This window comes from Curtobacterium sp. MCBD17_021 (genome assembly GCF_003234525.1).
Lineage (GTDB): Bacteria > Actinomycetota > Actinomycetes > Actinomycetales > Microbacteriaceae > Curtobacterium.
This window is the reverse complement of the sequence record NZ_QKTS01000014.1, coordinates 1-90,451: the sequence shown is the minus strand read 5'-3', so window position 1 is coordinate 90,451 and position 90,451 is coordinate 1. Positions and strand designations below refer to the sequence as shown.

General features: G+C 70.6%; 96 protein-coding genes, 1 rRNA gene and 1 pseudogene. 44 read left to right on the top strand and 54 right to left on the bottom strand.

All coding sequences use genetic code 11. From position 1 onward, the window contains the following. The coding region (locus tag DEI83_RS12965) for a HupE/UreJ family protein (protein ID WP_375334670.1) at nt 1-1,253 on the top strand (1,253 nt) is incomplete at its 5' end. Nucleotides 1,254-1,368: 115 nt separating this feature from the next. Further along, nucleotides 1,369-3,501: an Ig-like domain repeat protein gene (locus DEI83_RS12960; RefSeq protein ID WP_111082361.1), complete on the top strand. Its 2,133-nt coding sequence runs from the start codon at nt 1,369-1,371 to the stop codon at nt 3,499-3,501. Nucleotides 3,502-3,615: 114 nt separating this feature from the next. On the opposite strand, the gene DEI83_RS12955 is transcribed toward DEI83_RS12960, so the two are convergent. The 3 genes from DEI83_RS12955 to DEI83_RS12945 all read right to left on the bottom strand — a co-directional run bounded on the left by DEI83_RS12955 (nt 3,616) and on the right by DEI83_RS12945 (nt 6,676). Beyond that, a complete protein-coding gene (locus tag DEI83_RS12955; protein ID WP_111082360.1) occupies nt 3,616-4,476 on the bottom strand; it encodes a glycoside hydrolase family 16 protein in 861 nt (286 codons plus the stop codon). Between the two features lie 196 nt (nt 4,477-4,672). Then, the gene (locus tag DEI83_RS12950) at nt 4,673-6,214 is read right to left on the bottom strand and encodes an MFS transporter (RefSeq protein WP_111082359.1); all 1,542 of its coding nucleotides are present in this window, start codon (nt 6,212-6,214) and stop codon (nt 4,673-4,675) included. A 129-nt stretch (nt 6,215-6,343) separates the two neighbouring features. Continuing rightward, a complete protein-coding gene (locus DEI83_RS12945; protein ID WP_111082358.1) occupies nt 6,344-6,676 on the bottom strand; it encodes a helix-turn-helix domain-containing protein in 333 nt (110 codons plus the stop codon). Nucleotides 6,677-6,725: 49 nt separating this feature from the next. Between DEI83_RS12945 and map the strand changes: the two genes are divergently transcribed. The 4 genes from map (at nt 6,726) to DEI83_RS12925 (ending at nt 9,878) form a co-directional block, all read left to right on the top strand. Further along, nucleotides 6,726-7,502 (top strand): type I methionyl aminopeptidase, encoded by a 777-nt coding sequence (gene map, locus DEI83_RS12940; RefSeq protein ID WP_111082357.1) that lies wholly within the window; start codon nt 6,726-6,728, stop codon nt 7,500-7,502. A gap of 77 nt (nt 7,503-7,579) precedes the next feature. After that, entirely contained in the window at nt 7,580-8,353 is a 774-nt protein-coding gene (locus DEI83_RS12935) for a LamB/YcsF family protein (RefSeq protein ID WP_111082356.1), read from the top strand. Then, a complete protein-coding gene (locus DEI83_RS12930) occupies nt 8,350-8,982 on the top strand; it encodes an allophanate hydrolase subunit 1 (RefSeq protein ID WP_111082355.1) in 633 nt (210 codons plus the stop codon). The genes DEI83_RS12935 and DEI83_RS12930 overlap by 4 nt, the downstream gene beginning before the upstream one ends. Further along, nucleotides 8,979-9,878 (top strand): biotin-dependent carboxyltransferase family protein, encoded by a 900-nt coding sequence (locus DEI83_RS12925; protein WP_220036795.1) that lies wholly within the window; start codon nt 8,979-8,981, stop codon nt 9,876-9,878. The genes DEI83_RS12930 and DEI83_RS12925 overlap by 4 nt, the downstream gene beginning before the upstream one ends. A gap of 4 nt (nt 9,879-9,882) precedes the next feature. Here DEI83_RS12925 and DEI83_RS12920 read toward each other — a convergent pair whose 3' ends face one another. Both DEI83_RS12920 and DEI83_RS12915 read right to left on the bottom strand, forming a co-directional pair. Continuing rightward, the gene (locus DEI83_RS12920) at nt 9,883-10,113 is read right to left on the bottom strand and encodes a helix-turn-helix transcriptional regulator (protein ID WP_111082353.1); all 231 of its coding nucleotides are present in this window, start codon (nt 10,111-10,113) and stop codon (nt 9,883-9,885) included. After that, nucleotides 10,113-10,724, bottom strand: a complete 612-nt coding sequence (locus DEI83_RS12915; RefSeq protein WP_111082352.1) for a hypothetical protein — start codon at nt 10,722-10,724, stop codon at nt 10,113-10,115. The genes DEI83_RS12920 and DEI83_RS12915 overlap by 1 nt, the downstream gene beginning before the upstream one ends. A 166-nt stretch (nt 10,725-10,890) precedes the next feature. Between DEI83_RS12915 and DEI83_RS12910 the strand changes: the two genes are divergently transcribed. Beyond that, entirely contained in the window at nt 10,891-11,196 is a 306-nt protein-coding gene (locus DEI83_RS12910; RefSeq protein ID WP_111082351.1) for a putative quinol monooxygenase, read from the top strand. 25 nt (nt 11,197-11,221) lie between these two features. Here the strand turns inward: DEI83_RS12910 and DEI83_RS12905 are convergent, their stop codons facing one another. From DEI83_RS12905 to DEI83_RS12895, 3 genes are read right to left on the bottom strand one after another with little or no spacing between them, the layout of a single operon-like run. Then, on the bottom strand, nt 11,222-12,289 hold the full coding sequence (locus tag DEI83_RS12905) for a DUF2891 family protein (protein WP_111082350.1): 1,068 nt from the start codon (nt 12,287-12,289) through the stop codon (nt 11,222-11,224). Then, nucleotides 12,276-13,346 carry a DUF979 domain-containing protein gene (locus tag DEI83_RS12900; RefSeq protein WP_111082349.1) on the bottom strand — a complete coding sequence of 357 codons (1,071 nt, stop codon included), beginning with the start codon at nt 13,344-13,346 and terminating at the stop codon, nt 12,276-12,278. The genes DEI83_RS12905 and DEI83_RS12900 overlap by 14 nt, the downstream gene beginning before the upstream one ends. Continuing rightward, nucleotides 13,343-14,041: a DUF969 domain-containing protein gene (locus DEI83_RS12895; protein ID WP_111082348.1), complete on the bottom strand. Its 699-nt coding sequence runs from the start codon at nt 14,039-14,041 to the stop codon at nt 13,343-13,345. The genes DEI83_RS12900 and DEI83_RS12895 overlap by 4 nt, the downstream gene beginning before the upstream one ends. Nucleotides 14,042-14,160: 119 nt before the next feature. Between DEI83_RS12895 and DEI83_RS12890 the strand changes: the two genes are divergently transcribed. After that, on the top strand, nt 14,161-14,802 hold the full coding sequence (locus tag DEI83_RS12890) for a GntR family transcriptional regulator (RefSeq protein WP_111082347.1): 642 nt from the start codon (nt 14,161-14,163) through the stop codon (nt 14,800-14,802). Between the two features lie 23 nt (nt 14,803-14,825). Here the strand turns inward: DEI83_RS12890 and DEI83_RS12885 are convergent, their stop codons facing one another. The 6 genes from DEI83_RS12885 to DEI83_RS12860 all read right to left on the bottom strand — a co-directional run bounded on the left by DEI83_RS12885 (nt 14,826) and on the right by DEI83_RS12860 (nt 20,565). Then, nucleotides 14,826-15,185: a hypothetical protein gene (locus tag DEI83_RS12885; RefSeq protein ID WP_111082346.1), complete on the bottom strand. Its 360-nt coding sequence runs from the start codon at nt 15,183-15,185 to the stop codon at nt 14,826-14,828. A 106-nt stretch (nt 15,186-15,291) separates the two neighbouring features. Beyond that, nucleotides 15,292-15,804 carry a GNAT family N-acetyltransferase gene (locus tag DEI83_RS12880; RefSeq protein ID WP_258371198.1) on the bottom strand — a complete coding sequence of 171 codons (513 nt, stop codon included), beginning with the start codon at nt 15,802-15,804 and terminating at the stop codon, nt 15,292-15,294. A gap of 43 nt (nt 15,805-15,847) precedes the next feature. Continuing rightward, nucleotides 15,848-16,525, bottom strand: coding sequence for a response regulator transcription factor (locus tag DEI83_RS12875; RefSeq protein ID WP_258371197.1), 678 nt, complete (start codon nt 16,523-16,525; stop codon nt 15,848-15,850). Beyond that, nucleotides 16,522-17,862, bottom strand: coding sequence for a sensor histidine kinase (locus DEI83_RS12870; protein ID WP_111082344.1), 1,341 nt, complete (start codon nt 17,860-17,862; stop codon nt 16,522-16,524). Before DEI83_RS12870 ends, DEI83_RS12875 begins: the two co-directional genes overlap by 4 nt. Nucleotides 17,863-17,866: 4 nt before the next feature. Beyond that, a complete protein-coding gene (locus DEI83_RS12865) occupies nt 17,867-19,804 on the bottom strand; it encodes an ABC transporter permease (protein WP_111082343.1) in 1,938 nt (645 codons plus the stop codon). Continuing rightward, on the bottom strand, nt 19,801-20,565 hold the full coding sequence (locus tag DEI83_RS12860; protein WP_111082342.1) for an ABC transporter ATP-binding protein: 765 nt from the start codon (nt 20,563-20,565) through the stop codon (nt 19,801-19,803). Before DEI83_RS12860 ends, DEI83_RS12865 begins: the two co-directional genes overlap by 4 nt. Nucleotides 20,566-20,768: 203 nt before the next feature. Here DEI83_RS12860 and DEI83_RS12855 point away from each other — a divergent pair, with 203 nt between their 5' ends. Continuing rightward, nucleotides 20,769-21,446, top strand: a complete 678-nt coding sequence (locus DEI83_RS12855; RefSeq protein ID WP_375334669.1) for an NUDIX hydrolase — start codon at nt 20,769-20,771, stop codon at nt 21,444-21,446. Nucleotides 21,447-21,564: 118 nt separating this feature from the next. On the opposite strand, the gene DEI83_RS12850 is transcribed toward DEI83_RS12855, so the two are convergent. Genes DEI83_RS12850 through DEI83_RS12835 form a run of 4 tightly spaced genes read right to left on the bottom strand, consistent with a single transcriptional unit; the run spans nt 21,565 to nt 25,121 of the window. After that, nucleotides 21,565-22,947 (bottom strand): GH1 family beta-glucosidase, encoded by a 1,383-nt coding sequence (locus DEI83_RS12850; protein WP_181431223.1) that lies wholly within the window; start codon nt 22,945-22,947, stop codon nt 21,565-21,567. Nucleotides 22,948-22,949: 2 nt separating this feature from the next. After that, the gene (locus DEI83_RS12845) at nt 22,950-23,312 is read right to left on the bottom strand and encodes a tautomerase family protein (protein ID WP_110890893.1); all 363 of its coding nucleotides are present in this window, start codon (nt 23,310-23,312) and stop codon (nt 22,950-22,952) included. Nucleotides 23,313-23,364: 52 nt separating this feature from the next. Beyond that, nucleotides 23,365-24,321 carry an aldo/keto reductase gene (locus tag DEI83_RS12840; protein ID WP_111082340.1) on the bottom strand — a complete coding sequence of 319 codons (957 nt, stop codon included), beginning with the start codon at nt 24,319-24,321 and terminating at the stop codon, nt 23,365-23,367. Then, complete coding sequence (locus DEI83_RS12835) at nt 24,318-25,121, bottom strand: VOC family protein (RefSeq protein WP_111082339.1); 804 nt, start codon at nt 25,119-25,121, stop codon at nt 24,318-24,320. The genes DEI83_RS12840 and DEI83_RS12835 overlap by 4 nt, the downstream gene beginning before the upstream one ends. A 249-nt stretch (nt 25,122-25,370) precedes the next feature. Here DEI83_RS12835 and DEI83_RS12830 point away from each other — a divergent pair, with 249 nt between their 5' ends. From DEI83_RS12830 to DEI83_RS12810, 5 genes are all read left to right on the top strand, one after another. Further along, nucleotides 25,371-26,747: an ABC transporter substrate-binding protein gene (locus tag DEI83_RS12830; RefSeq protein ID WP_111082338.1), complete on the top strand. Its 1,377-nt coding sequence runs from the start codon at nt 25,371-25,373 to the stop codon at nt 26,745-26,747. 31 nt (nt 26,748-26,778) lie between these two features. Next, a complete protein-coding gene (locus tag DEI83_RS12825; RefSeq protein ID WP_111082337.1) occupies nt 26,779-27,762 on the top strand; it encodes a carbohydrate ABC transporter permease in 984 nt (327 codons plus the stop codon). Next, complete coding sequence (locus tag DEI83_RS12820; protein ID WP_110911029.1) at nt 27,755-28,543, top strand: carbohydrate ABC transporter permease; 789 nt, start codon at nt 27,755-27,757, stop codon at nt 28,541-28,543. The genes DEI83_RS12825 and DEI83_RS12820 overlap by 8 nt, the downstream gene beginning before the upstream one ends. 105 nt (nt 28,544-28,648) lie before the next feature. Continuing rightward, nucleotides 28,649-29,443 carry a substrate-binding domain-containing protein gene (locus tag DEI83_RS12815; protein WP_111082336.1) on the top strand — a complete coding sequence of 265 codons (795 nt, stop codon included), beginning with the start codon at nt 28,649-28,651 and terminating at the stop codon, nt 29,441-29,443. Continuing rightward, a complete protein-coding gene (locus DEI83_RS12810; protein ID WP_258367602.1) occupies nt 29,440-30,654 on the top strand; it encodes an ROK family transcriptional regulator in 1,215 nt (404 codons plus the stop codon). Before DEI83_RS12815 ends, DEI83_RS12810 begins: the two co-directional genes overlap by 4 nt. Before the next feature lie 79 nt (nt 30,655-30,733). On the opposite strand, the gene DEI83_RS12805 is transcribed toward DEI83_RS12810, so the two are convergent. Next, nucleotides 30,734-31,276, bottom strand: a complete 543-nt coding sequence (locus DEI83_RS12805) for a hypothetical protein (protein ID WP_111082335.1) — start codon at nt 31,274-31,276, stop codon at nt 30,734-30,736. Nucleotides 31,277-31,447: 171 nt separating this feature from the next. After that, on the bottom strand, nt 31,448-32,968 hold the full coding sequence (locus DEI83_RS12800) for a CitMHS family transporter (protein ID WP_111082334.1): 1,521 nt from the start codon (nt 32,966-32,968) through the stop codon (nt 31,448-31,450). A gap of 153 nt (nt 32,969-33,121) precedes the next feature. Between DEI83_RS12800 and DEI83_RS12795 the strand changes: the two genes are divergently transcribed. Together DEI83_RS12795 and DEI83_RS12790 are read left to right on the top strand one after the other, a co-directional pair. Then, nucleotides 33,122-34,840, top strand: coding sequence for a sensor histidine kinase (locus tag DEI83_RS12795; RefSeq protein WP_111082333.1), 1,719 nt, complete (start codon nt 33,122-33,124; stop codon nt 34,838-34,840). Then, nucleotides 34,837-35,493, top strand: coding sequence for a response regulator (locus tag DEI83_RS12790; RefSeq protein ID WP_111082332.1), 657 nt, complete (start codon nt 34,837-34,839; stop codon nt 35,491-35,493). Before DEI83_RS12795 ends, DEI83_RS12790 begins: the two co-directional genes overlap by 4 nt. 87 nt (nt 35,494-35,580) lie before the next feature. Here DEI83_RS12790 and DEI83_RS12785 read toward each other — a convergent pair whose 3' ends face one another. From DEI83_RS12785 to DEI83_RS12770, 4 genes are all read right to left on the bottom strand, one after another. Continuing rightward, nucleotides 35,581-36,336: a hypothetical protein gene (locus tag DEI83_RS12785; protein WP_146243343.1), complete on the bottom strand. Its 756-nt coding sequence runs from the start codon at nt 36,334-36,336 to the stop codon at nt 35,581-35,583. After that, nucleotides 36,326-36,865: an RNA polymerase sigma factor gene (locus DEI83_RS12780; protein ID WP_111082330.1), complete on the bottom strand. Its 540-nt coding sequence runs from the start codon at nt 36,863-36,865 to the stop codon at nt 36,326-36,328. The genes DEI83_RS12785 and DEI83_RS12780 overlap by 11 nt, the downstream gene beginning before the upstream one ends. Nucleotides 36,866-37,082: 217 nt before the next feature. After that, entirely contained in the window at nt 37,083-38,519 is a 1,437-nt protein-coding gene (locus DEI83_RS12775) for an MATE family efflux transporter (protein ID WP_111082329.1), read from the bottom strand. Nucleotides 38,520-38,758: 239 nt separating this feature from the next. Then, nucleotides 38,759-39,196, bottom strand: a complete 438-nt coding sequence (locus DEI83_RS12770; RefSeq protein ID WP_220036794.1) for a MarR family winged helix-turn-helix transcriptional regulator — start codon at nt 39,194-39,196, stop codon at nt 38,759-38,761. 181 nt (nt 39,197-39,377) lie between these two features. Here DEI83_RS12770 and DEI83_RS12765 point away from each other — a divergent pair, with 181 nt between their 5' ends. From DEI83_RS12765 to DEI83_RS16025, 5 genes are all read left to right on the top strand, one after another. Continuing rightward, a complete protein-coding gene (locus DEI83_RS12765) occupies nt 39,378-40,481 on the top strand; it encodes an SDR family oxidoreductase (protein ID WP_111082328.1) in 1,104 nt (367 codons plus the stop codon). Between the two features lie 89 nt (nt 40,482-40,570). After that, nucleotides 40,571-40,804, top strand: a complete 234-nt coding sequence (locus DEI83_RS12760) for a hypothetical protein (protein ID WP_220036793.1) — start codon at nt 40,571-40,573, stop codon at nt 40,802-40,804. Between the two features lie 88 nt (nt 40,805-40,892). Next, entirely contained in the window at nt 40,893-41,522 is a 630-nt protein-coding gene (locus DEI83_RS12755) for an SRPBCC family protein (protein WP_258371195.1), read from the top strand. Continuing rightward, nucleotides 41,519-42,184 (top strand): DUF4166 domain-containing protein, encoded by a 666-nt coding sequence (locus DEI83_RS12750; protein WP_111082326.1) that lies wholly within the window; start codon nt 41,519-41,521, stop codon nt 42,182-42,184. The genes DEI83_RS12755 and DEI83_RS12750 overlap by 4 nt, the downstream gene beginning before the upstream one ends. A gap of 214 nt (nt 42,185-42,398) precedes the next feature. Next, the gene (locus DEI83_RS16025) at nt 42,399-42,572 is read left to right on the top strand and encodes a hypothetical protein (RefSeq protein ID WP_181431222.1); all 174 of its coding nucleotides are present in this window, start codon (nt 42,399-42,401) and stop codon (nt 42,570-42,572) included. Nucleotides 42,573-42,604: 32 nt separating this feature from the next. Here DEI83_RS16025 and DEI83_RS12740 read toward each other — a convergent pair whose 3' ends face one another. After that, entirely contained in the window at nt 42,605-43,546 is a 942-nt protein-coding gene (locus tag DEI83_RS12740) for a LysR family transcriptional regulator (RefSeq protein ID WP_111082324.1), read from the bottom strand. Nucleotides 43,547-43,666: 120 nt separating this feature from the next. Between DEI83_RS12740 and DEI83_RS12735 the strand changes: the two genes are divergently transcribed. Next, entirely contained in the window at nt 43,667-44,653 is a 987-nt protein-coding gene (locus tag DEI83_RS12735) for a putative oxygenase MesX (RefSeq protein WP_111082323.1), read from the top strand. Nucleotides 44,654-44,672: 19 nt separating this feature from the next. Further along, nucleotides 44,673-45,722, top strand: a complete 1,050-nt coding sequence (locus DEI83_RS12730) for a methionine synthase (RefSeq protein ID WP_111082322.1) — start codon at nt 44,673-44,675, stop codon at nt 45,720-45,722. Between the two features lie 301 nt (nt 45,723-46,023). Here DEI83_RS12730 and DEI83_RS12725 read toward each other — a convergent pair whose 3' ends face one another. Continuing rightward, nucleotides 46,024-46,293, bottom strand: coding sequence for a hypothetical protein (locus DEI83_RS12725; protein WP_146243342.1), 270 nt, complete (start codon nt 46,291-46,293; stop codon nt 46,024-46,026). 152 nt (nt 46,294-46,445) lie between these two features. Then, on the bottom strand, nt 46,446-47,288 hold the full coding sequence (locus tag DEI83_RS12720; RefSeq protein ID WP_375334668.1) for a serine hydrolase domain-containing protein: 843 nt from the start codon (nt 47,286-47,288) through the stop codon (nt 46,446-46,448). Here DEI83_RS12720 and DEI83_RS16425 point away from each other — a divergent pair. The 6 genes and pseudogenes from DEI83_RS16425 (at nt 47,287) to DEI83_RS16020 (ending at nt 49,623) form a co-directional block, all read left to right on the top strand. After that, entirely contained in the window at nt 47,287-47,685 is a 399-nt protein-coding gene (locus tag DEI83_RS16425) for an SdpI family protein (RefSeq protein ID WP_111082319.1), read from the top strand. The two genes, DEI83_RS12720 and DEI83_RS16425, sit on opposite strands and share 2 nt — an antisense overlap. Nucleotides 47,686-47,721: 36 nt before the next feature. Beyond that, a complete protein-coding gene (locus DEI83_RS12710) occupies nt 47,722-48,147 on the top strand; it encodes a hypothetical protein (RefSeq protein ID WP_111082318.1) in 426 nt (141 codons plus the stop codon). Nucleotides 48,148-48,223: 76 nt separating this feature from the next. Then, nucleotides 48,224-48,685, top strand: coding sequence for an RES family NAD+ phosphorylase (locus tag DEI83_RS12705; protein ID WP_220036791.1), 462 nt, complete (start codon nt 48,224-48,226; stop codon nt 48,683-48,685). A gap of 42 nt (nt 48,686-48,727) precedes the next feature. Next, nucleotides 48,728-49,120 (top strand): annotated as a pseudogene (locus tag DEI83_RS16420) (histidine phosphatase family protein); the annotation flags it as partial. Between the two features lie 193 nt (nt 49,121-49,313). Then, nucleotides 49,314-49,460 carry a LacI family DNA-binding transcriptional regulator gene (locus DEI83_RS16415; RefSeq protein ID WP_375334672.1) on the top strand — a complete coding sequence of 49 codons (147 nt, stop codon included), beginning with the start codon at nt 49,314-49,316 and terminating at the stop codon, nt 49,458-49,460. Continuing rightward, nucleotides 49,441-49,623 (top strand): hypothetical protein, encoded by a 183-nt coding sequence (locus DEI83_RS16020; RefSeq protein WP_181431224.1) that lies wholly within the window; start codon nt 49,441-49,443, stop codon nt 49,621-49,623. The genes DEI83_RS16415 and DEI83_RS16020 overlap by 20 nt, the downstream gene beginning before the upstream one ends. 286 nt (nt 49,624-49,909) lie before the next feature. On the opposite strand, the gene DEI83_RS12695 is transcribed toward DEI83_RS16020, so the two are convergent. Both DEI83_RS12695 and DEI83_RS12690 read right to left on the bottom strand, forming a co-directional pair. Then, on the bottom strand, nt 49,910-50,212 hold the full coding sequence (locus DEI83_RS12695; RefSeq protein ID WP_111082315.1) for a hypothetical protein: 303 nt from the start codon (nt 50,210-50,212) through the stop codon (nt 49,910-49,912). A 62-nt stretch (nt 50,213-50,274) separates the two neighbouring features. Beyond that, entirely contained in the window at nt 50,275-50,457 is a 183-nt protein-coding gene (locus DEI83_RS12690; RefSeq protein WP_111082314.1) for a hypothetical protein, read from the bottom strand. Between the two features lie 73 nt (nt 50,458-50,530). Between DEI83_RS12690 and DEI83_RS12685 the strand changes: the two genes are divergently transcribed. The 4 genes from DEI83_RS12685 (at nt 50,531) to DEI83_RS12670 (ending at nt 53,817) form a co-directional block, all read left to right on the top strand. Continuing rightward, nucleotides 50,531-50,833 (top strand): hypothetical protein, encoded by a 303-nt coding sequence (locus tag DEI83_RS12685; protein ID WP_111082313.1) that lies wholly within the window; start codon nt 50,531-50,533, stop codon nt 50,831-50,833. Nucleotides 50,834-50,990: 157 nt separating this feature from the next. Further along, on the top strand, nt 50,991-52,823 hold the full coding sequence (locus DEI83_RS12680; RefSeq protein ID WP_111082312.1) for a DUF4209 domain-containing protein: 1,833 nt from the start codon (nt 50,991-50,993) through the stop codon (nt 52,821-52,823). A gap of 161 nt (nt 52,824-52,984) precedes the next feature. Further along, nucleotides 52,985-53,326 (top strand): Lsr2 family protein, encoded by a 342-nt coding sequence (locus DEI83_RS12675; RefSeq protein ID WP_111082311.1) that lies wholly within the window; start codon nt 52,985-52,987, stop codon nt 53,324-53,326. A 77-nt stretch (nt 53,327-53,403) separates the two neighbouring features. After that, nucleotides 53,404-53,817 carry a hypothetical protein gene (locus DEI83_RS12670; RefSeq protein WP_111082310.1) on the top strand — a complete coding sequence of 138 codons (414 nt, stop codon included), beginning with the start codon at nt 53,404-53,406 and terminating at the stop codon, nt 53,815-53,817. Here the strand turns inward: DEI83_RS12670 and DEI83_RS12665 are convergent. The 6 genes from DEI83_RS12665 to nrdH all read right to left on the bottom strand — a co-directional run bounded on the left by DEI83_RS12665 (nt 53,814) and on the right by nrdH (nt 59,333). Beyond that, nucleotides 53,814-54,257, bottom strand: coding sequence for a hypothetical protein (locus DEI83_RS12665; RefSeq protein ID WP_146243340.1), 444 nt, complete (start codon nt 54,255-54,257; stop codon nt 53,814-53,816). The two genes, DEI83_RS12670 and DEI83_RS12665, sit on opposite strands and share 4 nt — an antisense overlap. A 578-nt stretch (nt 54,258-54,835) precedes the next feature. Then, nucleotides 54,836-55,000 (bottom strand): helix-turn-helix domain-containing protein, encoded by a 165-nt coding sequence (locus DEI83_RS16410; RefSeq protein ID WP_375334671.1) that lies wholly within the window; start codon nt 54,998-55,000, stop codon nt 54,836-54,838. A 341-nt stretch (nt 55,001-55,341) separates the two neighbouring features. After that, nucleotides 55,342-56,343: a class 1b ribonucleoside-diphosphate reductase subunit beta gene (gene nrdF / locus DEI83_RS12650; RefSeq protein ID WP_065963154.1), complete on the bottom strand. Its 1,002-nt coding sequence runs from the start codon at nt 56,341-56,343 to the stop codon at nt 55,342-55,344. Nucleotides 56,344-56,444: 101 nt separating this feature from the next. Beyond that, nucleotides 56,445-58,550 carry a class 1b ribonucleoside-diphosphate reductase subunit alpha gene (gene nrdE / locus DEI83_RS12645; RefSeq protein ID WP_111082307.1) on the bottom strand — a complete coding sequence of 702 codons (2,106 nt, stop codon included), beginning with the start codon at nt 58,548-58,550 and terminating at the stop codon, nt 56,445-56,447. A 17-nt stretch (nt 58,551-58,567) separates the two neighbouring features. Next, nucleotides 58,568-58,984 carry a class Ib ribonucleoside-diphosphate reductase assembly flavoprotein NrdI gene (gene nrdI, locus DEI83_RS12640; RefSeq protein ID WP_111082306.1) on the bottom strand — a complete coding sequence of 139 codons (417 nt, stop codon included), beginning with the start codon at nt 58,982-58,984 and terminating at the stop codon, nt 58,568-58,570. Between the two features lie 115 nt (nt 58,985-59,099). Beyond that, a complete protein-coding gene (gene nrdH, locus DEI83_RS12635) occupies nt 59,100-59,333 on the bottom strand; it encodes a glutaredoxin-like protein NrdH (RefSeq protein WP_058769310.1) in 234 nt (77 codons plus the stop codon). A 378-nt stretch (nt 59,334-59,711) separates the two neighbouring features. Between nrdH and DEI83_RS12630 the strand changes: the two genes are divergently transcribed. After that, on the top strand, nt 59,712-60,917 hold the full coding sequence (locus DEI83_RS12630; RefSeq protein WP_111082305.1) for an MFS transporter: 1,206 nt from the start codon (nt 59,712-59,714) through the stop codon (nt 60,915-60,917). Nucleotides 60,918-60,990: 73 nt separating this feature from the next. Further along, nucleotides 60,991-61,809: an aldo/keto reductase gene (locus DEI83_RS12625; RefSeq protein ID WP_111082304.1), complete on the top strand. Its 819-nt coding sequence runs from the start codon at nt 60,991-60,993 to the stop codon at nt 61,807-61,809. A gap of 62 nt (nt 61,810-61,871) precedes the next feature. Here DEI83_RS12625 and DEI83_RS12620 read toward each other — a convergent pair whose 3' ends face one another. Next, a complete protein-coding gene (locus DEI83_RS12620) occupies nt 61,872-62,201 on the bottom strand; it encodes a hypothetical protein (protein WP_111082303.1) in 330 nt (109 codons plus the stop codon). A gap of 111 nt (nt 62,202-62,312) precedes the next feature. Between DEI83_RS12620 and DEI83_RS12615 the strand changes: the two genes are divergently transcribed. The 3 genes from DEI83_RS12615 (at nt 62,313) to DEI83_RS12605 (ending at nt 64,226) form a co-directional block, all read left to right on the top strand. Then, a complete protein-coding gene (locus tag DEI83_RS12615) occupies nt 62,313-62,852 on the top strand; it encodes a hypothetical protein (protein WP_111082302.1) in 540 nt (179 codons plus the stop codon). A 37-nt stretch (nt 62,853-62,889) separates the two neighbouring features. Then, a complete protein-coding gene (locus tag DEI83_RS12610) occupies nt 62,890-63,507 on the top strand; it encodes a hypothetical protein (RefSeq protein WP_146243339.1) in 618 nt (205 codons plus the stop codon). A gap of 197 nt (nt 63,508-63,704) precedes the next feature. After that, on the top strand, nt 63,705-64,226 hold the full coding sequence (locus DEI83_RS12605; RefSeq protein WP_111082300.1) for a ribonuclease H: 522 nt from the start codon (nt 63,705-63,707) through the stop codon (nt 64,224-64,226). A gap of 121 nt (nt 64,227-64,347) precedes the next feature. Here DEI83_RS12605 and DEI83_RS12600 read toward each other — a convergent pair whose 3' ends face one another. Next, entirely contained in the window at nt 64,348-64,599 is a 252-nt protein-coding gene (locus DEI83_RS12600; protein WP_111082299.1) for a DUF6458 family protein, read from the bottom strand. A 99-nt stretch (nt 64,600-64,698) separates the two neighbouring features. Further along, nucleotides 64,699-67,254: an RNA helicase gene (locus tag DEI83_RS12595; protein WP_111082298.1), complete on the bottom strand. Its 2,556-nt coding sequence runs from the start codon at nt 67,252-67,254 to the stop codon at nt 64,699-64,701. Between the two features lie 105 nt (nt 67,255-67,359). Between DEI83_RS12595 and DEI83_RS12590 the strand changes: the two genes are divergently transcribed. After that, nucleotides 67,360-68,373 (top strand): LLM class flavin-dependent oxidoreductase, encoded by a 1,014-nt coding sequence (locus tag DEI83_RS12590; RefSeq protein ID WP_111082297.1) that lies wholly within the window; start codon nt 67,360-67,362, stop codon nt 68,371-68,373. A gap of 392 nt (nt 68,374-68,765) precedes the next feature. On the opposite strand, the gene DEI83_RS12585 is transcribed toward DEI83_RS12590, so the two are convergent. After that, nucleotides 68,766-71,255: a beta-glucosidase gene (locus DEI83_RS12585; protein ID WP_111082296.1), complete on the bottom strand. Its 2,490-nt coding sequence runs from the start codon at nt 71,253-71,255 to the stop codon at nt 68,766-68,768. 122 nt (nt 71,256-71,377) lie between these two features. Here DEI83_RS12585 and DEI83_RS12580 point away from each other — a divergent pair, with 122 nt between their 5' ends. Beyond that, nucleotides 71,378-71,968: a TetR/AcrR family transcriptional regulator gene (locus DEI83_RS12580; RefSeq protein WP_111082295.1), complete on the top strand. Its 591-nt coding sequence runs from the start codon at nt 71,378-71,380 to the stop codon at nt 71,966-71,968. 124 nt (nt 71,969-72,092) lie between these two features. Continuing rightward, nucleotides 72,093-72,947 carry an NAD(P)-dependent oxidoreductase gene (locus tag DEI83_RS12575; RefSeq protein WP_181431219.1) on the top strand — a complete coding sequence of 285 codons (855 nt, stop codon included), beginning with the start codon at nt 72,093-72,095 and terminating at the stop codon, nt 72,945-72,947. Between the two features lie 4 nt (nt 72,948-72,951). Here DEI83_RS12575 and DEI83_RS12570 read toward each other — a convergent pair whose 3' ends face one another. Together DEI83_RS12570 and DEI83_RS12565 are read right to left on the bottom strand one after the other, a co-directional pair. Then, nucleotides 72,952-74,499, bottom strand: coding sequence for a methyltransferase (locus DEI83_RS12570; RefSeq protein WP_258371192.1), 1,548 nt, complete (start codon nt 74,497-74,499; stop codon nt 72,952-72,954). Further along, nucleotides 74,496-74,861: a helix-turn-helix transcriptional regulator gene (locus DEI83_RS12565; RefSeq protein WP_111082293.1), complete on the bottom strand. Its 366-nt coding sequence runs from the start codon at nt 74,859-74,861 to the stop codon at nt 74,496-74,498. Before DEI83_RS12565 ends, DEI83_RS12570 begins: the two co-directional genes overlap by 4 nt. A 136-nt stretch (nt 74,862-74,997) precedes the next feature. Between DEI83_RS12565 and DEI83_RS12560 the strand changes: the two genes are divergently transcribed. Further along, entirely contained in the window at nt 74,998-76,242 is a 1,245-nt protein-coding gene (locus tag DEI83_RS12560; RefSeq protein WP_111082292.1) for an MFS transporter, read from the top strand. A 36-nt stretch (nt 76,243-76,278) separates the two neighbouring features. Here the strand turns inward: DEI83_RS12560 and DEI83_RS12555 are convergent, their stop codons facing one another. Continuing rightward, complete coding sequence (locus DEI83_RS12555; RefSeq protein WP_111082291.1) at nt 76,279-76,794, bottom strand: TIGR02611 family protein; 516 nt, start codon at nt 76,792-76,794, stop codon at nt 76,279-76,281. Nucleotides 76,795-76,911: 117 nt separating this feature from the next. Further along, entirely contained in the window at nt 76,912-77,247 is a 336-nt protein-coding gene (locus DEI83_RS12550) for a TraR/DksA C4-type zinc finger protein (protein WP_111082290.1), read from the bottom strand. 49 nt (nt 77,248-77,296) lie between these two features. On the opposite strand from DEI83_RS12550, the gene DEI83_RS12545 reads away from it, so the two are divergent. Continuing rightward, entirely contained in the window at nt 77,297-78,334 is a 1,038-nt protein-coding gene (locus DEI83_RS12545) for an LLM class flavin-dependent oxidoreductase (RefSeq protein WP_111082289.1), read from the top strand. A gap of 108 nt (nt 78,335-78,442) precedes the next feature. After that, nucleotides 78,443-78,895 (top strand): DUF2510 domain-containing protein, encoded by a 453-nt coding sequence (locus tag DEI83_RS12540; protein WP_111082288.1) that lies wholly within the window; start codon nt 78,443-78,445, stop codon nt 78,893-78,895. A 21-nt stretch (nt 78,896-78,916) separates the two neighbouring features. On the opposite strand, the gene arfB is transcribed toward DEI83_RS12540, so the two are convergent. The 11 genes from arfB to rrf all read right to left on the bottom strand — a co-directional run. Continuing rightward, entirely contained in the window at nt 78,917-79,339 is a 423-nt protein-coding gene (arfB, locus tag DEI83_RS12535) for an alternative ribosome rescue aminoacyl-tRNA hydrolase ArfB (RefSeq protein WP_111082287.1), read from the bottom strand. A 43-nt stretch (nt 79,340-79,382) separates the two neighbouring features. Continuing rightward, the gene (locus DEI83_RS12530) at nt 79,383-80,384 is read right to left on the bottom strand and encodes a site-specific tyrosine recombinase XerD (RefSeq protein ID WP_111082364.1); all 1,002 of its coding nucleotides are present in this window, start codon (nt 80,382-80,384) and stop codon (nt 79,383-79,385) included. Nucleotides 80,385-80,396: 12 nt separating this feature from the next. Then, complete coding sequence (locus DEI83_RS12525; RefSeq protein ID WP_181431218.1) at nt 80,397-80,966, bottom strand: NUDIX domain-containing protein; 570 nt, start codon at nt 80,964-80,966, stop codon at nt 80,397-80,399. Between the two features lie 111 nt (nt 80,967-81,077). Continuing rightward, on the bottom strand, nt 81,078-82,790 hold the full coding sequence (locus DEI83_RS12520; RefSeq protein ID WP_111082286.1) for a CTP synthase: 1,713 nt from the start codon (nt 82,788-82,790) through the stop codon (nt 81,078-81,080). Between the two features lie 103 nt (nt 82,791-82,893). Further along, the gene (recN, locus tag DEI83_RS12515; protein WP_111082285.1) at nt 82,894-84,585 is read right to left on the bottom strand and encodes a DNA repair protein RecN; all 1,692 of its coding nucleotides are present in this window, start codon (nt 84,583-84,585) and stop codon (nt 82,894-82,896) included. A gap of 168 nt (nt 84,586-84,753) precedes the next feature. Further along, nucleotides 84,754-85,680: an NAD kinase gene (locus DEI83_RS12510; protein ID WP_111082284.1), complete on the bottom strand. Its 927-nt coding sequence runs from the start codon at nt 85,678-85,680 to the stop codon at nt 84,754-84,756. Then, a complete protein-coding gene (locus DEI83_RS12505) occupies nt 85,677-86,471 on the bottom strand; it encodes a TlyA family RNA methyltransferase (protein WP_111082362.1) in 795 nt (264 codons plus the stop codon). Before DEI83_RS12505 ends, DEI83_RS12510 begins: the two co-directional genes overlap by 4 nt. 689 nt (nt 86,472-87,160) lie before the next feature. Next, nucleotides 87,161-88,135, bottom strand: coding sequence for an HAD-IIA family hydrolase (locus DEI83_RS12495; RefSeq protein ID WP_258371191.1), 975 nt, complete (start codon nt 88,133-88,135; stop codon nt 87,161-87,163). Nucleotides 88,136-88,166: 31 nt separating this feature from the next. Then, entirely contained in the window at nt 88,167-88,991 is an 825-nt protein-coding gene (locus DEI83_RS16245; protein WP_258371199.1) for a hypothetical protein, read from the bottom strand. A gap of 5 nt (nt 88,992-88,996) precedes the next feature. Further along, on the bottom strand, nt 88,997-89,776 hold the full coding sequence (locus DEI83_RS15745) for a hypothetical protein (protein ID WP_220036790.1): 780 nt from the start codon (nt 89,774-89,776) through the stop codon (nt 88,997-88,999). A gap of 576 nt (nt 89,777-90,352) precedes the next feature. Next, nucleotides 90,353-90,451 (bottom strand): 5S ribosomal RNA (gene rrf / locus DEI83_RS12485); the annotation flags it as partial.

Here is a 90,451-nt window from a genome sequence, read left to right as displayed (position 1 = left end):
ACAGCGCTCCCACCGGGCTCCCCCTCCTCCCCCCGTTCATCGCCCGGATCGTCGCCGCCGTGGTCCTGGTCGGCACGGTGGCCGCGAGCCTCCTGGTCGGCGCGTCCGCGGCGAGCGCCCACGGGTTCAGCTCCGTCGTCTACGCGGACGTGACCGGCCAGGGGGCCGAGACCGTCCGGGCCGGACTCGGGCTCGAGTACGACCTCATGCTCGTGTCCGTCGGGACGAGCGAGGACGACGACGCGCTCTACCGTCAGGGGCAGGCGGCCTGGGACGACGGCGACTTCCCGGGCATGGTGCGCGCCGCCGAGACGCACCTCGACTCCATCGGCCGGTACGTGTTCGACCGCTTCGCGGTGACCTCCGGCGGTCGGGAGTGCATCGGCACGCTCGACGACTCGGTCCGCGTGGACGTGCAGGACGAGGTGCCGTACGCACACGTCACGGCGGAGTTCAGGTGCCCGGAGGCCGGGCACACCGCGTCCGGGCACGTCGTCCGGTCCGGGTTGTTCCCGGACAGCGAGACGTTCGTGAAGGACACGAAGACGATCGTCACCTACGACGTCGACGACCAGGAGGGCACGGCGACGCTCGACGCCGGGCAGCCGTCGTTCTCGACCGAGCAGTCCGCGGGGGCACGGTTCTGGGAGTTCTTCACGCTCGGCGCGGAGCACCTGCTCACCGGCATCGACCACATCCTGTTCCTCATCGCGCTCATCGCCGGTTCCCGTCGCCTGCGCGAGGTCGTGTACACGGCGTCGGCGTTCACGATCGCGCACTCGATCACGTTCATCCTCGCCGCGCTCGGCGTCGTGAGCCCGCCGTCGATCGTCGTCGAGCCGCTCATCGCGCTCTCGATCGCCGCGGTCGCCGGGTGGTACCTGTGGCGGCTCGTGCAGCGTCGGTCGCGCGCGGACGAGCTGGTCGTGGCGGACCACGGTCGGTTCGCCCTGGACCGGTCCGGGTGGTCCCGCCTGGCCGTCGTGTTCGCGTTCGGACTCATCCACGGACTCGGTTTCGCGGGCGCGCTCGGCATCCAGGAGGCGTTCTCGTGGCAGCTGCTCGTGTCGCTCCTCATCTTCAACGTCGGCATCGAGGCGGTGCAGCTCGCGATCATCGTCATCGTCTTCCCGCCGCTGTCCCTGCTGCGTCGCAAGGCCCACGTCGTGTCGCTCTGGGTGACGGGGGCCGTGACGGCGGGCGTGTTCGTGATGGGGATGATCTGGTTCGTCCAGCGGCTCGTCGAGGGCTGATCCACTACCGCCTCGGCGCTGTGAGCCGGATGGACACACAGCGTTTACTCACGATCTACCAGGGCGATGCAGAGTCTCTCTGCTGCACCATCCCTCTCCTTGAGAACGGAACGACATGAGTCTCCTGTCCGGCGCCCCTTCCCGGCGCAGAACCACCACCCTCCGCTTCGGCGGGGCCGTCATCGGAGCGGCCCTCATCGCCGGTGCGTGCCTCGTCGGCACCAACCCCGCGACCGCGGCCACCAACACCCCCACGAGCAACGTCTCGAACGGTGGCCCGATCCACATCCTGCTCGGCGTCGGCGCCACCGAGAGCCAGCGCATCGCCTCGTGGTACTTCCCCGCCAACGTCGCCCAGTCGCTCGAGATCCAGAAGACCGACAGCATGACCGGCGGTGTCTTCACCGACGCGAAGCAGACGATCGCCGCGTCGAAGGCCGCCAACACCGCTGCCGACACGAGCACGACCGACTCGTCGACGCGCTCCATCCCGGGCATCACCGCCGCGTCGGGCTACATCAACGCGCACGCGACGATCAAGGACCTCGAGCCGAACACCACGTACACCTACCACGTGGGTGCCGCGGACGGTTCCGCCTGGTCGACCCCGTACACGTTCACCACGAAGAGCTTCAGCGGCGACTTCGACTTCCTGTTCTTCGGTGACCCGCAGATCGGTTCGTCGGGCTTCACCGACGACGACGGCGCCGGCTGGGCCGACACCCTGAAGTACGCCACCACGAAGGAGAAGAACGCCGAGCTCCTCGTCTCCGGTGGCGACCAGGTCGAGAACGCCAACAACGAGTACCAGTGGGGTGCGTTCGCCGACAGCAGCGACGTCCTCAAGCGCTACCCGTGGGCCTCGACCATCGGCAACCACGACGTGGGCGGCAAGGCATACGAGCAGCACAACCAGCTGCCGAACTCGCTCCGCGTGCCGGACTTCTACCCGGGTGGCAACTCCACCACGAACTCGGGTGGCGACTACTGGTACATGTACAAGGGCGTCCTGTTCATCGACATCAACTCGAACGCCTACTCGGGCGGTTCCGACGCGGCGCACGTGAACTACATCCGCGACGTCATCACCCGTCACGGCGACGACGCGAAGTGGACCGCGCTGGTCTACCACCACTCGATCTACTCGCCGGCCGACCACGCGAACGACCGTGACAACCAGCAGCGCCGCTTCGACTTCACCCGCGCGTTCTCCGACATGGGTGTCGACGTCGTCCTGCAGGGCCACGACCACTCCTACTCGCGCAGCTACGCGATCAAGAACGGCAAGAAGGCCAACCCCGCCGAGCAGCCGGGCGCCGACGACGTCTTCGCCGGTCCCGGCGGTGTCATCTACCTCACCGCCAACTCCGCGTCGGGCTCGAAGTACTACGACCTGACCACGCCGGAGCCGAGCCAGGGTGGCTACGGCCCCGACCCGCTCGACCCGACCGGCCAGCGTCACTTCGCCAACTCGGTGGAGAACCAGGAGCACGTCCGCACGTACGTCAAGGTGTCGGTCACCGACGACAACCTCGCCGTCACGAACGTCCGGGCGAGCGACTGCACCACGCTCAACTCGGCCGTCCAGCACGGTCGTGTCGACAGCTGCGGTGTGACCCTCAAGCCGACCGAGTCGGCCGACCCGGCGCCGATCGGCTCGAACGTCGACGAGTTCTCGCTGCACGCCACGCTGCCGGCGACCACCACCACGCTCACGGCCTCGGCCGCGAAGCAGGCCTACGGCACGACCAAGCCGGTCACGGTCACCGCGACCATCGGCGGCGGCATCGGCGCCAAGACCGGCACGGTGACCTTCTCCGAGGGCGGCAAGCAGCTCGGCACCGCGACGGTGGCGGACAGCAAGGCGACCTTCACGCTGCCGAAGACCCTCACGGTCGGCAAGCACAGCATCACGGCGTCCTTCGTCAGCGACTCGGCCTACTCCGGCACGAACTCCTCGACGACCCGGGCGATCGCGGTCACGGTGGAGAAGGCCTCGTCGTCGACGAGCATCACCTACTCCGGCACGAAGGCGGTCGTGAAGGTCACCTCGCGCGGCATCGTGGTGAACGGCCAGGCGAAGATCTACGACGGCACGAAGCACATCAAGACCGTCAAGATCGACCGCAACTCCGCCGGCACGCGGTTCACCCTGAAGAAGGGCACGCACAAGCTGCACGCCGTCTTCAGCGGCAACAGCATCATCGCGGGCAGCACGAGCCCGACCATCTCGGTCCGGGTGCGCTGACCCGACCAGCACACGAGTGAGGGCCCCGCGGCTTCGGCTGCGGGGCCCTCACCCGTTGCGGTACCGAACACCGCCGCCTCCGGCGTCCCACCGGAGGCGGCGCGACGCCGTCGGTCAGGCGTTCTGCCAGACCCGGATCCAGTCCACGAGCATCTGCTGCGGGAACCGGGTGGTGGCGTCCGGCGAGCCCGGCCACCCACCGCCGACCGCGACGTTGAGGATCACGAAGAAGGGCTTGTCGAACACCCACGGGTCGCCGTTCGTGTCCGTCGGCGTGATCGTGCGGTAGGTCGCGCCGTCCACGGACCAGCTGATCGACCCCGGCCGCCAGTCCACCGCGTAGACGTGGAAGTCGTCCGCGAACGCGCCCTGCGGCAGCGTCGCACCCCCGCCGATGCCCTCGGCGCCGGAGTACCCCGGGCCGTGCACGGTGCCGTGGACCGTCCCGGGCTCGCGGCCGATGTTCTCCATGACGTCGATCTCGCCGCACGCCGGCCACCCGACCTGCGGCAGGTCGGCGCCGAGCATCCAGAACGCGGGCCAGATGCCCTGCCCGCGCGGGATCCTGATCCGGGCCTCGACGCGCCCGTACTGCACGGAGTACGTGCCCTGCGACGTCAGGCGGGCCGACGTGTACGAGCCGTCGGCTTCGCGCCGTGCGGTGATGACGAGGTTCCCGTTGCCGTCGAGCGCCGAGTTCCGCCGCGAGTCCGTGTACACCTCGAGCTCGCCGTTGCCCCAACCACCACCGCCGAGGTCGTACCGCCAGATGCCCGGGTTCGGCGCGCTCCCGGCCGGCCCGTCGAACTCGTCGGCCGCGAGGAGCGCCGGTGTCGTGGCCGCTCGGGCCGTCTCGGGGCGGAGCGCGGCGACGCCGGTGATCCCGGCCGCGGCGGCCGCGCCCAGGCCGAGCGTGAGCAGGCGGCGGCGGTCGATCGCGCCGCCGGCCTGGTGCGACTGGTCCTCGTTCGTCATGGGTCCTCCGGCACGGTGCTGTCGTGGGTGAGAGGAACAGTAGACGACACGTTCCGCCCGAACGCCATGCCCCCGTCCGGGTCGGCCGCGCTCAGCGGCCAGACCGGTCAGGGGGCGCTGGGCCACACGGGAGGCACGTGGCGGGCTCGCCACGGGCCTCCCGTGTGTCAGCTGGCCCGGCGCGACCAGTGCCCGCTCAGGCGTGTCCGGCCGACGCCTCGACCGTCTCCTCCGACACCTCGGACGACGCGTGCGTCGTGCGCGTGCGGACGAACACCGCGGCGAGGACCGCCACGACGACCGCGACCACCCCGGCCACGACGAAGGCGGTGTGCATGCCGCCGAGGAACGCGTCCCTGGCCGCCGCGGCCGCCGCCGATCCGAGCCCGTCGGGCACGATGCCCTGGGCGAGCCCCTGCCGGGCGGCGCTCGAGAGCCCGAGGCCGGTCGTACCGGAGAGCACCCCGGCGCTGACCACGGCGGAGAGCACCGACGTGCCGAGTGCGCCGCCGAGCTGGAGCGCCGTCGCCTGGAACCCGCCGGCCACGCCCGCCAGCTGCACGGGGGCGCCGCCGACGACGGCCTCGGCGCCCGCGGTCATCGTGAAGCCCGCGCCGAGGGCGAAGACGATGAACGGGATCGCCATCCCGATGTACGCCGAGTCCTGCGTGGTGGTGGTGAGCGCGAACAGGGCGACCCCGACCATGAGCAGGCCGACGGTGAGGGTGCGGCGGATGCCGAGCTTGGCGACGAGGGCAGCACCGATCGGCGAGGCGATGATCGAGACACCGCTCAGCGGGAGCTGCATGAGTCCCGCCTGCAGGCCGGTGACCCCGCGGAGGTTGAGCATGTACAGCGACAGGAAGAACGTCACGCCGAGCATCGCGAAGAAGTTCGCGCCGACGGCCAGTCCCCCGATCGAGAGCGACGACGAGCGGAACAGGGACATCGGCAGCAGCGGGTCGGTCACGCGCAGTTCGACGACGACGAACACCACGAGCAGCGCCGCACCACCGAGCAGCACCCCGAGGGTGATGGGGCTCCCCCAGCCCCAGGACTCCGACTGGACGACGGCGAGGACGATGCCGAACAGGCCGAGCGCGAGCAGCACCACGCCCGCGACGTCGAAGCGTCCGCGGTGCGGAGCCGTGGACTCGCGGAGGACCAGCCCGCCGAACACCAGGCCGACGACGGCGATCGGGGCGTTCACGAAGAAGACGGACTCCCACCCGAGGGCCGCGACGAGCACGCCCGCGACGATCGGGCCCGCGGCGATGGCGACCGACGACGCCCCGCCCCAGACGCCGACGGCGACGCCGAACCGCTCCTTCGGAAAGGTCGCGCGCAGGAGCGCCAGGGTCTGCGGCATGAGCAGTGCGGCGCTGAGCCCCTGCACGGCGCGGAAGACGATCACGCCGGTGGCCGTCCCGACCAGGCCGATCGCCACCGACGCCAGCGCGAACGCGACGACTCCGATCAGGTACATGCGGCGACGACCGAAGCGGTCCCCGAGCTTGCCGCCGAGGATGAGGAACACCGCGAGGGCGAGCAGGTACGCGTTCGTGATCCACTGCAGCTGCGTGAAGGTGGTGCCGAGGTCGGCGGCGATGGCGGGGTTCGCGATCGAGACGACCGTGGCGTCGAGCCCGACCATGAACAGGCCGAAGCACACGGCGACGAGGGTGGCGATCGGGTTGCCGCGCAGGGTGCGGCGGGATCCGGGCATGGACGTGCCCATGGGGAGCTCCTTCGGACGACACGGATCGTGCTCCGGCGGAGGGCCGCACGGCGAGGGGCACGAGGGGTGCGAACCGAAGGACGCGCGGGTGGCACCGACTGTGAGCGGTACACGAGCCGTCCGTCGACCTCACGCGACGGGCAGCCCCCTTGGTTCTGAATCCATAACGATACCAGATCGGTCCCCCGGGTGGTCGACCGGGCCGTCAGCACGCGGGGTGCCGCCACAGGCCTGGGCCCACACCGCGTCGAGTGACAGCCCCAACACTCCGGCGAGCGCCGCCACGGTCGCGAAGGACGGCGTGGCGATGCGTCCGGTCTCGATCTTCCGGAGCGTCTCGGGGGAGATCCCGGCCGCGAGCGCGACGTCGAGCATCGAGCGCTCCCCCCGCGCGGACCGGAGCACCGCACCGAGGCGCCGCCCGCGTTCGAGGTCGAGGGGGGTGAGCGGCAACCGGACCATGTTCTGATAGTAATACCGTTACAACTATCCCGACGGAAGAAGCGCCCGCATGATCGAGATCCTCACCCCGGCCGAGCTCCCCCGGGCGCGCGCGGCCGGCACCCTCGTCGCCGACATCCTGCACACGCTCCGTGGCCGGACGACGGTCGGCACGAACCTCCTCGACCTCGACCGGTGGGCGGCCGAGATGATCGCCGCTGCCGGGGCCACCTCCTGCTACGTCGACTACGCCCCCTCGTTCGGGCGCGGCCCGTTCGGTCACCACATCTGCACCGCCGTGAACGACGCCGTCCTGCACGGCCTGCCGCACGACCGGACCCTGGCGGACGGGGACCTGCTGACGCTCGACCTGGCCGTCGTGCACCACGGCTACGCCGCCGACTCCGCCATCAGCTTCGTCGTCGGCACGAGCCGCCCGCCCGAGAGCGTCGCCCTCATCGAGACGACCGAGCGTGCCCTCGCCGCCGGCATCGCGGCCGCCCGCCCGGGTGCCCGGCTCGGCGACCTGTCGCACGCCATCGGGTCCGTGCTCTCGGACGCCGGGTACCCGATCAACCTGGAGTTCGGCGGGCACGGCATCGGCTCGACCATGCACCAGGACCCGCACGTGGCCAACGACGGCCGACCGGGTCGCGGGTACGCCCTGCGACCGGGGCTGCTCCTCGCGCTCGAGCCGTGGGTGATGGTCGACACGGACGAGCTCGTCACGGACCCGGACGGCTGGACGCTCCGCAGCGCCACGGGTTGCCGGACCGCGCACAGCGAGCACACCATCGCGATCACCGAGGACGGGGCAGAGGTCCTCACCCTGCCGTCCCGGGTCTGACGCCGACCGGACCTCGCCCTCGTGACAGCGACGGTGGCGGCCGGTAGGTTGTTGAACAATCCAGACAGGGGGTCCGCATGCCATCGATCGACCTGAACAGCGACCTCGGTGAGGGCTTCGGCGCCTGGACCGCGGGCGACGACCGGGCGATGCTCGACGTCGTCTCGAGCGTGAACATCGCCTGCGGCGCCCACGCCGGTGACCCGACGATCATGCTCGACACCTGCCGGGCCGCGGCCGAACGAGGCGTGGCCGTCGGCGCACACGTGGCGTACCGCGACCTCGCGGGGTTCGGCCGCCGTCCGGTGCACGTCTCCCCTGACGAGCTGTACGCCGACGTCGTCCACCAGCTCGGCGCCCTGGCCGCCGCGGCCCGGGTCGCGGGTACCCGCGTCACCTACGTCAAGCCGCACGGCGCCCTCTACAACACCGCCTGCGCGGACCCGGTGCAGGCCGAGGCGGTCGTCCGCGCCGTCGCCGACGTCGACGCCTCGCTGGCCGTCCTGGCGCTGCCCGGCTCGGAGCTGCTGCTGGCGGCGGCACGGCACGGACTCCGTGCGGTCAGCGAGTCCTTCGCCGACCGTGCCTACGAACCGGACGGGTCACTCGTCTCCCGCAGCCGCCCGGGCTCGGTGCTGCACGACCCGGACGAGGTCGCCGCCCGCGTCCTGCGGATGGTCACCGAGGGGATCGCCACCGCGATCGACGGCACCGACATCCCGGTCCGCGCCGACTCGGTGTGCGTGCACGGCGACTCCCCCGACGCGGTCGCGATGGCCCGGGCCGTCCGAACGCTGCTGACGGCGCAGGGCATCGACATCACGTCGTTCTCGACGGCCGCCGCGTCATGACCCCGGACGTCCGCGCGGCCGGTGCCTCGGCGGTGCTGGCGACGTTCGGCACCCTGACGGAGGTCGTGGCGTTCCGGACGGGCCTCGCCGGCGCGGTCCTGCCCGGCGTGACCGAGGTGGTCTCCGGCGCGCGGACCCTCCTCCTCCGGTTCGACCCCGCCGTCACCGACGCCGGACGGCTCCGCGCCCTGCTGTCCGAGGTCGCACCGGTCGATCCCGCCGGCGACACCGCGGACCGCGAACCGGTCGTCATCCCGGTGACCTACGACGGCGAGGACATCCGAGCGGTGACCGGGCTCACCGGCATGACCCGCGACGAGCTCGTCGCCTGGCACACCGGGCAGGTCTGGACGAGCGCCTTCTGCGGGTTCGCTCCGGGGTTCAGCTACCTCACCGGCACCTCCCCCTCGCTCGACCTCCCGCGTCACGACACCTCGCGCACCGCGGTCCCGAGCGGAGCCGTCGCCCTCGCCGGCGAGTTCAGCGCCGTCTACCCGCGCACCTCGCCCGGCGGATGGCAGCTCATCGGCCGCACCGACGTCCCGATGTGGTCGCTCGAGCGCACGCCACCCGCCCTCGCCCCGGCCGGCACCCGGATCCGGTTCGTCGACGCGGGAGCCGCCGCGTGAGCACGCTCACGGTCGTGCAGGTCGGCTTCGGGGTCACCATCCAGGACCTCGGACGACCGGGCCTCAGCGACATGGGCCTGGGTGCCGCCGGCGCGGCGGACCGCGGCTCGGCAGCGCTCGCCAACCGGATGGTCGGGAACGCTCCGGACGCAGCCGTCCTGGAGGCCCTCCTCGGTTCCGTCGCCCTCCGTTCCGACGCGCACGTGCTCGCCGCCGTCACGGGGGCACCGTGCCCGGTGTCGATCGAACGGGCCGACGGCCGCGTCCACGGCGCGGCCGCCTACGAGGTCCTGTCGCTGTCTCCCGGCGACACCGTCCGGATCGGCCTGCCCGAGCACCGTCTGCGCGCCTACGTCGCCGTCCGCGGCGGCGTCGCGGTCGGGCCGGTGCTCGGCAGTCGTTCCTGGGACTCCCTCGCCCAGCTCGGTCCCGCTCCCCTGCGCGACGGGGACGTCCTGCCCGTGGGCGACCGAGCGGGGGCATGGCCCGTGGTCGACGCCGTCCCACCGCCGCGCACGCCCTGGGCCGACGAGCCCGCCGTGCTCGACGTGCTGCCGGGTCCTCGCGACGACTGGTTCACCCCGGACTGGCGGGGCGTGCTCACCGGTCAGGAGTACACGGTGAGCGCCGACAGTGACCGCGTCGGGGTCCGCACCACCGCCGCCGTGCCGCTCGAGCGTGCCGTCGCGCGGGAGCTCCCGAGCGAGGGCGTCGAGACCGGGGCACTGCAGGTCCCGCCGACCGGGTTCCCGGTGCTGTTCCTCGCCGACCACCCGGTCACCGGCGGCTACCCGGTCGTGGCCGTCCTGACACCGGAGTCCGTCGACCGTGCGGCACAGCTCCGGCCGGGTGATCCGCTGCGCTTCCGGGTCGTCCGCCGACGGGCCCGCCACTGACGACTCAGGCGCTCCGCACCGAGAACACGTCGCCCGGCTGGCAACCGAGCACCTGGCAGATCCGGGTCAGCGTCGAGAACCGGATCGCCCGGGCGCGGTTGTTCTTCAGCACGGACAGGTTGACGACGGTCACGCCGACACGGTCCGCGAGTTCGGTGAGCGTCATGTCGCGCTCGGCCAGCAGATCGTCGATGTGGCACACGACCGCGTGACCGTCCTCGACCTCCGGAGCCATCAGACCAACCCCGACTGGTCGCGGACCATCCGCTGCGACGCGGTGAGGGCGAACCGGAAGCAGATCACCAGGAGCAACCCGAGGTACACCGCCACGTACGGCGGCTCGACGACGGGTGCCGGCAGACGTCCGTCCCAGCCGAGCCCGGACACCACCCAGTTCCAGCCCATCCGTCGGATGAAGGTGGGGACGAAACCGGCGAGCACGGCCGCGCCGGCCAACAGGCCGAGGACGACGGTCGCCGACCGGTCGAAGAGCTTCCCGCGCGAGATCGTCCACGCCACGGCGGCGACGAGGGCGATGAGCACGGCGACGAGCACGACCTCGAGCACGTCACCGACGCGGATGAGCCCGATCGCACCGCCGGGGACGTCGTCGGTGCGGACCTGCAGGGTGAGACGGTCGGCGCGCACCGTCGCACCGCCGGGCGGCTGTGGGACCTCGGTCGTCGGAGCCGTGCGCACCGGGACCGAGACGAGCCCGGACCGCACCGAAGCGACGAGGTCGACCACGTACCGGGCGACGACGACGATGATCCCCACGGCGCAGGCGGCCACGTAGGCGAGGTAGGAGTTCGTCCCGCGCGGCGGGTCGTAGACGGGTGTGGTCATCGGTTCATCCCCTTGTCGATCTTCGATGGTATCGATCTTCGATGCAACGGTAATCGATGGGCCAGCGAACGACAACCCCCGGTACCGGAACAAGGTCGGAGCCGAGCGGGTTCACCCCGACGGGCCGCGTCACCCGACAGGGCCCGGCAGACGAAAGGTGCACACCATGACGATGACGGTCTTCCTCGAGGTCGAGCTCCGCAGCGACGTGTCGGCCGAGGCGGTCGAGCGCGCGATCCGCGAGACGCTCGCGCAGACCGCCGCCCGCGCCGGCAACGAGTCGCTCGAGGTCCTGGTCGACGACGCCGACCCGACGCGTCTGGTCGTCCTGGAACGCTGGGCGACGGCCGCCGACCACGACGCTTACGTCGCCTGGCGCGCGACGCCCGAGGGTGCCGCGGAAGCGCTCGGCGCCGTCCTCGCCGCGCCCCCGGTCACCCGCACCTTCGGTCGGACGATCCCTCTCGCCTGACCCCTCGCGCCTTGCGACGGGCAGGTCAGCGGGCTGCGTGCTCCCGGGCCTCCATCGCGTCCCACGCGAAGCTCGCGAGCCAGTGGGTGGAGTAGTACTCCTCACCGACGCTCGCGGCGAGGCCAGCGGCGAGCAACGAGTCGGCGGCGGCGTCCAGCAGCGCGGCCGTCTCGACACCGTCCGCGCCCGCTGCCCGGAGGGCGTCGGCGATGCGGCGTGCGGACCCGGCGCGGGACAGGTCGAGGCCGAACAGGTGCACCTGCTGCGGGTCGTTCTCGTCGCGCACCACCGTCGGGGTGAGGACCGCGTCGCCCTCCGTGACCTGCACGAGGAACGAGCGGGCCCACGGGGCGAACTCGTCCGCCGGCAGGACCGCGCGCATGAGATCGGCCTCGGCCAGTCCGGCGGACAGGAAGTCGTGCCCGCTCCGCTCCCAGGCGAAGGGCCAGCCGGCGTCGGCACCGAACCACTCGCGGGCAGCGCGCTCCACCGTCGCGACCAGGTCGTGTCGGCCGAGCGAGCGAGCACCCTCGAGCACGAGCAGCAGTCCGAACGCCGAGTTCGAGTGCACCCCGTGCCGGACCGGGTGGGCCGCGCCGTCGACCCAGCGGGTGACGAGGTCCTCGAGCACCTCGACGACGGGTGCGAACCCCGGCGCGAGCGCCCGGACCGCCGGCGCCTCGGAGGCGGACACCTCGGCGGCGAGGCGCATCAGCCACGCCCAGCCGTAGGGGCGCTCGTAGTGCGGGGTCGCGCGGAGGTACGCCGCTTCGGTCGCCAGGTGGGCCTCGGACAGGTGGGCCTGCAGGACGGAGGTGATCCGGGCCTCCAGGTCGGCGGGCACGCCGAAGGCGACCAGGCGGGCGGCGAGCCAGTGCATGTGCACCGAGGAGTGCCAGTCGTAGGACGTGGCGAAGGCGGGGTGCAGCTCGACGGGGAGCGCACGGTCGTCCGGACCGGACGTCGTGTGGTGCGCCGCGTACGGGTACTCGCGGGTGATGTTGTCGAGCGCGACGGCGGCGAAGCCAGCCGCCCAGGCGGAACGGCCGAGGTCGGCGGATGCGCCGGTGGGGGCGGGGTCAGAATGCGACAAGGTACATCACTCCCATGTTGACGACGAGCAGGATCCCGGAGGTCGGGAGCTGCGCCTTGATCGGCCCGTACTTGTCCCGCATCTCGAGCAGGGCAGCGGGCACGAGGTTGAAGTTCGCGGCCATCGGGGTGGCCAGGGTGCCGCAGAAGCCGGCGAGCATGCCGATGGCGAAGATCGCCGCCGGGTTGCCGTCGAAGCCCTGCACCAGCACCGGCCAGCCGATCGCCGCTGTCATGATCGGGAAGGCCGCGAAGGCGTTGCCCATGATGACGGTGAAGAGCGCCATGCCGAGGCAGTACACGATCACGGCGGCGAACAGCGAGCCGTCCGGCAGCACCGCCTCGATGATCGTGCCGACCGCCGTGCCGACACCGGCCTGCGTGAAGACGATCCCGAGCGTGGAGAGCATCTGCGGCAGGAGTGCCGCCCAGCCGATCGCCTGCAGCAGGCGCGCGCCTTCCCGGACCGGGGTGTCGAGCCGCGGCGGACGGAGCACGAACACCGCGACGACCACGGCGAGCACCGACCCGATGCCGAGTCCGGTGAGGGTCGCGCTGCCCTCGGCGAGCAGCGGCTCCCCGCCGATCGACACGAGCGGGCCGAGGGTCGCGACGAGCACCGCGACGACCGGGATCACCAGCGCGGGGATGAACAGCTTGTTGCCGAACCGCTGCGCGGACATGGCGCGCTCGTCCGGACTCGTCGTCGCGAGGACGCTCGTGCTGGAGCTCGGTCGGGTGGTGACGGCGGTGGGTTCGGCCGGACCGGTCGCGGAGCCGACCCCGGCGCCCGGGACACTCGCGACCCGCGTGCGGCTCGTCGTGCCGGTGAACCCGAGCCCGGCGAGCGCCACCATCACCAGGACCGCGACGCCGAGTGCCCAGGCCGGGATGGCGCCGGACACGACGAACGTGCCGGCGAAGAACGAGAGTCCGAGGATGCCCCAGAACGCCGCGTTCCCGACCCGCTTGGCGTGGGTTCGGTCCGTGACGATGAACACCGAGACGGCGATGAAGAACGCGCCGATGAGCCAGTACAGCCATTCGCTGGTGATCACGCCGCGACCTCCTCGGTCTGGCGGACGTCAGCCGCCATCTTGTCGAGCTTCCGGTCGAGCAGGAGCAGGCGGACACCGTGCACGACGAGCGCCGCGATGCCGGTGGGGATCGCCCACAGCGCCAGGTCGATCGGCTCGAGGGCAAGGCCGTACGTGGTGTCGACGAAGGTCGTGATGAGCAGGATCGACCCGACCGCGACGAACACGTCCTCGCCGAAGAACACCCCGACGGTGTCGGACGACGCCGAGAAGCCCTTGATCTTCTCGCGCATCCGCTCGTCGATGCGGCCGTACTTCTTCGTCGCCGCCCCCTCCGCCATCGGGTGCACGAGCGGGCGGACGGTCTGCGCCGGCCCGCCGATGCTCGTCAGACCCACGGCGGCGGTGACCTGCCGGACCGCGAGGTACCCGGCGAGGATGCGGCCGGTGGTCAGCTTGTCGAGCTTCGCGATGAGGCGCTTCGCCTGGTCCTGCAGCCCGTACCGCTCGATGAGGCCGATGACCGGCAGCACGAGTGCGAACGTCGTGACGCTGCGGCTGGACGCGAAACCGTTCCCGAACGCGGTGAGGATGCCGACGGGGTCGATCCCGCCGATGGCTGCCGTGACGATGCCCGCCACGGTGACCACGAGCAGCGCGTTGATGCGCAGCGCGAAGCCGATGATCACGACGGCGACGCCGATGAGGACGAACATGCGGGACAGTCTGGCCTGCATTGTTCAACAATCTCAAGACCCGGCCGGCATCTGTAACACGGCGGTCACACGAGCCCGCGTTCGGCCGGTCCGGACGCTCCCTCTGTCAGGATCAGGCCATGACCCGAACCGTCAGCGGCGCTGAGTCGACCGCGGCCCGACTTCGGTCCTCGATCGCGGACGGTGCCTTCATGCCGGGGGCGCGCTTGTCCGAGGAGCGGCTGAGCGACCAGCTCGGCGTCTCACGGAACACGCTGCGCGAGGCCTTCCGGCTGCTCGCCCGCGACCGGCTCGTCGAGCACGTCTTCAACCGCGGGGTGTTCGTCCAGCGCCTGTCTGCCGACGACGTGACGGACCTCTACGCGGCCCGTCGGGTCCTCGAGGAGGCGGGCATCCGCGCCTGCGCCCCGGAGTCCCCCGCCCTGGCCGCCGCGGCCGCCGCCGTCGCGGACGCCCGCGCTGCCGCCGTCGCCGGGGACTGGCGCGCGGTCGGCACCGCGGACATCCGCTTCCACTCGGAACTCGTCCGGGCCGTGCCCAGCGAGCGGCTGCACGTGCTCATGGACTCGCTGCTCGCCGAGATGCGGCTCGCGTTCCTCACCACTGACGACCCGGCCGCGTTCCACGCGGACTTCGTCGACCGGAACGAGGCGATCGTCGCAGCGCTGCGCACCGGCGACCGGGACGGCGCGGCGACGCTGCTGGGCGACTACCTCGACGACGCGGAAGCGACGCTGCGGTCCGCCGCCGCCTCGCGCTGACGAGCGGGAGGCCGTCCCGCGGCTCAGGGCTTCGCCGGCTCCGCCGGGGCTCCGGGCTCCTCGTCGCCCTCGGTCAGGTCCGACCGGGTGTCGGCGTGGATCACGGTGTCGTGCCCGAACGTGCGGGCAGCGGCGCGCAACCGGGCGACGAACTCGTCGTTCTCGAGCTCGAGCTCGTCCTCTTCGGCGTCCGAGACGACGACCTCGCTCGACGGTCCGATGAGGATCTTCGTCGTCGTCATCGTGCCGTCCTCGGCGACGCTCGGCACGGCCACGGTGTCGGCCCGGTCGCCTCCAGAGAGCGCTGCGGCGTACTCGATCACGGCGTCGGCGACGTCGTCACTGGTGAGGATCGCGGTGCTGTCGTAGTGGATGGTCTTCATCGGGAGCCCCTTTCGCCAGACCATCAAAGACCCGTTGCCCGGGAACACCCCGGTCGTGCCGCACAGGGGCGCGTGCAGCGGACAACGTCGGCCGGCCGGGGACCGGTCAGCGCAGGGACTTCACCAGCTCCAGCTCCTCGCCGTGTGGCGGCAGGGGGTAGGGCACGCGGCGGCCGGTCGGGACGAACCCGCGGCGACGGTAGAAGGCGATGGCGCGCGGGTTCTCCTCGTGCACGTGCAGCAGGAAACGGTCACCGTGGCCCCGTGCCCAGTCCTCCACTGCGTCGAGGAGGGCGTCCGTCACGCCCGACTCCCGGCCACGATGGTGCGGGTCGACGAACACACTGACCAGGAGCGGGTGCCCGCCGTCGAGGCGACCGCCCATGATGCCGGCCCAGGCACCGGTCGTCACGTCCTCGGCGACGAACCAGGGCGTGTCGTCGTCGGCACCGCTGCCGGCACGCCGACGCCACTCGTCCTCGTCGAGCTGTCGTGCGTGCGCCAGGGTCTCGAGGAACGCGAGCGGCGTGTCCGCGAGCATCCGCAGGCGCAGGTCGCGGAACGCGGCCCAGTCGTCGCGGCCGGTGCGGCGGATCACGATGTGGTCGGGCAGTGGCATCCGGTGGTCCTCCCGGTCCGGTGTCGTCAGGGTCCCGCTGGCGTCAGGCGCCGCCGCCCCGCAGCCAGGCGAGCACGGCGAGCACCCGCCGGTGCGCGTCGGGTGTCGGTTCGAGGTCGAGCTTGGTGAAGATCGAGCTGATGTGCTTCTCGACGGAGGCGACCGCGATGCGCAGCCGGTGCGCGACCGCCTGGTTGGTCTGCCCCTCGGCGATGAGCCGGAGGACGTCGCGTTCCCGTGGCGTGAGGCGCTCGACCGGGTCGGTCCGGCGGGCGATGAGCCGCTGCACGATCTGCGGATCGAGGACCAGACCGCCGCGGGCGACCCGGGCGACGTCGTCCCGGAGGTCGTCGATCGACGAGATCCGGTCCTTCAACAGGTACCCGACGTGGTGTTCGCCGGTCGCCAGGAGTTCCCGGGCGTAGTCGAGTTCGGCGTACTGACTGAGGAGCAGCACCGCCACCTCGGGGTGCTCGGTCCGGATCCGGATCGCCGCGCGGAGGCCCTCGTCCCGGAACGTGGGCGGCATCCGCACGTCGAGCACGGCGACGTCCGGTCGCACGGTGGCGAGTTCCGCGAGCAGGGCGCCGGCGTCACCGTACGACCCGCCGATCGTGAACCCGGCCTCCTCGAACAGGCGGATCGTGCCCTCCCGGAGCAGGACCGAGTCCTCGGCGAGGACGATGCGCAACGCGGGGACTGCACCTGCTCCGAGGGTCACCCGGCCAGGGTACGGCCTCCGGTCGCCGGTGCCTCGACGGGGACCGGGATGCGGACCCGCACCACGGTCGGTCCCCCGGGTGGGCTGGTGACCGTGAACACGCCCTGGAGGCCCTCCACACGGTCCCGGAGTCCGTCCAGACCATGGCCGGGGTCGAGTCGAGCACCGCCGACCCCGTCGTCGCGGACCTCCAGTTCGAGGTCGCCGCCCGGGGCGGCCACCGCCCGGATCCTCGCGCTGCTCGCGTGGGCGTGCTTCGTCACGTTCGTGAGCAGTTCCGACAGGATCGCGTAGGCACTCCGCTCGACGGCGGCGAGCCCGGCCCCGGCGGCGTCCAGCCGGACGTCCGCCGTCGTCGGCAGGACACTGTCCTCGGCCAGGGCCTCGACGGCCGCCGCGAGACCACGGTCCTGGAGGATCGGCGGTGCGAGCCCGCGGGAGAGGTTCCGGATCGTCTCGAGCACGGCCTTCGACCGGTCCAACGACTCCTCGACGAGCCGCTCGGCGGCTGCGGTGTCGTCCGGGAACCGGCGGAGGGCGATGGCCAGGTCGTACTGCAGGCGGAGCAGCTGCTGCTGGGGGCCGTCGTGGATGTCCCGCTCGAGCCGGCGCAGCGACGCGTCCTCGGCGAGGAGGGCGGCCCGACGTCCGGCCTCGGCGCGCTGCGCCCCGCGGAGCAGTCGGACGTCCTGCCGCTCCCCGAGGAGGAGTCCGGCGAGCACCAGGTGCGGCACGATCAGGACGCGTGTGACGATCGGGAACGTCGCGGCGAGGACGAGTCCGGCGAGGACGACGACCAGCGGCCGGAGCACCGTCCCGGTCCACTGCCCGGTCTCCCCGATGCCCGCGGCCACCCGCTCCAGCCAGATGTCGTCGGCCGGGGTGACGGCCCAGGTCCACGCCGGGTACGTGACGGCGCCCAGTGCGAGCGCGCCCCACGTCACCGTGGCCACCCACGTGGCGACCGACACCGGGAAGGTCGCGAGGGCGTGGGCGGTCGCGGCCCAGTTCCTGGTGTCGGCGAGCGGCGCCACCAACCGCACCCCGGGGACGCCGGTCGGGAGGTCAGGACGGACCGTCCAGTCCGGAGCGTCCGGGACCTCGCCGACCCTGCCCGCCCGGCGACGGGCGAACACCCCGAGCAGGCGTCCGATCCGCACGGTCACGGCCAGCACCGGGAGCCCCACCCACACGATCCCCAGCCCGAGTCCCAGACACAGCAGGGTCAGGACGACGACGAAGCCGACGAGGTCCACCGGGAGCGCCGTCAGGAGGTACCAGGTCCGCCCGGTCCAGCCGCGCCACTCGTCGACGTACCGTCGTCGTCTCTCCGTCACGGGCCTATCCTCGCGCTGCCAGGAGCGTCGCGGGGCCCTGACGCGTCGCGACCGCCGCCGCCACGAGCCCGGCCGCCCCCGTCAGGACGAGTCCGCCGCCGCTCGCCACGACGACGAGGAGCCACGGCACGTGCAGCACCGCTGCTCCCGTGGCCTGGGCCGTCCCGGCGAGCACGGCCGCCGCGGTCATCGCGGTCGCGACGAGCGCCAGCCCGACCGCCGAGCCGGCGACGAGGACGGTCTCGAGTGTCGCCGCGGCCAGGACCTGTCCGCGCGTCATCCCGCTCGCGCGGGCCACCGCGAAGGCCCGGCGTCGGCCGGAGGTCGCGATCGCGACGGCGTTGAGGACACCGATCACCGCGTAGAGCGCTCCGACCGCCATCACGACGAGCAGGACGCGGGTGTTCTGGTCGAGGCCGGCTGCCCCGGCGTCCGCCGCCCAGGCGTCGGTCTCCGCCACCGTCCCGATGCGGGCGAGGGCGGCGGTGACGGCCTCGCGGTCCGCGCCCTGGTCGAGGACGACGAACGTGGTCGCGGGGCTGTCGGCCAGGACGTCCGCCGGCACCAGGTCCCGGGGGACGACGATCCCGACCTGCTCGGCGCTCCCGGCCGGGACGGGGAGGCCGAACCGGACCGCCCCGAGGGCACGGTCACCGATGGCCACGGTCCCGGCTCGTCCGAGACCGAGTCCGGTCGCACCGGGGCCGGGGGCCGCGGACCGACCGCCGAGGTCCTGCATCGCGGCGCCCGCACCGGGGTGTGCTGCCGCGAACCCCTCGGGGTCGACCACGAGGGCCTCCGTCGTGACGGCGAGCGGCGTCCCCGCGAGTTCCTCGGACATCCCCGGGACGGCCGACCCGGACGGCTGGACCCGCACGGGGACGGCCCACTCGGTGGACGCGGCCGCGACCCCGGGCACCGAAGCCGGGTCCGCGGTGAACACGCCGGTCGTCTGCAGCACGAGGTCCGCGTCCGTGCCCCGCGCGATCTGGGCGGTCGCGGCGTCCGAGAAGGACAGCATCGCGATCGGCTGGCTCAGCACCAGGGCCAGCAGGACGACGAGCGGGGCGGCGGTGGAGGCCGAGCGGGTCCGGGCGTCGCGGAGTTCCGCGACGGCCAACGACCCGACCGCCGAACGCGGACGCGGGAGGACGGCGGCCACGAGCGGCACGAGCACCGGGGCGGTCATCGTGATCGCGAGTGCGCCGGTGATGCCGGCGGACATCGCCATCGCCTGCGCGCCGGCGAGCCCACCCACGGGTGCGAGGACGACCAGGGCGACCGTCGCCACGGCGAGCACGAGCCCACCGATCCACCGCGACCGCGTCATCGGTCGTGCCGCGGCGCCGGTCTCCCGCACCGCGTCGAGCGGGTCGACCCGGGCGGCTCGCCGAGCGGCGACCGCGACCCCGGCAGATGCGAGGCCGATCCCGACGGCGAGGGACGCGGGGACGATCCACACGTGCCAGACCGGGGAGAAGCCCGACGGCACGAAACCGGCGATCACGAGCATGCGCGTCTCCACCGCCATCAGTGCGATGCCGGCCGGGATGCCGAGCACGGCCCCGACGAGGCCGAGGACGACGGCCTCGCCACGGAGCATCCGCCGCACCTGCCCGACCTCGGCTCCGACGATGCGCAGCAGGGCGAGGTCCCGTCGACGCTCGGTGACCGAGAAGGCGAAGGTCGACGCGATGATGAACACCGCGAGGAAGGCGGCGAACCCGAGGGTGACGGAGACGACGGTGACCGCGACGATCCTGCTGCCGTCGGACCGGGCCTGGGTGAGCGCGTCGGCGTCGGCCGCCGGCTGCATGCCGAGCACGGACAGCAGGAGCAGCAGCGACGCCTGCACGAGCCCGACGCCGAGGGCGACGGTGACGACCGCGCCGACGTACGTCTGCCAGCGCTCCCGGAACCCGCTCAGTGCGATGCGGTTCATCGTCCCGTCTCCAGGCTGACGAGGCGGTTCGCGATCGTGGCGGCGTCGGCGCCGGTGAGTGCGTCGACGAGCTGGCCGTCGCGGAGGAACACGGTGGAGTCGGCGGCGGCCGCGGCAGCCGGGTCGTGGGTGACCATGAGGATGGTCTGCCCGGCGTCGGTCATCTCGCGCATCATCGCCAGGACCACGCGGGCGGCGGTGGAGTCGAGCGCCCCGGTCGGCTCGTCGGCGAACAGGACCTCGGGTGCGGTGATCATCGCGCGGGCGATCGCGACGCGCTGTTGCTGCCCGCCGGAGAGCTCCCGTGGCCGGTGTCCCACCCGGTCGCCCAGGCCGACGCGGCTGAGGGCGTCGCGGATCATCTGTCGGGACGGGTGGCGACCCGCGAGTTCGAGCGGCAGCGCGACGTTCTGCTCCGCGGTCAGCGACGCGATGAGGTTGAACGCCTGGAAGACGAACCCGATGCGGTTCCGGCGCAGCAGCGTGCGCTCGTGGTCCGTGGCGTCGGTGATGTCCGTCCCGCCGAGGACGACGCGGCCGGAGTCGACGTGGTCGAGGCCGGCGGCGATCTGCAGGAGGGTCGACTTCCCGGAGCCGGACGGACCCATGATCGCGGTCCAGGAGCCGGTGGGGAGTTCGAGGGTGACGTCGCGGAGCGCGGTAACGCTCGCGTCGCCGGTGCCGTGGGTGCGGGTGACGCCGAGGAGCGCCAACGCGGTCTCGTGGTGGACGAGGGTCTGGGTCGTGGTGGTCGTTGTCATGCCTCGATCACAGCCGTCCCGACGCTCGCGGAACAGCGTGCGGACCCGGCGACGACCCCCTGGCCAGCCAGGGGGTGCCGTGACCGGCCGGACCCGTCGACGCTCTCCGCACAGCGCGGGCCGGCTCGGACACCGCCCGGTGCCTAGGCTGATCTGATGACCTCGCCCTGCACGTCCTCCGTCTCCGTCGTTCCGAGGGCGCTGTGAGCGCGCGGGGACAGCTCGCGGCGGCCGTCGCACCCGGCACGGCGCCCCTCGTCACCGGGATGCCCGCGGCCCCGTCCCCACGGCGGGCGGCGGTGCTCATGCTCTTCGGCACGCTCGATCGCGTCCCGAGTGCGCGTCGCGCTCGAGCCGATGACGTCTCGCGGGACCTCGACGTGCTCCTGCTCGCCCGTGCCGCCACCCTGCGCTCACACGCCGGCGAGGTGGCGTTCCCGGGCGGCCGGGTCGACCCCGGCGACGTCGACGCCGTCGCTGCCGCCCTCCGGGAGGCCCGTGAGGAGACCGGCCTGGACGTCACGGGCGTCGACGTGCTCGGTGCTGCCGCACCGGTGCCGCTCGCCCACTCGCGGCACCTGGTCACCCCGGTGCTCGGGTGGTGGCGTACGCCGTCGCCGGTCAGGGTCGTGGACGAGGCGGAGTCGGCAGCCGTCTTCCGGGCACCGGTCGCCGATCTGCTCGACCCGGCGAACCGCGGCGTCACGGTGTTCCACCGCGACGGCAGGGAGTCGCGCGGTCCGGCCTTCACGGTCCGCACCGGGTCCGGCTCGCACGTCGTCTGGGGCTTCACCGCGACGCTGCTCGACGGCCTGTTCGACCGGGTCGGGTGGACCGAGCCGTGGGACCACGAGCGGGTGGTGGCGATCCCGGGGCTGTGAGCGTCGGGCCGTCGACAGCACGACGGACGGGAGGCGCGGTGCCAGCCGGCACCGCGCCTCCCGTCCGTCATCGCCGTCCCCGCTGGACTGCGGCGCGGACGGCTCGCGTGACCGCGGATCAGTCCGCGTCGCGGAGGAACGCCGTGAGCCAGTGCCCGCTCTGCTTCACGGTCCGCTGCTGCGTCTCGTAGTCCACGTGCACGATGCCGAACCGCCGTGAGTAGCCCCAGGCCCACTCCCAGTTGTCCATCAACGACCACGCGAAGTACCCGCGCAAGGGCAACCCGGCGTCGACGGCGGCTGCGCACGCTCCGAGGTGTGCGCGGAGGTACGCCGTCCGGTCGGGGTCGACGACCTCCCCCTCCGGCCCGACGTGGTCCGGGTCGGGGTACGCCGACCCGTTCTCCGTGATGTACAGCGGCAGTTCCGGCGCCAGGTCGTGCGCCTGCCGCAGGACGTCGACCATGCCGTCCGGGTGGACCTCCCAGTCCATCCCGGTCACCGCTGCCCCGGTCCGCACGAACCGCACCCGCTCGCTGCCGGGGTAGGCGCTCGGCTCCGTGGTGCCAGCCTCGTCGACGTCGGCCGGCGCCGCCACCGTGTGCCGGCTGTAGTAGTTGATGCCGAGGAAGTCGATCGGCGCGGCGATCCGCTGCAGGTCCTCCGCCGTGGCGTGCTCGGTGAACCACGACGTCTGCCCGAGGTCCTCGAGCACGTCGGCCGGGTAGCTCCCACGCAACACCGGGTCGAGGAAGAAGCGATTGCTCAGGCCGTCGATCCGGCGTGCGGCGTCGCGGTCCTCGGCGGAGTCCGACGCCGGACGCACCGAGTACAGGTTCAGCGTCGTGCCGACTCGGGCCTCGGGCCGCGTCGCCCGGACCGCCTCCAGCGCCAGTCCGTGCCCGAGCAGGAGGTGGTGTGCCGCCTGCGCGGACCGGGCTCCCTCGTGCCGCCCCGGTGCGTGCACCCCGCTGGCGTAGCCGAGGAACGACGAACACCAGGGCTCGTTCAGGGTGATCCAGTCGGTGACCACGTCGCCGAGCTGCTCGGTCACGAGCGCTGCGTACTCGGCGAAGCGTGCGGCGGTGTCCCGTTCAAGCCACCCTCCGCGGTCCTCGAGCGCCTGCGGGAGGTCCCAGTGGTACAGCGTCGCCCAGGGAGTGACGCCCTGCTCGAGGAGCCCCTCGGCCAGCCGCCGGTAGAAGTCGATGCCGGCGGGGTTCACCGGGCCGGTGCCGTCGGCCTGGATGCGCGGCCAGGCGATCGAGAACCGGTACGCGTCGAAGCCGAGGTCGGCGATGAGCGACACGTCCTCCGGCATCCGGCGGTAGTGGTCGTCCGCCGGGTCACCGGTGGACCCGTCGGCGATCGCGCCCGGCACCCGGGCGAAGGTGTCCCAGATGCTCGCGCCGCGGCCGTCCGCCTGCGTCGCCCCCTCGATCTGGTACGAGGCGGTCGCGGCGCCGAGGACGAAGTCGGCGGGCAGGTCGCTGCGACGCATGGTCACTGCACCGCGGACGGGGCGAGCCAGTCGCCGTCGCCGTTCTCGTGGATGGCGATGAGCACGTTGTCGCGCTTGATGCCGAGGGCGGCGAGGCGGTCGACGACGAGGGCGGCGCCGCGCTGCTTCACCTCGGGCGAGTACCCGGTGTAGGCGAGGATCTCGACGAAGACGATGTCCGTCCGGTCCGCCTCGGGGAAGGTGCGGCTGTAGAACAGGTCACCGGGTTCGTGCAGCTGGAAGACCTGGAACAGGTCGTCGGCGGGCATCCCCCAGCCGTCGGCCAGGGCGGAGTTGATCGCCTCGCTCATCTGCGGTCGGAGGTCGGCGAGGGGGGTGTGCATGTCGATGCGGACGAGTGGCATGTGGGCCTCGGTTTCGTTGGGTCGGTGGCGGCCGGGCGGCCGGTCGGGAGGCTCAGCGCGCGTCCGGCGCGTCGAGCCAGTTGTCGGGGGTGGGGACCAGGTCCTCGAGGGACGCCCAGAAGGCGTCCGGCAGGTCCAGGTCGGCGGCGTCGAGGGTCGGCCGGATGCGTTCCGGCCGGCTGATCCCGACGATCGTGCTGGCGAAGCGCGGGTCGCGGGTCGAGAAGCGCAGCGCCGCTGCGGCGAGCGTCGTCCCGGCGTCGTGGCAGAGTTCGCGCATCGCCGTGATCGCGCGCAGGGTCGCGGGCGGCGCCGGGCGGTACCCGTACGACGTCGTCCGCCCGGTCTCGTCGGTGAGGATCCCGCCGCCGAGCACGGCGGCGTTGACGACGCCGACGCCGAGTTCCGCGGCCCGGTCGAGGAGCGGTCCGGCGCTCCGGTCGACGACCGTCCAGCGGTTGTGGACGAGCAGGACCTCGAACACCCCGAGGTCGAGCCAGCGGCGCATCTCGTGCACGTTCCCACCGGCGAGACCGATGTGCTCGACCTCGCCCCGCTCCCGCGCGGCCACGAGCGCCTCGAGCGCTCCGCCGGGGCCGGACAGCGCACCGAAGTCGTGGAACTCCGGGTCGTGCAGGTGCACCAGGGGCAGCGGGGCGATGCCGAGGCGCTCGATGCTCTCGGCGATCGACCGGCGGACGCGGTCGCCGCTGTAGTCGCCGTCCCGCGCGTCTACCTTCGTGATGACCGTGACGTCGTCGGGGACACCACCGGACTCGGCGATCGCGCGACCGATGCGGGCTTCGCTCCGGCCGTCCGAGTACCCGTTGGCCGTGTCGATCGTCCGGATGCCGCTGCGGAGCACCGCGCCGACGAGCGCGACCGCGTCCGCCTCGGCGACCTCGTGGCCGAAGTTCTCGGGCATGCTGCCCAGCGGGGCCCCGCCCAGGGTGACCGGACTGACGAGCAGTCCCGTGCGGCCGAGGGGTCGGAGGAGACCGGCGTTCATGCCGAGGCGACGATGAACGGCAGACCGTCCGGGTCCGTGCGGACGTCCTGGCCGAGCAGGGTGCCGACGGCGAGGGCGACGCTGCCGCCGCCCGCTCCTGCCGCGGGGGCCGACTTGGTCCCGGTCGCTCCGAAGGCCACGGCCGCGAACCCGAGGGCGTCGAGTTGCGGCGTCCGCTCCTGCTTCTCCGCACGGTCGTAGGTGAAGACCTCGAGCGAGCTGTCACCGGCCCGGAGGAAGGTGATCTCGAAGCCCCGGTCGTCACTCGGCTGGTGGATGCCCGCCATGCGGACGTAGCCGAGCTCGGCGAAGAACTCGGTCGTCCGGTCGATGTCCGCGACGGTCTCGGCCACGTGGTCGAAACGCGGTCGGTCCGGTTCGCCGAGACCCCAGTCCCGGTCCACGGCCTGCTGGTCGTGGACGTCGTGGTACTGCAACGGTCCTTCGACGAGCTCGAGGAGCGTCCCGTCGGGGTCGAAGAAGAACGTGATGCGCACGCCGCCTTCGGCGTCGATCGGCTCGAGGTGGAACGGGACGCCGGCGTCGTGCAACGCGCTGACGCGGGCGTCGAGGTCGGCCACCTTGAAGCCCACGTGCCGGAAGCCGCGCTGCAGGTCGTCGCCGATCCACGTGGACTCCGCCGGCGCGTCGACGCGGGTGAGCACGAAGCGCGCGGCGACGAGGTCGAGTTCGGCGGCGTCGGGCGAGGACGAGATGACGGTCGCGCCGAGGTGACGCGTGTAGAACTCCGCGGACTGCGCGACGTCGCGCACGTTGAGGAGGACGGATTCGATGGCCACGGAAGGGTCCTTTCGTCGGTGAAGCGGGTGCCTTCGTGCCAGGCGGGGGCAACGCTAGTGCCGTCATGAACACTGTGCAACTAAGTCGCGCTCCGCGGCGGTGAGGAGCATGTGCCGGGCAAACTGCCGCCCTGTGCCAGTTCGTGACAAATAGGTTCGAACTCTTGCGCGGGCGGAGCGGCGTCCGTAGGCTCGCCGCCGAACGGGCACCTCGGTGCACCCCCAGCACAACGACGTGAAGGAAGAACAATGAAGCGAACGCGGATCCTGACCGCCGCGGCCCTCGCCGCGACCGCCGCTCTGCTCATCACCAGCTGCTCCGGGTCCCCCGGGAACGCCGGGGAGGACGTCAAGCCGGCGAAGAAGGGCTCGGTGACGTGGTGGGGGTGGACGCCGGACACCCCCGTGGCCGAGCGGTACATCGAGGCCTTCAACGAGCAGTACCCCGACATCGAGGTCACGTACAAGAACTTCGAGAACGTCGACTACCGGAACACGATCACGCCGGCGCTCGACTCCGGCAAGGGTCCGGACGTCTTCGACCTCTCGCCGGCCGGCGGGTCGCCTGACCTGTGGGGGCCGTACGCGCTCGACCTCAGCTCGCTCGCGAAGAGCACGCTCGGTGCCGGGTGGAAGGACGACATCGGCGGTGACTACGTCGAGCAGTTGACCAGCTCGGACGGACGGTTCGTCTCACTGCCGCTGGGCGGGATGTCAGCCGGGTTCCTCTGGTACAACCAGGACGTCCTCGACGAGGCCGGCGCGGATGTCCCCACCGACTACCGGTCGTGGGTGGACACCTGCGAGAAGGTCACCGCGATCGGCAAGACCTGCTTCACGATGGGCGCCGGCGGCAGCGACACGTTCCCGACGGACATGTACCACGCTATCGCGAACTCGGTCGCCCCGGGGTGGTTCATCAAGGCGTCCACCGGCAAGGCGAAGTGGAACGACGCGAACGGCATCGAGGTCCTCCGGATCATCGAGAAGATGCAGGACGACGGGATCATCCCGAAGGACGCTCTCGACGGCCCGCAGTACCCCCTCGCGAACAACGAGTTCATGAAGGGCGACGCGGCCATGGTCCAGATGGGCTTCTGGTACACGCAGTACGCCGGAGCCGACTCGTGCAAGGCCGCGATGGAGGCCGCCGGGGTCAGCAGTCCGAAGTGCTTCGTGCAGCTGCCGGCAGCCTTCCCGGACGTCGCCGGGAAGGGCAACGGTTCCGCGTACTTCAGCGAGGCCGACTACGGGATCGCGATCAACTCGGCGTCCGAGCACATCGGTGCCGCGAAGACGTTCGTGTCCTGGATGACCCTCCACGAGCAGGGTCAGCAGAACGTGGCCAACGCGATCGACCTCCTGCCCGCGGTCAAGGGCGTCAGCCCCGACTGGGACTCCATCCAGCTCGTGGACGAGTCCGTCCAGCGTCCGGCGATCGAGAAGCTCATCGCGGACAGCAGCGAGGCGAGCGAGTCCCGCCAGTGGCAGGCCACCGAGAAGTCACTCGACGCGATCGTCGTCGCGACGCAGCAGGTGCTCGACCCCTCGGTGGACAAGTCGATCCAGGACATCGCCGACGACCAGCAAGCGGCGTCGGTCGCCAGCGAGGTCGGCACGAAGTGAGCCGGGCCGACCGCAGCGGGACGGCGCGATCGTGATCAACACCTCCTCGTCCGTCCGGCCCGGCGTCCGCGCCGGCCGGACGCCGGGGGCGGGACGCCCCCGGCGTCGACGCCCCCTCGTCCTGCCCGGCGGACTCCGCTGGATCCTGCCCGGCTTCGTCATCTCGGTCGGTCTGATCTACTACAGCATCGTCTACTCGGGCTACCTCTCCTTCTTCGACTGGCCCGGCGGTCGGGCACTGATGACGCCGGTCGGCTTCGGCAACTACGTCCAGGCGTTGCAGGACCCCGTGCTGTGGGGAGCGCTGCGGAACACGCTCGTGTACTTCATCGTCGTGTTCGCGGTACAGGTCGTCGGCGGGACGCTCTTCGCAGCCGCGATGCACTCGTCGATACGCTTCGCCAACGTCTACAAGGTGCTCGTGGTCATCCCCGTGGTGGTCGCGCCGGCCACCCTCGCGCCGGCGCAGCTGCAGGTCTGGCAGAGCGACGGCACCGTCAACCACGTCCTCGGATGGCTCGGACTCTCCGGGCTCGAGCAGTCGTGGGTCGGTCAGTCGACCACGTCCCTGGTCGTCGTCGTCCTCGTCGGCTGCTGGGGCGCGGTGGGGTACGGCTTCATCCTGCTCTACGCGGGGATGGCGCAGGTCGACCCGGAGCTCGTCGAGGCCGGTCGGCTGGACGGTGCGGGGAACCTCCGCGTCCTCTTCTCGATCGTCATGCCGAGCCTCCGACCCGTGATCGTGTCCCTCGCCATCCTCAACTTCATCACCGCCCTGAAGTTGTTCGACAACCCCTGGCTCATCACGCAGGGCGGACCGGCGCACTCGTCGGAGTTCCTCGGCACGATGATCTACGCCGAGACCGCGAGCAGCGACCGGAACCTCGGGTTCGCCTCCGCCCTGTCGATCCTCGTCCTCGTGATCGCCGTCGCGGTGTCCGTCCTCATGCAGATGCGCGGACGCGAACGCGTCGCGCGACCCGTGCGCCGTCGCAAGGAGACCTCCGGTGTTTGAGACCCGTTCCCGACGATCCAGGATCGTCCTCCAACTCGTCCTGACGCTCGCCGTCGTGCCGTTCGTGGTGCCCCTCATCGCGATGCTGCAGACGAGCTTCGAAGGCGCCGGCTGGCGGAACTACCTCGCCGTCGTGCAGGTCCCCGGCTTCCCGAAGTTCTTCCTCAACACGATCGTCATCGCCGCCGCGTCGATGGTGATCGTCTACCTCGCCACCCTCATGGCGGCGTTCGGCTTCTCGAAGTTGCGGGTCCGTGGCAAGGAGGTCTACTTCTGGCTCATGATGGCGGCGCTCACGTTGCCCGAGGTCGTCCTGATCGCTCCGCTCTACACGACGGCGGTACGGCTCGGGCTGTTGGGCACGTACTGGTCGGTGATCCTGCCGATCGCCGCGCTGCAGATCCCGTTCACGGTGCTCATCGCCCGCGGCTACGTCGACGGGATCCCGGACGCACTGTTCGAGGCTGCGCGGATCGACGGCGCGAGCACCTGGCGCGTGTTCTGGTCCATCCTCGTCCCGCTGTCCCGACCGATGGCGGTGGCGCTGATGATGCTGGTGCTCATCTACGCCTGGAACTCGTACCTGCTGCCGAAGGTCTTCCTCATCGACGACGGGCTGGGGGTGGTCACGCAGCTGCCCGAGTTCTTCCGTCGGCAGTACAACGACGACACCCCGAAGATCCTCGCCGCGTCCGTGATCACGGCGATCCCGACGATCGTCGCCTACATCGCGCTCCAGCGGCAGTTCGAACGGGGGATGGCGGCCGGTGCACTCAAGTAGGCGCACCCGTGCGCGCCTCGAGCCGGTGCACGATCCGGCAGACTGCTGTCCTGCGGTGCCGTCCCCGGTGCCCACGCATCGGACCGGACGACGGGAGGAACCCGCATGAGCCACCAGGGAGCCTCCATCGGGCTCGTCATCCGACAGGGGCACGACCGTGACCCAGTGGCGGGAGCCGTCGTCCGCGCCATCGCCGGCCCGCTCGTCGCCGCGGGGAAGCGCTTCGTGACCCGGTCCGTGGCGGACGAGGACGCGGAGCTCCGGGTCTACCGCCTCTGGGCGCGGGCCGGAGGGGTCGCCGGTGTGATCCTGCTCGAGGTGTCGCGTGACGACCCGCGCCCGGCGCTCCTCCGGCAGATCGACATGCCCTTCGTGGCGCTCGCTCCGTCGACGCTCCCGGTCGACTTCCCGGCGGTGGTCGTCGACCGTGCAGCGTCGTCCGCGGCCCTCGCGGCGCACCTCGACGGCTACCCCGCCGAGCGCCGTGTCTCGGTGACGGGCACGGCACCCGCCGAGCCGTTCGGGGACGAACTCGGACCGGACGACACCGTCACCGAGGTCGTCCGGACGGACGACGTCGTCGGGACCTGCCTCCGGATCGGCGCAGAGTCCGACGGGAGCGGTCGTACGGTCCTCGTCGTCGACGGCGACCACGACGCGGTCGCCGTGCTCACCGGTCTCCGGGAGGCGGGCATCCGCGTCCCGGAGGACGTCGCGCTCATCTGCCGGAGCGACTCGCTCGTCTGTCAGAGTGCGAGTCTCCCGATCACCGCGATCGACCGCCGTGGTCGGGAGATCGGGGCCGTGCTCGGTGAGGCAGCCGTGCGGGCCGTCGATGACTCGGTGCTGCCAGCGGTCGCGATGCCCGCTCCGGTCGTCGTGCCCCGGGAGACGACGTGACCGGCCGGCGGCTCGGGCCGTCCTCGGCGGCCACCCGGAGCGCCGTGCTCGACATGGTGCGCTCGGGCCGGACCGTCACCCGCGCAGAACTGGCAGCACGGTCCGGCTTGACGCCGACGTCCATCACGCGCATCGTGAAGACCCTCCTGGACGAGGGACTCGTCGTGGAGGTCGGTTTCCTCGACTCGACCGGCGGCAAACGGAGCAGCCTCCTCGAGCTCAACACCACCGGACGGTTCGCCGTCGGGGTGTCCCTCGACGCCGGCCGACTGACCTACGTGGTCACGGACCTGGCCGGTGCGGTCGTCGGACGTCTGGTGTCGCCGGGCATCGAGCAGGACGCGCCCGGTGAGGACGTCGTGCGCATCGCCCGCGAACTCGGGCAACTGCTCGTGCAACTGGACATCCCCCTCGAGTCCGTCGTCGGCGTCGGGGTCGCCGGAGCCGGCCTCGACCTCGGTGCCGGAGCGGAACGGCACTCCCTCACCGCGACGGAGTGGGAGTCCTTCGCGTTGCCCGAGGCGCTCGAGCCCCGCATCGGCCTCCCCGTCGTCCGTGACAACGACGCTGCGTGCGCCGCCCTCGGCCAGTACTGGGCCGGGCGGGTGCCGTCCACGCAGGACTTCGCGACGCTCTACATGTCGAACGGCTTCGGTCTCGGCATCATGGTCGGCGGCAGCATCGCCCGCGGAGCGTCGTCGAACGTGGGCGAGATCGGCCACACGATCGTCGACATCGACGGGCCGGAGTGCTGGTGCGGCGCGCGCGGGTGCCTCGAGATGCTGGCGGCACCGCGGGCCGTCGTGGCCGCAGCAGACGCGGACCTCGCTGCGCGCCTCGGCCTGACGGGTGACGCCCAGCGCTTCCGTGTGGACTTCGACCGCATCGCGCAGGCAGCGGCCCAGGGCGACGTCGACTGCCACGCACTGATCCAGCGATCAGCGCGCTACCTCGCTGCGGCAGCGCTGTCGGTCGTGAACGTCCTCGACCTCGACCGCATCGTGCTCGCCGGCCCCGGCTTCGCGGAGGCCGGCGCGATCTACGTCCGGGAGATCCGACAGCAGGTCGAGCGGTTCGCCCGCACCCGGGGCATCCACGGGGTCCTCGTCGAACTCGCCGACCCCGGACTCGACGCCGCCGCGGGCGGCGCTGCGAGTCTGGCCCTGCAACACGCGCTCACACCGCACGCGGTCCGGTCCGGCGGCTGGTAGCCCCGTCGACCGCGTGACGGACGCGAGGCGCGGCACCCGCTGGCACCGCGCCTCCCGTCCGGTCGTCAGGCCGTGCCGGTCAGCGACGCCACTTGTCGAGCATGCCGGCCTTCGAGCGCTGCTGCTCGCCCTGCTGCGCACCCATCACGAGCAGCACTCCGGTGAGCACCGGGGTCGCCCACTGCAGGATCTTCTGCTGCCGCTGGGCCGCCTTGAGGGTGTCCGACGCGTCGGCGTTCGGCTCGGTGGTGCCCTCGGCGCCCTCCCGGGCGTGCTCCGCCATCTTCTTCCCCACCGACGCCGACCAGAACGTGGTCACGAGGGCGGCCCCGGTGAGCGCGAGCTTCACACCGGTGTTCGTCCGGGCGCCCTGCTGGACGCCGAGGCGGTCACGGTTCGCCAGGATCAGGCCGATCCCGCCGACGCCGTGGACGGCGAGTGCCGCGAGCTGCACCGGTGCCCACTTCGCCCAGCCGACGGACGACAGGGTGAGCCGCTCGACGGGGTCCTTCGCTCCGGCGGCGGCGCCGTTCAGGCCGACGGCGCCCATGAGTTGGCCGCCGAACCAGGCCGCGAGGCCGAGGTCGTGCATGCTGCGGATGACGGTGTTGTTCTGGGACATGAGGTGACTCCCTGGTCGGTCGCACGAGTGTGGAGACGAGGTCGACTGTCCGCATGGCCTCGTCCTGGTGGCCGGGACGCTACGCGGACGCGGGATCGGGACGACCCAGGTCCGCGTGATGTGTTCGGCCGACAGGACAGGACGGGACGGCGACCCTGGTCGTCGGCGTCGTCACCCGAACGGGATGACCCGCACCAGGATCCCGACGACGAGCATCGCCGCCGACACCACCGCCGCGCGCCACAGCACCTTCTTGTGGTGGTCGCCGAGGTTCACGTTCGCCAGGGACACGAGCAGCAGGATCGCGGGGACGAGCGGGCTCTGCATGTGCACCGGTTGCCCCACCACCGACGCCCGGGCCATCTCGGCGGGCGTGATGCCGAACGCCGCGGCGCTCTCCGCCAGGACGGGGAGGATGCCGAAGTAGAAGGCGTCGTTGCTCATGAAGAACGTCAGCGGCATGCTCAGCACACCCGTGATCCCCGCGAGGTACGGCCCCATCGAGTCGGGGATGACCGCGACCAGCCAGTCGGCCATGGCGGCGACCATCCCGGTGCCGTCGAGCACGCCGATGAGCACACCGGCGGCGAATACCATCGACACGACGCCGACGATGCTCGGGGCGTGCGCCACGATCTGCGCGGTCTGCTGCTTGAGCTGCGGGAAGTTCACCAGCAGTGCGATGGCCGTGCCGACCATGAACACGTACGCCAGGGGCAGCACCCCCAGCACCAGGACGACCATGACCGCGACGGTGAGCACGAGGTTGAACCAGATCCGCTTCGGCCGCAGCGTCGGGCGCTCCGGGTCGAGCATCGTCGACGCCATCGTCACGCCGGCCCCCGCCGTCCCGTCGGCGCTGGTCTCGTCCGTCCCGTCGACGCCCGCACCGTCGGCCCGTCGTCCGTCGGCCTTCCCGCCGCGCAGCCCGAGCGCGACCGTCGGGCTGGTGAACATCCCGCCGCCGGTCCCGCCGACCGCCGCGAGCATCCGTGAACCGACTCCGACACCCGCACCGGCTCCGGCCTTCGCCCGGCTCGGCGCACGGGACGCACGGGTCGCGGACGTGAACTCGATGAGCCCGAGGCGCTTCCGCTCCGCCAGCCCCATCGTCCACGCGAACCCGAAGCACAGCAGCAGGCCCACCACGAGCGACGGGACGAGCGGCACGAAGACGTCGGTCGGGTCGATCTTCAGCGCAGCGGCGGCACGGGCGGTCGGCCCACCCCACGGCACGATGTTGAGCGTCCCGTTCGTCAGGCCCGCCACACACGTCAACACGACCGGGCTCATCCCGAGCTTGAGGTAGATCGGCAGCATGGCCGCCGTCACCACGATGAACGTCGTCGATCCGTCGCCGTCGAGCGACACGGCGCCGGCGAGCAGGGCGGTCCCGAGCACGATCTTCGCGGGGTCGTTGCCGGTGACCCGCAGGATGAACCGGACGAGCGGGTCGAACAGGCCGACGTCGATCATCAGTCCGAAGTACATGATCGCGAACATGAGGAGCGCAGCGGTGGGCGCGAGCGTCCCGATCGCCTCCAGCACCATGTCGCCCAGGCCGAGGCCGGCACCGGCGAAGAGCCCGAACACAGTCGGCACGATGATCAGGGCGAGCATCGGCGACATCCGCTTGGTCATGATCATCACCATGAAGACCACGACCATCGCGTACCCGAGGATGACGAGCATCAGGACTCCTTCGTCCGTGTCTGGCAGTCCGGGCACGCTACGACCCGGGCGGGAGGCTCGGCGCGCTTCTGCGCGTTGGCGCACCATCGCGCGTTGACCGCGTTCTGCGCATTCTGCGCACGAGTGACCCCGCGCACTCCCTACGCTGGAGCCGTGACCGACGACCGTTCACGGGGCCGCAGGCTCCGCTTCGCCACCGAGGTGCTGGTGCTGCAGCTCGTCGTGGTCGTCGCCGTGGTCGTCCTCACGAGCGCGGTGTTCGTCCGGATCGAGGTCATCCGGCTCGAGCGAGCTGCGGAAGGGACCGCCCTGGCGATCGCCCAGAGCGTCGCCGCGCAGGACGACGTCCGGGCCGAGGTCACCCGGCTCAGCGTCGACGGCACCGACCTCGACCCCGCCGACCTCGCCGACGGCCCCGTGCAGCGGGCCGCGCTCGACACCCAGCGGCGGACCGGTGCACTCTTCGTGGTGGTGACCGACGACCGCGGGATCCGCCTGGCACACCCGGACGGGGACCGCATCGGGCGGATGGTGAGCACCTCCCCCGACGCCGCGCTCGCCGGACGCGAGACCGTGTCATGGGCGCGTGGCACCCTCGGTGAGTCCGCGCGGGCGAAGGTGCCCGTCCACGGAACCGCGGCCGGCGGGGCGGGCGGGGGTCGAGCCTCCCGTCCGGACGTCGTCGGTGAGGTCAGCGTCGGGTTCGCACGCGACCGCGTCTACGACACCCTGGTCGAGGACAGCGTGCCCGTCGTCGGTGCCGGGCTCGTGGCGGTGCTGCTCGCGGTGATCGCCTCCGTGCTCATCCGTCGTCGTCTCGTGCGGCTGACGCTCGGCGTGCAGCCGGAGGAACTCGTGACGCTCGTACAGAACCAGCGGGCGGTCCTCGGCGGCGTCGGCGAGGGCGTCATCGCGATCAGCCCCGCCGGCACCGTGACCGTCTGCAACGCCGAGGCCGCGCGCCTGCTCTGCCTGACGCGACCGGTCGGACGGGCCGTCACCGAGCTCGACCTGCCCGACGCCCTCGCCACGATGCTCGACCGCACCGCTCCCGCTCCGGCGAGCGCCACCGTCGTCGCCGGACCGCAGGTGCTGCTCGTCGACGTCCGGAGCGTGTTCCGCGACGGCCTCGACCTCGGCCGCGTCGCCGTGCTGCGGGACCGGACCGACGTGGAGGCCCTCAGCCGACGACTCGACGCCGTCGGTTCGATGACCCAGGCGCTCCGGGCGCAGCGGCACGAGTTCGCGAACCGGTTGCACGCCATCGCCGGGCTGCTCGACATCGGTGAGACCGCCCGGGCTCGCGCGTACCTGGCGGACGTGCAGGAGCGGGGGCCGCTGCGGTACCCGGTGCAGCACGCCGACCGGTTGACCGAGCCGTACCTGCAGGCGTTCCTCGGGGCGAAGGGCGTCGAGGCGGCCGAGCGGGGCGTGCTGCTGCGGATCGGGCCGGAGACGCTCGTGCAGGGCACGATCACCGAGCCCGGGGACGTCACCACGGTCCTCGGGAACCTGGTGGACAACGCGGTGACGGCGGCGCTCGCCGGGGAGGACGGGTCGCTCGGCGGCCGGCCACGAGACGGGGTCTCTCGGTGGGTGGAGGTCGAGGTGCTCGACGACGGGTCGACGCTGCACCTGTCCGTGATGGACTCCGGGCCGGGGCTGGCGTCACCCGCTCCCCCGGTGTTCGAGCGTCGTCCGGGCATGCCCGACGAGGACGTCGACGTCGCCCGGGTCCACGGGCTCGGCATCGGCCTGCCGCTCTCGCGGGAGATCGCCCGCCGGCGCGGCGGCGACGTGTGGCTCGCGTCCACCGGCGGCGACGGCCACGGGGCCGTGTTCTGCGCTCGACTGGAAGGGGTCGTGTCATGAGTCCGCTGTCCACCGTGCTGGTGGTCGACGACGACTTCCACGTCGCCGACCTGCACCGCCGACAGGTCGACCAGGTGCCGGGCTTCCGAGCCCTCGACCCCGTCGGGACCGTCGCCGCCGCCCGCACGGTGCTCGCGGCGGCCCCGGTCGACCTCGTGCTCGTCGACGTCTACCTGCCCGACGGCAGCGGGCTCGACCTGCTGCGGGGCATCGACACCGACGCGTTCGTCCTCAGTGCTGCGTCGGACTCCGGCACGGTACGACAGGCCATGCGCTGCGGAGCACTGGCGTACCTGATCAAGCCGTTCGACTCCGCGGTGCTCGCGGAGCGACTGCGGGCGTACGCACGCTCCCGGAACGTCCTCGACGAACGGGCGACGCTCGACCAGGAGGCCGTCGAGCGGGCGTTTCGGATCCTGCACGCCGGGGACAGCGGTGGCGCTTCCCCGTCGCGTGCGGCCACGGCGGTGCTGGTGCTCGAGCAACTGTCGGGGTCCGAGGAGCGGTCTGCGGCCGAGGTGGCTGCGGCGATCGGTGTCTCGCGGGCGACGGCGCAGCGCTACCTGGCGCAGCTCGCGGCGGACGGCACCGTGACCATGCAGCTCCGTTACGGGGCGGCAGGGCGGCCGGAGCACCGGTACGTGCGCCGCTGAACCGGTGTGACGACGGGCGGGAAGCGCCCCCCAATGGCCGCTTCCCGCCCGTCGTCGGTCTCGTGTCGGGTCGACGTCGCCGGACCGCTACCCCCAGATCTGCTGCTCGACCGCGTCGAGCAGGCCGTTCGTGGGGAAGTTCGTCTGGCTGACCTCGAACCAGGTCGTGCCCCGGAAGTACCAGGTCTCCGTGGTGTCGACGGGGTACGGCTCCGCCTGTCGGGTCTGCGTGCAGACGCGCGCAGGTCCGCGGTCGGAGCAGACGTGCCCCCGCTCGACGAGGGTGGCTTCGAAGGCGCTGATCTGCTCGGCCGTCCCCGTCCCGACGTCGATCGACAGCCCCGACACGTCGGCACGCGGGTCCATCCACAGGCACGACAAGTTCGTCGTGAGCGGGGCGGCGGTCCGCAGCCGCTCGGTGCCCGAGGGGTCCTGGAGCGGTGTACCACCGAAGAGCCGGTCCTGCTCCGACGCCGGGACGAGCCCGGTGCAGTCCGGCGGCAGCGTCGCAGCCGTCGATGTCGGTGTCGGCGTCGGTGTCGGCGTCGGGTCGGGGACGTCCTGGACCGGCGCCGCAGCGGGGGTGCTCGGCATGACCGGCACAGTGGCGCTGGGCGTCGGTGCGGGTGCCGATGCGGTGAACGGCTGCGGGATCATCCCGAGGGCGACACCGCCGCTCGTGGCGCCGAGGCCGAGCAGCGCGATCACGCCGATGACGATCCCGGCGCGGCGACCGCGACGGCGAGGTGCCGGGTGACGGTCCTCCGCGCGATCGAGGACGGTCTGCTTCATCGAGACGAGCATCCGCTGCAGGTCGTCTCCGGTGGGGGGCTCAGTGTTCATCGTGCATCACCGCCTTCTTCAGTCGTGCGCGCGAGCGGGAGACCCGCTGGGTGACCGCCCCGACGCTGAGGCCGAGGATCTGCGCGGCCTCGGCGTAGGAGTGGCCCTCGAGCAGGCACAGCTCGCAGATGCGGCGGTCCGTGGGTGCCAGTGCCGCGATCTCGTCCCGCACCCAGCGCAGGCGTTCCCGGGCCTCATCGGCATCCGGACGTGCCGCGAGTTCCTCGGGGAGTTCGTCACCGCGGTTCTTCGCCGAGCGCCGCGCCTGGTTCCGGGCGTGGTTGCGGCACACCACGAGCAACCACGGCAGCAGTGCGCTCGTGGCCAGGTCGAGCCCGGCAGCCTTCTGCCAGAGCGTCAGGAACGTGTCCTGCACGAGTTCCTCGACGTCCTGCCGACTGCCGGCCTGTGCCCACGCGTACCGGGTCAGGGTCGGCGCGAACCGGTCGAACGCGTCGGCCAGCGCCGTCCGGTCCCCGCTCGCGAGCCGACGAGTCAGTGCTGCGTCGGCTTCGGTGTCCTCATCCACTCATGTCCCCTCTCACATTGGAAGTGTCCGGGACGGCGCGATCCTGACGAGCACTCCCGACATCGGCGTGTCGGCGCCTTCGTGGCGATGCAATCGAGGTTGCTGTTCGGTCTCGTTCCCTCGGACTGCGACCGATCCGGACGCGCGGCACCGCGGTAGGTCCGCCGCTACCGCGCCGGGCCTGCCTGCCGCATCCGCGCCTCCCGGCCGCGTCCCGTCACACGGTGGCCTGCTCCAGCGCGGCCTCCGCGCGCTCCTCGCTGCCCGCCGCCAGCCCGCGGTCGATCCGGCCGCGCGACGCCAGCCAGATGTCGACCCCGGCCAGGAACACCAGGACCTCCGTGAGCGTCAGCGCCCAGATGATCCCCGCGAGCCCGAACCACAGGTCGCCGAGCATGACGATCGGGATGAACAGGATCCCCTGCGCCATCGACAGCGCGATCGCCGGGGTGGCGAGCCCGGCGGCCTGGAACAGCGACGTGAACAGCCCGGTGAACCCGTTGACGACGGTCGCGACGAGCTGCGCCACCAGGATCGTCAGGCCGATGGCCAGCACCGAGTGGTCGGACGAGAAGACCGTGAAGACCTGCTCGCGGAACACGAAGACCGTGCCCGAGAACACCAGCACGATCGCACCGACCGTCAGCGCCGAGGCCCGGAGTGCCGACTGCAGGCGCTCCCGGTCCCCCTTGCCGTACGCGTAGGCCAGCAGCGGCAGCACCCCGATCGTGACGCCCATGCCGAGGAACTCCGGCACCTGGGCGATCCGGACGGCGACCCCCATCGCCGCGAGGGGGTCGTCCCCGTACTGCGCTGCCAGGTTGTCGAGCACGAGGGTCGTGATGATGAGGAACCCGGCCTGCAGCAGCTCGCTGACACCGATGCCGAACACGGGCTTCAGGACCGCTGGGCGGAGCGTGAACCAGCGGAGCGACAGGCTGACGTTCTCGCTGTGCTTCCCGAGCCACCGCACCCAGTAGACGATGCTGACCAGGTTCGCCAGACCGACCGCGAGCGCGGCTCCGGCGACGCCCCACGGCAGCACGAGGATGAACAGCACGTCGAAGACGAGGTTCCCGACGGTCGACAGGACCAGGCCGGTCATCGCCTGGCGTGCGGCCCCCTCCGCGCGGACCATCTGCTCCAGGCAGAACGCGGCGGCGAGCACGGGCACGAACGCGAGCATGACGCTGACGTAGGCGCTCGTCGCCGGCACGGCTGCGGCGTCCGCCCCGAGCAGGCCGACGAGCGGCCGGAGGAACAGCAGACCGAGGCCGCCGAGCACGATGCCGGTGACGACCGACCCCCACACCGCGAAGGAGGCGACGTGCTTGATCTCGTCGGCCTTCACGTGGTCGTGTTCCGAGGCACCGAGCAGGCGTGACATCAGCGAGCTGCCGCCGACGCCGAACACCCCGCCGACGGCCATGACCAGGCCGAGCAGCGGCGTGCCGAGGGTGATCGCGGCCAGGAGCGCCGTGTCGTGCTGCGAGCCGATGAAGCCCGCGTTGATGACGTTGTAGAGGGCGCTGACGACCATCGCGGCGGCCAGCGGCACGCAGAGGTGCACGAGTGCTCGGGCGATCGGGGCGGCGGAGAGGTACCAGCGGTTCTTCCCCGCTGCGGTGTCCGTGGGCTGTGCGGTGCTGCTCATGACTGTCCCCTTCCGGGCAGGACGGAGCGCGCGACGGCGGGAGCCGTCACGGCATGGCGGAGCGCGCGACGGCGGGAGCCGTCACGGCATGGCGGAGCGCGCGACGGCGGGTGCCGTCACGGCATGGCGGAGCGCGCGACGGCGGGTGCCGTCACGGCATGGCGATGGGACGCGTCGGCGGCTGCCGTCGCGTGGGCAGGCTCGCGCCTCCGGCGGTCGGCCGGGAGGCTCGGGTGCGGTTACCGGGTGGGTTCCGGCAGCTGGGCGGTCACCCTGAGGAGGAGGTCGCGGAGCGTGGCGCGCTCGTCCGGACCGAGCGGGGCGAGCAGGCGGTCGTCGAGGGCGAGCATCGCGTCCTCGAACCCGGCGATCAGGTCGATGCCGGCGGGTGTGGCGTACACGAGCTTCGTCCGGGCATTGCCGGCATCAGCGCGTCGTTCGATGAGGCCCCGTTTCTCGAGCCCCTGCAGGAGGCTCGACACGCTGGCCGCACTGGTCCGGGTCATCTCGGCGATGTCGCGCTGGATGGCTCCCGGGTTCTGCTGCAGGTAGCCGAGCACGAAGCTCTGCTCGTGCGTGAGCTCCCGCTCCCGCACCCACTCGTCGGCGGCTTTGCGCTGGGCCCACCCGATCCAGCGCATGAGCTGGAGGGGCGTGTCGAAGTGCGGTGCCTGCATGATCAGAACTCTAAGTGTTTGAGTTCTAACTGTCAACGTCATGTGGCAGCTCGCGAGGAGTCGGTGCCGGAGCGAGCCTCCCGTCTTGTCGTTCCTGGGCTCCGGTCGGGGTCGGCGGGGCAGGATCGGCACCGGCGCGGCAGCGGCTGCGCCGCGATCGCGACCCGACAGGAGCAGCACCATGGACGACGGTTCCACCGCACCCGAGACGCCCGCCGACAGCAGCGACTCGGTCCTCGTCGTCGGAGCAGGTGGTGTCGTCGGCCGGAGCGTCGTCGAGCACTTCGCCCGCAACGGTGTCCGCACCCGTGGTGCCAGTCGTCGCGCCCCGCAGGGCTCCGTGTCCGACTGGGACCACCTGCCCGTCGACCTGTCGGACGCCGAGGCAGCGGTCGACGGACTCCGGCCGGCTGCCGACACGACGCGCCTCGCGTTCGCCGCCTACGTGGAGCACGCCGACCTCGCCGAGCAGATCGCCCCGAACGTCGCGCTCCTCGAGAACACGCTCGACGCCCTCGATCGGCTCGATGCACCACTCCGGCACGTCACCCTGTACCAGGGGATGAAGTACTACGGCGCGCACCTCGGCCGGTTCAAGACTCCGGCGAAGGAGGACGACCCGCGGCTCATGGTCCCGAACTTCTACTACGACCAGGAGGACCTGCTCCGCGAGCGCGCAGCGTCCCGGGGCTTCGCGCTGACCGTGCTCCGCCCCGAGGCGGTGATCGGGTACGCGCAGGGCACGCCCATGAACCTGCTCATGGCGATCGGGACGTACGTGAGCATGACGAAGGAACTCGGCCTGCCGCTGCGGTTCCCCGGCGCCCGCACCACGTACGACGGCATCTTCTACCAGATGACGGACGCCGAACTCCTCGCTCGCGCGACCGACTGGGCGGGCACGACCCCCGCTGCGGCCGGGGAGGCCTTCAACGTCACGAACGGTGACGTGGTGCGCTGGAGCCACCTGTTCGAGCGCCTGGCTGACCACTACGACCTCGACCTCGCCGAACCCCAGTCGATGGAACTCGCCCAGGTCATGCCCTCCCGGAAGGACCTGTGGCAGCGGATGGTGGAGCGGCACGGACTCGTCGCCACCCCGTACGCCGACCTCGTCGACTGGCGGTTCGCGGACATGATCCTGAACTCGACGTGGGACAACGTCTCCTCGCTGATCAAGATCCGGCGGGCAGGGTTCGGGGAGTGCCACGACTCGGCGGACCGGCTCGTGGAGCTGCTGGACGACCTCGGCCGGCGGCGGATCCTGCCCGTGCCGGCCGCATAGTGCGCCCGCTCCCGCGCCCACACTAGGGTCCAGACCTGACGCGCCGCACCCTCCCGACCTCCCGCCTCCTCCTGGTGGTCGGCCTGGCCGTGACGATCGTCGGCCTCGTCGTCACCGCCGTCACCGTGGCACAGCCGGTGTCCGTCGGGTGGTTCGCGACCGCACCCTTGTCCGGCACGACGTTCAGGCCGGTGGGCGCCCACCTGGTCTCGACCGGGGTGTTCGTCGGCGCCGGGGTGCTCGTCGTCGGCCTGCTCGTGCTCGCGACCTTGGTCGGGTACCGGTTGGGCGTTCGTCGCGCCGCGTCGGACGTGCTTCGCTGAGACGCGGAACGTCAGCGCCGCCGCTGGTCAGTCCGAGCCCGGACGGGGGCCTGCCCAGCCGGGTCGCGGTCGCGCTACGCTCCCGACCGTGGGGAACCGGGGCATCTACGTCGAGACACTGATCGACGCGCCCCTCGACCGCGTGTGGGACGCCACGCAGGACCCGGCGCAGCACGTCCGCTGGGACGTCCGGTTCTCCGCGATCGTGCCAACGCCCGCCGACGACGACGGTGTGATGCGGTTCACCTACGTCCGCCGCTCCGTCGTCCACGACGTGCACGGCACGGGCGTCAGCCTCGGCGAGCGCCGTCGCCCCGACGGCACGCGCACCTCCGCGCTCCGCTTCGCGACCGGTGACCGCCTCTCCCCCATCCGCACCGGCCGTGGCTACTGGCGGTACGTCCCCACCGCCGACGGCCGGACGCGCTTCATCACCGGGTACGACTACGACCCCGGCTGGGGCGTCCTCGACCTCCTCGTCCGGCCGCTCCTCGGCTGGGCGACCGCCTGGAGCTTCGACCGCCTCCGCATCTGGCTCGAGGGCGGCCCGGAACCGGAGGCCTGGCCGCTCCCCACCGTCCTGCAGGTCTGGCGACCAGACCGGCCACGGGCCTCCAGGACGCTCCGCGCGCCCGTCGGCGGCAGCCGACGTGACGACCACCTGCGGGACGCGCCACCCACCGTGGCGGCCCTGCCCGAACCGGGAGGCCCGTCGTGACGTCCGTCTTCGAGCAAGCGCTGGGCGCGGACTTCCGTCGCCTGCACCCGATGATGCAGCGACGCTTCGGCGTTGGCCTCGACGCCGCGGAGGCGTGCGTCGGCCGTGGCACGATGACGATCCGCCGCGGGCCCTGGTGGACGGTGCCGTTCCTGCAGATCGGTCGGCTGCGGAACATCCTCGTGCCCGACCTCGGCACCGAAGTGCCGTTCACCATCGAAAACTACCCGTACCGGGACGCCCTCGGCCGCGAGACGGTGACTTTCGTCCGGACGTACGCGACGCGACCCGGACGGCCGGCACGCTTCGACGCGACGATGGTCCTGTCGGAGGGCCGCGTCCTCGACTACCTGGGGACGCACCAGCACCTCGCGGTGGACCTGGACCTGCGCGTGGACGAGCGCGGCGGACTCGTGCTGACGTCCGACGCGCAGCGGTTCCACGAGGGGGTCTCGTTCCGCTTCCCGATGCTGTTCAGCGGTCGTGCGACCCTGCACGAGTGGTGGTCGGACGAGGACCAGGCGTTCCACGTCGATCTCGAGGTGCACAATCGCGTGTTCGGGTTCCTGTTCGGCTACCGCGGGACGTTCACGTGCGAGTGGGTGCCGGCGACGGACGCACCCGAGCGGCTGAAGCCCCGGCGGACGGAAGCGCGGACCTGAAGGCCCGGCTGCTCAGCAGCAGCCGCAGCGACCACGTGCTCGGAACCCGATGGCGGACTCAGAGAACCACCGATGTTCGTCATTTTGTGTTTTGAACACCAGAGTTCCCTACCCCACGTTTGCGGAGTGCGACCGCGCCGCGGTCGTACATCACCGAAGGGGGAACGATGCGCGTCTCAGCAATGCGGGGCGATGACTCGTGATCAAGCAATCGATGAGCGTCACGGTCGCAGCGGGCATCAGCGTCGCACTCGTGATGTTCGGAGCGGTCCTCACCACTGCTCCCGCGACGGCCGGCCGCTGGCCCAGCATTGCCATCGCCGCGGTCGCCCTCTTCGTGGCGATCGTGTACACGGGCACGGCGATCCGCAGCCGCCACCGCCGCTGACCCGTCCGCGCCGACACGGCGCCGCGCCTGCCCTACCCGAGCGGCTCGACGCCGTAGCCGGCGACGACCGCGCGCAGCTCCTTCAGGTACGTCTGCGCCTGCACCGTCAGGGGCACCGAGGAGTGCGCGATCCACCCGATCTCGATGCGCTCGTCGACGTCGAGCGGGATGGCCACGATCTCGGGGTCGAGGTCGTCGCTGATGAGTCCCGTCGAGATCGTGTACCCGCCGAGGCCGATCATGAGGTTGAAGATCGTCGCCCGGTCCGAGACGCGGATCTCCCGCTTGCTCGACATCGTCGACAAGATCTCCTCCGCCAGGTAGAAGGAGTTGTTCGCGCCCTGGTCGAACGTGAGCCGAGGGAGGTCAGCGAGGTCGTCGAGGGTCGCACGCTCCCGTGATGCGAGCGGGTTCCGCCGGGCCACGAAGATGTGCGGCTGCGCGACGAACAGCGGCGTGAACACGACTCCGGCGTCCCGCATGAGCTTCCCGAGCACCTGCCGGTTGAAGTCGTTGCGGTAGAGGATGCCCACCTCACTGCGCAGTGTGCGGACGTCCTCGATGATGTCCCAGGTGCGGGTCTCGCGGAGCGAGAACTCGTACTCCTCGGCGTCGGCTCCCTCGACCATCCGGACGAAGGCCTCCACGGCGAACGAGTAGTGCTGGGCGGACACCCCGAGCAGACGGCGCGACGGCTGACCCCCGACGTACCGCTGCTCGAGGAGGGAGACCTGCTCGACGACCTGCCGGGCGTACCCGAGGAACTCGACCCCGTCGGCGGTGAGGACGACCCCGCGCGCCGAGCGGGTGAACAACGGGCGGCCGATCCGCGTCTCGAGGTCCTTCATCGCCGCGGAGAGCGTCGGTTGCGAGATGTAGAGCAGGTCGGCGGCGGCGCTGATCGACCCCTCCGACGCAACCTCGATGAAGTAGCGGAGCTGCTGGAGGGTGATGTCATTCGGGACCCGTGCCATAGGCGCAGGCTATACCGCCGCATAGCGTCTCGGTATTACCTGATGCCCCGCGCCTCCCGTCATGATCGAGGGACCCCTTCCCCAGTGCCCCCGGGCCACACAGCGCACGGATGGCAGAACATGGCGAACGAGCCCACCTTCAGCATCACGAGGACCCGGTTCGACGAGGCCTACACGCCGTCGGACAGCTCGCGGCTGACCACCAACTTCGCCAACCTTGCCCGCGGGGAGCACCGTCAGCAGAACCTCCGCAACGCGCTCGCCCTAATCGACACGCGGTGCAACGACCTCGCCGGTTCTCCGGAGACCGACCGCTACCGCGTCGAGCTCGACATCGTCTCGGTCACCGTGCACTTCGAGGACGCGGGCGTCGCCGAGTCGTTCCCCCTGATCGAGGTGCTCGACGTCACGATCCTCGACCAGCTCACGGGCGAGCGGCACCAGGGCATCCTCGGCAACAACTTCTCGTCGTACCTCCGCGACTACGATTTCGCGGTGCTGCTGCCGTCCCTCGACACGAGCGCGGGCATCCCGGACGACTTCGGGCAGCTCCACGGAGAGCTCTTCCAGCGCTTCCTCGCGTCTTCCGCGTTCACGGATCACTTCACCGCGGAGCCCGTCGTCTGCATCAGCGTCTCCACGAGCCAGACCTACCGGCAGACGGAGTACGTCCACCCGGTCCTCGGCGCCGAGTACGCGCACGAGCACTCCTCGCTCACGGATGACTACTTCCGGAAGATGGGCATGCAGGTCCGCTACTTCATGCCTCCGGGCGCGAAGGCACCGCTCGCCTTCTACACGCGCGGCGACCTCACGGGCGACTACACGGACCTCCAGCTCACCGGCACGATCGCCACCATGGAGACGTTCCAGAAGATCTACCGTCCGGAGATCTACAACGCGGACACCGTCGCCCCGAGCACGTTCCGGCCGAGCCTCGACCAGACGGGCTGGACCTCGACCGGCATCGCCTACGACCGCGAGGAGCGCAGCCGCCTCGGCGTCACGCAGGGCCGCTACACCGAGGAGCATCTCGTGCAGCCGCACCGCGCGCTCCTCGAGAGCTGGGCCGCCGGCCGTTCCGCCCTCTCCACCCTCTCCCACTGACCGACTGGACCTCCAGCGCATGAGCGACCTCCTCCCCACCTCGATCGTCGGCAGCCTGCCGAAGCCGTCCTGGCTCGCCGAGCCCGAACGGCTCTGGTCCCCCTGGCTGCTGGAGGGTGAGGCGTTGACCGAGGGCAAGCAGGACGCCCTCCGCTCCGCCGTCCACGAGCAGGAGCGCAACCGCATCGACATCGTCAGCGACGGCGAGCAGACCCGCCAGCACTTCGTCACGACCTTCATCGAGCACCTCGACGGCATCGACCAGGAGCGCAAGGAGACCGTCCGCATCCGCGATCGCTACGACGCGGCTGTCCCGACCGTCGTCGGCGCCGTCAGCCGCCCGAAGCCGGTCTTCGTGGACGACGCGAAGTTCCTGCGCGCACAGACCGACCGCCCGATCAAGTGGGCGCTCCCCGGCCCGATGACCATGATCGACACGCTCTCCGACCAGCACTACAAGAGCCGCGAGAAGCTGGCGTGGGAGTTCGCCATGATCCTCAACCAGGAGGCGCTCGAGCTGCAGGACGCCGGCGTGGACGTCATCCAGTTCGACGAGCCCGCCTTCACCGTCTTCCACGACGAGGTGCAGGACTGGGGCGTCGCCGCGCTCGAGCGCGCCGCCGAGGGCCTGCACGCCGAGACCGCCGTGCACATCTGCTACGGCTACGGCATCGAGGCGAACAACAAGTGGAAGGAGACCCTCGGCGCCGAGTGGCGGCAGTACGAGCGATCCTTCCCGCTCCTGCAGCAGTCGTCGATCGACATCGTCTCCCTCGAGTGCATCCACTCCCACGTCCCGCTCGAACTCGTCGAGCTCATCCGCGGCAAGAAGATCATGCTCGGCGTGATCGACGTCGCCACCGAGCAGGTCGAGACGCCCGAAGAGGTCGCCGAGGTCCTCCGCCGGGCCCTCGACCACGTCGACGCCGACAAGCTCATCCCGAGCACGAACTGCGGCATGGCACCGCTGGCCCGCGGGGCGGCCCTGCAGAAGCTCGGTGCGCTGTCCACCGGCGCGGACATCGTGCGCGCCGAGCTCGCGAACGTCGCCGTGTCCGCAGCGCGGTAGCGCCTCCAGACCGGCCTGGAGGCACGGCTCGGTTCCGGCAGGCAGGTCACGTCCGTCAGTCCTGGCTGTCGAGGCTCATCCGGTCGAAGTTCCCCACGATGCACTGCGAGCTGCCGTCGATCGCGTACCCGCGGGGGTCTGCACGGAAGTCGGATGACTCCACCGGTCCGCCCCTGCCCCGAACGCCGAGGATGGGGTCCTCGCCGCCGGTCTGGTACCGGTCGGTCGTGACCCCGAGTGCCTTCCAGTGCTGCTCGTCCGCATCGACATCGGCTTTCGGATCAGCGCTCGCGGAGCGGAACTATGCGTAGACGTACTGCACGCCCCCCTGTCCCAGGCCGAGACCACATTTCCCGAGCCCGGGGCCTTCGCCGAGCTCCCAGCCGTCCCCCACCACACCGGTCGACCCCTCGACGAAGTCGACGATCGAGTGCTTCGCCTGCTCCGGGCTCTTCCCGGGTCCGGCTGCAGCCGGCGAGGACGAGCACGGTGAGCAGTACCGCCGCGCCCGTTCGGAGCCCGCCGCCGGCACCCCGCCGGGTGCGCTCCACGCGGCGGTTCCTCGGAACATCGTCAGCGTTCCCGTCGCCGAGCCCGATCGTCACGCACACCCCCGTGTCGCTCGCAGCCTGGACACCGACACTACTGAGCGGCGGCCGTGCCCGTCCGTCCGGGTGCCGTAGTGAGCCCGGGCAATTTCTGCGGGCGGGTCGCTTGACGGGATCACCGTTCTCGAAGGCGACGTACTTCCCGCTCGACGAGCACTCCCGCAATCCGATCGGCCGCGTACGGAGCCTTCGTGAGCGCGTGGACCACGGCGGTCACTCCCGCTGCCCGCGCGATCACCGCCCCCGCGGCTCGCACTTCGCCGTTGATCCAGACGGAGGTTCCTTCGCTCTGCCAGCTCACCGTCCGGGAGTGTGGCGCGTCGGCTTCCAGCGCCCAGTCGGCGTAGCGACAGAGGTCGTCGAAGGTCGACCAGACCCCGCCAGCCGACGCGAACGAGGACGCGCCCAGCTTCCACGGCCGGATTGCGCGACCGAAGCGCCTCGGCATGATGCACGCGGACGGCGCCGGAGCGAGCGTGGCGGACTCGATACCTGCCGGTCTGAGGACCAGCTCCTCCACCGCGTCGAACCAGTCGCCGTGCACCGCGTCGAGTACCGCCCCGAGGAGTGCGTACCCGAGGTTGGAGTACACGTGCTGCCCTCTCGGCGTGACCGGCACCGCGGCCGCCAGGTCCAACGGCACTCCGACGGCCGGTCGGTAGGGGTCGCGGAAGAGGCTGTCACGGATCGTCGCCGGTACGCGGGGCAGGCCGGAGGTGTGGTGGACGAGGTCAGCGACCGTCATCTCGGGGTCGGGCACGTCCGAAAGGTACGAGACGACCGGCCGTTCGAGTTCGAGCGTGATCGCAGCCGTCGTCCCGACGAGCCCCTTCGTGATGCTCCCCCACTCCAGCAACGACCCCTCTGCGTAGGGCCCTGCCGGCTCGCGGACGGTTCGCCATCCCTCGGTCGTCCGGACGCTCGCTCGCCATTGGCCGCGTGGAACATTGCCGTTCATGTACCAGGACGCTACCGTCGTGATCATGGCTGGAGCAATGGTGTCCGCGCTCGCCCTGGAGATCGGTGGGGCGGTCCTCGTCACGTGGTTGACGTGGCGAGCCGCGAACGGGACGCTAGGCCGGAACGATCTCGCCGGCGTCCGGACGCGGGTCACGATGTCCAGCGACGATGCATGGCGGACCGGGCACCGAGCGGCGCTGCGTCCGACGCTTATCTCCGGGGCGATCACCGTCCTCTGGTGCGCCGCGTGCATCATCGTGCCCGCGCTCCGCACCCCTGTTCCGGTGATCGTCGCGTCGGTCATCCTCGTCGGCGGCGCGCTCCTGTCGATCCCCGCAGCCCACCGCGCGGTACGCCGAGCGGAGCTCGAGGATCGGACCGGTCACGAGGACTGACACACTCGCATCAGGCCGAAGGCGTTGACTGCACGCATGATCACGAAGGCGAAGATCCACGAGGTCGAGAACGCGACCGTCAAGGACCGCGACGGCGCATCGGTCGGCAAGGTCGCGCAAGTGTTCCCCTCCGACGAGGACGGCAGCGCTGCGTTCGTCAGCGTCGCGACCGGGCTGTTCGGGGGCCATGCAGCGTTCGTCCCGGTCGAGGACGCCACGTTCGACGGCACGGACCTGCACGTCGGCTACACGAAGAGCGCGATCAAGGGCGCGCCCTCCCCCGGGGCCGGGAACACCTTGACTGCCACCGAGGCGAACGCCGTCCGCAAACACTTCGGACTGTCCCCAGCGGGCAAGGTGACCGGCGACATGGGCGACCCGCACGAGAACCTCGACCAGGCCGGTACCGGTCCGGCGGGCGCAGACGACACCGAGGGCGCGGGAACGACGCCGCCGGCGTGAGCGGCGCGAGGATGCTCTCGAGAGCGACGACCGAGGCATCTTCGTACCGGAGCTGCGCGGCACCTTCTTCCGCGCGGTGGACCCGCGCTTCCGCGCATCCGCCATCGGAGGATCACGGACAGCCGGCCGGTACTCGCGCGCTGACGAGCCCACGCTGTACCTCAGCTCGTCCGTCGAGGGCGGGGAAGCAGCGCTGTTGGCCCACCCGGAGATCCGTGCCACGGCGCCGGTGATCGTCGAGGTCGACGTGACGGCGTCCCGGATCGTCGACTTCCGCGACCCGGCGGCTCGGTCCGCAGCCGGGGTCGACCTCGAGGATGCGACCGCTCCGTGGCAGCAGATCGTCGCCGACGGTGGTGTCCCGGCCTCGTGGCTCTTCCGAGACCGCCTCGTAGCGCCTGGCGCCGACGGACTGATCGACCCGTCGAGGAAACGTCCAGGGCTCTGGCATCTCGTGCTGTTCCGCTGGAACACCGACAGTGCGCCGGACGTCCAGGTCCGGGACACGACCGGTCCGCGTGACGCTGGAGGGCTCTGACGCGCGCCCGCTCGCCAGCCCCGACCTTGCTACGGCCGAGCGATGCTGTGCACGTGGGTATCGCATCCCGAGGGGATCGTCGACCCAGCCGTCCGCATTCAGGACTGGGGGCTGTCACCGGTCGGACGGGCCCGCGCCGCACGCATCGCGGCGTTGTTCCCGCAACCCCTCCGCATCGTCAGCAGCAGCGAGCGGAAGGCCCTGGACACCGCCGAGGTCATCGCCGGGCATTGGGGCGCGGAGTTCGAGGTCGACGAGGACCTCGGCGAGAGGGACCGCAGCGCGACCGGCTACCTCGACCCGAGCGAGTTCGAACCGACCGTCGACGCGTTCTTCGCGGAGCCGCAGCGATCCGTCCGCGGGTGGGAACGGGCCGTCGACGCTCAGGACCGGGTCGAGCGTGCGGTCCGGCGCCTCGCGGCGCAGACTCCGGAGCACAGCATCGTGTTCGTCGCTCACGGCGGGGTCGGCGCGCTCCTGCTGGCGAGCCTTCGACGGCACGGCACAGTCTCGCGCGTCCTGAACGGGCAACCATCGGTCCGACCAGAGACGCGAGCCCGAGTCGAAGGCGATCGTCCAGCTCGGGTACCGCCGGGATGCTGCCGCCTCAACGGAGCGGGCGCCCGGGATGATCGACGTCGCCCGGGCAGCAGGGGTTTGGCACGTGACCGTGTCGCGTGTGCTGAACGACCATCCAGACCCCCGAGCTGGTCGCAGAGCAGATCGGGTCTCGAGGCGCCGCCGAGCTGGAGCGAGTGGCCGCCGACACCATTAACGACTACTTCGCTGCGCATCGCCGACGCCGAGCAGAACTCGCACGGGATAGATCGGCCGTGATGGACGTGCTGCAAGCCGGGGTCGAACGCGCGAACGTCATTGCTGAGACGACCCTCGACGAAGTCCGCAGCGCCATGGGCATGCACTACACGCTGATGTGACGACCACACTGGCCCCGCCGACCCGCCTCAATAGCCGACGGGCTCCCGCACACATCACCGTCGCTGCCGGCACCCGCGAGAATCCGGGGGTCTCGGCGTCTCAACAGACCCGCCCGGCGATGGCCCCGCTACCGGGCACTTCGCTGGTGATCAGTCGATGCAGCCCGCGCGCCCGTTGAAGCCAAGCCGGGGAAAGTGCCAACTACCGCGGGATGCAACCGCTATTCGCGGTGTCATGTCGTGCGGAATCATCCAGGCTGACGGTCTTGAGCGCGCGGATCCTACGTTAGAGCGGCAAGCCCGACATCCACTCGTCCATGCTCTTCGCCAGGTCTCGAGCCCTCCACCACTCCGGCCCGGTTGCCTTCTTGAAAAGGATCACGCTGGACAGAAGATGTCGGATGAAGTTGGCAACCTGCAGGTCTGGGTCGTGTCCGATGGTCTCCCACTCCTCGTCCGCCTTGACCGCCATGAGCTCGAGTTCAGCCGCTGCCCTCGGCTTGGCCTTACTAGCCGCTAGCCGGAGCGCGGGGCCTAGCGCGCCAAGCTTGTTTCTCATCTCACCGTGGTCTGAGTCGCTAAGTGCCATTCCCTCACCTTGCCGGTTACGGACTCGCTTGCCGTCGCGACACGTGGTGCGGCGTCGAACCGCTACCGCTGGCCCCGCTGCACAGCGGCGATCGCGTCGGCCTCAGCCCAAATCTCGGCTACACGGTCAGCATCGGGTAGCGACCCGCGTAGCTCGCAGTCGTACTCCCTCACGAGCTGACGTCGACGGGCAGCGAGTTCTTCGACCGTGAGCCACTGCAGCGCATCGCGGTCGTCGGCCTTCATGGCGCGGAGCCTAGGCGGTTCCCCTCGCTCCGGCGACGACCGGCGGTGTCGGCTCGCGCTGCAGGATCTGTGTATGACCACCGTCCGCGGCACGATCCGCTCCACGAACACCATCCCCGCCGACGGCCACGGAGACGACCAAAGCACCGCCCGGGCCCGCGCCGTCGACGGCCTAGAGCTCACCGGGTACGACGTCGTGCAGACGAACACGCTGAGCTCGACCGCGGCCGGGAACATCACCGTCCGGGCCGTTGCCCGGTCGACCGAGATCCAGCCACACGAAGCGTCCGGTCCGAACTACGGCGCCGCTCGGGCGGCGTACCTGCAGACGATTCCCGACGGGTGGATCAGCCTAGGCATCACCGTTAACGCCTGACGAAGGCCGATCGCGGCAGCTGCTCGAGCGATCGCGCTAGGGTCCGAGCGCAACAGTCCGCGATACGTCGCACTCTGTTCCGAGCGCCGGCGGCCAGATCTTCGCGAGGCGCCAGCCCACGCCGAATCCAACCGAAACATACGCATAGGCTGCGGGCATGAACGAGCCACGAGCAACGCCCTCAGTCGAAGCTCTTGAGCGCACAACCTGGCGCAACGTTGCTACCCCAGAGGCCGACTACGACTCGATGGCCGCCGGATTCATAGAACTCGCGAACGAAGCAACGGAATCAAATGATGCTGAAGCCGCATCATCCTGTGCACTACTCGGGGCAATCTGTTGGCTCCTGCCCGCGACTGAACAGACCTACGACCCATACGCACCCATGTGGCGGCTGGAGGACCACCGGTCCTTCTTGCCGGACGACCTCACCACCGCTGATCTTGAGTTCCTCGAGGGTCTCGTGCAGCAATCAGACAGTCCGTGGCTAAACGCTCGGCTTGCCGACCTCCTGTGGATTAGGAAGTACGGCTCCAAACCATACGAGGCCGCTAGAACCGCTGTCACAGAATGGTTCAAAGCAGGACTGCACACTGAACACTGGATAGATGCTCTCGAAAACTGGCCTCGTTTCCTTCAACTCGCCAAGCAACTGAAGTTCAGAAAGGAACTACAAGACGCGCACAAAGAACTTGCGATCTCATTCTGGGATCCGGCAACTGATGCACGTCGGGCACTGGACTTAGCCGACCTCATAACAGAGACCGGACAAGCAGACCGCGGCGAATGGGAGCGGATCACTGACAGGCTCTCCGAACTCGCCAGCGAAGAGAACGACTCTCTACTTCAGCGTCACCTCTTCGTAGAGGTCGCAAAGATGCGAAGACGTCTCGGGGACACAGATGCCTACGCGGCGGCGCAACACAAAGTTGTCGCATGGTGGATGAGCGAAGCAAAACGCCGCTCCACTGACAGCGCTATAGCGTCCGTGTCACTCTACCAATCGGCACTCAAAGGACTGCGGTTGATTCCAAACAAGCAGCGTGTACAGCTCGGGATAGACGGCCTGGCCGTCGAGCTCGCCGAGAAGATCAGGGCGGCAGGGGTCAGCGCACTAGACGAAATGGTCTCTTTCACCTCGCCAAGCATCGATCTTCGAGAAGATGCTGAGCGAGTGCAAGCTCTGATGAGCGGACACAACGCGGCTCGGGCAACGGCCCTGTTCGTTGGACTTGCACCCTATCTCTCTGAGGTTGAGACAAGAGCAGGCGCCGAAGCCCTCCTCGCGGGTTCCATATTTGATGGACATATGTCCTCGCAGACGCTTGAAGGCGACGGCCGCGTTGTCAGCAGCTCCGCTCCAGACATGGATGGCCCGTGGCCCGGATACCGTGCGAACGAGTGGGAGAAGATGCTTAATCTTTTCGATCTGCACGTCCAAGCGGTTGTCAAAAGCAGAATTCTACCCGCGCTGGAAGTCTTAGTAGTTGAGCAAAGGATCCGTTTGCGCGATATTCGCGTTGTTAGCGAATGCTCCCCGATGGTTCCCGCTGATCGGAATGAATCGGTTGCTCGTGCGCTAGCTGCGGGATTCAATCAGGACTGGATCGCCGCCGTATACCTTTTGACGCCCCAGGTGGAGAACATCGTGCGCTCGGCGCTATACAGCGCTGGGGTAGCAACCACGCAGATAAAGGAGGACAACTCGGAGCATGAGCTGGGCCTCAGTACGCTGCTAGAACGCGCCGAGCTTATCGATATTCTTGACGCCGATATCGTATTCGAGCTACGGGCATTGTTCGGTGGACCAACGGGCGCGAACCTGCGGAACAACGTAGCGCATGGTCTACTTTCTGACGGTGAAGCAAGGAGCCTGCACGCCATTTATGCGTGGTGGTTCCTTCTCCGCTTAATCTACATCCCCTATTGGAATGGTCTTCACAGTGAAAAAACCGAGGTAGCGGAACCGCCGCAGGACTCAGCCAGTTGAGTCCAAGCGAGCCTCTCCCCTGAAACCGCAGGGACGCGCGAAGCAAGTGAGACGAGATGAGTTCGCCGGTGAGCTCGTTTCCCAGAGACGACCCGCCGCCACTACCTGTCACGCGTTCCGTCACGTGAGAGGGTGTCTGAAACCCCTAACATTGGAGCCTTATGGCACAGAAGATCACGACCACCCTTGTTGATGACCTCACCGGCGAGACCATCGAAGACGGCTCGGGAAAGACTGTGCAGTTCGGTTTCGACGGAACTGACTACGAAATCGACCTGACTAACGAGAACGCCGACAAGGTTCGTGAGGCGTACGCGGACTACGTCGCCGCAGCTCGGAAAACCAGCGGTCGATCGACTCGCACCCGGACAAGCTCCTCTGGCCGCACGGACCCTGACGAGCTGGCGAAGCTCCGCGAGTGGGCGGCCGCGAACGGTCACGAGGTTGCAGCGCGCGGACGCATCAGCCAGGCCGTGCGCGACGCCTACGCCGCGGCTCAGTAATCGCCGCCCGGTGACGCTCGAGCCCCCCGCAGAAACGCCGAACGACGCAACACATCGGCGCCGCCGGGGAGCTGCTGGTGCAGTACCAACTGCTCGAGCTCGGCATCGACAGCGCACGTCTGACGACTGATGCGGGAATCGACCTGGTCGTCTGCGCGCCAGCGACGGGAACGGCGACCACGATGCAGGTCAAGACCGTGGAGCGCAGCACGCCCGCCGGCGGGCGGGAAAGGTTGGCGATCAGGTGGAACTTCCCGCACGACACCCCTGCGCAGCTGCTCGCCTTCACCTCCCTGGAAGCGGACCGCGTGTGGCTGTTCACCACTGCGGAGGCTCGTCAGGTCGCGCAGCATCACACCGCCGGCGGGGTGCGGCGGCTCTACTGGTACACCGACCAGTCGACCCCGCAGCGGGAAGGCGTGCCGCTGCTGCAGGGCGACATGGAGCGGTACCTGCTGCGCGAGCGCGCTCCGAGGCTGTTCCCCAGCTAGGAGGCCGGCCGTCGCACGATCAGGTCGCAGTCGTCACAGTCGCACTTGGGCCAGCCGAATCGGTTCCAGAACCCCTTCGAGCGCTCGGTCGGCCCCAAGTAGATCTCCCAGTCACGGTAATCCGCAACGAGCGCGTCGACGAGCGCTGTGCCGATATGGTCTCCAGTGCGCTGCAGGTCCTCACGAACCTCGACGTCGGCGATCAGCACTGCAGGAACGGTCCTGTCGCCGGTGTGGCTGGGGTAGTTGCGCACGAGCAGTAGTCGGGCGGTCTCTTCGCCGTCGCGGCGGTACGAACGCCACTCGTGCTCACGCGGGGTGAGGTCGTCGGTCATGTCCCGCCACCCGAAGGTGAATCTGGGGTCCTCGGCGAAGTCCGGGCGCATACGACCGCCTCGCTCGACGATCTTCGGGTGCTTCCAAGGGACAGGTTCGCTCATGTCGTGGAGTCTTGCAGGGGAATCGGTGAAGCCGGGCCCATCGCAGCGTCGATGGCGGCGTCGTGGTCAGGTGTGCGCCAACCAGTTCGTTCCCAACCACCCTCCGGGCTCCAGCGCAGCGCTCCGCGACGGGAGAGGGTGCTGGCGATCCACAAGCCCGTGATCGGCGCGGGGGAGGTCGGGGTCGGGCAGCGGTGCCGGCAGACTGCGCTTGTGGTCTGGTCCGAACCTTCTCGGCGACGTCGGCCTCGCGCTCAAGGACACGGGAGATCCAGCTCGTGACGGCGACGGGGTCCTGCCAGCTGCTTCAGCCGGTCTTCGCACAGCAGCTCCGCGAGAACTATTACCCGGACATGCCTTCCGATGCTGTAGTCGAGGTCGCCCAGCTCGCTATCGCACCGTCTCGATAATCGAGGATTTAGGAGGTTGCTCGCGGAGGATTCGGCTCAGCGTCGGAGTCTGTGATGCTGACTCATCGAGCTTCACGGCGTTGCGGTCGCTCGATGCGGGCGGAGGTCGCCTGCCCAGCGAACGTGCCGAGATGATCAGTGCAGCTCTTTGGCCTGCATGGAAGAGACCTACGGCACAAATGAACGTCGAGGCCAAAGGTTAGTCCGCAAGACTTCCTCCAGTCGCGCAACCGTTGAAAGATCAGGCCACGCACGACCCGCCAAAACCTTCAGCAGCGTCGTGTGGTGCAAGCCCGCAGCGGAGGCCACTTCGCGGACCGAGCGGTCGGCCATCGCAGCTCGCAGGTTCAGCACTAACGCACGCGCTACTTCCGCAATTGGGTCTTCTGAACTCACCTCTGGCCACGGAACTGGAGCGAGCTCGACGGGAAGCAACCTCGGCCTAACGGGTTCCGGAGCCATCTGACTCTCTCAACAGACTTCCTTCACGCAGTCGCAGGCCGTACCACCCCGAACAGAGACCGGCCGGCAGGAGAGCGTCCAGCAGGAAACCGGCCAACACTCGGCCAGATTGGCCATTTTACTCGCGCCACAGGCCAGCAACGGTGCCTCTCTGACCAGGTCAGGCCACGTCGGCTCAAGCCAGCGGGGCGTCCCCACGAGTCAGACCAGACTCAGAAGTCCCAGTCCTCGTCCTCAGTCACGACCGCCTTGCCGATGACGTACGACGAGCCCGACCCCGAGAAGAAGTCGTGGTTCTCGTCCGCGTTCGGCGACAGCGCCGACAGGATCGCCGGGTTCACGTCCGTCGTCTCCTTCGGGAACATCGGCTCGTAGCCCAGGTTCATCAGCGCCTTGTTGGCGTTGTAGTGCAGGAACTTCTTGACGTCCTCGGTCAGCCCGACACCGTCGTAGAGGTCCTGTGTGTACTGGACCTCGTTCTCGTAGAGCTCGAACAGCAGGTTGAACGTGTAGTCCTTGATCTCCTGCTTGCGCTCCTCGGAGGCGCCCTCGAGCCCCTTCTGGAACTTGTACCCGATGTAGTACCCGTGGACGGCCTCGTCGCGGATGATCAGGCGGATCAGATCAGCGGTGTTCGTGAGCTTCGCACGCGAGGACCAGTACATCGGCAGGTAGAAGCCGGAGTAGAACAGGAACGACTCGAGCAGCGTCGATGCGACCTTGCGCTTCAGGGGGTCGTCACCGGTGTAGTAGTCGAGGACGATCTGAGCCTTCTTCTGCAGGTTCACGTTCTCGGTGGACCAGCGGAAGGCGTCGTCGATCTCGGGGGTCGAGGCGAGCGTCGAGAAGATCGACGAGTAGCTCTTCGCGTGCACCGACTCCATGAACGCGATGTTCGTGTAGACGGCTTCTTCGTGCGGGGTGATCGCGTCGGGGATCAGGCTGATCGCGCCGACGGTGCCCTGGATGGTGTCGAGCAGCGTCAGGCCGGTGAAGACCCGCATGGTGAGCTGCTGCTCCTCCGGCGTGAGGGTGTTCCACGACTGCACGTCGTTCGACAGCGGCACCTTCTCGGGCAGCCAGAAGTTGTTGACCAGCCGGTTCCAGACCTCGACGTCCTTGTCGTCCTGGATGCGGTTCCAGTTGATGGCACTGACCGCGCTGATCAGCGGGATGGACTTGCCCGTGGCGTGGACCGGGTCGGTGAGGGTCATGGCTTTCTTCCGGATGGTGGTGAGCGGAACAGGTGTCGGACTGGAGGCGCGTGGCGGGGTCGCCCCGCGCCTCCAGTCCGAAGGGTGGATCGCGGCAGCGATCAGAGCATGCAGCTGACGCAGCCCTCGACCTCGGTGCCCTCGAGGGCGAGCTGGCGGAGACGGATGTAGTAGATCGTCTTGATGCCCTTGCGCCATGCGTAGATCTGCGCCTTGTTGATGTCGCGCGTGGTGGCGGTGTCCTTGAAGAACAGCGTGAGCGACAGGCCCTGGTCCACGTGCTGCGTCGCAGCGGCGTAGGTGTCGATGATCTTCTCGGGGCCGATTTCGTACGCGTCCTGGTAGTAGTCCAGGTTGTCGTTCGTCATGAACGGCGCCGGGTAGTAGACGCGGCCGAGCTTGCCTTCCTTGCGGATCTCGATCTTCGACGCGATCGGGTGGATCGACGACGTCGAGTGGTTGATGTACGAGATCGAGCCGGTCGGCGGGACGGCCTGCAGGTTCTGGTTGTAGATGCCGTGCTCCTGGATGGACGCCTTCAGCGCCTTCCAGTCGTCCTGCGTCGGGATGGTGATGTTCGCGTTGTCGAACAGCGACGCGACGCGGGGGGTGGCCGGCGTCCAGACCTGGTCGGTGTACTTGTCGAAGAACTCACCCGACGCGTACTTCGAGTCACGGAAGCCGTCGAACGTCTCCCCCGTCTCGATCGCGATGTTGTTCGAGGCACGCAGGGCGTGGAACAGCACCGTGTAGAAGTAGATGTTCGTGAAGTCGATGCCCTCTTCGGAGCCGTAGAAGACGCGCTCACGAGCGAGGTAGCCGTGCAGGTTCATCTGGCCGAGGCCGATGGCGTGCGACTTGTCGTTGCCGTCCTCGACCGAGCGGACCGACGAGATGTGCGACATCTGCGAGACCGAGGTCAGGCCGCGGATCGCCGTCTCGATGGTCTTGCCGAAGTCCGGCGAGTCCATCGTCAGCGCGATGTTCAGCGAGCCGAGGTTGCAGGAGATGTCCTTGCCGATCTCCTTGTAGGACAGGTCCTCGTTGAAGGTCGTCGGGGTGTTGACCTGCAGGATCTCCGAGCACAGGTTGGACATGTTGATCCGACCCTTGATCGGGTTGGCCTTGTTCACCGTGTCCTCGAACACGATGTACGGGTAGCCCGACTCGAACTGGATCTCGGCGATGGTCGTGAAGAAGTCACGCGCCTTGATCTTCGTCTTCTTGATGCGCGAGTCGTCGACCATCGCGCGGTAGTTCTCGGAGATCGGGACGTCGCCGAACGGGACGCCGTAGACCTTCTCGACGTCGTACGGCGAGAACAGGTACATGTCCTCGTTGTTCTTCGCGAGCTCGAACGTGATGTCCGGCACGACGACACCGAGCGACAGCGTCTTGATGCGGATCTTCTCGTCCGCGTTCTCACGCTTGGTGTCGAGGAACTTCATGATGTCGGGGTGGTGCGCCGACAGGTAGACGGCACCGGCACCCTGGCGCGCGCCGAGCTGGTTCGCGTACGAGAAGGAGTCTTCCAGCAGCTTCATCACGGGGATGATGCCCGAGGACTGGTTCTCGATCTGCTTGATCGGGGCGCCGGCCTCGCGGATGTTGGAGAGGAGCAGGGCCACGCCACCGCCGCGCTTCGAGAGCTGCAGCGAGGAGTTGATGCCGCGCGAGATCGACTCCATGTTGTCCTCGATGCGGAGGAGGAAACAGGAGACGAGCTCGCCGCGCTGGGCCTTCGCGGTGTTGAGGAACGTCGGGGTCGCAGGCTGGAACCGGCCGGCGATGATCTCCTCGACGAGGTCGATCGCGAGCTGCTCGTTGCCCTGCGCCAGGCCGAGGGCGGTCATCACGACGCGGTCCTCGAAGCGCTCGAGGTAGCGCTTGCCGTCGAACGTCTTGAGCGTGTAGCTCGTGTAGTACTTGAACGCGCCGAGGAACGTCTGGAACCGGAACTTCTTCGAGTACGCCAGGTCGTTGAGCTGCTGGATGAACTCGAGCGAGTACTGGTCGATCGTCGCCTGCTCGTAGTACTCGTTCTCGACCAGGTAGTCCAGCCGCTCCTTCAGGTTGTGGAAGAAGACGGTGTTCTGGTTGACGTGCTGCAGGAAGAACTGCTTGGCCGCCTCACGATCCTTGTCGAACTGGATGTTCCCGTTCGCGTCGTAGAGGTTGAGCATCGCGTTGAGGGAGTGGTAGTCCATCCCCGTCTGCGGCGACGTCAGATCGACGTCTGCAACTGCTGCGTCCAAAATGCTTCCAATCCTGAGTTGACCGCCGACACGTCGTCAGGGGTCCCGAAGAGTTCGAATCGATAGAGCACGGGCACGTGGCACTTCTGTGCGATCACATCGCCCGCGAGACCGTAGGCCTCGCCGAAGTTCGTGTTGCCGCCGACGATCACGCCCCGGATCAGCGCCCGGTTGTGTTCGTCGTTGAGGAACTTGATGACCTGCTTGGGGACAGCTCCGTGTCCGTTGCCGCCGCCGTAGGTGGGCAGGACGAGAACGTACGGGCCGTCCGCGTGGAGGAACGGTTCGCTCGGCAGGAGCGGGATCCGGTCGGCGTCCTGGCCGAGCTTCTCCACGAACCGGGCGGTGTTGCCCGAGACACTCGAGAAGTAGACGAGGCGGCTCATGGTGCGCTCCTTGCCAGGTGCGGACTGCGGACCGGAGGGGTGTGGCGGGGGCGGGACGAGCCTCCAGGCTGTCTGCCCACCGCCGGGGTGCGCGGGCCGGACCGGCCCGCGCGGATCAGGCCAGTTCGGCGCTGAGGGTGGCGATCTTGTCGGGGCGGAAGCCCGACCAGTGGTCGTCGTCGGTCACGACGACGGGAGCCTGCATGTAGCCGAGGCTCTTGACGTGCTCGAGCGCGGCTTCGTCCGTGGAGACGTCGTGCACCTCGTACTGGATGCCCTTGTTGTCGAGGGCGCGGTACGTCGCAGTGCACTGGACGCAGGACGGCTTGGTGTACACGGTGACGGCCATGATCTCCCCTGGTTCTGGGCCCGGTTGCAGGCCCGACGTTCTGGTGCTGTGTTGTGGACGACGCTACTACATGTAGTGCCCGATGGACGGATGGACCACTAGAGGAAGTGTTACACCCCTGTAGTTCTCCACAACGCCCTCCACAGTCTGTGGATTCCCGCGAGGCCCGGTTTTCCGCCACTCTCGCACCCGCCACCGACACTTCCCACACCCTGTCGGGGGCCCCTCTCCACGGGTGTGGAAACCGGTGGACGGACCCGCCGCTCGGCGTGTCTGAGAACGCTGTGCGGACAGCCTCCGGGCGCCCCTCCCCCACACAGGGGTCAGCGCTCTCCACAGTCGCTGCGGCGCGGTCCGTCCGGTCCGTACACTCGACACGTGAGCGCGTACGGGTCCCTGCTGAAGACGCCCGGGGTCGGCCGGGTCATCGCCGCACAACTCACCGCACGGTTCCCGTTCGGCATGCTGTCGCTGGCGTACCTGCTGCACGTCGAGCACATCTTCCACTCGTACGGCGCCGCCGGACTCGTCCTCGCGACCACGAGCATCGGCCAGGCCCTCGCCGGCCCGCTGACCAGCCGGTGGATGGGCAGCTGGGGCATGCGCCCCGTCCTGGTCCTCACGAGCATCGTCGCGTTCGTCACCATGGGCGTCATCGCGTTCTTCGTGATGCCGCTCTGGGCCTACGTGGTCATCGGGTTCGTCGGCGGCCTGGCCGTCCCGCCCGTGCAGCCCGCGGTGCGCACCATCTACCCGAAGATGGTGACGTCGAAGCAGCTCACCCCGCTCTTCTCCCTCGACGCCAGCGCGCAGGAGCTCATCTGGGTCGCCGGCCCGGTCATCACCACGTTCGTCGCGACGCAGATCGGCACGGTCGAGGCCATCGTCGTCGCCATGGTCTTCCTGCTCGTCGGCGGGGCGTGGTTCATCGCCTCCCCCGAACTCGGACGCGTCCGGATCCCCCGCTCCAAGCGCGCGTTCGGCGTCGTGATGAAGCGCCCGGCCGTCGTCGTCGCGACCCTGACCGGCCTGCTGCTCATCGGCGCGTGCGCCGCGGTCGAGGCCAGCGTCACCAGCGTCTTCGGCGAGGGCAGCCCGAACGCCGGCATCGTCCTCGCCGTGTTCGCCGTCGGGTCCCTCGTCGGCGGCCTGGCGCTCGGCCACCGCCCGATCTCGCCGAACACGCTCTGGCTGCGGATGCTGATCGTGTTCGTCGGCCTCGTCCTGGCCGTCGGCAACCCGACGTTCTGGTGGCTCTGCATCGCCCTGGTCATCGCCGGCGCCGGGATCGCTCCCGCACTCGCGGTGATGTTCGGCTCCGTCTCGGCGACCGTGAAGTTCTCCGACACGGCCGAGGCCTACGGCTGGATGGGCACCGGGCAGCTCATCGGTGCCGCCGGCGGTTCCGCCGTGGCCGGCTTCCTCATCGACAGCAACGGGCCGAGCGGCGGGCTGATGGTCGGTGCCGTCATGGCGGCCGCAGGCGTCGTGCTGCCCCTGGCGATGAAGAGCTGGCTGCCCGACCTCCGTGGGCGGGACGTCAGCCCCATCCCGGACACCGAGCCGGTGCACCTCCCCACCTGATCCGGAACCCCCGGTTCTCCACAGTCCGCCTGGAGGCTCGGCTCACCCCCGTCACGCCGGGCAGGATGGGTGCATGGTCACCACGTTCCCCCTCCGCGACGGCCGGAGCATCCCCGCGATCGGTTTCGGCGTCTACAAGGTCGACGACGCCGAGGCATCGACGGCCGTCGGGCTGGCGCTCGAGGCCGGGTACCGTCACGTCGACACCGCCGAGATGTACGGGAACGAACGCGGCGTCGGGCAGGCGATCCGGGCCTCCCGGCTCGACCGCGACGACGTCTTCGTGACGACGAAGGTGTGGAACGACCACCAGGGGCGCGACGCGACCCTGCGGGCGTTCGACGCCAGTCTCGACCGCCTGGGCCTCGACGCCGTCGACCTCTACCTCATCCACTGGCCCGCCGCGGCCAACGACCGCTACGTCGAGACCTGGCGCACGCTCGTCGAACTCCAGGAGTCCGGACGGGCGCGCAGCATCGGGGTCTCGAACTTCCAGGTGCCGCACCTCGAACGCATCATCGACGAGACGGGCGAGGTCCCGGCGCTCAACCAGGTCGAACGGCACCCGTGGTTGCCACAGCGCGAGCTCATCGCCTTCCACGACCAGCACGGCATCGTCACCGGGGCGTGGTCGCCCCTCGGCCGCGGACGCCTCATCGAGGAACCGGTCCTCACCGGCATCGCCGACGCGCACGGGGCGAGCGTCGCCCAGGTGCTCGTGCGGTGGAACGTGCAGCAGGGCGTCGTCGTCCTCCCGAAGTCGGTCACGCCGGCGCGCATCCGGTCGAACCTCGACGTCGACGGGTTCGTGCTGACGGACGACGAGCTCGCCGCGATCGCCGGACTCGAGTCCGGGCAGCGAACGGGCTCCCACCCGGACTCGGTGTCCTGACGGACGGACCCTGGGCCCGCGTCCTGGCGGACAGACCCGCGTCCTGACGGCCCGCCCAGCGATCAGCCCTGGCGGTCCTCCTCGGACTGCCACGGCAGGTTCAGGTCGCCCGGCTCCGGCTCGATGTCACCGGCGTCGTCGGCGCCACCGGTGCCGGGGGCAGCGACGATCCGCGAGGGGTCGATACCGTCCTCGCGCAGGTCCGCGTCGTCCCGCTGCTTCGTCTGGGACGCGTCCATCTCCCGCTCGCTCGAGGGGCTGTACGACGTGTCGGCGGCCCGCTGCTCGCTGCCACTGACACCGTCGACGTCGTCACTGTGTGCGGCCGAGGTCAGGGCGTCCGAGCGGTCCCGGTCGTCCGAGTGCTCGGGGCCTGCGATGTCGTTGCTCATGGTGCTTCCTCCCGTTTTCCAGAACGGTAGGCGGCGGAGGGCGATCGGCTCCCAGGGCACCGGCTCGATCGGGGCACAACGGCGCCGCGCTCGCATCGGTACCGTCGAAGGGTGATCGATCCTCGTGCCCTCGCTTCCGACGAGCTCCGTCCCGGCGAGCGCCTGCTGTGGGTGGGGCAGAGCGACCCAGCCCGCCTGTTCGGCGCGCGTGATGCTTTCCTCGTTCCCTTCAGCCTCCTGTGGGGCGGCTTCGCGATCTTCTGGGAGGTCGGCGTCCTGACCAGCGGAGCGCCGTGGTTCTTCCCGCTCTTCGGCGCCGTGTTCGTCGCGGCCGGTCTGTACCTCATCGCCGGTCGGTTCCTCGTCAAGCGGCACCGCAAGCGCACCGAGGTCTACGCCGTGACCGATCGCCGCGCATTCGTCACGACGGGCTCGAACACCCGCGAGACCGACATCTCCAGGACGGACCGCACCATCAACCGGTCGTGGGGACACGTCTCGGTCGAGTGGCAGGACCGGGGCGGTGCCGGCTCGCTCTTCGGGCGTTCGACCTCGGTCGCCGCGCAGTACGCGAACTCGGGCCTCGACGGCATCGCTGGCCCACGGTTGTTCGGGTTCTACGACGTGCTCGACGGCAAGGCGCTGGTCTAGGCCCTCGATGCCGCATCCGTGCACCGACGACCCGACGATGCCCGGCGCTGACGACCCAGCGCCCGATGGTCCCGCCGTCGGTCACGTCGGGGCCGCGCACGACCTCGTGGACCGGCTGCTCCGTCCGGGCGAGCAGATCCTCTGGGCCGGCCAGAGTGACCCGCGCCGGATGTTCGTCGACGCCGACCGGTACCTGATCCCCTTCAGTGCCTTCTTCACCACCGTGGTCACCATCGGCCTCGTGGGTGCCGCACGGTCCCACGCCCACCCAGTGGTGATCGCGCTGTTGTCCGCGTTCGTCCTGGTCGGTCTGCACATGCTCGTCGGCCGTTTCGCCGTGAAGCGCCACCGCAAACGCACCGACGTGTACGCCGTGACGACGGAGCGTGTCCTCATCACGAACGGCCGCAGGACCCGCGAGACCGATGCCCGACGCACCGACTGGTACGTCGACCGATCACCGGGGCACGTCACGGTCCAGTGGGACGACGTCAGCGACCTCGACACCCTCTTCTACGGCGGGAGAGCGGCGGCACAGCAGTACGCGAACACCGGGCTCGACGGCGCACCCGGCGCACGCGAGAACTTCGCGCTCTACGACGACGCCGACGGGGACGCCCTCGTCGCCGCGCTCCGTCAGGTGAGCGGCCGCTGATCCTCGGTCCGGTTGCGCCCCGCCGCGGACGACGCGCCCCGTCGCGACAGGATGCGACGAGCCCCGTCGCGACAGGGTGCGACGAGCGCAGCGGGACGCGACCCCGGCACCGTCCCCCGCCGACGGCCGGGAGGCACGCCCCGCCCGACAGGTCCGTTACGCTCGTCGGGCACTCGCCACCACCAGGAGGTCCCACCGTGACGATCGTCGCCGCCGCAGACGGCTCAGCCCTCGGCAACCCAGGCCCCGCCGGCTGGGCCTGGTACGTGGACGACGACCGATGGGCAGCCGGCGGATGGCCCCGCGGGACGAACAACCAGGGCGAACTGACCGCGGTCCTGCAGCTCCTCCGTGCGACCAAGGACACCGGCGAACCCCTGCACATCCTCTGCGACAGCCAGTACGCCATCAAGGCCTGCACCGAGTGGCTCGCCGGGTGGAAGCGGAAGGGCTGGCGGAAGGCCGACGGCAAGCCCGTGCTGAACGTCGAGATCATCAAGGAACTCGACGCCGAGCTCCAGGGCCGCAAGGTCACCTTCGAGTGGGTCCGCGGGCACATGGGCCACGAGATGAACGAAGCTGCGGACGTCCGCGCCCGGGGTGCAGCGACCGCGTACCAGAACCGCACCGAGGTGCCGACGGGGCCCGGCTGGCCGGGCGTCGACGTCCCGGAGCCGGACGCACTGCCCGAGGCCGTCCCACCCGCGACGCTCTTCTGAGCCGAGCACGCGCAGCCAGCCGCTCGCACAGCCGGTCGCGTGGGCAGCAGCCGCACAGCACCCGGACGAACGACGAGGGCGGGACCGGTCGGTCCCGCCCTCGTCGTTCGCGCTGCTGGTGTCAGTAGGTGCCGTCGCGGCGGTCCTGCCGGGTGATCTGCTCGCCGGAGGCCGGATCGACCCCGCTCCGGGTCGTGGTCGTGGTGCGACGGGCACCGAACCCGACCGCCAGGCTGATGATGAGCAGGATGATCCCGGCTGCGATGAGGATGTAGCCGATGAGCTTCAGGTCGATGCCTGCGATCTGGTAATCGACCGCGAACGCGATGATCGCGCCGATCACGATCAGGGCGATGCTGGAGCCGATGCGCATGAGGGGTTCCTTCCGTCGGGCTGCCGCCGAACCTACCCGTCGCGCTCGACGCGCGTTCCGGACCGTCGACCGGTGCGTTCCTCGGAGGCCTCGGCACGCTCAGTCGACGTCGACCTCTGCCCACCCGTCGAAGCGACCGATCTCGGTGACCCGGACGACGGCCTCCCCCGCCTCGTCGGACGCGTCGAGGTCGATCGTCGCCGAGAACCCGAAGTCCTTGTCGCCCGCCGGGTCGGCGAAGATCTGCCGCGCGCGCCAGGTCCGCCCCTGCTCGGAGAGCACGAGGTACTGCATGGAGCGGGCTTCGGCGTCGATGCCGATCGTGTCGTGCTCGTCGTAGTACTCCTCGAGCACGTTGTCCCACGCGTGCTGGTCGAACCCGGCTGTGGCGTCGAGTTCGCCGAGGCCCTCGATGTCGTCACGGGCCGCGAGGAGCACCCGCTGGAACAGGGCGTTGCGGACCAGCACCCGGAACGCCCGGACGTTGCCGGTCAAGCGGGCGGGCTGCGGCGGGGCGATCTCCTCGTGCTCGGCCTCGGCGAGCGCGATGTCCCCGTTCATCAGCGCCTCCCACTCGTCGACGAGCGAGGAGTCGACCTGGCGCACGAGTTCTCCGAGCCACTCGATGAGGTCGTCGAGCTCCGGGGTGCGGTGTTCGTCCGAGATCGTCTGCCGCATGGTCCGGTAGGCGTCGGACAGGTACCGCAGCACGAGCCCTTCGGATCGGGTGAGCTGGTAGTACCGGACGTAGTCGCCGAAGGTCATCGCCCGCTCGTACATGTCGCGGACGACGGACTTCGGCGAGAGCGAGAAGTCGAGCACCCAGGGCTGCTCGTCCGCGTAGCTCTCGTAGGCGGCGGTGAGGAGTTCGTCGAGCGGCTTCGGCCAGGTGACCTCTTCGAGGAGCTCCATCCGCTCGTCGTACTCGATGCCCTCCTGCTTCATCCGGGCGACCGCTTCGCCGCGCTCCTTGAACTGCTGCTGCGACAGGATCGCGCGCGGGTCGTCGAGGGTGGCTTCGACGATCGACACCATGTCGAGCGCGAAGGTCGGCGACTCGGGGTCGAGCAGCTCGAAGGCGGCGAGCGCGAACGGTGACAGCGGCTGGTTCAGCGCGAAGTTCGCCTGCAGGTCCACGGTGAGCCGGTAGGTCCCGTCCACCTTCTCGATCACCCGGGCGTTGATCAGGGTCCGGGCGATGGTGAGCGCCCGCCGGGCCATCGCGAGCTGGCGCGCTCGCGGTTCGTGGTTGTCGAAGACGAGCGAGCGGACGTCCTCGAAGGCGTCCCCGCCGCGGGCGACGACGGACAGCACCATCGCGTGCGTGATCCGCATCCGCGACACCATGGGCTCGGGCTCGGCGGCGATGAGGCGCTCGAACGACGCCTGCCCCCAGGAGACGAATCCCTCGGGCGCCTTCTTCCGCTTGATCTTGTTCTTCTTCTTCGGGTCGTCACCGGCCTTGGCGACGGCGCGGGCGTTCTCGATGTCGTGCTCCGGGGCCTCCGCGACGACGTCACCCTCGGTGTCGTAGCCAGCGCGACCGGCACGGCCGGCGATCTGGTGGAACTCGCGCGCGGAGAGTTGCCGCATCTTCGTGCCGTCGAACTTCGTCAACCCGGTGAAGAGCACCGCTCGGATCGGGACGTTGATGCCGACGCCGAGGGTGTCGGTCCCGCAGATCACGGGCAGGAGCCCGCGCTGCGCGAGCTGCTCGACCAGGCGGCGGTACTTCGGCAGCATGCCGGCGTGGTGCACCCCGATGCCCGCGCGGATCAGGCGGGACAGGGTCTGCCCGAACCCGGCGCTGAAGCGGAAGCCGGCGATGGCTTCGGCGATCTCGTCGCGGCGCTCACGGCTGGCGACCTTGGCGGACATGAGCGACTGCGCCCGCTCGAGCGCCGCCGCCTGGGCGAAGTGCACGATGTACACCGGCGCCTTGCGCTCGTCGAGCAGGCGTTCGACGGTCTCCTGCACCGGCGTCATGACGTACTCGTAGGCGAGCGGGACGGGACGCGAGACGCCGGTGACCCGTGCGGTGGGACGGCCGGTGCGTCGCGAGAGGTCGTCGGCGATCGAGGTGACGTCGCCGAGGGTGGCGGACATGAGCAGGAACTGCGCGCGGTCGAGCACGAGCAGCGGCACCTGCCACGCCCACCCGCGGTCTGCGTCGCCGTAGAAGTGGAACTCGTCCATCACGACGACGTCCACGTCGGCGTCGGGGCCCTGCCGGAGTGCGAGGTTCGCGAGGATCTCGGCGGTGCAGCAGACGATGGGCGCATCGGCGTTGACGGCCGAGTCGCCCGTGACCATGCCGACGTTCTGCGCGCCGAAGAGGTCGACGAGCTGGAAGAACTTCTCGGAGACGAGCGCCTTGATCGGGGCGGTGTAGTAGCTCCGCTTGCCCTCGGCGAGCGCCGCGAAGTGTGCGCCGGCTGCGACGAGGGACTTGCCGGTGCCGGTCGGCGTGCTCAGGACGACGTTGGCGCCGGAGACGAGTTCGATGAGCGCTTCGTCCTGGGCGGGGTAGAGCGGCCGACCACCGGAGGCGGCCCACTCGGCGAAGGCCAGGTAGACGGCGTCGGGGTCGACGACACCGCCCTCTGCCGCCGGCAGTGCGGCGACGAGCGGAGGGGCGGTGGAGACGTCGGTCATGTCCCCATCCTCCCAGCACCACGCGTCAGCGGTCCCGGGAGGCCCGCATCCGCTGGACAGCCCCCGCACCTTCCGCAGATCTATACGCCCGCATAGACTGCATCCGTGCGCGAACTCGGCTTCCTCTCCTTCGTCCCGAACCACGGTGGCACCCCGGGTGCCGCCAGCGCCCTGGAGGACGGCCTCCGGCTGTTCGAGACCGCCGAGGCGCTCGGCTACGGCACCGGGTGGGTCCGCGGACGCCACTTCGAGCCCTTCCTGACGAGCCCGATGACGTTCTTCGCCGCGGCCGCCCAGCGGACGAGCACGATCGGCTTCGGCACGGCCGTCCTCGGCATGCGGTACGAGGACCCGGTCCGTCTCGCCGAGGACGCCAGCACGGTGGACCTGCTCAGCGGCGGTCGGGTGCAGCTCGGCATCAGCACCGGGATCGCCGGGTACGGCCCCATCCTCGACCCGGTGTTCGGCGCCGCGGAGCGCTCGTTCCGCGACGAGGCCGAGGCCCGCGCTGCCCGACTGCTCGAGGTCCTGCACGGCGACGCGCTGGGCTCCGCCGGGAAGGGCTACGAGTCCATCCCGGCCGGTGCCGAGCTCACCCTGCAGCCGCAGAGCCCCGACCTGCTGGGCCGTGTCTGGTGGGGCGGCGGCAGCATGGGCACTGCGGTGAAGACGGCCGAGAAGGGCCTGCTGCTGCACTGCTCGACGCTGAACACCGAGGACACCGGCGCGCCGTTCGCCGAGGCGCAGGCCGATCAGATCGCCGCCTACCGTGGCCGGTTCGCCGAGTTGCACCCGGACCGCACGCCGAAGGTCGCCGTGGGCCGGATCATCGTCCCACTGCTCGACGACGCCGACCGCGCCGCGCACGAGGAGTTCCTCACCGGGTACGCCTCCGGCATGGACGACGAGGGTCGGCCGCTCTCCGGCCCGCCGTTCCGCTTCAGCAGGGTGCTCTCCGGCGAGCCGACCGCGATCGTCGACGCGCTGCTCGCCGACCCGGCCGTGTCGGCGACCGACGAACTCGTCGTGACCCTCCCGGCCAACGGGGACCGGGCCTCCCACGAGCGGATCCTGCGGATCGTCGCCGAGGAGATCGCGCCTGCGGTGCGCACGGCGTGACGGACGTGAGGCCCGGGACCGGCGAGCACTCCGGGCGCTGATCCGGGCATCCAGCGGGACCCACGGTGTGGTGAGTTCCGTGGGCTCCCCCGCCGGACGACCATCCCGTCCCTGATCCACACGGGATGGTCGGACCATCGTTCCACCCAGCGAGTGCGTTGTCACACAGTTCGCAGCGAACGAGGATGCGCCCTCGCACCGGGTGCGGGGGCGCATCTGACCGCATCAGGACCGCCGGGGCGTCATCGGCCGGATCAGGAGGCCGCGGCGCTCACTCGGCAGTCCGTCATCGATGCGGGCGCCGCCGGTAACCAGCCGGCTGACGCATCGACGATCGTACTGGCCCCGATCCGGCCGGTGCGGAAAGTGGACGGATCCACAGGCGTCGCCAGTCACTCCAGTTCGAGGGAGGTCCGTCCGGCTTCGTCGACGACGGACGCGCCGATGTGCAGCGTGACGGTGCCGCGTTCGTGGACCCAGCGCCCGTCACGCCCGCCTTCCCAGTACGCGAACGCACGGGCGGGGACCTCGACGGACACCTCGGTCGAGGCTCCCGCGTCGAGACGCACCGGGGCGAACCCGACGAGCCACCGCACCGGTCGGTCGACGGCCGACTCCGCCCGGGACGCGTACACCTGCACGACGTGCTTGCCGGCGCGGTCGCCGGTGTTCGTCACCGTCGCCGTGACGACCACGGCATCGCCCTCGGTGACGGTCGGCGTCGACGCGAGGCCGTCGATCGTCCACGTGGTGTAACCGAGGCCGTGCCCGAACGGGTAGGCCGGTTCGGTGTCCGCCCGCAGCCAGGCCCGGTAGCCGATGTGGACGCCCTCGTCGTAGGCGACCCGCCCGTCGACGGGGGTGACGTCGAGCACCGGGACGTCCGCCGTCGCGGCCGGCCACGTGGTCGGCAGCCGACCGCCCGGCTCGCGGGCGCCGGTGAGGACGTCGGCGAGCGCGTTGCCGTACTCCTGCCCGCCGAACCAGGTGAGGAGCACCGCGGCGACGTCGTCGCGCCACGGCATCTCGACGGGCGAGCCGGCGTTCACGACGACGACCGTGGCCGGGTTGGCCGCGGTGACCGCACGGACGAGGTCGTCCTGGTGCCCGGGCAGCGCGAGGGACGTCCGGTCGTACCCCTCGGACTCGACCCGGCTGTTCGTGCCGACGACCACGATCGCGACGTCGGTCTGCGACGCGGCGGACACCGCGGCTGCGATGAGGTCGGCCGGGTCGTCGTCGGATGGCTCGGTGCCGAACTGGTAAGCGAGGACACCGCCGAGCGCCTCGTCCTGCACGATGTCGTGTTCGATGCGGATCGCGACCCGCTGCCCGGCCGTCACGGTGACGGGGACCGAGCGCGCCGGCGGGTTGAGGAACGCGGCGCCGAGCTGGTCGCCCTCGTACGGCACGTCCGCGTCGAGCAGGAGCTCGCCGTCGATCCACATCCGGGAACGCCCGGCCGCACCGATGCCGATCCGCACGGAGCCGTCCTGCGGCGCCGTCCAGGTCGTGGCGACGTCGAGGCGGTCGGCCTCGCGCGTGGGGGCGTCACCGCCGAACCAGAACAGCGCCGTGGCCCGACGGTCCTCGGTGTACAGCTCGGCGCCCTCGTGCACGAAGGCGATCCGCGCGCCGGGCTCCCCGGTGACCGGGTTCGTGATGGTGTCGAGCGGGAACTCGGCGATGCCCTCCTGGACGACGGCCCCGATCGCGTACTCGACCGACGCCGCCGGGAACGCGGCGCGGATCCCGTCGAGCGGGGACACGACCGACTCCGGCACGACCGTCGCCGAGCCGCCGCCCTGCGTCCGGGCCTGGTCGGCGTTGTGCCCGATCACCGCGATGCGCGACACCGCGGCGGGGTCGAGGGGCAGAACGCCGGTGTTGCGGGCGAGGACCGTGCCCTCCGCCTCGGCCTCGCGCACGAAGGCGACGCCGTCCTCGACCGAGGGAGCGCTGGCACCGGCACCGGCAGGTGTCGCGTCGTCCACGCCCGACAGCGCCCCGACCCGGGCCGCGAGCAGGAGGATCCGGCGCACCTTCCGGTCGATCGCGGCCATCGGGACCTCGCCGGACTCCACCGCGGCCAGCAGCGGTCCCTCGCTCCACCACGGGTTCGGCCCCGGCATCGCGAGGTCCTGCGACGCCTTCGCCGCCTCGACGGAGCGCACCCCGGTCCAGTCCGACACGACGACCCCGTCGAAACCCCACTCCGAGTTCAACGGCGTCTCGAGCAGGTCGTTCTCCGACGCGGTGACCCCGTTGACCGCGTTGTACGACGACATCACCGCCCAGGCGTGCGCCTCGGTGACCGTCTTCTCGAACGCGAGCAGGTACAGCTCCCGCAGTGCCCGCTCGGAGACCTCGGTCGAGGCGGTGAAGCGGTCGGTCTCGTAGTCGTTCGCGATGTAGTGCTTCGGCGTCGCCGCGACGCCGTGTTCCTGGACGCCCTCGACGTAGGCGGCGGCCAGCTCGGCGGTGAGCACCGGGTCCTCGCTGAACGCCTCGAAGTGGCGTCCACCGAGCGGTGAGCGGTGCAGGTTGATCGTCGGACCGAGCACGACGTCGACCCCCTTGCGCCGGGCCTCCACGGCGGCCGCCCCGCCGTAGCGCTTCGCGATCGCCCGGTCCCACGACGCGCTCAGCGCGGTCGCGGACGGCAGGTTCAGCGACGGGTCCCGTTCGTCCCAGACCTCGCCGCGCACGCCGGAGGGCCCGTCCGACATGAGGATCCGGCGGAGTCCGATCTCCTCGACCGGCCAGGTCGTCCAGAAGTCACGGCCGGTGAGCAGTTGCACCTTCTGCTCGGTGGTGAGCCGGTCGAGGAGCGCGTCGATGCGTTCCAGGAGCGGGTCGGAGGCTGCGGAGGTGGTGGTCACGGGGGCGTTCCTTCCGTCGGAGACGTACCGCCGAGCGCCGTCGTCGGCAGTGTCCTCACGCTAGCACCAATCCCTACCAGCGCTCGGTTTCTGGTTCCGGCGCGGGGCGGTACTCTCTCGCCATGGCACGACGGGGTTCGTACGCGAAGGGCATCGCCAAGCGCGAGGAGATCCTCTCCGTCGCGTTGGAGCTCGTCGCCACCCAGGGGTTCCGGCGCACCAGCATCAAGGACATCGCCGACGCCGTCGGGCTCACCCAGGCGGGTCTGCTGCACTACTTCGACTCGAAGGACGAGCTCTGGGTCGCGATCCTCCGCCGCCGTGACGACCTGGACAACGCCGCGCAGTGGGACGCCCCGGACCCCGCCGCGCTCCTCGCCGCGGTCGTCCGGCACAACGCCGAGGTCCCGGGCCTCGTGCAGATGTTCGTGAACCTGTCCGCCGCGGCGGCGACCGATCCCGAGCACCCGGCGCACGCCTACTTCCGCGAGCGCTACGAGACCACGCGCAACCGCATGACGGACGACTTCCGCCGGATGCAGCAGGACGGCCGGCTCCGCGCCGACCTCAACCCCGAGGAACTCGCGAGCGTCCTGCTCGCCACCTCCGACGGCATGCAGATCCAGTGGCTGTACGACCCGACCCGGGACATGGCCGAGCACGTCGAGCTCGTCACCCGCCTCGCGATGGCGCAGGTCACGGCCGGCTCCTGACGGCCGGGAGGCCCGCCCCGTCCCCACGACACGGGTACCGCCGGTACCTGGTCACGTCCACCGCCCGCGGTGCAGGATGGACCGGACCCGACCCGGGGTCTCGACGACGAGGTGGAGTGACGCGATGACGCGTGTAGTGGTGACCGGTGGCAGCGGCAAGCTCGGACGGGCGGTGGTCCGCGACCTGGACGAGCACGGCTACGACGTCGTGCTGATCGACCGGGTGCCCTCGCCGGACAAGCCCGAGCGGGTGCAGTTCGTCCGCACCGACCTCACCGACTACGGCCAGGTCCTCAACACCCTGATCGGGGTCGACGACCGCTACGACTCGGTCGACGCCGTCGTGCACCTCGGCGCAGTGCCGGCGCCGGGCCAGGTGCCGGACGTCGCACTCATCACGAACAACGTGACCGCGTCGATCAACGTCTTCCACGCTGCCCGCGCGGCCCGCATCCGGAACGTGGTGTGGGCCTCCAGTGAGACGCTCCTGGGGATCCCGATGGGCGAGCACCACCCGCCCTACCTGCCCGTCGACGAGGAGTTCGCGGTCCGCCCGCAGTCGTCGTACTCGCTCGGGAAGGCCGTCGAGGAGGAGATGGCCCGCCACTTCACCCACTGGGACCCGCAGTTGAAGATGATCGGTCTGCGCTTCTCGAACGTGATGGACGAAACCGACTACCCGGCGTTCCCGTGGGACGCGACCCCGGAGGCGAAGACCTTCAACCTGTGGTCGTACATCGACTCCCGCGACGGCGCCCAGGCCGTGCGGAAGGCCGTCGAGAGCGAGCTGACCGGGTTCGAGGCGTTCATCATCGCGAGCCCCGACACCGTCATGGACACCCCGACGCTGGAGCTCGTCGAGCAGTACCTGCCGGACGTCGAGCGCCGTGCCGACATCGACGGCGTCAGCTCGCTGCTGTCCTCCGACAAGGCCCGCGAGCTCCTCGGCTACGCCCCCGAGCACACCTGGCGCCGCTGACCCCTCAGGCGGGGAGCAGCAGCCCGTCGAGCACCAGGTCACGGAGGCGCGGCAACAGGTCCGCCGAGAGTGCCACCTCGTCGACGTCGGTGAGCTGGGCGATCGCGCCGACGATCTGACCGACGGCGAGCTCCCCGTCTGCCGCCCCGACGAACGCGGCGAGCGCGGTGTCGGCGTCGATCCGGCGGCCGAACCCGCCGCCCTGCACGAGCGTCATGACCGTGGGGTCGTCGTTGCCGGGCCAGTAGTGCCGTTCCTCGGTGACGTCTCCGGCGACGCGGAGGTGTGCCGCGGCGAAGGACCGGTCGTCGTGGGCGGCGAGCCAGCTGACCGCGTCGAGCGCCCGTGCGATCGTGGCTCCGAGCCCGGCGGGGTTCGACCCGAGCGTCTCCGCGACGCGCTCGAAGCGGCGGAGGCCGGACGGACCTCCCCGGCGGACCACGACGTAGCCGAAGCCGACACCGGTGACGTGCCGGTCGCGGAAGTCGTCCAACCACGCGTCGACGAGCGCGTCGAACTCCGGCGTACCGGGCTTCGTGCCGCCGTCGCGGATCCAGGTCTCGGCGTAGGCGGGTGGGTCCTCGCGCTCCCGCTCGACCACCCACACGTCGAGGTCGGCGTCGTCGAACCAGGAGCGCACGCGGTCGAGACCGTCGCTCCCCCAGCGGTACTCCCAGTTGCCGAGGAGCTGCGCGGTCCCGCCGGGCTCGAGGTGGTCCTCGAGTCCGCGGAGCACGGTCTCGACGAGGGCGTCGCCGACCATCCCGCCGTCGCGGTACTCGTAGGCGGGGACGCCCTCGCGCCGGGGCGTGATGACGAACGGCGGGTTCGACACGATCCGGTCGAACCGCTCGCCCGCGACCGGCTCGAACAGGGAGCCGAGGCGGAAGTCGATGCCGTCGACGTCGTTGAGCTGCGCGTTGAACCGGGCGATGTCGAGGGCGCGGGCGGAGATGTCGGTCGCGACGACGGTGTCGGCGAAGCGGCGGGCGTGCATGGCCTGGATGCCGCAGCCGGTGCCGAGGTCGAGCACCCGTCGCACGGGCACGGGCAGCTGTAGCCCGCTGAGCGTGGTGGTGGCACCGCCGATGCCGAGGACGTGTTCCTCGCTGATGGCGTGCCCGAGGGCGAGTTCACCCAGGTCGGACGCGATCCACCAGCTGCCGGCGCCGAGGTCGTCGACGAAGGCGTACGGGCGGAGGTCGAGGGCGGGGGCGATGCCGTCCGTGTCCGTCCGCAGCACGCCGGCCGTGACGAGCGCGTCGACGCCGGTGGTCGGGAAGGCCGCCTCGGCGTCGGCGCGGGGCACCGGCAGTCCGAGCACGAACAGCGTGGCGATCGTGGACAGGGGTGTGGTCGGGCGCTCGGCGAGCGCGCGGAGGGCCGCGACCCGGGTGCCGCGGTGCAGCGCTGCCGCCGCTTCGCTCCCCCAGAGCGCGTCGACACCCTCGACCGTGTAGCCGGCGGCGGCGAGGTCCGCGGCGAGCGCCGACGTCACGACGGGGTCGGCGACGACGGTCGGCAGTCGGTGCCGCTGGGTCCCCCCGCTCACGCGACGGCCTCGGCGCGCACGAGTCCCACCGGCACCTGCCAGTCGAGCACGAGGTCGAGCAGGCCGGGGAAACGCTGCTGGACGTCCTCGGTCCGGACACGGCTGACCCGGGTCAGTCCCTCCAGGTGCTGCTCGAGGAGCCCGGCTTCGCGGAGGACACGGAAGTGGTGCGTGAGCGTCGACTTCGGGCGGTCGATGCCGACCCAGCCGCAGGAGCGTTCCCCGCCGGCGGCGTCGACCAGGTACCGGTGCAGGATCGACAGCCGGATCGGGTCGGACAGGGCGTCCATCACGACGGGCAGGTCCATCTCGGCCGGCGACGGCTGGGGCAGCCGTTCGGGGGCATCGTCGCGCTCGGGCATGGACGGGACGCTACCACCGTTCCTGTCCCAGTACGACTTGCGTCGTACTGCCCGGTACGGTACCAATGCGGTACCACCTGGTACGACTCTGCTCGTACTGGGACACCGCTGGGTCATCACGACGGAAGGGACGCCCATGCAGTCCACACGCTCGGTCGCCGGGTTCTGGATCATCGCCGCCATGCTGCTCGTGGCGTTGGCGTCCTCGGCGGTCCCCTCCCCGATCTACCCCGTCTACGCCGCCGAGTGGCACCTGACGCCGCTCATGCTCACCGCCGTGTTCGCCGTCTACGTCGCCGGCCTCCTCGTGAGCCTGCTCGTCGCCGGCCGTCTGTCCGACCACGTCGGCCGGAAGCCCGTGCTCGTCGCCGGCGGGGTGGGCCTCGCGGTGTCGCTCGGGCTCTTCGCGGTCGCCGACGGCTTCGGTGCCCTCGTCCTCGACCGCGTGGTGCAGGGCGTCGCCGTCGGCCTGCTCATCGGTGCCCTCGGTGCCGCACTCATCGACAACTCCCTCGAACGACACCCCGCACTCGCCGGCGTGCTGAACGGAGCGGTCCCGCCGATCGCCCTCGCCACCGGCGCCCTGTCGAGCGGCGCCCTGGTCGAGTGGGGTCCCGCTCCCGAGCAGTTCGTCTACCTGCTCTTCGGTGCGCTCCTCGTGCTCATGCTCGTCGCGCTCGTCGTCGTCCCCGAGCGGGTCACCCGCCGCCCCGGAGCCCTCCGGTCCCTCCGCCCGACGATCGCCGTGCCGCGGTCCTCCCGCCGGTTGTTCCGCGGCGTCGCCGGGTCCCTCATCGCGAGCTGGGCCCTCGGCGGACTCTTCCTGTCGCTCGTCCCCTCGGCGCTCGGCGCCGTCTTCGGAATCGACAACCACTTCGCCGCCGGTGCCCTCATCGCCGTCGTCACCGGGGTCGGTGCCGCGACCGGGATCGCCACCCAGCGGCTCGACCCCCGCATCGGCGTGCTCATCGGGCTGGTCGCACTCGTCCTCGGGCCGGTCGTCACGATCGGCTTCGTGTTCGCCCAGTCTCTGCCGGGCCTGGTGGTCGGCAGTGCGATCGCCGGCGTCGGCTTCGGGGCGGGGTTCCAGGCACCGCTCCGGATGCTCCTCGCCACCGCGGCGCCGACCCACCGCGCCGGACTGCTCTCGACGATCTACGTCGTCAGCTACCTGGCCTTCGGCGTCCCGAGCGTCATCGGCGGGTTCCTCGAGCCGGTGCTCGGGCTCGTCCCGGTGCTCGCCGGGTACGGCGCGTTCATCGTCCTCGCAGCGGTCGTCGCCCTCGCCCTGCAGCTGACGTCGAAGGACGCGGCCGCGGTCGAGGAGGCCGCGGCGGAAGCCGTCGAGCGCACGGCGACGGGCTCGGTCCGCGCCGTCTGACGCGCACCCGCGCGACGTCGGCCGTCGGACGAGCCGCTAGAGCCCGGGCCGTGCGGTCCGACCGCGGGGGCGCTGCACCCCGACGTTCCGGTGCGCCTCGGCGTGGGCCGCGTCGACGTCCGCCTTGCCCTTGTCCGCCGCGTCCCGCATCCGCTTCGACGGCGCGTGGCGCTTGGCCCAGTCCCAGAAGCGGTGCAGCTTCGCGCGGAGCCACGTGATGATCCGGTGGAAGAAGTGGAACTCGCTCGCCAGGACCGTCAGGCCGATGAACACGACCAGCCAGCCGGGACCGGGCAGTGGCACCAGGGCGAGCCCGATCACGACGATGAGACCGCCGACGATCCCGACCAGGACCTTGTAGAAGAGGTGCACGTGCGGACGGGCGTGGATCCACGTCCGGAGGTCGCGGAACCACTGGAAGCGCTGACGGCCGCCGTCGGCCTGGTCGGTGGCGCCGGACGCGTCGGGTCCGGACGCGTCGGGTCCGGACCTGGCAGCTTCGTTCGCGGCAGGGCCGGCACTCCGGGGAGGCTCAGTCGGGTCGCCGTGCATGCCCGCACGCTAGGGGGCGCGGCTGGGAAACCGCGGCGCGTCGGGTCCGCACCAGGTGGGTGTCCTGAGCCAATGTCGCGGGCGTCCTCCGGGCCTTCATGCCGGCCGGGAGGCCCGTCACGCGTGCGCGACGCACGTCGCGGCCCACGGGACGGCCGTCAGACGCGCCTCCGGGATCGGTTCCCCGCCCACCGCACAACGGCCGTAGGCGCCCTCGTCGAGGCGGTGGAGGGCCGCGTCGACCTGGTCGATCCGGCGTCGGGCGTCGTCCCGCACCGCGCCGAGCGAGCCCCGCTCCCAGGCGAGCGTGGCGCCCTCCGGGTCGTGTTCGTCGTCGGTGTTCGCACCGTCCCGGGCGTCGCTGACGTCCTGCATGCTGCGCTCGACGTCGGCGAGGAGCTTCGTCGCGCGGGCCCGCTCGGCGTCCAGGGCAGCGCGGGAATCGAGGTCCATGGGGACGACGGTAGTCCGGCGGAATGGACCACCGTACGGATGCGTTCGCATGGGCATGACGAAGATCGGGTTCCTGTCCTTCGGGCACTGGCGCGACGTCCCCGGGTCGAAGGTCCGCAGCGGCCGCGAGGCCCTCCTGCAGGCGATCGACCTCGCCGTGGCCGCCGAGGAGGCCGGCGTCGACGGCGCGTACTTCCGCGTGCACCACTTCGCGCAGCAGCAGGCCGCCCCCTTCCCGCTGCTGTCCGCGATCGCCGCCCGGACCAGCCGCATCGAGATCGGCACCGGCGTGATCGACATGCGCTACGAGAACCCGCTGTACATGGCCGAGGAAGCCGCGGCGACGGACCTCGTCTCCGGCGGCCGGCTCCAGCTCGGCGTGAGCCGCGGGTCACCCGAGACCGCCCTCGCCGGCTACCGCTCGTTCGGCTACGTCCCCGAGGTCGGTGACGAGAACGGAGCGGACCTCGCGCGCGACCACACCGCGGTGTTCCGGCGTGCGATCGCCGGCGAACCGATGGCGAACGCGAACCCGCAGATGACCGGCTCGGTCGGGTCGCTCGCGATCACCCCGCAGTCCGACACGCTGTCGGAGCGGATCTGGTGGGGGGCCGGCACCCGCGCGACCGCGGAGTGGACGGCCGAGCAGGGCATGAACCTCATGTCGTCGACGCTCCTCACCGAGGACACCGGCGTGCCCTTCGACCAACTGCAGGCGGAGCAGATCGAGCGCTTCCGGTCGACGTGGGAGTCCATGGGCTGGGGCCGTGAACCTCGGGTCTCCGTCTCGCGCAGCATCATCCCGATCATCGACGACGAGTCGCGCCACTACTTCGGTGTCCGCGCGCAGGTCGAGGGGCAGGACCAGGTCGGGCACCTCGACGGCGGGCTCGCCCGGTTCGGCCGGTCGTACATCGGCGAGCCGGAACAGCTCGTGGCGGACCTCGCAGCGGACCGTGCCGTCCGGGAGGCCGACACCGTCCTGGTCACCGTCCCGAACCAGCTCGGGGTGGACTTCAACGCGCGGTTGCTCGCCGCCGTGAAGGACGTCTTCACCGAGGTGGACGCGACGCCGACAGCGGCCTGACGGGCCGGTCCCCCCTTCTGCCGACACCCGCTCTGGGGCTGCTGTGGGAACCCGTGACGGGTAGCGTCGGAATGCACCGACGACACCCCCACACACCAGGAGTTCCCCGTGACGCTGCCGGCCGCCGGCTGGTTCCCGGACCCCCGCGACACCGCTCGACTGCGGTGGTGGGACGGTCACGCCTGGGGTGAGACCACCCGGGCGCTCCCCCGTGTCGCACCGGAACCCGCGCTGCAGGCCCTCGCGGTGCCGACCGGTCCGGCGTTCTCGGTCGAGGCCTCCGCCGGTCCGTCCGAGGGGCGGTCCTGGGCCTACGGCAGCACCGACCGGCGCTTCTGCGTGTTCGCGGTCCTCGCCGTGCTCTTCGCCGTCGCGTCGCTCGTGCTGAACCCCTGGGGTGCGTGCAGCTTCCTCGCCATGGTGACGGGGATCGTCGCACTCGTGCGCCCCGGCGCGACCGGAGCCTGGCGGGTCGTGGGGCAGAGCGTCGGCACCTCGGCACTCGTGCTCGCCGTCGCGACGGGCGTGGTCGTGGTGAACACCCACCTGCACCTGTTCTGACGGACCGCCGCGCCGCGACGGTCAGTCGTCGGACGGCCGCCGACGGTGCTGCTTCGTCACGGACCGCTGCTGCTTCGTCGCGAGACGCCGGCGCTGTGAGCCGCGTGTCGGCCGGGTCGCACGCCGTGACGGACCGGGCGGGGCGAGTGCGTCCCGCACGAGTTCGCGGAGTGCCTCCAGGGCGGCCTCGCGGTTGCGGAGTTGGGATCGTCGCTCCGACACCGTCACGGTGATCGCTCCCGCGGTCGTCCGCCGGTCGACCCGCTCGAGGATGCGCGCCCGCTGTTCCTCGCTGAGCGCCGACGACGCCACGACGTCCCAGGTGAGCTGGACACGGCTGTCGGAGGTGTTGACGTGCTGGCCCCCGGGGCCGGACGACCGCGAGAACCGCCAGCGCAGCTCGGACTCGGGGATCGTCAGCCCCGGCCCCACCTCGAGGTCCATGCGCCAAGGGTCGCACGCTCTGCGCGGCGCTGGCTCGCTCCGCCTACCGCCGCGCCCGCGGGTGCGCCGTCTGGTACACGTCCCGCAGCATGTCGGCCGTGACGAGCGTGTAGATCTGCGTCGTCGCAACGCTCGCGTGCCCGAGCAGCTCCTGCACGACACGGACGTCCGCCCCGCCCTCGAGCAGGTGCGTCGCGAAGGAGTGCCGGAACGTGTGCGGGGAGACGTGGGCGGCGAGTCCGGCCCGCTCAGCCGCGGCCTGGATGACGAGCCACGCGCTCTGCCGGGACAGCCGAGCCCCGCGCGCCCCGAGGAACAGCGCCGGAGTTCCGGTCCCACGAGCAGCGAACACCGGCCGCGCCCGCACCAGGTAGGCGTCGACCGCCGCTCGTGCGTAGCTGCCGAGCGGCACGATCCGCTGCTTGTTCCCCTTGCCGGTGACCCGTACGACCGAGACGTCGGTTCCGTCGCCGGCGTCGTCCGCAGCGTCGTCGATCCCGGCGAGCGTCGTCACGTCGTCGACGGAGAGCCCGACCGCTTCGGACACGCGGGCCCCGGTCGCGTAGAGCAGTTCCAGGAGGGCACGGTCGCGGAGCTGCGCCGGCTCGTCACCGACCACCGCGCCGAGCAACCGCTCCATGTCGTGCACCGAGATCGCCTTCGGCAGGCGCATGGGTGCCTTCGGCGGTCGGACGGAGGCGCCGGGGTCGAGCGGCAGCCAGCCCTCCGCCGCCGCGAACGCGCTGAACGAGCGCACCGAACTGAGCATCCGGGCCACCGACCGCGGCGCGAGCGGCCCCTCCGGCCTCGTCGCGAGGTGCTGCACGAACCCGGCGAGGTCCGCGCGTGCGAGGCGGCCGACGTCGTCGAGGACCGCGGCACCGCCGGCACGGTCGGCACCGGCGGAGTCGATCACGGGCTGCGTCCCGACCCACTCCCCGAACGTCACGAGGTCGCGCCGGTACGCGGACAGGGTGTGCTGTGACAGCCCCCGCTCGATCGCGATGTGCCGCAGGTAGTCCTGGGTGGCACGCTCGAACGGGATCACCCGTCGAGGCTAGCGGCGCTCGAGCGCCTCGACCGCGAGCGTCGCGACGATGAGCGCCGAGTTGTGCAGCCGACCCGCGAGGATCCCCTCCACGAGCTCGGCGCGCGGCACCCAGCGGATGACGATGTCGGCCTCTTCCGCCTCACGCTCGAAGGCGGACTCCGTCGCGTGCACGCCGGTGGCGCGGTACACCTCGATGAACTCGTTGCTGCCACCCGACGAGGTGTTGTAGCGCACGAGGTGCTGCCACTCGTCGGCCTCGATGTCGGCCTCCTCCGCGAGCTCGCGCTTCGCAGCGGTGAGGTGGTCCTCGCCCTCCTGGTCGAGCAGCCCGGCGGGCAGCTCCCAGTCGCGCAGCTGCACCGGGTGCCGGTACTGCTGGATGACGAGCACACGGCCCTCGTCGTCCTCCGCGTACACGGCGACGGCGCCGGTGTGGTCGACGTACTCTCGGACCATGTCGGAGCCGTTGTAGTCGATGTGGTCGCGGGTGATGTCCCAGACCGCACCCTCGAACACCCGCTCGGAGGCGGTGACGTCGTAGGAAGCGGTTTCGTCGGCGATCGGTGCGTCAGTCACCTCGCCATCCTGCCCCACGTCGGTCGGCACCGACCACAGACGGGAGGCCCCGCACCAGCCGGTGCGGGGCCTCCAGTGTGTGACGTGGTCGCGGTGGCGACCTCGTGTCCCTCAGGCGACCGCTTCGGTCTCCGGGTCGAACAGCCGCGTCGACTCGTTGCGCTCGATCGCCGCACCGACGAGCCCCGCGAAGAGCGGGTGCGCGCGGTTCGGACGCGACCGGAGCTCCGGGTGCGCCTGCGTGCCGATGTAGAACGGGTGCTCCGCACGGTCCAGCTCGACGTACTCGACGAGCGTGCCGTCCGGCGAGGTGCCGGAGAAGCGCAGGCCGGCGTCCGCGATCTGCTCGCGGTAGTGGTTGTTCACCTCGTAGCGGTGGCGGTGACGCTCCGAGGCCTCGGTCGCGCCGTACAGCTCGGCGGCCAGGCTGCCGTCGGTGAAGTGCGCCGGGTACATGCCGAGCCGCATCGTGCCGCCCAGGTCGCCGCCGGCGATGATGTCGACCTGCTCCGCCATGGTCGCGATGACCGGCGTCGAGGTCTCCGGGTCGAACTCGGTGCTCGACGCGTCGAGCAGGCCGGCCTCGTGGCGGGCGTACTCGATGACCATGCACTGCAGGCCGAGGCACAGCCCGAGCGTGGGGATGTTCTGCTCGCGGGCGAACTTGAGCGCGCCGAGCTTGCCCTCGATGCCCCGGATGCCGAAGCCGCCGGGGATGCAGATGCCGTCCACGTCCCCGAGGTTCTTGGCGGCACCCTCGGGGGTGATGCACTCGTCGGACGCGACCCACTTCAGCGTGACCTTGGCGGTGTGCGCGAAGCCGCCCGCACGCAGCGCCTCGGTGACCGACAGGTAGGCGTCCGGCAGGTCGATGTACTTGCCGACCAGGGCGATCGTGACGGCCTTCTTCGGCTCGTGCACCGCGGTCAGCACGCCGTTCCAGCGCGACCAGTCGACGTCGTGCGCCTCAAGGCGGAGGGCGTCGATGATGACCTGGTCAAGGCCCTGGTCGTGCAGCATCGTCGGGATGTCGTAGATAGAGGGGACGTCCACGGCGTTCACCACGGCGTCCTCGTCGACGTCGCACATCAGGGCGATCTTGCGCTTGTTCGCGTCCGACACGGGTCGGTCCGAGCGGAGCACGAGGGCGTCGGGCTGGATGCCGATCGAGCGGAGCTGCGCCACCGAGTGCTGCGTCGGCTTCGTCTTCTGCTCGCCCGAGGCGTTCATGAACGGCACGAGCGAGACGTGCACGAAGAAGACGTTGTTCCGACCGAGCTCGTGCCGCACCTGCCGTGCAGCCTCGATGAACGGCTGCGACTCGATGTCACCGACCGTGCCACCGACCTCGGTGATGATGACGTCGGGCTGCGGGTCGTTCTCCGCCTGCTCGCGCATCCGACGCTTGATTTCGTCGGTGATGTGCGGGATGACCTGGACGGTGTCGCCGAGGTACTCGCCGCGACGCTCCTTGGCGATGACCGTCGAGTAGACCTGCCCGGTCGTGACGTTGGCCGACTGCGCGAGGTCGATGTCGAGGAAGCGCTCGTAGTGCCCGATGTCGAGGTCCGTCTCGGCGCCGTCGTCGGTCACGAAGACCTCGCCGTGCTGGAACGGGTTCATCGTGCCCGGGTCGACGTTGAGGTACGGGTCGAGCTTCTGCATGACGACCTTGAGGCCGCGTGCCGTGAGCAGGTTGCCGAGGCTGGCCGCCGTCAGGCCCTTGCCGAGAGACGAGACGACCCCGCCGGTCACGAAGATCTGCTTCGTCACCTTCGGGGTCGAGGTGTTTGCCTGGGTACCGCTGCTGAGAGTGTCCGCCACGGGATTCCATCGTACGTCAGAAGTGCCGGGAGGCGCGACCCACGTTCGCCGGGCGCGTTGCGACCGGATGGCGGTCGCCGGCGCGAGCCGTGCCTCCCGACCGTCACACGGAGCGGCCGGCGACCTCGAGCAGTTCGCGGGCGTGCTCCATGCCACTGGCGCTGTCACCGAGACCGGAGAGCAGCCGCGCCATCTCCTGCAGGCGGTCGTCGCCCTCGAGGCGCCGCACGCTCGACGAGGTGACCGCGCCGCTGGCGTCCTTGACGACGTTGAGGTGGTTGTTCGCGAACGCGGCGACCTGCGCGAGGTGGGTGACCACGATGACCTGCGTGCGTTCGGCGAGCGCCGCCAGGCGTCGGCCGATCTCGATCGCAGCCGCTCCGCCCACGCCCGCGTCGACCTCGTCGAACACGAACGTCGGGACCGTGGTGCTCCCGGCCATCACGACCTCGATGGCGAGCATCACGCGGGAGAGCTCTCCACCGGACGCGCCCTTGCCGATCGGACGGGGGTCGGTGCCCGAGTGCGGCTGCAGCAGGATCGCCACCTGGTCGCGGCCGTGGCGTCGGAACTCGCCGGCGTCGGAGACCTCCACCACCAGGGTCGCTCCGGCCATGGCGAGGCTCTTCAGCTCGGCGGTGACCCGCTTGGCGAGGTCCGTCGCCGCCTTCGTCCGCACCTTCGTCAGCGCGGCGGCCGCGGTCTCCAGCGCTGCCCGGTCCGCCTCGACCGCCTGCTGCAGCTCGACGATCCGGTCGTCGTCGCCGTCGAGTTCGAGCAGCCGGTCGGAGGCGTGCTGCCCGTAGGCGATGACGTCCTCGACGGTCTCCCCGTACTTCCGGGTCAAGCCCGCCAGCAGGGCGCGGCGCTCGTTGACGAGTTCGAGGTCGTGCCCCGCTTCGGGCTCGAGCGAACCGATGTAGCTCGACAACGACGCCGAGGCCTCGCTCGCCTGGATCCCCAGCTCGGTGAGTTGCTCCAGCACCGGCTGCAGAGCGGGGTCGACGGTCGCGACCCGCTCGATGGCTCGACGGGCGGACTCGACGAGGCCGATGACGTCCGGCCCGTCGAGTTGTTCGGTCGAGACGGCCTCGTGCGCGAGTCCGGCCGACAGACGGAGTTCCTCGAGGTTCCCCAACCGCTCCGCGCGATCGGCGAGCTCGGTGTCCTCCCCCGGCTGCGGGTCTGCGGCCTCGATCTCCTCGGACGCCGCGCGGAGGCGTTCGGCTTCGGCGAGGCGTTCGTCCCGGTTCCGGGTCAGTGTCTCGAGGTCGCCGACGTGCTGCTGCCAGGCGTCGTACACGGCGACGTACTTCGCCAGGGCCTTCTCGACCGCGGCCGCACCGAACCCGTCGAGCGCGGCACGTTGCGCCGAGGCCGAGGTCAGCCGGATCTGATCGGACTGGCCGTGCACCGTCACGAGCTGGTCGGCGAGTTCCCCGAGCACGGCGACCGGCGCGCTGCGCCCACCGACCGTCGCCCGGCTGCGGCCCTCCGCGGAGACGGTACGCGTGAGGATGAGTTCGCCGTCCTCCACCGTCCCACCGGCGTCCTCGACGCGTTCCGCCACCGCGGCGTGGTCCGGCAGGTCCCACCTGCCCTCGACGACCGCGCTGGTGGCACCCCGGCGGACGGAGCCAGCGTCCGCCCGGGCACCGAGGAGCAGACCGAGCGCGGTGACGATCATCGTCTTGCCGGCACCGGTCTCACCCGTCACGACGGTGAAGCCCGGGCCGAGTTCGAGCGTGGCGTCGCCGATCACGCCGAGGTCGGAGATGCGGATTTCCTCGATCACTGGATGTGCTCCTGCTGCTGGTTCACGTCGTGGTGCCGGTCGTGCTGGTGCCGGTCGTGCCGGTGCCTGTCGTGCCGGGGTGCGTGCTCGTCGTCGGGGTCGGCTGGGTCAGGCGCGGTCGGCTGGGTCAGGCGCGGTCGCCGTCGCGGACCCGGTCCCTCGACCGGATCACTCGACGCCCTCGTCGTCGCGCTGCGGGCCGCGCCACCCCGCGACCGGGAGTCGGAACTTGGCCACCAGGCGGTCGGCGAACGGAGCGTCCTTGAGTCGGGCGACCCGAACCGGGTCCGGCGAGCGACGCACCTCGACGCGAGCGCCGGGAGGCAGGTCGTGCGTCCGCCGGCCGTCGCACCACAGGACGCCCACACCGCTCGTGCGTCGGAGGACCTCCACCGCGAGGACGCGGTCCGGGCCGACGACGATCGGCCGCGAGAACAGGGCGTGCGCGCTCAACGGGACCATGAGGATGGCGTCGACGTCGGGCCACACCACGGGACCGCCGCCCGAGAAGGAGTACGCGGTCGATCCGGTCGGGGTCGAGAACACCACGCCGTCGCACCCGAAGGAGGACAACGGCCGGCCGTCGACCTCGGTCACGACCTCGAGCATGCGCTCCCGCGAGGCCTTCTCGACCGTCGCCTCGTTGAGGGCCCAGCTGGAGTAGACGATCTCGTTGCCGACGACGACGTCGACCTGCAGGGCGACGCGCTCCTCGACCTTGTACTCCCCGGTCAACGCACGCTCGACCGTCTCGGCCAGACCGTCCCGCTCGCTCTCGGCGAGGAAGCCGACGTGGCCGAGGTTCACCCCGACGATCGGCGCCGAGGTGCCGCGGGCCAGCTCGGCTGCGCGCAGGATGGTGCCGTCCCCGCCGAGGACGATCACGATCTCGATCTCGTCCGGCCGGACGTCGACGCCGAGGATGTCGACCTGCCCGACCGATGCTTCGGCACGGCGGACGTCGGCGTACTCGTCGAAGGGCATCACCGGAGTGAGGCCGGCGGCGTGCAGGATGTCGCAGACCTCCACGGCGGCGTCGATCGAGTCGCGCCGCCCGGTGTGCGAGACGAGCAGGATGTGCCGTTCGTCGCTCATGGAGCTCCTTCCGCCAGTTCCGTCGCCCGGACGATCCATTCTGTCGGGTTCTCCCCGGCACCTCGCTGGAGACGCGCGAGGTACTCCTGGTTGCCGTGGGTCCCGACGATCGGAGAGGGCGCCAGGCCCGCCGTCCCGAAGCCCAGGTCCCACGCGGCCCAGAGGACGTTCATCAGCGCGTCCTGCCGCAGTGACGCGTCGCGGACGATGCCCTCACGGATCCCTGTCCGGCCGACCTCGAACTGCGGCTTGACGAGGAGGACGAAGTCGTCGGCGGGCACGGCCTCGACCAGTGCCGGCAGGACCATGCGGAGGCTGATGAAGGACAGGTCCCCGACCACCAGGCTGGTGTCCCCCGCTGCCGGGTCGAGGGCGGAGTAGTCGCTGCTCGTGAGGTTCCGGGCGTTGACCCCCTCCACGACCACCACTCGGTCGTCGAGGGCGATCTCCGGCGCGAGCTGACCGTGTCCCACGTCGAGCGCTACCACGCGGGCCGCACCACGCGACAGCAACACCTGCGTGAACCCGCCCGTGGAGGCTCCGACGTCCAGCACGGTCCGGCCGCGCGGGTCGATGTCGAACGTGTCGAGGGCGGCGACGAGCTTCAGCGCAGCGCGGGACACCCACTCGTCCTCGGCGTCCACGGTGATGTCGGACGCAGCGGTCACGGGCGTCGAGGCCTTCACCACCGGGACCCCGTCGATGGTGACGCGTCCGGCCTGGATGAGCGCAGCGGCCGCCGTGCGGGAGCGTGCCAGGCCTCTGGCCGCCACGGCGGCATCGAGACGCAGTGTGACCGCGCGGTCCCCCGTTCCTGTCGTGTCCCCGGCCTCGGTCGAGCTCCCGGTCCTGGTCGTGTCCCCGGCCTCGGTCGATCTCCCGGTCCTGGTCGTGTCCTCGGCCTCGGTCGATCTCCCGGCCGCTGTCGCGTCTCCGGCTGACGTCGGATCCCCGGCCTCGGCCGGGTTCGCAGGCGCTGCCGGGTTCCCGGTCGCTTCCGCGTCCCACGCCCCTCGCGCATCCCCGACCCCTGCCATGGAGCGCTCTTCCCGTCCTCGGGACGACGGAGGTTGCGGGCCGGCGAGGTCCCGAGCTGCTCCGCGGTCAGGCACGCGGCGCCTCGCCCTGCTCGAGGCGCGTGCGGAGGTCGTCGTGCAGAGCAGCGAAGGCGTCTGCGCGCTCGGCGAGTGGCAGGGCTTCCACGGCATCGGTGCGCCGCCGGAGGTCGTGGTCACCGTCGTCAGACCCGCCGGTGATGCTGGCAGCACCCTCCGCTGCACCACGATGATCGTCATCGTCGCGCCCACTGCTCGATGCCGTGTCGGCCGTCCGCGCGCCGGGCGTCCCCGTCACCAGCGCCGCGGCAACTGGTCTGGCCGGAGCAGGCACACCCCGCGGAGGTCCCGGGACCACTCGCGGTGCCGCCGGGAGGACGGACTCGGCAGCGTCGTCCGTCCGGGCCTGTTCCACGCCCGTCACGCTACTCGCCGCCGTACAGCTTCGGGTCCACGTCCAGCCCGTAGATGGCCAGCCCGGAGTCCCAGATCGCCGTCGCGCCGGCGCGCAACAGGTCCAAGTCGTCGGGGCCCACCTGCTCGGCACGGACGACGTGCCCCCGCATGCTCACCGTCGACTCGCCGACGGTGACCCGGCGGGTTCCGTCCCGGTCCTCCTGCCGGATGGTCACCGGATACGGCTCATGCAGACCCCGGAGGTCACGGAGCACGTACGTCGGCCGCGACCGCTGATCGGCCGCGAGGACCTGCTTGGGTTGGTCGATGCCGGTGAGCACCAGCACGCTCGGGATGCCGGCGTCGTTCGCACCCTTGATGTCGGTGTCCAGCCGGTCGCCGATGAAGAGCGGACTCGTCCCGCCGAAGCGGGCCAGGGCGGCGTCGAAGATCGGGCGCTCGGGCTTGCCCGCGACGACCGGCATCCTGCCGACCGCCTGGTGCACGGCCGCCACCAGCGTGCCGTTCCCGGGCGCGATGCCACGCTCGACGGGGATCGACCAGTCCATGTTCGTGGCCACCCACGGCACGCCAGCGTCCGCCAGCGCGAAGGACGCCTCGGCGAGCTGCTTCCAGCCGAGCTCCGGAGCGAAGCCCTGGATGACGGCCGCCGGGTTGTCCTCCGCGCTGTCGGTGACCACGAAGCCGGCCTGTTCGACGATCGTCGTCAGGCCGAGTCCACCGATCACGAGCACCGTGGAACCCGCTGGGACCAGCGTCGCGAGGAGCCGCGCGCCGGCCTGGGAGGACGTCACCACGTCATCGGCGGTGACCTGCAGCCCGTACTGCTCGAGGTGTTCCGCGACGTCGCCGGGACGCCGCGAGGCGTTGTTCGTGATGTAGCCGACGCGGGCCGACGCGGCGGCCCGGGTCAGGGCCTCCACGGCGTACGGCACCGCGTTGCGTCCGCGGTAGACGACGCCGTCGAGGTCAGTGAGGACCACGTCGACGCCGTCCACCGGCGTACGCGGGGTCTCAGCCGGCTGCGGAGCCGTCGATGTCCCGCGGGTTGTCCTCGTCGACCTCTCCGAGGTCGTCTCCGGCGACGTCGTCGGACTCGTCGTCTCCGAGGGTGCTGACGTACCCGTTGCCGGGCTCGGCGTCCCCGAGTTCTGCGTCGTCGAGCTCGCTGTCGTCGAGTTCGGCGCCGTCGGACTCGTCGCTTCCGGGCCCACTGTCGAGCCCGTCGTCTTCGAGCGCTTCCTCGACCACATCCACTGTCTCCCAAGCATCGTCTTCAGCAGCCTCGGCGAGAGCCTCGGCCGCACGGTCGACACGGGCCCACCATTCGTCGGCCTCGTCCTGGCGGCCGAGCTCCTCGAGCGTGGCCGCGTAAGCACTGTAGAGCGCCGGCGACCAGCTGTAGGCCGTCGACGGGTCGAGCTGTGGAATCTCGAGTTCGCCCAGAGCGGCTGTGGGATTCCCGAGGTCCAACCGTGCCCCGGACATCGCGATCGCGAGTTCCACCTGCACCGGCGTCTCCAGGGCGGCACGGTCCACCGACCGTCCCAGCTCGAGTGCACGCTCGGGTCGGCCGAGCCCACGCTCGCAGTCGACCATCATCGGCAGCTGGTCGTTGCGGCCGGAGATCCGGCGGTACGTGCGGAGTTCCCGCAGCGCGGTCGCGAAGTCGCCCAGCCGGTACGCCGTGATCGCAGCCGTCTCGCGGACGACGGCGACGCGACCAGCGCGACGAGCAGCGCTGAGAGCGTGCTGGTTCGCGAGCTCCGGATCGGTGTCCACGAGCATCGCAGCGGTGACGAGGTGCCGGGCAACCCAGTCGGCGTTGTCCTTGCTCAGTGTCTTCAGCTCGGCACGCGCGGCGGGGTGCAGGTCACGCGCCTGGATCTCCTCGGGGATCTCCGGGTCGTCGTGGCGCGGTCGGATCGACCGGGTGCCGTACGGGTCGCGGTCTTCCCAGTCGTCGCGGGCTGCCTCGCCGAACCGTGCGCCGGCCGAGCGCATGCCGTCGCCGAACCGTTTCCGATCGGCGCCGTCGCGGCCCGGACGGTCATCGTCACGACGCGGTCGTCCCCCATCGCGGAACGGGCGGTCACCGTCCCGTCGCGGACGGTCGTCTCCTCCGCGGAACGGACGGTCACCGCCGCCGGAGCGGTACGGGCGGTCTCCGTCACGGCGCGGACGGTCATCACCACCACGGAACGGCCGGTCTCCGTCACGACGCGGACGGTCATCACCACCACGGAACGGACGGTCACCGCCACCGGAGCGGAACGGCCGGTCGCCGTCAGGACGCGGACGGTCATCACCACCACGGAACGGACGGTCACCGCCACCGGAGCGGAACGGCCGGTCACCGTCACGACGCGGACGGTCATCACCACCACGGAACGGACGGTCACCGCCACCGGAGCGGAACGGCCGGTCACCGTCACGACGCGGACGGTCATCACCACCACGGAACGGACGGTCACCGCCACCGGAGCGGAACGGCCGGTCACCGTCACGACGCGGACGGTCATCACCACCACGGAACGGACGGTCACCGCCACCGGAGCGGAACGGCCGGTCGCCGTCACGACGCGGACGGTCATCGCCACCACGGAACGGACGGTCGCCGTCACGACGTGGCCGGTCGTCGGCTCCGCGGAGCGGACGGTCGGAACCGCTGGAACGGGCCGGGCGCTCACCCTCACGACGCGGACGGTCGGAGGAAGGTCGGTCCGATCGCCACGAGGGACGGTCCGATCGCGCTCCGCCTTCACGGAAGTCACGACCGCCCGGACGACGATCTGAAGCGTCGTTGTACGGACGGCTCCCACCACGACGCTCGTCGCCGCGCTGTCCTTCTCGACGCTCGAAGTCGCGGGGCCCGGACGACCAACCACCGCGGCCACCGCTCCGCTGCGGCCCGCCGTCGCGTCGAGGCCGGTCCTGACGGTCGCCGTCGCGCCCGTCTCGTCGCTGTTCGTCGTCGTTCGCCACCGTAGCTCCTCGTTGCGTGCCGGGATCAGGTGTCCCGACCGTCGTCCGCTGTGTCGTTGTGTGTGGGCCGTCCTGCTCGCCCTACCCCAAGTCCATCACGAACACGGCGCAGAGTCGACCAGCAGAACACCCTGGGAATGAGAAATGGCCACCGACCCTCCCGAGAGCTTTCGCTCTCGATGGAGGGCCGATGGCCACATCTGTTGTGAAAAGGAGTCCGGCGGCGTCCTACTCTCCCACAAGGTCCCCCTTGCAGTACCATCGGCGCTGAGAGGCTTAGCTTCCGGGTTCGGAATGTGACCGGGCGTTTCCCT

Bases quoted from the DNA above. Each gene is read 5' to 3' on its own strand.
- DEI83_RS12815 (WP_111082336.1), top strand. From the start codon at position 28,649: ATGAGCCACCAGGGAGCCTCCATCGGGCTCGTCATCCGACAGGGGCAC.
- DEI83_RS12845 (WP_110890893.1), bottom strand. From the start codon at position 23,312: ATGCCACTCGTCCGCATCGACATGCACACCCCCCTCGCCGACCTCCGA.
- DEI83_RS12685 (WP_111082313.1), top strand. From the start codon at position 50,531: ATGACCACCGTCCGCGGCACGATCCGCTCCACGAACACCATCCCCGCC.
- DEI83_RS12610 (WP_146243339.1), top strand. From the start codon at position 62,890: ATGCCCGGCGCTGACGACCCAGCGCCCGATGGTCCCGCCGTCGGTCAC.
- DEI83_RS12765 (WP_111082328.1), top strand. From the start codon at position 39,378: ATGGACGACGGTTCCACCGCACCCGAGACGCCCGCCGACAGCAGCGAC.
- DEI83_RS12770 (WP_220036794.1), bottom strand. From the start codon at position 39,196: ATGCAGGCACCGCACTTCGACACGCCCCTCCAGCTCATGCGCTGGATC.
- DEI83_RS12950 (WP_111082359.1), bottom strand. From the start codon at position 6,214: ATGGGCACGTCCATGCCCGGATCCCGCCGCACCCTGCGCGGCAACCCG.
- DEI83_RS12930 (WP_111082355.1), top strand. From the start codon at position 8,350: ATGACCCCGGACGTCCGCGCGGCCGGTGCCTCGGCGGTGCTGGCGACG.
- nrdI (WP_111082306.1), bottom strand. From the start codon at position 58,984: ATGAGCCGCCTCGTCTACTTCTCGAGTGTCTCGGGCAACACCGCCCGG.
- DEI83_RS12720 (WP_375334668.1), bottom strand. From the start codon at position 47,288: ATGAACGGCAATGTTCCACGCGGCCAATGGCGAGCGAGCGTCCGGACG.
- DEI83_RS12865 (WP_111082343.1), bottom strand. From the start codon at position 19,804: ATGAACCGCATCGCACTGAGCGGGTTCCGGGAGCGCTGGCAGACGTAC.
- map (WP_111082357.1), top strand. From the start codon at position 6,726: ATGATCGAGATCCTCACCCCGGCCGAGCTCCCCCGGGCGCGCGCGGCC.
- DEI83_RS12730 (WP_111082322.1), top strand. From the start codon at position 44,673: ATGAGCGACCTCCTCCCCACCTCGATCGTCGGCAGCCTGCCGAAGCCG.
- DEI83_RS12665 (WP_146243340.1), bottom strand. From the start codon at position 54,257: ATGAGCGAACCTGTCCCTTGGAAGCACCCGAAGATCGTCGAGCGAGGC.
- DEI83_RS16410 (WP_375334671.1), bottom strand. From the start codon at position 55,000: ATGGCCGACCGCTCGGTCCGCGAAGTGGCCTCCGCTGCGGGCTTGCAC.
- nrdH (WP_058769310.1), bottom strand. From the start codon at position 59,333: ATGGCCGTCACCGTGTACACCAAGCCGTCCTGCGTCCAGTGCACTGCG.
- DEI83_RS12675 (WP_111082311.1), top strand. From the start codon at position 52,985: ATGGCACAGAAGATCACGACCACCCTTGTTGATGACCTCACCGGCGAG.
- DEI83_RS12710 (WP_111082318.1), top strand. From the start codon at position 47,722: ATGATCACGAAGGCGAAGATCCACGAGGTCGAGAACGCGACCGTCAAG.
- DEI83_RS12595 (WP_111082298.1), bottom strand. From the start codon at position 67,254: ATGACCGACGTCTCCACCGCCCCTCCGCTCGTCGCCGCACTGCCGGCG.
- DEI83_RS12920 (WP_111082353.1), bottom strand. From the start codon at position 10,113: ATGGCTCCGGAGGTCGAGGACGGTCACGCGGTCGTGTGCCACATCGAC.
- DEI83_RS12740 (WP_111082324.1), bottom strand. From the start codon at position 43,546: ATGGCACGGGTCCCGAATGACATCACCCTCCAGCAGCTCCGCTACTTC.
- DEI83_RS12955 (WP_111082360.1), bottom strand. From the start codon at position 4,476: ATGACGAACGAGGACCAGTCGCACCAGGCCGGCGGCGCGATCGACCGC.
- DEI83_RS12695 (WP_111082315.1), bottom strand. From the start codon at position 50,212: ATGGCACTTAGCGACTCAGACCACGGTGAGATGAGAAACAAGCTTGGC.
- DEI83_RS12800 (WP_111082334.1), bottom strand. From the start codon at position 32,968: ATGCTCGTCATCCTCGGGTACGCGATGGTCGTGGTCTTCATGGTGATG.
- DEI83_RS12600 (WP_111082299.1), bottom strand. From the start codon at position 64,599: ATGCGCATCGGCTCCAGCATCGCCCTGATCGTGATCGGCGCGATCATC.
- DEI83_RS12680 (WP_111082312.1), top strand. From the start codon at position 50,991: ATGAACGAGCCACGAGCAACGCCCTCAGTCGAAGCTCTTGAGCGCACA.
- DEI83_RS12840 (WP_111082340.1), bottom strand. From the start codon at position 24,321: ATGAACGCCGGTCTCCTCCGACCCCTCGGCCGCACGGGACTGCTCGTC.
- DEI83_RS12725 (WP_146243342.1), bottom strand. From the start codon at position 46,293: ATGTTCCGAGGAACCGCCGCGTGGAGCGCACCCGGCGGGGTGCCGGCG.
- DEI83_RS12555 (WP_111082291.1), bottom strand. From the start codon at position 76,794: ATGCACGGCGACCCGACTGAGCCTCCCCGGAGTGCCGGCCCTGCCGCG.
- DEI83_RS12580 (WP_111082295.1), top strand. From the start codon at position 71,378: ATGGCACGACGGGGTTCGTACGCGAAGGGCATCGCCAAGCGCGAGGAG.
- DEI83_RS12575 (WP_181431219.1), top strand. From the start codon at position 72,093: ATGACGCGTGTAGTGGTGACCGGTGGCAGCGGCAAGCTCGGACGGGCG.
- DEI83_RS12935 (WP_111082356.1), top strand. From the start codon at position 7,580: ATGCCATCGATCGACCTGAACAGCGACCTCGGTGAGGGCTTCGGCGCC.
- DEI83_RS12545 (WP_111082289.1), top strand. From the start codon at position 77,297: ATGGGCATGACGAAGATCGGGTTCCTGTCCTTCGGGCACTGGCGCGAC.
- DEI83_RS12785 (WP_146243343.1), bottom strand. From the start codon at position 36,336: ATGAACACTGAGCCCCCCACCGGAGACGACCTGCAGCGGATGCTCGTC.
- DEI83_RS16025 (WP_181431222.1), top strand. From the start codon at position 42,399: ATGAGCGTCACGGTCGCAGCGGGCATCAGCGTCGCACTCGTGATGTTC.
- DEI83_RS12860 (WP_111082342.1), bottom strand. From the start codon at position 20,565: ATGACAACGACCACCACGACCCAGACCCTCGTCCACCACGAGACCGCG.
- DEI83_RS12850 (WP_181431223.1), bottom strand. From the start codon at position 22,947: ATGCGTCGCAGCGACCTGCCCGCCGACTTCGTCCTCGGCGCCGCGACC.
- DEI83_RS12510 (WP_111082284.1), bottom strand. From the start codon at position 85,680: ATGAGCGACGAACGGCACATCCTGCTCGTCTCGCACACCGGGCGGCGC.
- DEI83_RS12910 (WP_111082351.1), top strand. From the start codon at position 10,891: ATGACGATGACGGTCTTCCTCGAGGTCGAGCTCCGCAGCGACGTGTCG.
- DEI83_RS12620 (WP_111082303.1), bottom strand. From the start codon at position 62,201: ATGAGCAACGACATCGCAGGCCCCGAGCACTCGGACGACCGGGACCGC.
- DEI83_RS16425 (WP_111082319.1), top strand. From the start codon at position 47,287: ATGTACCAGGACGCTACCGTCGTGATCATGGCTGGAGCAATGGTGTCC.
- DEI83_RS12690 (WP_111082314.1), bottom strand. From the start codon at position 50,457: ATGAAGGCCGACGACCGCGATGCGCTGCAGTGGCTCACGGTCGAAGAA.
- DEI83_RS12960 (WP_111082361.1), top strand. From the start codon at position 1,369: ATGAGTCTCCTGTCCGGCGCCCCTTCCCGGCGCAGAACCACCACCCTC.
- DEI83_RS12625 (WP_111082304.1), top strand. From the start codon at position 60,991: ATGGTCACCACGTTCCCCCTCCGCGACGGCCGGAGCATCCCCGCGATC.
- DEI83_RS12560 (WP_111082292.1), top strand. From the start codon at position 74,998: ATGCAGTCCACACGCTCGGTCGCCGGGTTCTGGATCATCGCCGCCATG.
- nrdF (WP_065963154.1), bottom strand. From the start codon at position 56,343: ATGACCCTCACCGACCCGGTCCACGCCACGGGCAAGTCCATCCCGCTG.
- nrdE (WP_111082307.1), bottom strand. From the start codon at position 58,550: ATGGACTACCACTCCCTCAACGCGATGCTCAACCTCTACGACGCGAAC.
- DEI83_RS12885 (WP_111082346.1), bottom strand. From the start codon at position 15,185: ATGAAGACCATCCACTACGACAGCACCGCGATCCTCACCAGTGACGAC.
- DEI83_RS12915 (WP_111082352.1), bottom strand. From the start codon at position 10,724: ATGACCACACCCGTCTACGACCCGCCGCGCGGGACGAACTCCTACCTC.
- DEI83_RS16415 (WP_375334672.1), top strand. From the start codon at position 49,314: ATGATCGACGTCGCCCGGGCAGCAGGGGTTTGGCACGTGACCGTGTCG.
- DEI83_RS12775 (WP_111082329.1), bottom strand. From the start codon at position 38,519: ATGAGCAGCACCGCACAGCCCACGGACACCGCAGCGGGGAAGAACCGC.
- DEI83_RS12790 (WP_111082332.1), top strand. From the start codon at position 34,837: ATGAGTCCGCTGTCCACCGTGCTGGTGGTCGACGACGACTTCCACGTC.
- DEI83_RS12550 (WP_111082290.1), bottom strand. From the start codon at position 77,247: ATGGACCTCGATTCCCGCGCTGCCCTGGACGCCGAGCGGGCCCGCGCG.
- DEI83_RS12830 (WP_111082338.1), top strand. From the start codon at position 25,371: ATGAAGCGAACGCGGATCCTGACCGCCGCGGCCCTCGCCGCGACCGCC.
- DEI83_RS12890 (WP_111082347.1), top strand. From the start codon at position 14,161: ATGACCCGAACCGTCAGCGGCGCTGAGTCGACCGCGGCCCGACTTCGG.
- DEI83_RS12565 (WP_111082293.1), bottom strand. From the start codon at position 74,861: ATGCCCGAGCGCGACGATGCCCCCGAACGGCTGCCCCAGCCGTCGCCG.
- DEI83_RS12945 (WP_111082358.1), bottom strand. From the start codon at position 6,676: ATGGTCCGGTTGCCGCTCACCCCCCTCGACCTCGAACGCGGGCGGCGC.
- arfB (WP_111082287.1), bottom strand. From the start codon at position 79,339: ATGGACCTCGAGGTGGGGCCGGGGCTGACGATCCCCGAGTCCGAGCTG.
- DEI83_RS12735 (WP_111082323.1), top strand. From the start codon at position 43,667: ATGGCGAACGAGCCCACCTTCAGCATCACGAGGACCCGGTTCGACGAG.
- DEI83_RS12895 (WP_111082348.1), bottom strand. From the start codon at position 14,041: ATGTTCGTCCTCATCGGCGTCGCCGTCGTGATCATCGGCTTCGCGCTG.
- DEI83_RS12880 (WP_258371198.1), bottom strand. From the start codon at position 15,804: ATGCCACTGCCCGACCACATCGTGATCCGCCGCACCGGCCGCGACGAC.
- DEI83_RS12805 (WP_111082335.1), bottom strand. From the start codon at position 31,276: ATGTCCCAGAACAACACCGTCATCCGCAGCATGCACGACCTCGGCCTC.